The 115,343-nt window shown below is 60.0% G+C and carries 111 protein-coding genes, 3 tRNA genes and 3 pseudogenes (2 of these 117 only partly in view); 27 read left to right on the top strand and 90 right to left on the bottom strand.

The features are described from left to right. Together AB0P14_RS14155 and AB0P14_RS14150 are read left to right on the top strand one after the other, a co-directional pair. Positions 1-150, top strand: the 3' end of a protein-coding gene (locus AB0P14_RS14155; protein WP_363843408.1) for an alpha-amylase family glycosyl hydrolase. The gene continues 1,569 nt to the left of window position 1, outside the view; 150 of the gene's 1,719 nt are visible here — the last part of the coding sequence; its start codon lies off the left edge, out of view; it ends in the stop codon at positions 148-150. Between the two features lie 174 nt (positions 151-324). Continuing rightward, positions 325-1,269 carry a hypothetical protein gene (locus AB0P14_RS14150; protein ID WP_363843405.1) on the top strand — a complete coding sequence of 315 codons (945 nt, stop codon included), beginning with the start codon at positions 325-327 and terminating at the stop codon, positions 1,267-1,269. A gap of 151 nt (positions 1,270-1,420) precedes the next feature. Here AB0P14_RS14150 and AB0P14_RS14145 read toward each other — a convergent pair whose 3' ends face one another. The 6 genes from AB0P14_RS14145 to glmS all read right to left on the bottom strand — a co-directional run bounded on the left by AB0P14_RS14145 (position 1,421) and on the right by glmS (position 9,918). Next, entirely contained in the window at positions 1,421-2,500 is a 1,080-nt protein-coding gene (locus tag AB0P14_RS14145) for an inositol-3-phosphate synthase (RefSeq protein ID WP_363843402.1), read from the bottom strand. Positions 2,501-2,739: 239 nt separating this feature from the next. Then, positions 2,740-3,777, bottom strand: a complete 1,038-nt coding sequence (mgrA, locus tag AB0P14_RS14140) for an L-glyceraldehyde 3-phosphate reductase (protein ID WP_363843400.1) — start codon at positions 3,775-3,777, stop codon at positions 2,740-2,742. Positions 3,778-3,814: 37 nt separating this feature from the next. Further along, positions 3,815-5,935 carry a glycogen debranching protein GlgX gene (gene glgX / locus AB0P14_RS14135; RefSeq protein ID WP_363843397.1) on the bottom strand — a complete coding sequence of 707 codons (2,121 nt, stop codon included), beginning with the start codon at positions 5,933-5,935 and terminating at the stop codon, positions 3,815-3,817. A 22-nt stretch (positions 5,936-5,957) separates the two neighbouring features. Next, positions 5,958-7,559 carry an NAD(P)H-hydrate dehydratase gene (locus tag AB0P14_RS14130; protein ID WP_363843394.1) on the bottom strand — a complete coding sequence of 534 codons (1,602 nt, stop codon included), beginning with the start codon at positions 7,557-7,559 and terminating at the stop codon, positions 5,958-5,960. A 1-nt stretch (position 7,560) separates the two neighbouring features. Beyond that, on the bottom strand, positions 7,561-7,908 hold the full coding sequence (locus AB0P14_RS14125) for a holo-ACP synthase (RefSeq protein WP_363843391.1): 348 nt from the start codon (positions 7,906-7,908) through the stop codon (positions 7,561-7,563). Between the two features lie 69 nt (positions 7,909-7,977). Beyond that, the gene (glmS, locus tag AB0P14_RS14120; RefSeq protein WP_363843388.1) at positions 7,978-9,918 is read right to left on the bottom strand and encodes a glutamine--fructose-6-phosphate transaminase (isomerizing); all 1,941 of its coding nucleotides are present in this window, start codon (positions 9,916-9,918) and stop codon (positions 7,978-7,980) included. Between the two features lie 141 nt (positions 9,919-10,059). Here glmS and coaA point away from each other — a divergent pair, with 141 nt between their 5' ends. From coaA to mscL, 3 genes are all read left to right on the top strand, one after another. Beyond that, positions 10,060-11,028, top strand: a complete 969-nt coding sequence (gene coaA / locus AB0P14_RS14115; RefSeq protein ID WP_363843385.1) for a type I pantothenate kinase — start codon at positions 10,060-10,062, stop codon at positions 11,026-11,028. Continuing rightward, the gene (locus tag AB0P14_RS14110; RefSeq protein WP_363843382.1) at positions 11,028-12,098 is read left to right on the top strand and encodes a D-alanyl-D-alanine carboxypeptidase family protein; all 1,071 of its coding nucleotides are present in this window, start codon (positions 11,028-11,030) and stop codon (positions 12,096-12,098) included. Before coaA ends, AB0P14_RS14110 begins: the two co-directional genes overlap by 1 nt. A 74-nt stretch (positions 12,099-12,172) precedes the next feature. Beyond that, positions 12,173-12,580, top strand: a complete 408-nt coding sequence (mscL, locus tag AB0P14_RS14105) for a large conductance mechanosensitive channel protein MscL (RefSeq protein ID WP_363843379.1) — start codon at positions 12,173-12,175, stop codon at positions 12,578-12,580. A gap of 64 nt (positions 12,581-12,644) precedes the next feature. Here the strand turns inward: mscL and glmM are convergent, their stop codons facing one another. The 40 genes and pseudogenes from glmM to AB0P14_RS13905 form a co-directional block, all read right to left on the bottom strand. Next, entirely contained in the window at positions 12,645-13,991 is a 1,347-nt protein-coding gene (glmM, locus tag AB0P14_RS14100) for a phosphoglucosamine mutase (RefSeq protein ID WP_363843376.1), read from the bottom strand. A 319-nt stretch (positions 13,992-14,310) separates the two neighbouring features. Continuing rightward, the gene (gene rpsI / locus AB0P14_RS14095; RefSeq protein ID WP_363843374.1) at positions 14,311-14,826 is read right to left on the bottom strand and encodes a 30S ribosomal protein S9; all 516 of its coding nucleotides are present in this window, start codon (positions 14,824-14,826) and stop codon (positions 14,311-14,313) included. Positions 14,827-14,865: 39 nt separating this feature from the next. Then, complete coding sequence (gene rplM / locus AB0P14_RS14090; protein WP_363843371.1) at positions 14,866-15,309, bottom strand: 50S ribosomal protein L13; 444 nt, start codon at positions 15,307-15,309, stop codon at positions 14,866-14,868. Between the two features lie 226 nt (positions 15,310-15,535). Next, on the bottom strand, positions 15,536-16,444 hold the full coding sequence (locus AB0P14_RS14085) for a tRNA pseudouridine synthase A (RefSeq protein WP_363843368.1): 909 nt from the start codon (positions 16,442-16,444) through the stop codon (positions 15,536-15,538). A gap of 105 nt (positions 16,445-16,549) precedes the next feature. Beyond that, positions 16,550-17,044: a 50S ribosomal protein L17 gene (gene rplQ, locus AB0P14_RS14080; protein WP_363843365.1), complete on the bottom strand. Its 495-nt coding sequence runs from the start codon at positions 17,042-17,044 to the stop codon at positions 16,550-16,552. 86 nt (positions 17,045-17,130) lie between these two features. Continuing rightward, a complete protein-coding gene (locus AB0P14_RS14075) occupies positions 17,131-18,141 on the bottom strand; it encodes a DNA-directed RNA polymerase subunit alpha (RefSeq protein ID WP_062286657.1) in 1,011 nt (336 codons plus the stop codon). Between the two features lie 131 nt (positions 18,142-18,272). Then, a complete protein-coding gene (rpsK, locus tag AB0P14_RS14070) occupies positions 18,273-18,674 on the bottom strand; it encodes a 30S ribosomal protein S11 (protein WP_038464649.1) in 402 nt (133 codons plus the stop codon). A 108-nt stretch (positions 18,675-18,782) separates the two neighbouring features. Next, entirely contained in the window at positions 18,783-19,160 is a 378-nt protein-coding gene (gene rpsM / locus AB0P14_RS14065; RefSeq protein WP_062286656.1) for a 30S ribosomal protein S13, read from the bottom strand. A gap of 190 nt (positions 19,161-19,350) precedes the next feature. Next, a complete protein-coding gene (rpmJ, locus tag AB0P14_RS14060) occupies positions 19,351-19,464 on the bottom strand; it encodes a 50S ribosomal protein L36 (RefSeq protein ID WP_011775570.1) in 114 nt (37 codons plus the stop codon). Between the two features lie 29 nt (positions 19,465-19,493). Next, complete coding sequence (gene infA, locus AB0P14_RS14055) at positions 19,494-19,715, bottom strand: translation initiation factor IF-1 (protein WP_009358723.1); 222 nt, start codon at positions 19,713-19,715, stop codon at positions 19,494-19,496. 158 nt (positions 19,716-19,873) lie between these two features. Then, complete coding sequence (locus AB0P14_RS14050) at positions 19,874-20,878, bottom strand: P1 family peptidase (protein WP_363843358.1); 1,005 nt, start codon at positions 20,876-20,878, stop codon at positions 19,874-19,876. A 294-nt stretch (positions 20,879-21,172) separates the two neighbouring features. Then, positions 21,173-22,522, bottom strand: a complete 1,350-nt coding sequence (locus AB0P14_RS14045) for an ABC transporter substrate-binding protein (protein WP_363843355.1) — start codon at positions 22,520-22,522, stop codon at positions 21,173-21,175. 88 nt (positions 22,523-22,610) lie between these two features. After that, positions 22,611-23,396, bottom strand: a complete 786-nt coding sequence (locus AB0P14_RS14040; protein ID WP_363843524.1) for a carbohydrate ABC transporter permease — start codon at positions 23,394-23,396, stop codon at positions 22,611-22,613. A 161-nt stretch (positions 23,397-23,557) separates the two neighbouring features. Next, entirely contained in the window at positions 23,558-24,400 is an 843-nt protein-coding gene (locus AB0P14_RS14035; protein ID WP_363843352.1) for a sugar ABC transporter permease, read from the bottom strand. Between the two features lie 173 nt (positions 24,401-24,573). Then, positions 24,574-25,329 carry a glycerophosphodiester phosphodiesterase family protein gene (locus tag AB0P14_RS14030; RefSeq protein ID WP_363843349.1) on the bottom strand — a complete coding sequence of 252 codons (756 nt, stop codon included), beginning with the start codon at positions 25,327-25,329 and terminating at the stop codon, positions 24,574-24,576. 215 nt (positions 25,330-25,544) lie between these two features. Next, the gene (gene map, locus AB0P14_RS14025) at positions 25,545-26,381 is read right to left on the bottom strand and encodes a type I methionyl aminopeptidase (RefSeq protein WP_363843346.1); all 837 of its coding nucleotides are present in this window, start codon (positions 26,379-26,381) and stop codon (positions 25,545-25,547) included. A gap of 113 nt (positions 26,382-26,494) precedes the next feature. Beyond that, entirely contained in the window at positions 26,495-27,070 is a 576-nt protein-coding gene (locus tag AB0P14_RS14020; protein ID WP_363843521.1) for an adenylate kinase, read from the bottom strand. Between the two features lie 5 nt (positions 27,071-27,075). Beyond that, positions 27,076-28,401: a preprotein translocase subunit SecY gene (secY, locus tag AB0P14_RS14015; protein ID WP_363843344.1), complete on the bottom strand. Its 1,326-nt coding sequence runs from the start codon at positions 28,399-28,401 to the stop codon at positions 27,076-27,078. A 219-nt stretch (positions 28,402-28,620) separates the two neighbouring features. Then, the gene (gene rplO, locus AB0P14_RS14010) at positions 28,621-29,100 is read right to left on the bottom strand and encodes a 50S ribosomal protein L15 (RefSeq protein WP_363843341.1); all 480 of its coding nucleotides are present in this window, start codon (positions 29,098-29,100) and stop codon (positions 28,621-28,623) included. 1 nt (position 29,101) lies between these two features. Then, the gene (rpmD, locus tag AB0P14_RS14005) at positions 29,102-29,314 is read right to left on the bottom strand and encodes a 50S ribosomal protein L30 (RefSeq protein WP_363843339.1); all 213 of its coding nucleotides are present in this window, start codon (positions 29,312-29,314) and stop codon (positions 29,102-29,104) included. After that, positions 29,314-30,021 carry a 30S ribosomal protein S5 gene (rpsE, locus tag AB0P14_RS14000; RefSeq protein WP_363843336.1) on the bottom strand — a complete coding sequence of 236 codons (708 nt, stop codon included), beginning with the start codon at positions 30,019-30,021 and terminating at the stop codon, positions 29,314-29,316. Before rpsE ends, rpmD begins: the two co-directional genes overlap by 1 nt. Next, positions 30,018-30,389, bottom strand: a complete 372-nt coding sequence (gene rplR / locus AB0P14_RS13995; RefSeq protein ID WP_363843333.1) for a 50S ribosomal protein L18 — start codon at positions 30,387-30,389, stop codon at positions 30,018-30,020. The genes rpsE and rplR overlap by 4 nt, the downstream gene beginning before the upstream one ends. Positions 30,390-30,391: 2 nt before the next feature. Continuing rightward, entirely contained in the window at positions 30,392-30,928 is a 537-nt protein-coding gene (gene rplF, locus AB0P14_RS13990) for a 50S ribosomal protein L6 (RefSeq protein ID WP_363843330.1), read from the bottom strand. 23 nt (positions 30,929-30,951) lie between these two features. Continuing rightward, positions 30,952-31,350 carry a 30S ribosomal protein S8 gene (gene rpsH / locus AB0P14_RS13985; RefSeq protein WP_363843327.1) on the bottom strand — a complete coding sequence of 133 codons (399 nt, stop codon included), beginning with the start codon at positions 31,348-31,350 and terminating at the stop codon, positions 30,952-30,954. Between the two features lie 103 nt (positions 31,351-31,453). Beyond that, positions 31,454-32,038, bottom strand: coding sequence for a 50S ribosomal protein L5 (gene rplE / locus AB0P14_RS13980; protein ID WP_062286643.1), 585 nt, complete (start codon positions 32,036-32,038; stop codon positions 31,454-31,456). Then, positions 32,035-32,397, bottom strand: a complete 363-nt coding sequence (gene rplX / locus AB0P14_RS13975; RefSeq protein WP_363843324.1) for a 50S ribosomal protein L24 — start codon at positions 32,395-32,397, stop codon at positions 32,035-32,037. Before rplX ends, rplE begins: the two co-directional genes overlap by 4 nt. A gap of 3 nt (positions 32,398-32,400) precedes the next feature. Then, positions 32,401-32,769: a 50S ribosomal protein L14 gene (rplN, locus tag AB0P14_RS13970; protein WP_363843321.1), complete on the bottom strand. Its 369-nt coding sequence runs from the start codon at positions 32,767-32,769 to the stop codon at positions 32,401-32,403. 736 nt (positions 32,770-33,505) lie between these two features. Next, positions 33,506-33,736, bottom strand: a complete 231-nt coding sequence (rpsQ, locus tag AB0P14_RS13965; protein WP_062292996.1) for a 30S ribosomal protein S17 — start codon at positions 33,734-33,736, stop codon at positions 33,506-33,508. A 62-nt stretch (positions 33,737-33,798) separates the two neighbouring features. Further along, the gene (rpmC, locus tag AB0P14_RS13960; protein WP_062286640.1) at positions 33,799-34,122 is read right to left on the bottom strand and encodes a 50S ribosomal protein L29; all 324 of its coding nucleotides are present in this window, start codon (positions 34,120-34,122) and stop codon (positions 33,799-33,801) included. A 2-nt stretch (positions 34,123-34,124) separates the two neighbouring features. Further along, positions 34,125-34,541 carry a 50S ribosomal protein L16 gene (rplP, locus tag AB0P14_RS13955; RefSeq protein ID WP_110483672.1) on the bottom strand — a complete coding sequence of 139 codons (417 nt, stop codon included), beginning with the start codon at positions 34,539-34,541 and terminating at the stop codon, positions 34,125-34,127. Next, positions 34,542-35,390, bottom strand: a complete 849-nt coding sequence (gene rpsC, locus AB0P14_RS13950; protein WP_062286638.1) for a 30S ribosomal protein S3 — start codon at positions 35,388-35,390, stop codon at positions 34,542-34,544. Next, positions 35,391-35,756 carry a 50S ribosomal protein L22 gene (rplV, locus tag AB0P14_RS13945; protein ID WP_203312228.1) on the bottom strand — a complete coding sequence of 122 codons (366 nt, stop codon included), beginning with the start codon at positions 35,754-35,756 and terminating at the stop codon, positions 35,391-35,393. A gap of 38 nt (positions 35,757-35,794) precedes the next feature. Beyond that, positions 35,795-36,076, bottom strand: coding sequence for a 30S ribosomal protein S19 (gene rpsS, locus AB0P14_RS13940; RefSeq protein ID WP_110105559.1), 282 nt, complete (start codon positions 36,074-36,076; stop codon positions 35,795-35,797). A gap of 12 nt (positions 36,077-36,088) precedes the next feature. Continuing rightward, positions 36,089-36,928 (bottom strand): 50S ribosomal protein L2, encoded by an 840-nt coding sequence (gene rplB / locus AB0P14_RS13935; RefSeq protein WP_104110180.1) that lies wholly within the window; start codon positions 36,926-36,928, stop codon positions 36,089-36,091. A gap of 30 nt (positions 36,929-36,958) precedes the next feature. After that, a complete protein-coding gene (rplW, locus tag AB0P14_RS13930) occupies positions 36,959-37,264 on the bottom strand; it encodes a 50S ribosomal protein L23 (protein ID WP_131394257.1) in 306 nt (101 codons plus the stop codon). Between the two features lie 233 nt (positions 37,265-37,497). After that, positions 37,498-38,097 (bottom strand): annotated as a pseudogene (gene rplD / locus AB0P14_RS13925) (50S ribosomal protein L4); the annotation flags it as partial. A gap of 4 nt (positions 38,098-38,101) precedes the next feature. Next, positions 38,102-38,752: a 50S ribosomal protein L3 gene (gene rplC, locus AB0P14_RS13920; RefSeq protein ID WP_269937571.1), complete on the bottom strand. Its 651-nt coding sequence runs from the start codon at positions 38,750-38,752 to the stop codon at positions 38,102-38,104. Positions 38,753-38,769: 17 nt separating this feature from the next. Continuing rightward, positions 38,770-39,078: a 30S ribosomal protein S10 gene (gene rpsJ, locus AB0P14_RS13915; RefSeq protein WP_038464699.1), complete on the bottom strand. Its 309-nt coding sequence runs from the start codon at positions 39,076-39,078 to the stop codon at positions 38,770-38,772. Positions 39,079-39,491: 413 nt separating this feature from the next. Further along, a complete protein-coding gene (locus AB0P14_RS13910; RefSeq protein ID WP_363843312.1) occupies positions 39,492-43,379 on the bottom strand; it encodes a hypothetical protein in 3,888 nt (1,295 codons plus the stop codon). A 507-nt stretch (positions 43,380-43,886) separates the two neighbouring features. Continuing rightward, positions 43,887-44,453, bottom strand: coding sequence for a hypothetical protein (locus AB0P14_RS13905; protein ID WP_363843309.1), 567 nt, complete (start codon positions 44,451-44,453; stop codon positions 43,887-43,889). A 139-nt stretch (positions 44,454-44,592) separates the two neighbouring features. On the opposite strand from AB0P14_RS13905, the gene AB0P14_RS13900 reads away from it, so the two are divergent. Both AB0P14_RS13900 and AB0P14_RS13895 read left to right on the top strand, forming a co-directional pair. Continuing rightward, the gene (locus AB0P14_RS13900) at positions 44,593-46,209 is read left to right on the top strand and encodes a hypothetical protein (RefSeq protein WP_363843306.1); all 1,617 of its coding nucleotides are present in this window, start codon (positions 44,593-44,595) and stop codon (positions 46,207-46,209) included. 61 nt (positions 46,210-46,270) lie between these two features. Then, entirely contained in the window at positions 46,271-46,720 is a 450-nt protein-coding gene (locus AB0P14_RS13895; protein ID WP_363843303.1) for a hypothetical protein, read from the top strand. Positions 46,721-46,892: 172 nt separating this feature from the next. Here the strand turns inward: AB0P14_RS13895 and tuf are convergent, their stop codons facing one another. The 4 genes from tuf to rpsL all read right to left on the bottom strand — a co-directional run bounded on the left by tuf (position 46,893) and on the right by rpsL (position 51,275). After that, positions 46,893-48,083: an elongation factor Tu gene (tuf, locus tag AB0P14_RS13890; protein ID WP_038464709.1), complete on the bottom strand. Its 1,191-nt coding sequence runs from the start codon at positions 48,081-48,083 to the stop codon at positions 46,893-46,895. 158 nt (positions 48,084-48,241) lie between these two features. Beyond that, positions 48,242-50,356 (bottom strand): elongation factor G, encoded by a 2,115-nt coding sequence (gene fusA / locus AB0P14_RS13885; protein ID WP_363843300.1) that lies wholly within the window; start codon positions 50,354-50,356, stop codon positions 48,242-48,244. 72 nt (positions 50,357-50,428) lie between these two features. After that, a complete protein-coding gene (rpsG, locus tag AB0P14_RS13880; RefSeq protein ID WP_038464713.1) occupies positions 50,429-50,899 on the bottom strand; it encodes a 30S ribosomal protein S7 in 471 nt (156 codons plus the stop codon). Position 50,900: 1 nt separating this feature from the next. Next, positions 50,901-51,275 carry a 30S ribosomal protein S12 gene (gene rpsL / locus AB0P14_RS13875; protein ID WP_363843296.1) on the bottom strand — a complete coding sequence of 125 codons (375 nt, stop codon included), beginning with the start codon at positions 51,273-51,275 and terminating at the stop codon, positions 50,901-50,903. Between the two features lie 447 nt (positions 51,276-51,722). Here rpsL and AB0P14_RS13870 point away from each other — a divergent pair. Together AB0P14_RS13870 and AB0P14_RS13865 are read left to right on the top strand one after the other, a co-directional pair. Then, positions 51,723-51,881, top strand: a pseudogene (locus tag AB0P14_RS13870) (patatin-like phospholipase family protein); the annotation flags it as partial. A gap of 37 nt (positions 51,882-51,918) precedes the next feature. Continuing rightward, positions 51,919-52,581 (top strand): hypothetical protein, encoded by a 663-nt coding sequence (locus AB0P14_RS13865; protein WP_363843532.1) that lies wholly within the window; start codon positions 51,919-51,921, stop codon positions 52,579-52,581. A 152-nt stretch (positions 52,582-52,733) separates the two neighbouring features. On the opposite strand, the gene AB0P14_RS13860 is transcribed toward AB0P14_RS13865, so the two are convergent. Both AB0P14_RS13860 and rpoB read right to left on the bottom strand, forming a co-directional pair. After that, positions 52,734-56,636, bottom strand: coding sequence for a DNA-directed RNA polymerase subunit beta' (locus AB0P14_RS13860; protein ID WP_363843293.1), 3,903 nt, complete (start codon positions 56,634-56,636; stop codon positions 52,734-52,736). A gap of 104 nt (positions 56,637-56,740) precedes the next feature. Further along, positions 56,741-60,259 (bottom strand): DNA-directed RNA polymerase subunit beta, encoded by a 3,519-nt coding sequence (rpoB, locus tag AB0P14_RS13855; protein WP_363843290.1) that lies wholly within the window; start codon positions 60,257-60,259, stop codon positions 56,741-56,743. 433 nt (positions 60,260-60,692) lie between these two features. Here rpoB and AB0P14_RS13850 point away from each other — a divergent pair, with 433 nt between their 5' ends. Both AB0P14_RS13850 and AB0P14_RS13845 read left to right on the top strand, forming a co-directional pair. Then, positions 60,693-61,892: an acetyl-CoA C-acetyltransferase gene (locus tag AB0P14_RS13850; protein ID WP_363843287.1), complete on the top strand. Its 1,200-nt coding sequence runs from the start codon at positions 60,693-60,695 to the stop codon at positions 61,890-61,892. Between the two features lie 11 nt (positions 61,893-61,903). After that, complete coding sequence (locus tag AB0P14_RS13845; protein WP_363843517.1) at positions 61,904-62,398, top strand: YbaK/EbsC family protein; 495 nt, start codon at positions 61,904-61,906, stop codon at positions 62,396-62,398. Between the two features lie 203 nt (positions 62,399-62,601). Here the strand turns inward: AB0P14_RS13845 and rplL are convergent, their stop codons facing one another. The 9 genes from rplL to AB0P14_RS13800 all read right to left on the bottom strand — a co-directional run bounded on the left by rplL (position 62,602) and on the right by AB0P14_RS13800 (position 68,663). Further along, positions 62,602-62,979, bottom strand: a complete 378-nt coding sequence (gene rplL, locus AB0P14_RS13840) for a 50S ribosomal protein L7/L12 (protein WP_363843284.1) — start codon at positions 62,977-62,979, stop codon at positions 62,602-62,604. A 126-nt stretch (positions 62,980-63,105) separates the two neighbouring features. Beyond that, positions 63,106-63,693 carry a 50S ribosomal protein L10 gene (rplJ, locus tag AB0P14_RS13835; RefSeq protein WP_363843281.1) on the bottom strand — a complete coding sequence of 196 codons (588 nt, stop codon included), beginning with the start codon at positions 63,691-63,693 and terminating at the stop codon, positions 63,106-63,108. Between the two features lie 361 nt (positions 63,694-64,054). Continuing rightward, on the bottom strand, positions 64,055-65,140 hold the full coding sequence (locus AB0P14_RS13830; protein WP_363843278.1) for a GNAT family N-acetyltransferase: 1,086 nt from the start codon (positions 65,138-65,140) through the stop codon (positions 64,055-64,057). A gap of 24 nt (positions 65,141-65,164) precedes the next feature. Then, positions 65,165-65,746 (bottom strand): GNAT family N-acetyltransferase, encoded by a 582-nt coding sequence (locus AB0P14_RS13825; RefSeq protein ID WP_363843276.1) that lies wholly within the window; start codon positions 65,744-65,746, stop codon positions 65,165-65,167. 113 nt (positions 65,747-65,859) lie between these two features. Continuing rightward, positions 65,860-66,567: a 50S ribosomal protein L1 gene (gene rplA, locus AB0P14_RS13820; RefSeq protein WP_363843273.1), complete on the bottom strand. Its 708-nt coding sequence runs from the start codon at positions 66,565-66,567 to the stop codon at positions 65,860-65,862. Between the two features lie 157 nt (positions 66,568-66,724). Next, complete coding sequence (rplK, locus tag AB0P14_RS13815; protein WP_363843270.1) at positions 66,725-67,156, bottom strand: 50S ribosomal protein L11; 432 nt, start codon at positions 67,154-67,156, stop codon at positions 66,725-66,727. A gap of 129 nt (positions 67,157-67,285) precedes the next feature. Then, the gene (nusG, locus tag AB0P14_RS13810; protein ID WP_363843267.1) at positions 67,286-68,095 is read right to left on the bottom strand and encodes a transcription termination/antitermination protein NusG; all 810 of its coding nucleotides are present in this window, start codon (positions 68,093-68,095) and stop codon (positions 67,286-67,288) included. Positions 68,096-68,183: 88 nt separating this feature from the next. Continuing rightward, entirely contained in the window at positions 68,184-68,474 is a 291-nt protein-coding gene (secE, locus tag AB0P14_RS13805; RefSeq protein WP_363843264.1) for a preprotein translocase subunit SecE, read from the bottom strand. Between the two features lie 116 nt (positions 68,475-68,590). After that, positions 68,591-68,663, bottom strand: a tRNA-Trp gene (locus AB0P14_RS13800). A gap of 253 nt (positions 68,664-68,916) precedes the next feature. On the opposite strand from AB0P14_RS13800, the gene AB0P14_RS13795 reads away from it, so the two are divergent. Then, the gene (locus tag AB0P14_RS13795) at positions 68,917-70,149 is read left to right on the top strand and encodes a pyridoxal phosphate-dependent aminotransferase (RefSeq protein WP_363843261.1); all 1,233 of its coding nucleotides are present in this window, start codon (positions 68,917-68,919) and stop codon (positions 70,147-70,149) included. Positions 70,150-70,306: 157 nt separating this feature from the next. On the opposite strand, the gene AB0P14_RS13790 is transcribed toward AB0P14_RS13795, so the two are convergent. Together AB0P14_RS13790 and AB0P14_RS13785 are read right to left on the bottom strand one after the other, a co-directional pair. Further along, positions 70,307-70,963 carry a response regulator transcription factor gene (locus tag AB0P14_RS13790; RefSeq protein ID WP_363843258.1) on the bottom strand — a complete coding sequence of 219 codons (657 nt, stop codon included), beginning with the start codon at positions 70,961-70,963 and terminating at the stop codon, positions 70,307-70,309. Further along, entirely contained in the window at positions 70,960-72,234 is a 1,275-nt protein-coding gene (locus tag AB0P14_RS13785; protein ID WP_363843255.1) for a PspC domain-containing protein, read from the bottom strand. The genes AB0P14_RS13790 and AB0P14_RS13785 overlap by 4 nt, the downstream gene beginning before the upstream one ends. A gap of 114 nt (positions 72,235-72,348) precedes the next feature. On the opposite strand from AB0P14_RS13785, the gene AB0P14_RS13780 reads away from it, so the two are divergent. From AB0P14_RS13780 to AB0P14_RS13765, 4 genes are all read left to right on the top strand, one after another. Then, complete coding sequence (locus tag AB0P14_RS13780; RefSeq protein ID WP_363843252.1) at positions 72,349-73,752, top strand: PspC domain-containing protein; 1,404 nt, start codon at positions 72,349-72,351, stop codon at positions 73,750-73,752. An 89-nt stretch (positions 73,753-73,841) separates the two neighbouring features. Then, positions 73,842-74,129, top strand: a complete 288-nt coding sequence (locus AB0P14_RS13775; RefSeq protein ID WP_363843249.1) for a hypothetical protein — start codon at positions 73,842-73,844, stop codon at positions 74,127-74,129. Between the two features lie 149 nt (positions 74,130-74,278). Continuing rightward, complete coding sequence (locus AB0P14_RS13770; RefSeq protein ID WP_363843246.1) at positions 74,279-75,304, top strand: 6-phosphofructokinase; 1,026 nt, start codon at positions 74,279-74,281, stop codon at positions 75,302-75,304. 57 nt (positions 75,305-75,361) lie between these two features. After that, complete coding sequence (locus AB0P14_RS13765) at positions 75,362-76,093, top strand: GNAT family N-acetyltransferase (RefSeq protein ID WP_363843243.1); 732 nt, start codon at positions 75,362-75,364, stop codon at positions 76,091-76,093. Here the strand turns inward: AB0P14_RS13765 and AB0P14_RS13760 are convergent. From AB0P14_RS13760 to AB0P14_RS13740, 5 genes are all read right to left on the bottom strand, one after another. Then, on the bottom strand, positions 76,032-77,537 hold the full coding sequence (locus tag AB0P14_RS13760; RefSeq protein ID WP_363843240.1) for a DHA2 family efflux MFS transporter permease subunit: 1,506 nt from the start codon (positions 77,535-77,537) through the stop codon (positions 76,032-76,034). The two genes, AB0P14_RS13765 and AB0P14_RS13760, sit on opposite strands and share 62 nt — an antisense overlap. Before the next feature lie 41 nt (positions 77,538-77,578). After that, the gene (locus AB0P14_RS13755; protein WP_363843237.1) at positions 77,579-78,142 is read right to left on the bottom strand and encodes a PadR family transcriptional regulator; all 564 of its coding nucleotides are present in this window, start codon (positions 78,140-78,142) and stop codon (positions 77,579-77,581) included. 112 nt (positions 78,143-78,254) lie between these two features. Next, positions 78,255-79,352 carry a glycine cleavage T C-terminal barrel domain-containing protein gene (locus tag AB0P14_RS13750; RefSeq protein ID WP_363843234.1) on the bottom strand — a complete coding sequence of 366 codons (1,098 nt, stop codon included), beginning with the start codon at positions 79,350-79,352 and terminating at the stop codon, positions 78,255-78,257. 137 nt (positions 79,353-79,489) lie between these two features. Next, complete coding sequence (locus tag AB0P14_RS13745; protein ID WP_363843231.1) at positions 79,490-80,098, bottom strand: FABP family protein; 609 nt, start codon at positions 80,096-80,098, stop codon at positions 79,490-79,492. 231 nt (positions 80,099-80,329) lie between these two features. Further along, complete coding sequence (locus AB0P14_RS13740) at positions 80,330-81,295, bottom strand: hypothetical protein (RefSeq protein WP_363843228.1); 966 nt, start codon at positions 81,293-81,295, stop codon at positions 80,330-80,332. A 143-nt stretch (positions 81,296-81,438) separates the two neighbouring features. Here AB0P14_RS13740 and AB0P14_RS13735 point away from each other — a divergent pair, with 143 nt between their 5' ends. The 9 genes from AB0P14_RS13735 to asd all read left to right on the top strand — a co-directional run bounded on the left by AB0P14_RS13735 (position 81,439) and on the right by asd (position 91,864). Further along, a complete protein-coding gene (locus AB0P14_RS13735; protein WP_363843225.1) occupies positions 81,439-82,149 on the top strand; it encodes a response regulator transcription factor in 711 nt (236 codons plus the stop codon). Positions 82,150-82,762: 613 nt separating this feature from the next. Further along, positions 82,763-83,743: a mycothiol synthase gene (gene mshD, locus AB0P14_RS13730; RefSeq protein ID WP_363843222.1), complete on the top strand. Its 981-nt coding sequence runs from the start codon at positions 82,763-82,765 to the stop codon at positions 83,741-83,743. Positions 83,744-83,842: 99 nt separating this feature from the next. Beyond that, positions 83,843-86,062 (top strand): RNA degradosome polyphosphate kinase, encoded by a 2,220-nt coding sequence (locus AB0P14_RS13725; protein ID WP_363843514.1) that lies wholly within the window; start codon positions 83,843-83,845, stop codon positions 86,060-86,062. Further along, positions 86,062-87,027: an NUDIX hydrolase gene (locus AB0P14_RS13720; RefSeq protein WP_363843218.1), complete on the top strand. Its 966-nt coding sequence runs from the start codon at positions 86,062-86,064 to the stop codon at positions 87,025-87,027. Before AB0P14_RS13725 ends, AB0P14_RS13720 begins: the two co-directional genes overlap by 1 nt. Before the next feature lie 75 nt (positions 87,028-87,102). Continuing rightward, positions 87,103-88,749: a hypothetical protein gene (locus tag AB0P14_RS13715; RefSeq protein ID WP_363843215.1), complete on the top strand. Its 1,647-nt coding sequence runs from the start codon at positions 87,103-87,105 to the stop codon at positions 88,747-88,749. Between the two features lie 5 nt (positions 88,750-88,754). Next, positions 88,755-89,198, top strand: a complete 444-nt coding sequence (locus AB0P14_RS13710) for a GntR family transcriptional regulator (RefSeq protein WP_363843212.1) — start codon at positions 88,755-88,757, stop codon at positions 89,196-89,198. A gap of 64 nt (positions 89,199-89,262) precedes the next feature. Beyond that, positions 89,263-90,054, top strand: a complete 792-nt coding sequence (locus AB0P14_RS13705) for a thymidylate synthase (protein ID WP_363843511.1) — start codon at positions 89,263-89,265, stop codon at positions 90,052-90,054. Next, a complete protein-coding gene (locus AB0P14_RS13700; RefSeq protein ID WP_363843209.1) occupies positions 90,051-90,626 on the top strand; it encodes a dihydrofolate reductase in 576 nt (191 codons plus the stop codon). Before AB0P14_RS13705 ends, AB0P14_RS13700 begins: the two co-directional genes overlap by 4 nt. 101 nt (positions 90,627-90,727) lie before the next feature. Then, positions 90,728-91,864, top strand: a complete 1,137-nt coding sequence (asd, locus tag AB0P14_RS13695) for an aspartate-semialdehyde dehydrogenase (protein WP_363843206.1) — start codon at positions 90,728-90,730, stop codon at positions 91,862-91,864. A 120-nt stretch (positions 91,865-91,984) separates the two neighbouring features. On the opposite strand, the gene AB0P14_RS13690 is transcribed toward asd, so the two are convergent. The 7 genes from AB0P14_RS13690 to AB0P14_RS13660 all read right to left on the bottom strand — a co-directional run bounded on the left by AB0P14_RS13690 (position 91,985) and on the right by AB0P14_RS13660 (position 98,529). Then, on the bottom strand, positions 91,985-93,160 hold the full coding sequence (locus AB0P14_RS13690) for a winged helix DNA-binding domain-containing protein (RefSeq protein WP_363843203.1): 1,176 nt from the start codon (positions 93,158-93,160) through the stop codon (positions 91,985-91,987). A 120-nt stretch (positions 93,161-93,280) separates the two neighbouring features. Next, entirely contained in the window at positions 93,281-94,408 is a 1,128-nt protein-coding gene (locus tag AB0P14_RS13685) for an acyl-CoA desaturase (protein ID WP_363843200.1), read from the bottom strand. Between the two features lie 218 nt (positions 94,409-94,626). Further along, positions 94,627-95,712 carry a UDP-N-acetylmuramate dehydrogenase gene (locus tag AB0P14_RS13680; RefSeq protein WP_363843197.1) on the bottom strand — a complete coding sequence of 362 codons (1,086 nt, stop codon included), beginning with the start codon at positions 95,710-95,712 and terminating at the stop codon, positions 94,627-94,629. 9 nt (positions 95,713-95,721) lie between these two features. Next, complete coding sequence (locus AB0P14_RS13675) at positions 95,722-97,041, bottom strand: MFS transporter (RefSeq protein WP_363843194.1); 1,320 nt, start codon at positions 97,039-97,041, stop codon at positions 95,722-95,724. Then, the gene (locus tag AB0P14_RS13670) at positions 97,038-97,475 is read right to left on the bottom strand and encodes a MaoC family dehydratase (protein WP_363843191.1); all 438 of its coding nucleotides are present in this window, start codon (positions 97,473-97,475) and stop codon (positions 97,038-97,040) included. The genes AB0P14_RS13675 and AB0P14_RS13670 overlap by 4 nt, the downstream gene beginning before the upstream one ends. Then, positions 97,475-97,924, bottom strand: coding sequence for a MaoC family dehydratase N-terminal domain-containing protein (locus tag AB0P14_RS13665; protein ID WP_363843188.1), 450 nt, complete (start codon positions 97,922-97,924; stop codon positions 97,475-97,477). Before AB0P14_RS13665 ends, AB0P14_RS13670 begins: the two co-directional genes overlap by 1 nt. A 38-nt stretch (positions 97,925-97,962) precedes the next feature. Continuing rightward, entirely contained in the window at positions 97,963-98,529 is a 567-nt protein-coding gene (locus tag AB0P14_RS13660) for a TetR/AcrR family transcriptional regulator (protein WP_363843185.1), read from the bottom strand. 79 nt (positions 98,530-98,608) lie between these two features. On the opposite strand from AB0P14_RS13660, the gene AB0P14_RS13655 reads away from it, so the two are divergent. Beyond that, the gene (locus tag AB0P14_RS13655; protein ID WP_363843182.1) at positions 98,609-100,165 is read left to right on the top strand and encodes an MFS transporter; all 1,557 of its coding nucleotides are present in this window, start codon (positions 98,609-98,611) and stop codon (positions 100,163-100,165) included. A gap of 123 nt (positions 100,166-100,288) precedes the next feature. Here the strand turns inward: AB0P14_RS13655 and AB0P14_RS13650 are convergent, their stop codons facing one another. The 14 genes and pseudogenes from AB0P14_RS13650 to AB0P14_RS13585 form a co-directional block, all read right to left on the bottom strand. Further along, the gene (locus tag AB0P14_RS13650) at positions 100,289-100,552 is read right to left on the bottom strand and encodes a DUF3188 domain-containing protein (protein WP_363843179.1); all 264 of its coding nucleotides are present in this window, start codon (positions 100,550-100,552) and stop codon (positions 100,289-100,291) included. A 269-nt stretch (positions 100,553-100,821) separates the two neighbouring features. After that, a complete protein-coding gene (locus AB0P14_RS13645) occupies positions 100,822-101,742 on the bottom strand; it encodes a DUF2797 domain-containing protein (protein WP_363843176.1) in 921 nt (306 codons plus the stop codon). A gap of 5 nt (positions 101,743-101,747) precedes the next feature. Further along, the gene (locus AB0P14_RS13640; protein WP_363843173.1) at positions 101,748-102,620 is read right to left on the bottom strand and encodes a CoA ester lyase; all 873 of its coding nucleotides are present in this window, start codon (positions 102,618-102,620) and stop codon (positions 101,748-101,750) included. A 99-nt stretch (positions 102,621-102,719) separates the two neighbouring features. Then, entirely contained in the window at positions 102,720-103,619 is a 900-nt protein-coding gene (locus AB0P14_RS13635) for a hypothetical protein (RefSeq protein WP_363843170.1), read from the bottom strand. Between the two features lie 86 nt (positions 103,620-103,705). Beyond that, positions 103,706-104,257 (bottom strand): GNAT family N-acetyltransferase, encoded by a 552-nt coding sequence (locus AB0P14_RS13630; protein WP_363843167.1) that lies wholly within the window; start codon positions 104,255-104,257, stop codon positions 103,706-103,708. Between the two features lie 92 nt (positions 104,258-104,349). Next, positions 104,350-105,924 carry a Na+/H+ antiporter gene (locus tag AB0P14_RS13625; protein ID WP_363843164.1) on the bottom strand — a complete coding sequence of 525 codons (1,575 nt, stop codon included), beginning with the start codon at positions 105,922-105,924 and terminating at the stop codon, positions 104,350-104,352. Positions 105,925-105,934: 10 nt separating this feature from the next. Beyond that, on the bottom strand, positions 105,935-106,597 hold the full coding sequence (locus AB0P14_RS13620; RefSeq protein WP_363843161.1) for an NAD(P)H-binding protein: 663 nt from the start codon (positions 106,595-106,597) through the stop codon (positions 105,935-105,937). Positions 106,598-107,103: 506 nt separating this feature from the next. After that, positions 107,104-107,177, bottom strand: a tRNA-Met gene (locus tag AB0P14_RS13615). Positions 107,178-107,240: 63 nt separating this feature from the next. Beyond that, positions 107,241-107,312 (bottom strand) — tRNA-Thr (locus AB0P14_RS13610). 266 nt (positions 107,313-107,578) lie between these two features. Next, entirely contained in the window at positions 107,579-109,522 is a 1,944-nt protein-coding gene (locus tag AB0P14_RS13605; RefSeq protein WP_363843158.1) for a DEAD/DEAH box helicase, read from the bottom strand. 368 nt (positions 109,523-109,890) lie between these two features. Beyond that, the gene (locus AB0P14_RS13600; RefSeq protein ID WP_363843155.1) at positions 109,891-110,553 is read right to left on the bottom strand and encodes an MOSC domain-containing protein; all 663 of its coding nucleotides are present in this window, start codon (positions 110,551-110,553) and stop codon (positions 109,891-109,893) included. Between the two features lie 249 nt (positions 110,554-110,802). Beyond that, a complete protein-coding gene (locus tag AB0P14_RS13595) occupies positions 110,803-112,266 on the bottom strand; it encodes an MFS transporter (RefSeq protein WP_363843153.1) in 1,464 nt (487 codons plus the stop codon). Positions 112,267-112,386: 120 nt separating this feature from the next. Next, a pseudogene (locus AB0P14_RS13590) lies at positions 112,387-112,552 on the bottom strand (winged helix-turn-helix domain-containing protein); the annotation flags it as partial. Between the two features lie 14 nt (positions 112,553-112,566). Further along, on the bottom strand, positions 112,567-113,316 hold the full coding sequence (locus AB0P14_RS13585; RefSeq protein ID WP_363843150.1) for an SDR family oxidoreductase: 750 nt from the start codon (positions 113,314-113,316) through the stop codon (positions 112,567-112,569). A gap of 100 nt (positions 113,317-113,416) precedes the next feature. Here AB0P14_RS13585 and AB0P14_RS13580 point away from each other — a divergent pair, with 100 nt between their 5' ends. Then, positions 113,417-114,817, top strand: a complete 1,401-nt coding sequence (locus tag AB0P14_RS13580) for an amidohydrolase (RefSeq protein ID WP_363843148.1) — start codon at positions 113,417-113,419, stop codon at positions 114,815-114,817. Positions 114,818-114,935: 118 nt separating this feature from the next. Here AB0P14_RS13580 and AB0P14_RS13575 read toward each other — a convergent pair whose 3' ends face one another. After that, positions 114,936-115,343, bottom strand: the 3' portion of a protein-coding gene (locus tag AB0P14_RS13575; protein WP_363843145.1) for a transglycosylase family protein. It continues 270 nt past the right edge of the window; only the last 408 of its 678 coding nucleotides appear in the window; its start codon lies beyond the right edge, outside the window; it ends in the stop codon at positions 114,936-114,938.

Genomic DNA, 115,343 nt, shown 5'->3' with positions numbered 1-115,343 from the left:
TGGGAGGTGATTACCAACTTTGCGGCGGTGCCCGCAGAGCTGCCATCCGGCGTCGACCTGTCCAAGGTAGTCCTCACCTCCGGCGAAGCAGCAACAGCGGGAGCAGTGGGAACAATCGCAGCTGAGACAACCCTCTGGCTCACCCCTTAATACCAACGCCGCACCACTTTACGGCGGTTTTTTGCACACGCCGCATCACCTTCCGGCAGCTTTTCGCACACGCCGCATCACCTTCCGGCCTCCACACGCTTGTGGGGGCCGGCTGGCGTTCGTACCTGTGGATAACTTCTGCGGTGGAGCTCCGTTCTGGGCCACAATTAAGAGATGGAACCCAGCGACGCGTTCTCGCTCACTCAGGCGCCCTTCACGTATCGTGAAGCACTCGCCTCAGGTCTGACCCCGGACCAACTCAAGCGCGGCCAGCTCATCAATGTCAGCCATGGGATTTACCGTCCGGATGGCTGGGACTTTGATCTTCGGGATGCAGCCCGGGTACTTTCGGCAGCTTCGCCCGGGGCCTGGGTTTCGCATTCCACGGCCGCACGGCTTCACGAGCTTATTCTGCCTCCGTGGCTGGCAGATTCAGATGAGCTTCACCTCAGTAAGCCCCGCCAGCTCCCGCAGCTGCGCCGAAAAGGCATCGTCAGCCACAATGTGACAGCGCTGCGCGGCGAGATCGAATCCGTGGACGGGCTGGCGCTGAGCACTCGTTCGCGCACCTGGCTCGATCTGGCCCGCATGCTTCCATTGCCTGACCTCGTCTGCATGGGAGACCAACTCATTCGCCTACCTCGAGCCGAATTCGAGGGCCGCAGTAAACCCTATGCCACCCTCACATCCCTGCGCGAGATGGCGAGCCGACACCGCAATCTGCAAGGTATCGTGCGGGCCCGCGACGCCCTGGACATGATGCGCGTCGGAGCGGATTCTGCACCCGAAACCCTTTTGCGCCTGGCCATGGCCGACGCCGGTCTGCCGGAGCCAGAACTTCAGCTCACCTTGTGGGGTCGCGAGGGCGGGCCTTCTGCTGATGCCGGTTACCGTGCCCGGCGCATCGCTATGCAGTACGACGGCGCCCATCACTTTGGCGAGTTGCAGCGGTTTAGCGACAGGCGGAGGGACAAAGCCTTCGACGACGCGGGCTGGATCGTGCTGATCTTTACGCAGCAGGATTTGGCGGACTATTTTCAGGACGCGGTGATGCGCATTCGAAAAGCACTGAATCAGGCGTGGCGAGATCCTAAGCTGGCCTCTGGATTCGAGGGCTAGCGGTAGGAATGTTCCAACAACTTAAGACCAACAGGTTAAAAAGTTATGGGACGCTCCCCTGTGAGGGAGCGTCCCATAATTATTGCCCTAAAGTGGTGCGGCGTCGGCAGATAACCGCCGGAAAGTGATGCCGCGTCGGGACAGGGGGGGGTTAGATCTCGCCGCGGATGAAGGCTTCTACCTTTTCGTGGGCGATGTCGTCGGCGTACTGCTCCGGCGGGGACTTCATGAAGTAGCTGGAGGCAGACAGGATGGGTCCACCGATGCCGCGGTCCAAAGCGATCTTGGCTGCGCGGATGGCGTCGATGATGACACCGGCCGAGTTCGGGGAATCCCACACCTCAAGCTTGTATTCCAGCGAGACCGGGGCGTCACCGAAGTTGCGCCCTTCCAAACGGACAAAAGCCCACTTGCGGTCATCGAGCCAGGCCACGTAGTCGGACGGGCCAATGTGGACATCGTCTTCACCCAACACTGCCGAAGTGTTGGAGGTGACGGCCTGGGTCTTGGAGATCTTCTTGGATTCCAAGCGGTCGCGCTCAAGCATGTTCTTGAAGTCCATGTTGCCACCAACGTTGAGCTGGTAGGTGCGGTCCAAGACCACGCCTCGGTCTTCAAACAATTTGGCCATGACACGGTGCGTGATGGTGGCACCGATCTGGCTCTTGATGTCATCGCCCACGATCGGGACACCGGCAGCGGTGAACTTGTCGGCCCATTCCTTGGTGCCAGCGATGAAGACGGGCAGTGCGTTGACGAAGGCCACGCCAGCGTCGATGGCGCACTGGGCGTAGAACTTGGCGGCAGCATCGGAACCGACGGGCAGGTAGCAAACCATAACGTCAACCTTGGCTGCCTTCAGCTCGGCCACAACGTCCACAGCTTCAGCGTCTGATTCAACAATGGTCTCGCGGTAGTACTTGCCCAGACCGTCAAGAGTGGTTCCACGCAGAACCGGAACGCCCAGGTTGGGGACGTCGGCAAGCTTGATGGTGTTGTTCTCGCTGGCACCAATGGCGTCAGAGAGATCCAGACCGACCTTTTTGCTGTCAACGTCAAACGCGGCCACAAACTGCACGTCATTGACGTGGTACTGGCCGAACTCAACGTGCATCAGGCCCGGAACCTTAACACTGGCATCAGCGTTCTGGTAGTACTGCACGCCTTGGACCAAGGATGAGGCACAGTTGCCTACACCGACAATGGCCACCCGAATAGGATGATTGGACACGGAACTCCTTCATAAAACTCACACGGATCCGACGCACACTCTGCGGTGATGGGTCGACGCACGACTTCACGGTTGACATAAAGACACGACGCACGGCTACTTGGCCGGATCTGACGCCCCTACGGCGCCCTTAACCATTCTAGTCAACTCCTGTTGCCCCGATTTTGTTCCCTCGGGGCAACAATGTCTCGTTATTTTGTCACAAACGCTTGCTTTCCTGAGAGAAAGCGTGCCTGATCCTACTTTTGTGCCCACCTGTTGATGGAAGATTCGACGGCGAACTCGTCTATCGCGATCAGCTCGGCTTCGCTGAACTCAAGGTTGTTGATGGCGGCGACGTTGTTCTCCAGCTGGGTGACGCTGGAGGCACCCACCAGAGCAGAGGTCACCGGGGTGCCCTTGATTTGCTCGCGCAGAATCCAGGCGATGGCCATCTGTGCCAGCGACTGTTCACGTCCGGCAGCAATATCGTTGAGCCCGCGAACCCGAGCCATTTTCTCTTCCGTCAGATCATTCTCAGACAGGAAGTGCTCCTTGGCTGCACGCGAATCTGCCGGCACACCCTTCAAGTAACGGTCCGTCAGCACACCCTGCGCAAGGGGCGAGAAGGCAATGGAACCGGCACCAACGGCGTCGAGCGCTTCATAAAGGTTCGGTTCCCCGTCCTCCGTCCAGCGGTTGAGCATGGAGTAAGAGGGCTGGTGGATGAGCAACGGGGTGCCCATTTCCTTCAGGATCCGGGCAGCTTCCAGCGTCTGGGCTGGCGTGTAGGAGGAGATGCCCGCGTACAGGGCCTTGCCGGAGCGGACCGCATAATCCAGGGCACCCATGGTTTCTTCCATGGGGGTTTCCGGGTCGGGCCGGTGGCTGTAGAAGATGTCTACATAGTCCAGACCCATGCGTGTCAGCGAGCTGTCTAGGCTGCCCAGCAGGGACTTGCGTGAGCCCCATTCGCCGTACGGGCCAGGCCACATGGCGTAGCCGGCCTTGGTGGAGATGATCAGTTCGTTGCGGTGTGCGGCAAAGTCATCCTTGAAGTGGCGGCCAAAGTTGGTCTCGGCACTTCCTGCTGGCGGGCCGTAGTTGTTGGCCAGGTCAAAGTGCGTCACGCCCAGATCGAAGGCGCGGCGCAGAATATCGCGCTGCACCTCGAAGGGCTTGTCATCACCAAAGTTGTGCCACAAACCCAAGGAGATAGCGGGCAGCTTCAGTCCGCTGCGGCCAACTCGGCGGTAGGGCATGGTTTCATAGCGGTTCTCCGCGGCGTGAAAGGTCATGCCTTCCATCTTGCCACGGCTCAGCTGTGATCTGTGTCTAGTCCTGGTCCGGGGCGCGCAGTACCAGTACCGAATGGGCGGCCATACCCACCACGGCCCCGGCTGCAAACTCGGCGGCTGTCACTCCATTGGTATGGATTTCCACCACCCAGCGCGAGGCGTAGTCCTGCCCCGGGAGCGTGAAATCCACGGGCGCTTCGCCGCCGTTGAACAGCATCAAGAAGCAATCATCCACCACTGGCTGCCCTTTTGTATCGCAGTCCGGGATGCCCCCACCGTTGAGGAACACCCCAATGCTGCGCCCAAATCCGCTGTCCCAATCGGCAGGGGCCATGGCCGCGGCGTCGGGCCGCAGCCACACGATGTCCGGCAGTGCGCCGTCGTCCCCGCGTTCCACAGGCCGTCCGTCAAAGAACCTCCGACGCCGGAACACGGGGTGTGCTTTTCGCAACCGACCCAGCTGGGAGACAAAGTCGATGAGCGCGGAATCGGCCTGCTCCCAATCAATCCAGGTGAGGGCCGAATCTTGGGCGTAGGCGTTGTTGTTGCCTTGTTGGCTGCGTCCCAGTTCATCGCCGTGCAGCAGCATCGGCACTCCCTGGGATAGCAGGAGGGTGGCGAGGAAGTTGCGCTGACCGCGCGCACGGAGCTTGAGCACAGCGGGATCATCGGTGGGCCCCTCCACCCCGTGATTCCACGAGCGATTATGGGATTCGCCGTCGCGATTGTCTTCCCCATTGGCCTCATTGTGTTTGTCGTTGTAGCTCACCAGGTCCGCCAGCGTGAAGCCATCGTGGGCTGTGACGAAGTTGATCGAGGCCACGGGGCGCCGCCCGGAATGCCCATACAGATCCGATGACCCCGTCAGGCGCGAAGCAAACTCCCCCAGCGTTGATGGCTCGCCGCGCCAAAAATCGCGGACAGTGTCGCGGAACTTGCCGTTCCATTCCGTCCACTGCGGCGGGAAGTTGCCCACCTGGTAGCCGCCGGGCCCCAAATCCCATGGCTCGGCAATGAGCTTGACTCCGGACACGATGGGATCCTGCTGGACCATATCGAAGAAGGAGGAGAGCCTGTCGACGTCGTAAAACTCCCGGGCCAGCGTGGCTGCCAGATCGAAGCGGAACCCGTCCACATGCATCTCGCTCACCCAGTAGCGCAGCGAGTCCATGATCAGTTGGAGGGAATGCGGTGACCTGACGTTGAGCGAATTTCCCGTGCCCGTATAGTCCAGATATTGTTCCTTGTTCTCCTCCTGCAGCCGGTAGTACGCGGCGTTGTCGATGCCCCGAAAGGACAGTGTGGGGCCCAGATGATTCCCCTCGGCAGTGTGGTTATAGACAACATCGAGGATGACTTCCAGCCCGTTGCGGTGCAGTTCCTTGACCATGGTTTTGAACTCCACCACGGTGTCGCACGGGTCTTTCGCGGAGCTGTACTCATTGTGCGGGGCGAAAAAACCAATGGTGTTGTAGCCCCAATAATTGCGCAGGCCCTGCTCGAGTAGCCGCTCATCCTGAACAAACTGGTGCACCGGCATCAGTTCGACGGCGGTCACGCCCAACTTTTTGAGGTGGGCCACTACGGCCGGGTGGGCCACTGCGGCGTAACTGCCACGCAACTCCTCTGGGACGTCCAGGTGCAGCTGGGTCAACCCCTTGACGTGGGCTTCGTAAATAACGCTTTCGTGGTACGGGATATCCGGGCTTTGATCGGGTGTGCCGTCGGGGTTGTTCCAGTCGAAGGCGTCGTCCACCACCACGCTTCGGTACGTGTGGGCGGCCGAATCCTCATCGTTGCGGAGCGCCGGCTCGCCCAATTGGTAGGCAAAGAGCGCCTGGCCCCACTCCACGGCACCCTCAACCCCCTTGGCATAGGGATCCAGTAACAGTTTGGCGGCGTTAAAGCGCAACCCATTGCCCGGGTCCCATGGCCCGTCAACCCTGAACCCGTAGCGCTGTCCATGCCGCACCGCCGGTACGTAACCGTGCCAAACGTAGCCGTCCACTTCGGTCAGTGGCAGCTGAGTTTCCGTTCCCTCTGCATCAAAGAGGCACAGGGTCACAGCGGTGGCGCCTTCGCTGAACAAGGCAAAGTTGGTACCGTCCCGATCCACTCGGGCTCCCAGCGGATGGTCTTTACCCGGCCACATATCCATGAACTTCCCCTAGAAAAGTGCGCTACTGCTGCGGTTTTATTTGGCACAGTTGTGCCCAAACGTGTGGGATGCGGCCCGCCAGCTGCCCGGCGTTTAGGGGAGCGTCGCGGTCTTCCTGGGAAAGCTCGCCGTGCAGCGCAGCTGCGAGCGCCGCGGTGCGCGCAAGATCGTGGGGCGTCAGGCCAGTGCCAACTTGACTGCCTGATGCCTCTTCGCGAGCCTCGTGGTGAGCCCGGGCCTGAGCCTCGTGGTGAGCCGGGGCCTGAGCCGCAGTCATGGCCAGCAGGGCAACGAGAATCCCGGCCAGGGTGTCCCCACTCCCGGCAGTGGCCAGACGTGGGGTGCCATTGGCCTGGGTGAATACCGTGCCGTCGGGTGCGGCCACCACGGTGGTGGCCCCCTTCAGCAGGACCACGGCCCCCAGTAGCTGTGCGGCCGCGCGAGCCGCAGCAAGTGGTTCTGCCTCAATTCTTGCCCGGTCCAACGCACTTCCGGCACGGGCCATGATGGCTGCAAGCTCACCTGCGTGCGGGGTAAGAATCAGATGAGCGTTTTTCTGCCCCTGCGCCGGGACAACAAGCTCCAGCGCGCCAGCGTCAACCACAGTGGGCAGCCCCGAGGCTATGGCGTCAGCAGCCCGATCTCGTTGGGCGCCATCACCGTCGATCCCCGACCCCACGAGCCAAGCCTGCACATGCAATTCCCGGGGTGATTCCTCGGAGCAGACCACCTCGGGATTGCGCACATGGATGGCAGCGGCCACGGATGCTGGGCCAAGGTACCGAACCATGCCGGGTCCACACGCCGATGCCGCCGCAACCGCCAGCAGCCCAGCACCTGGATATTGCCGCGACCCTGCCACGACTCCCGCCACGCCCCTCGTGTATTTGTGGTCGGCGGCCGCAGGGCGAGGTAGCTGGGCCGCTAGATCGGCGGCCTCGAGCCGAAACAAAGCGGCTTCCCCAAGGAAGCTGGAAATCCCTATGTCCACGAGCTCTACGGTGCCGCAAAATTGTTCTCCCGGCGCGGCGAGCAGCCCGCTTTTGTGGGCACCGAAGGTGATGGTCGTATCGGCGCGCAACACAGGCCCGCGGACGGCTCCCGTGGTGGCGTCAACGCCGCTGGGCAGATCACAGGCCACCACGGCGGGCCGGACACTGCCTGTCAGATCCTGCAGCCGGGCCACCAACTCGGCGCCAGCACCGCGCAGACCACCGCGCCCGCCAGTGCCCAGAAGCCCGTCAAGCACGACGTCGGCCCGTACGGCTTCATCCCATAGCGCCAGTTGCGCTGTGTCTTCTTCAGTAACGCAACGCCCACCAGCGCGCCTAAAAGCAGCCAGCGCCTCCGGGTGCGTCCGTGCGCCGGTGAGTACCGCCGTCGTGCGTGCACCGCGGGTTGCCAAAGCGGCGCCGGCATAGAGCGCATCGCCGCCATTATTTCCCGATCCAGCCAGCACCAGCACGCGCGCCCCGTACAGGCTGCGCCCGCGAGCCCGCAAGATCTTCACCACGCCCAGTGTCAGCCCGTGCGCTGCCCGGCGCATGAGCTCCGGTCCGTGCCCGGCAGCCAGCAGCGGCTGTTCGGCGGCACGAATCGCGGCGGTGGTGTGGGCGCTGATCATGTCAGCTTTCGGCAATCACCATGGCAGTGGAAATGCCGCCGTCGTGGCTCATCGACAAGTGCCAGTGCTTGATGCCCTTGGACTTCGCCACTGCTGCCACGGTGCCCTTCACATTGATGGTGGGCCCGTGCTCATCCAGCCCAATCCAGCAATCCTGCCAGTTCATGCCAGCAGGGGCACCAAGCGCCTTGGCCACGGACTCCTTCGCGGCGAACCGTGCAGCGAGCGAGCGCGTATTCAGACCACGTTCGGCCGGCACGAAGAGGCGTTCACGGAGCCCCGGCGTACGCTCCAACTGGCGGCCAAAACGTTCAATGTCAACAACATCTACACCAATGCCAATAATCATGGCTCCACCCTATCCCCCACATGCTGACTCACCGGTTTACCGGCTTCCTAGGCGCCGCGGCTCGAACCGCTACTCGACGGTGACAGACTTGGCCAGGTTGCGCGGCTGATCTACGTCGTAGCCCTTGGCCGTGGCAAGCTCCAATGCAAATATCTGCAGCGGAACCGTGGCCAAAAGGGGCGCCAACAAGGTGCTCGTCTCGGGAATGTAGAACACATGCTCGGCGTGATCTTGTACGGAGAGGTCACCTTCCTCGGCAATGACAATGGTCATGGCGCCGCGAGCACGGACTTCTTGGATATTGGAGACCACCTTGGCGTGCAGGGAATCGCGACCACGTGGCGAGGGAACCACCACAATAACGGCCTGGCCGTCTTCAATCAGCGCGATGGGACCATGCTTGAGTTCACCTGCGGCAAAGCCTTCGGCGTGAATGTAGGCCAGCTCTTTGAGCTTCAAGGCCCCTTCCATGGCGACCGGGTACCCTACGTGACGCCCCAAGAAGAGCACGGTACGGGTGTCAGCCATGCTGCGGGCAAGAGTCTTGATTTGCTCAGCGTTGGCCAGCACATCGGCAATCTTGGCCGGGGTTTTGGCGAGTTCCGCCAGAATGTCCTTGATCTGACCCTGGAACAGGTTTCCGCGCAACTGTGCCAAATACAGGCCCAGCAGGTAAGTAGCAGTGATCTGAGCCAGGAACGCCTTAGTGGAGGCCACGGCAATTTCCGGGCCCGCATGCGTGTACAGCACGGCATCGGATTCGCGAGGAATCGTGGAGCCATTGGTATTGCAGATCGACACCGTCACCGCGCCCTGCTCCTTCGCATAGCGAACAGCCATCAGGGTATCCATGGTTTCCCCGGACTGCGAGATGGAGACGATCAAGGTGCGTTCATCCACAATGGGATCCCGGTACCTGAACTCGTGGGACAGTTCCACCTCGGTGGGGATCCTGCACCAGTGTTCAATGGCGTACCGGGCAACTTGTCCTGCATAGGCGGAGGTGCCGCAGGCCAACACAATAATCCGGTTGATGGATTTCAGAACCGAGGGATCAACGCGCAACTCATCCAAGGTCAGCACGCCTTCGCCGTCGGTGCGGCCCAGCAAGGTCTGCGCCACGGCGTCGGGCTGGTCGTTGATTTCCTTTTCCATAAAGGAGGGGTAGCCGCCCTTTTCAGCGGCAGCGGCATCCCAGTCCACCAAGTATTCTTTGCCCTGTGCCGGAGCCCCCTGGAAGTCGGTGATTTCAACGGAGTTGGCGGTGATGGTGACGACCTGATCTTGACCCAGTTCCACGGCCCGGCGGGTGTAATCAATGAATCCGGAAACGTCTGAGCCCAGGAAGTTTTCACCCTCACCCAAGCCCACGACGAGAGGTGAGTTCCTGCGGGCGGCAACTACCACGCCCGGCTGAGCGGCGTGCGTGGCCACCAGAGTGAAGGCACCTTCGAGCTGCTGCACCACCTGGCGCATGGCCAAGGCGAGCCTGCCGCCATCGGCGGCAGCGCCAGCGTCTGCATCCGACGTTGAGGATTCCGAATCAGAGGCCGCCAACTCGGCATAGGCCTCGCCGAGCAACGTGGCCGCCACTTCGCTATCGGTCTCGGAGGCGAAGCTGTGGCCGCGGGCCAGCAGATCGGCCTTGAGTCGTGAATAGTTTTCAATGATGCCGTTGTGCACCACGGCCAACGTGCCGTCAGCCACAACATGGGGGTGGGCGTTGGCGTCGGTGGGGCCACCGTGCGTTGCCCACCGTGTGTGCCCGATCCCTGCGGATGCGGCGGGCAGCGGGTTCAGCTCCAGCTCATCGAGTAGCTTGACCAGCTTTCCACTCTTCTTACGCATAGCGATGCCATCCGCACCAGCCACAGCGATACCTGCCGAGTCATAGCCGCGGTATTCCAGCCGGCGCAGACCCTCCACAATCACTTCTAGGGCACGCTGGCCAGTCGATGAAGCACTACCTTGAGCCGGGGCGGTGCCGGCGTATCCCACAATTCCACACATGAAAAACAATCATAAACCCCACAGAATTCAAAGGACGTTCTACGTCTTCCCCTCTTCTTGCCATGAGACTCTGTCATAACTGGCACACTGTTATTTGGCTCTCGTTTCCCACCTCACCCCAAACAAGGCAGAATTGCAGATGTGACAGCGCAAAGAACCGAGCCAAACAACGGCGTCAGCGCCTCTCCTTTTGTGGAGCTGGACCGCCAGACGTGGTCTCGTCTTGCCAATAAGATTGAGCAACCCCTAGACGAATCCGATGTTCAGCGGCTCCGCGGGCTCGGTGACCAACTGAACATGCGTGAGATTCACGATGTCTACCTGCCGCTCTCCCGGCTCCTTAACCTTTACGTTGGCGCGGCCGGTCACCTGCACAGCGCCACCACCACTTTTCTGGGCGAGCGCGGCTCCCGCACCCCCTTCGTGATTGGTGTTGCCGGCTCCGTGGCTGTGGGCAAATCCACAACAGCGCGCGTCCTCAAGGAGATGCTGTGCCGCTGGCCAGACACTCCCAACGTGGAACTGGTCACCACTGACGGCTTCCTCTACCCCAACGCCGAGCTGGAACGCCGTGGCCTGATGGGACGCAAAGGCTTCCCGGAATCCTATGACCGCCGGGCCTTGCTCCGATTCGTCAGTGCGATTAAGAGCGGCGCCGAAGAGGTCCGAGCCCCCATGTACTCGCACCTCACCTACGACATCCTGCCGGACAAGGAAGTGGTGGTCCGCCGCCCCGACGTCCTCATTGTCGAGGGCCTGAACGTGCTCGCGGCCGCCCGTCCTCGCACCGATGGGCGCTCCGGCCTGGCCGTCAGTGATTTCTTCGATTTCTCCATCTACGTGGATGCCAAAACCAGTAACATTGAGCAGTGGTACATCGACCGCTTCCGATCCCTGCGCAGCGGCGCATTCGCGAATCCGGATTCCTATTTCCGCCGCTATGCAGACCTGTCCGACGTCGAGGCCACCGCCACAGCCTCGAAGATCTGGAAGAGCATCAACGAACCCAATTTGCTCCAGAATGTGCTGCCCACCCGCGGCCGCGCGCAGCTGGTGCTCACCAAGGACGCTGACCATTCCATCCGACGCATGTTGTTGAGGAAGGTCTAGTGCCCGTTGTGGGATTCCACCAGGCACGCCGCCCCCGACAGTCACCCGGCGCACGCCTGCGCCGCGAATTCTCGTGGCCGCGCCCCGGAGGCGTGCTGATCTCCTTTGTCGGCGCCGCCCTGGTCGTGGGCGGGGCACTGGGATTGGCGGATTCCCCCGGCCAAGCCGCTGCACCTGACCCAGCCATCTCAACAGTTCTACGCACGACGCCGGACGCCTCCTTGAAGCCTTCCCCACCTGCGCCACTGTCTACTCTCGTGACAACAGACACCCCGGCCCCCTTCTTGAGGTCCTCCCCGAGTGCATCCACGAGTGCGGTGCCGAAACTTTCGGTATCGGGCGGTTCTGCTGCACCTCTCACCCCTGTAGCCACGCCCCCGGCGCCTGCGATCAAGGGCGCTGCGGAAAGCTCGCCTGCCCACAAGCTCTTTACGTCAGGGGCATCTGTTCCGTCCGATCAATCCTTGTTGAACATTTTCAACCCCAACAGCCCGCTGGTGTTGGTGAACAAACACCATCCACTAGCTCCGGTGACGTATTCACCGTCGGACTTGGTAGTGCCAGCGGTACCTGTGGGCTCCGGTGAGCCCGGCCTGCTGCGTGCCGAAGCCGCTCAAGCTGCGGAGCGCATGTTCGCTGCGGCAGCAACGCAGGGCGTGCACCTGACGTTGCTGAGCAGCTACCGGTCTTATGACACGCAGATGGGCCTCTACAACAGCTACGTGGTCAATAAGGGCACGGCGGCCGCTGACACCACCTCAGCACGGCCCGGATTCTCCGAGCACCAAAGCGGCCTGGCCATTGACATCGGCGATGCTGGCGCCAGCACCGCCTGTGAGTTCCACTCCTGCTTCGCAGAGACAGCAGGGGCCCAGTGGGTCGCCGCACACGCCCAAGAACACGGCTTTGTGGTCCGCTACGTGCCCGGTTCCGAATCGACCACCGGGTATCTGGCCGAGCCGTGGCATCTTCGCTACGTGGGTGTGGCCGTCGCCGAGGACATGCTGGTTCGAGGCTTCCACAGCTACGAAGAATATCTGGGACTTCCCGGCGCTCCGGGCTACAAATAGCGGCACAAATACTTTTTTCCCCAAATACGCCCAGAATTCGCCCAGTTTCCCCAAGAGTGCGGTACCTTAAGTGCATGCTAAAGGGATTCAGAGATTTCATAATGAAGGGCAACGTCGTAGACCTTGCCGTCGCCGTCGTCATCGGTGCAGCTTTCGGGGCAGTCGTAAACTCCCTCGTCGAGAACATCCTGATGCCACTAATCGCAGCAATATTTGGTTCCGCCGACTTCGACAGTTTCGCACTACTGACCATCAACGGTGTTGACATCAAGTTCGGTGTCTTCCTCACCGTCTTGGTCAACTTCATCATTGTTGCAGCCGCCATCTACTTCATGGTCGTAGTCCCGATGAACCACATCATCGCCCGCCGCAACGCCAAGCTGGGCATCAAGGACGAAGAACCCGCGGTCGATCCTCAGATCGAGCTGCTGACCGAAATCCGCGACGCTCTCAAGTCCGCCCCGAGCAGCGGACAACACTAACCCACCAACCACGAAGGCGGCCACCCCAACCGGGATGGCCGCCTTTCTACATTTATGGGTGCTGCTAGAGCGAGAGCTCTGCCCGTACAACACTCACCAGATCGCCACAGATCCGTTCGGCCGTTTCAATGTCTCCGGCCTCAACCATCACACGTACCAGCGCCTCGGTTCCCGAGGGGCGCAGCAGCACTCGTCCGGTGTCGCCCAGTTCCGCTTCGGCCTTGGCCACGGCAGCATTGATGGCCGGAACAGAAGAGGCCCGGTTCTTGTCGACGTTCTTGACGTTGATCATGATCTGCGGCAGCTTGGTCATCACTTCGGCCAGTTCCTTCAAGGACTTACCTGTCTTGGCCACCTGGGCGGCAAGCTGCAGGCCCGTCAGCAGGCCGTCGCCAGTGGTGGCGTACTTGGAGAAAATCACGTGGCCGGACTGCTCACCACCCAGCGTGTAATCGCCGCGGCGCATCTCTTCAAGGACGTAGCGGTCACCCACCCCGGTTTCACGGATGGTGATGCCCGCGTTGCGCAAGGCAATTTTTAGGCCCAGGTTGCTCATGACCGTGGCCACCAGGACGTCGTCCTTTAGCTCGCCGGCAGCCTTCTGTGCCACCGCCAGCACGGCCATGATCTGGTCTCCGTCAATGATGTTGCCCTCATGGTCCACAGCCAGGCAGCGGTCGGCGTCGCCGTCGTGGGCGATGCCCAGGTCAGAGCCCGTGGCCAGGACTGTTTCCTGAAGCAGTTCCAGGTGGGTGGATCCCACGCCGTCGTTGATGTTCAGACCGTCGGGGTTGGCGCCGATGACGGTGACCTGTGCCCCGGCATCCGTAAACACCTGGGGGGAACATCCACTGGCCGCGCCATGCGCGCAGTCCAAGACAATCTTCAGCCCGTCCAACCGGTGCGGCAGCGTGCCGAGCAGGTGGAGCACGTAACGGTCCTCCGCATCTGAGAAGCGCTGGATGCGGCCCACGTCCACTCCCACAGGGCGGAAGGCGTCGCGCTGCAGCTGCGCCTCGATGGCGTCTTCCACATCGTCGGGGAGCTTAGTGCCGCCCCGGGCAAAGAACTTGATGCCGTTGTCCGGCGCCGGGTTGTGCGAGGCGGAGATCATCACGCCGAAGTCGGCGCCCAGATCCGCGATCAGGAAAGCGGCGGCGGGTGTGGGCAGTACACCGGCGTCATAAACATCGACGCCGGCACTGGCCAGCCCTGCCTCCACGGCAGCACCAATGAACTCACCACTGGCGCGTGGGTCGCGGGCAATCACGGCACGGGGCCGCTTGCCTTCGCTCATCTGGTCATGTCCCAGTACTACAGCTGCTGCTTGAGCGAGGGATAGAGCCAATTCAGCCGTCAGCAGGCCATTGGCCAAACCGCGGACACCGTCTGTTCCAAATAATCTTGACATCCTGTTCAGTCTAAATCATGAAACGGGAAAACCACTCCGCGGTCGCCATGCCCTCCGCCACACCTTCCTCCCCCCAGACGCTAGCGCAGCAATGGTGCCATTCAGCCAAGCGATATCGCATTCGACTGCATGCCCGCCCATGAGGGGCCCTAGCGCACCGACAATTCGCAAACAGGGATATGGGATAGCGTCCGTGAAAAAGAAGCCAGAGGTGGGATAGCGTCCGCGAAAAAGACGCCAGAGGTGGGATAGCGTCCGCAGTTTGCGCACAAAAAAGCCCCGCTCGAAACGAGCGGGGCTTTTTTGTAAGCGGCAATATTTAGCGCTTGGAGTACTGCGAAGCCTTACGAGCCTTCTTCAGACCAGCCTTCTTACGCTCGATGACGCGAGCGTCACGAGTCAGGAAGCCTGCCTTCTTGAGGATGGCGCGGTTGTTCTCAACGTCAATCTCGTTCAAGGAACGAGCAACACCGAGACGCAATGCACCGGCCTGGCCCGAGGGGCCACCACCGTGGATGCGTGCCCAAACATCGTAGGCACCATCCAGATCCAGGATGCGGAAGGGATCGTTTACTTCCTGCTGGTGCAGCTTGTTCGGGAAGTAGTTGGACAGCTCGCGGCCGTTCACAACCCACTTGCCGGTGCCGGGTACGACGCGAACGCGGGCAATTGCCTGCTTGCGACGGCCAACAGCTGCGCCTGAGACAGTCAGTGCCGGGCGTTCCTTCTTGGGTGCTGCATCAGATGCAGCTGAGCTTTCACTCGTGTAGCTAGTCAAAACTTCTTCCTCAGCCACAACGGCCTCGGTGTTCAGCTCTTCAGTATTCTGAGCCACGATTCTCCTTGATTAAGTAAATTTAGGTGGTGGCCAGGACTACTGGGCGACCTGGGTAATTTCGAAAGTCTGGGGCTGCTGCGCTGCATGGGGGTGCTCGGCGCCGCGGTAGACCTTCAGCTTGCTGATCTGAGCGTTGCCCAGCTTGGTCTTCGGGAGCATGCCGGCAACGGCCTTCTCCACTGCGCGAACCGGGTTCTTCTCCAGCAGTTCTGCATAGTTGACGCTTGACAGGCCGCCCGGGAAACCGGAGTGGCGGTAAGCACGCTTCTGTTCGAGCTTGGCGCCTGTCAGGGCAACCTTCTCGGCGTTGATGATGATGACGAAATCGCCCATGTCCATATGGGGAGCGAAGGTCGGCTTGTGCTTTCCACGCAGCAGTGTTGCGGTCTGGCTGGCAAGACGGCCCAAGACAACGTCATTGGCATCAATAATGTGCCACTGACGGGAGATATCGCCGGGCTTCGGGGTATACGTACGCACGGTTTTTGCCTTCGTTTCTTGTTCTTAGGTGGTGTCACAGATGGTTGACACCTGCTATCTATGCGTTTACCGGAACAGAGGTGAGGGCTCTAACACCAGTCATCCTTACACTTCCCGATGGCACCCGTTCAGTGGTAGTCCTGCAACCGGACCTGTAACGGGCGCGTGGTATCGAGATAGGACACGCACAACGACTATCCACGATACCTTTAATAGTGGCCCCGGGTCAAAGCGGGGTGCTGCTCAACGATTCTGGCACCCTTAGCCTCCTGGTGAGGGTTGCCCGATCGTGAAGTTCAAGATCGTCCGGGTAGCGCACTTCCTCAAAAATCAGTGGATGGGCGCTTGCTAGCACGGATTTTGCGTCCCTTACCCCGGCAAGCTGCCGCTCCCGCATCCAATGCGGCCCCTCGACGGCCCGGCCAACTCTCAACGCCGCACCCAGCAAAGCCCGCACCATATTGTGGCAAAACGCGTCAGCCTGAATGTTGAGCTTAATCACACCGTCAATGTTTCGTGTGAAATCGAAGCGCTGCAAGGTCCTGATCGTGGTGGAGCCCTCCCGCGGTTTAGCAAAGGCCTTGAAGTCACCTAGCCCCAACAGTTCAGCGGCGCCGGCATTCATCCGTTCCACATCAAGTTCATCGTTGAACCAGAGCGTCTGCGCCCGCTTCAGCGGGTCCCTCAGCGTGGCACCATCGGCAATCCGGTAACTGTAGCGCCGCCACAGGGCTGAGAAGCGGGCGTCGAAACCCTCCGGAGCCGCCTGCGTCTCGGTGACCATGACGGCACCGTTGAGATCACCTAGGACCCTCCCCAGCGCCCCGTTGATGCGCCGCTCCAAAGCCAGTGAAGGTGCGACGGCGTGTCCCCGGCCCATGGTGGCCCACTCCTCTTCCGTGAGGTCAACGTGGGCGACTTGACCGCGTGCGTGCACGCCGGCGTCTGTACGCCCAGCGACCGTAAGCCGAGCCGGACGGCGCAACATCATGGCCAGCGCCTCTTCCAGAACACCTTGGACGGTACGGCGCCCGGGCTGCACAGCCCACCCACTGAAGGGACCGCCGTCGTACGCGATATCCAGGCGGACACGCTGGAGACCTAGCTCTTTAGGGGAAGGATGGTGGGTTTGCATGCCCACAATTCTACCGTGGCACAAGACGGTCCCGGGCGCGCGAAAGGCCCGCCTCCCCAAGGGGTGACGGGCCTTTCAATAAAGCGAAAGCTTGTGGCTTAGGCCCTACTTGGTCTCTTCAGCAGCAGCTTCGTCAGCTACAACTTCGGTCTCGACAACTTCTTCGCTCGGTGCTTCTTCAACCGGGGCAGCCTTAGCGGCAGCAGCGGTAGCTTCCTGCACAACGGCCTGCTTAGCGCTGACCGGGTCCAGAACGAGCTCGATGACAGCCATGGGAGCGTTGTCGCCCTTACGGTTGCCGATCTTGGTGATGCGGGTGTAGCCGCCATCGCGGTTTTCTACAGCCTTGGCGATGTCGGTGAACAGCTCATGGACAATGCCCTTGTCGCTGATCAGGCCGAGAACGCGGCGGCGTGAAGACAAGTCTCCGCGCTTTGCGAAAGTTACCAGTCGCTCTGCGTAGGGGCTCAGGCGCTTGGCCTTGGTCAAGGTGGTGGTGATCCGCTTGTGCTCGAACAGAGCAGCGGACAGGTTCGCGAGCATCAGGCGCTCGTGAGCCGCTCCGCCTCCGAGGCGGGGACCCTTAGCGGGTGTAGGCATGGTGTTTCTCCTCAAGTGTCAGCCGAACCGTGGCGGATGTGTCAGACACATCCGCCCAGCCGACTAAAAAATTTGTTGTTCGAACTTTAGAGTTCGTCGTCGCCGAAAGCGTCGTCGTTCTCATCAAGGGCTGCGGCACGGGCGGCCAGATCAAATCCTGGAGGGGAATCCTTCAGGGAGAGACCGAGCTCAACCAGCTTTGCCTTTACCTCGTCAATGGACTTCGCACCGAAGTTACGAATGTCCATCAGGTCAGCCTCGGAGCGAGCAACGAGTTCACCCACGGAGTGGATGCCCTCACGCTTGAGGCAGTTGTAGGAACGAACCGTCAGGTCCAGATCCTCGATCGGCAGGGCCATGTCTGCGGCAAGAGCGGCATCCGTCGGGGACGGGCCAATCTCAATACCTTCAGCGGCAGTGTTCAGCTCGCGAGCCAAACCGAACAGTTCAACCAGCGTGGTGCCGGCAGAGGCAATGGCATCTCGCGGGGAGATGGCCTGCTTGGTCTCTACATCAACAATCAGCTTGTCAAAGTCGGTGCGCTGTTCAACACGGGTAGCCTCCACGCGGAAGGTCACCTTCAGAACGGGTGAGTAGATGGAGTCAACCGGGATACGGCCAATTTCCTGATCTACGTTCTTGTTCTGAGCTGCTGAAACGTAGCCGCGACCGCGCTCGATGGTCAGTTCGAGTTCGAACTTACCCTTCGAGTTCAGCGTGGCAATGTGCATGTCAGGGTTGTGGAATTCCACACCGGCCGGAGGAGCGATGTCGGCAGCCGTAACAACGCCAGGACCCTGCTTGCGCAGGTAGGCGACGACGGGCTCGTCATGCTCCGAAGACACGGAGAGGCCCTTGATGTTCAGGATGATCTCAGTGACATCTTCCTTAACACCGGGAACCGTGGTGAACTCATGCAGTACGCCATCGAGGCGGATGCTGGTGACAGCAGCGCCAGGGATGGAGGACAGCAGAGTCCGACGCAGTGAATTTCCCAGGGTGTAACCGAAGCCTGGCTCCAGCGGTTCAATAATGAACCGTGAGCGATTCTCGGAAACTACTTCTTCAGATAGGGTGGGGCGCTGTGCAATGAGCACTGGGTTTTCCTTTCAGCGAGCATCCGCTATATGACGCAACACAGGTAGTGGAAATGGCGGCTGACGAGACTTAACGGCGGCGGAGTTGGCCTCCACCTAGGTGAAGGCCAACTCTGTTGCTCTAATTCTCGTTAGACGCGACGGCGCTTGGGCGGACGGCAGCCGTTGTGAGCGCTGGGAGTGACATCCGAGATGGAGCCAACTTCGAGGCCAGCAGCCTGCAACGAACGGATAGCCGTTTCGCGGCCCGAGCCCGGACCCTTTACGAAAACGTCAACCTTGCGAAGGCCATGCTCCTGTGCGCGCTTGGCAGCTGCTTCAGCAGCCATCTGTGCAGCGTACGGAGTTGACTTACGCGAGCCCTTGAAACCAACTTCACCGGCAGAAGCCCATGAAATGACAGCACCGTTCGGATCCGTGATGGAAACGATGGTGTTGTTAAAGGTGCTCTTGATGTGCGCCTGGCCCAGCGCAATATTCTTTTTATCCTTGCGACGCGGCTTACGAACCGCGCCCCGAGTCTTTGGGGGCATTTTATTCTCCTACTAAAGTTTAATGAGGGGACGGCATAGGCTAAAGCCCACGCTTGCCAACATCTGAAACAGCTGCCTCAGGCAACTCTTCAAGCTGGCGAGCGGGATTTACCTGCCGGCCTTCTTCTTGCCAGCGACGGTACGCTTCGGACCCTTGCGGGTACGTGCGTTGGTCTTTGTGCGCTGACCGTGCACGGGCATGCCACGACGGTGGCGGATACCCTGGTAGCTGCCGATTTCAACCTTGCGGCGGATATCAGCTGCTACTTCGCGGCGAAGGTCACCCTCAACCTTGTAGTTACCCTCGATGTTGTCACGCAACTGAACGAGTTCAGCGTCAGAAAGGTCCTTGACACGGACGTCCGGGGAAATACCCGTTTCGGCCAGGACATTCTTCGCACGGGTCTTGCCCACGCCGTAGATGTATGTAAGCGCTACTTCCAGCCGCTTTTCGCGGGGAAGGTCTACGCCAGCGAGACGTGCCATATTTGGCTGCTCCTATGTGTAAACCGGAGGTCGTAGACAGTACACCCGCACATTTTGTGAATGCGGCCCTGGCCTCCGACCAGGGGTCCGTTGGCACGGTTGCGGATTGCTCCGCCTTCGTCCAACTTGTGCTGCCTTATTAATTTACTTGCGTGAGCAAAAGCCCGGGGTTTCTCTAGAAGAAGAGAAATTAGCCCTGGCGCTGCTTGTGGCGCGGGTTCTCGCAGATCACCATGACTCGACCGTTACGGCGAATCACCTTGCACTTATCGCAGATCTGCTTGACGCTCGGCTTGACCTTCATGGCATTCCTTTGCGTGATTGCAGTTGTGGTTATTTGTAGCGGTAGACGATACGACCCCGTGTAAGGTCGTACGGGCTCAGCTCCACCACAACTCGGTCCTCAGGAAGGATACGAATGTAGTGCTGGCGCATTTTTCCTGAGATATGGGCAAGAACGATGTGCTTGTTCGTCAGCTCAACACGAAACATCGCGTTGGGCAGCGCTTCCGTCACAACGCCCTCGATCTCAATGACCCCGTCTTTCTTGGCCATATCCTCCGCTAACTTTGTTGCGCCGTCTTAGAAAGCTCCTGTGGGAGCCGTTTCAGTCCGGCGTTCGATTTGCTACTGATTATTGTTCGCCCGTGAGCGCCACAAATGGGCAGGCACAGACAACCAACAACCTACTCTAGTGCAAATAGTCAAATAAGTTAAATTGAGCCCTGTGGCATCTCCTCCGGGAACGGTCGCAGTATGCCTGCAGGGGTTTGCACTTCTTCGGCACAGGCCACACCGTCCAGAATAGCCAGCCGCACCGCCTCTGCCGCAGCAGATTGCAGCTCGATCAGGGCACCCACCGGTAGCTTTGGGTTGACCATGAGAGATTCCGCACATGTGGCGAGGGTAAAGATGGTGTCTCCATCGGCGAGAGTGTGCACCGGGTTCAGCGCCCGGGCCATTCCGGCATGCGCGGCGGTGGCAGTCCGCTGGGCTTGGGCCACCGTAAGGGTGGCATTCGTGGCAACCACAACCAGAGTAGTGTTCAGCCCTTCACCAGCCGGGACAGTTGCTACTCCAGGCCGCCACGGAACACCCGCCGCATTAACCACCGCCAGCGCACCGACCAGAATGTGCGAATTCTCCCCCGTAAGCCGCACCGAGGCAGTTCCCAGGCCGCCCTTAAACTGTCCCGCGCCAAGGGCTGCTCCGGTGCCGGCACCCACATTTCCACGGACGACGTCGGCCCCTTCCGGTGAGCCTGCGGCGTCAAGTGCCGCCTCATAGCCCATGTCCGGGGTGGGCCGGGCGGAAAAGTCACCGCCGCGACCAAGATCAAAAATGGCCGCAGCCGGAACAATCGGCACCACGCCTCCTGGCACAGGGAACCCCCGTCCATGCTCCTCGCACCACCGCTGCACTCCCCCGGCAGCCGTCAGCCCATAGGCGCTGCCCCCGGTCAGCGCTACCGCGTCTACAGTGGAGACCATGGTGGAAGGATCCAAGGCGTCGGTCTCGTGAGTTCCTGGACCGCCGCCGCGGACATCCACCGATCCAATGGTTCCCGGTGGTGGCAGCACCACACTCACTCCGGTGAGCCATCCGTCGGTGTGGCGGTGGGCCTGGCCCACCCGGATACCGGGTACGTCGGTGATGGAACCGTACGAGACCGGTTCGGTGTTGCCTTCTGTGTTTCCTTCAGATTTGCCGATGGGCATCAGCTGAACTCCTTTGTCGCTGGTGATGTGCTGCGCTAACGGGCTTGCCGAGCTAACTGCTTGCCGAACTAACTGTCTGCCTTGATTATCTACGGGGGCACTGACATTCACCACGAAGGTCCAGGGCTGACGAAAAATCAAGCTCCTCAGGAACGCAGATTGGCCCGCAGCACACGGCGAGAAATCCCGGTTTCGGGTTGTTTCTCGTGGTGTGCTGCGGGCCAGTCAGCCAGACCAGCTCAAACTGTGAGTCACATCAATCAGCCGGTCAAAGGGCGTAAAGCTCCAGAACCCTTAGAGGTAGGGCTTGACGTTTTCTTCGTAGGACTTGGTGATGGAGGCAGCGGCCGTGGCGAATGCTTCCGCGGGATCTGCCTGCTGGAGCATGATCTTCTCAATGGCGGTGGTGAGATCTTTGTCGCCATTGGGCACGAACACGCGGCCCCAGTCCTGGACGCGAGTGGTGGCCAACTGATCAACTGCGGTGCGGAACTGCGGCTTCTCCGCGTAAACGGCCTTCATGGTTTCGCCCTCCACAGCGGAGGTACGTACCGGCATGTAGCCGGTGTTAGAGGAGAAGTACGCCGTGTTCTCGGCGTTGGTCAGGAACTTCAAGAACATGCCAGCGGCCAGCTGCTGCTCAGGGGACTTTCCTGCCGGGATAGCCAACCCGGTACCGCCGGTGGGGCACGCAGCACCTTCGGCGCCCTCGGGCAGGAACCCGGTTCCGATCTCAAACTTGGCAGCGTCGATAATGCCGCTGAGGGATCCGGTGGAGCCAATGGTGCAACCAGTCAGGCCGGCACCGAAGTCGGCTACCTGGTCCTTGGCTGTGACGGCAGCGCTCTTGTCCTCGTACACAATCTTCTGCAGGTACTTGGCAGCTTCGAGGGCTTCCGGGGTATCCAGGGTCATGGTCCAGTCCTTGGAGTACGCACCACCTGCGCCCCAGAGCATATTGCAGAACCACCATGCGCTCCAGGAGCTCCCCTTACCCAGTCCTAGCGGTGTAATGGAGCTGACAGCGGCAATCTTGGGTGCCCACTCATCAAATTCTACCCAGGTCTTGGGTGCGCGGTCAGGCAATCCGGCCTTCTCCCACACCGACTTGTTGTAGTAGAACAGCGGGGTGGAACGGGCGTAGGGAATGGCCCAGTGATTCGCACCGAATTCGTAGTCGTTGTAGAGGGTGGTGTTGAAGTCCGCGGTATCCATTTCCAGGTGCTCGGCCAGCTGATCCAGCGGCAGGATCTGACCGTTGATCATGTAGCGGAACCACCATACGTCGCTGGCGATCACCAGGTCAGGAATGTTGCTGGAGCCCGATGAGGCCTGAAACTTCTGCGCCACTTCGTCGTAGTTGGCACCAGCGGTGACGAGGGTGACCTGAATGCCTGTCTCTTCCTTGAAGCGCTTGATGATTTCGGACTCGAGGTCCTTTGAGGTGCCGGGGTGGTTCGACCACCAGGTGATCTCCTTAGCGGCAGTGACGCCCTTCCAGTCGATGGCCTCGTCGGTGGCGGCGCCACCAGCTTGTCCGACGGCGGGTCCCCCACAGGCTGCCAGGGCTGCGGAACCACCCACGAGGGCGGCCAGTTGCAACAGCTGGCGACGGTTCAGGTTGGCAAAGGGTGAAACGTTCATGCTGTTCTCCTTGGATGATTTGCCGCTCTCGCAGGGCTGCGGAGGGCACGATGGTTGGATTACTTATGGATGTGGAAGATTTTGGGGCTTAGCCGGTGACGGCGCCGGAGGTGAGCCCGGTGACGATGCGCCGCTGAAGCAGGAAGAACACGATCAACACAGGGACGGTGATGAGTACGGTGCCGGCCATCAGCACACCCCAGTTGGTCACGCCGTCGTTGTTCTGCAAGAGGGTCAAGCCCACAGGCAGTGTCATCATCTCGGCCCTGTCCACCACGAGCAGCGGCCACAGGTACTCGTTCCATTCGGAGACGATCGAGACGAGGGCCACGGCGGCGATGGTCGGCGCGGAAATGGGTACAACGAACGTCCACAGCCGGCGCCAATGACTGGCCCCGTCCAGGGCTGCCGCTTCCAGGATGGAGATGGGCAGGGTCAGAAAGTGTTGGCGGAACAAGAAGGTGCCAAAGGCGCTGGCCAGACCCGGCAGGATCAGCCCCTGATAGGTGTTGATCCAGCCGAGATCCGAAACGAGTGTGTAGTTGGGGATGATCACAATTTGTTGCGGCACCAGAAGCGCGAACACCACCAACCCGAACACGAACTTCTTGAACGGGAATTCCAAGAACACCACCGCATAAGCCGTGGTGAGGCCTAGTGCGATCTTCAGCGTTGCTCCCACCACCGTGGTGATGAGGGAGTTGATGAAGAAGTTGCCAAAGGGCACAGCGTCCAAGGCAGCGATGTAGTTGGAGATTTCAAAACTGGCGGGCAGCCACTGGATGGGGACGGTGTAAATCTCATCGCGTTGCTTGAAACTAGCCAGCATCATCCAGACAAGGGGCAGGATCATGGCGGCAACAGCCACCGCCATCAGCACATAGCCTCCTACCCGAGGGCGCAAGGTGCTCCCACCGAATGGAACACCGGAGCTGTTGGGGTCAGAGCCCTTGACGCGGGAGTTCTTATGGGCGGAGCCGTTTGTAGCACTCGCCGCCACTTTGCCGGCGGGCCGGTCTTTCACATCAGGGCGCATCAGTAGTGAACCTTCTTTTGAACGAACAGCATCTGCACGGCTGTGATGATCAGGAGCACCACGAACAGTACGGTGGCGATCGCCGAGGAGTAACCAGCCCGGCCGGTAGCGAATCCCTCCCGGTAGATCTGATACATCATGGTGGTGGTGCCTTCTAGCGGTCCGCCCTGCGTCATCGCCTGAATGATGTCAAAGGACTGCAAGGAGCTCAGCAAAGTCGTGACGGACAGGAAGAAGGTGGTGGGCCCGAGCAACGGCAGCACCACATTTCTAAACGAAGCGAAGGCGCCCGCCCCATCAAGGTTGGCCGCTTCGATCAGGTCCCGCGGAACTGCTTGCAGTGCGGCCAAATAGATCAATGCCACATAGCCGACGTTCTTCCACAGGTAGACCACGATCAGCATGGGCAGCGCCCACGTCGGATCGTTGTACCAGTCCGGTGAGCTCAGGCCCATGACGCCCAGCATGGCCCCGAGGACACCAAAGTTGGGGTCGAACACAAAGAGCCACAGAAGTCCGACGGCGACTCCGGACAGGACGTAGGGCGCGACGACTACCGTTCGGGCCAGTCCCGTACCGCGAAGCTTGCGGTTGAGCAGGAGCGCCAGCGATAGGCCCAGCACCATGCCGCCACCAACGGTGGCCACCGTGAAGATCACCGTTACCCGAATGACGTTGGCGGTGGTCGGGTCACTGAACCAGCTCACATAGTTATCCAGCCCAATGAATCGGGCTGTCGCGGAGCCAATATTCCATTGCAGCAACGAGTACTGCAGAGATTGAATCAACGGTTTGTACGTGAAGATGATCAGCAGGGCAACATTGGGCCCCGCAAAGAGCAAGAACAGGAGCCATGATTTCCACGGGGTACGTGGTTTTCGCTGCGGTATTGTCTCGCTGTTCGCCGCGCCTGTGGGATGTGGATCTTTGGGGGTCCTACCGCTCGTCTTTGTGCCGTTGCGCTTTGCGCCGGTTTGCTTTGTGCCGGTGTGCGCAGTGGCTAGTTGTGCCACTGCTATCGATCCAACGCAGCGAATTGCAGTGCTTGCTGGAGCAGTTCCGGATCATCGGTACAGATCGCATCGGCACCCATTTCCATTAGTTTCCGGGCACGCGCTGGATCGTTGACAGTCCAGACCCACGCCAAGAGTCCAGCCTCGTGGATCGTGACAATGTCATCTTGGTCCAGGCCTCCCTCCCAAACGGAGAGCCCTTGTGCGCCTTGTTTGAGGGCGAAATCGATAGCTGTTGGCAAGCCACGTCCAGCGAACTGCTTCCCCGCATCAACCCCGGCGTCGGTGAGCGCGAGCTTGTCGAGGTTTCCTACACACAGCGGATAGATGGTGGCTTCCGGGAGGAGTCGGCGAAGTTCGGCCAGTGCGGCCCAGTCCGCGGACGAGGCAAACCAGTCCAGCCCAGGAATCAAATTGACAACTTGGACGACGGGCTCCACCGAATCCGCGTCCTTGAGTTCGATATTGACCCATAGTTTCCCTGCCGCCATCTCAAGCACTTGGGCGAGGGTAGGAACTGGCTGGCCGGCACCGGCATCGAGCAGTCCCAGTTCACGGGCGGTGAATTCGCTGATGCTCCCGGTGCCGTTGGTGGTGCGGTCGGCGGTGTCGTCGTGGATGACCACAGGGACATTGTCCGCAGACAGGTGAACATCGAGCTCTATGCCATCCACACCAAGTTCAATGGCACGGGCGAAGGCTGCTTGGGTGTTCTCAGGCAGGTGAGCTGATACGCCACGATGGGCAAAGATGCGCATGGAGTTGCTTTCCTCTTGGTGGTTCGCAAGGAGGACTGTGGCAGTTTTGCGCCAGTCCCTTGGGCTTCTTCGACCAAGGTACTGCGCACAAAGTCCCAATGCGTGGCCGCAAAGTGGACAGCAGGCAAATAGGGCTTAAATAGTTCAACCCCAGCTCCGGTAAAGACCGGTGCCGGGGTTGACTGTGCTACAGCGCGAGCGTTAGTCCAGTGAGACTAGTCCAGCGAGACCGGGGTCACGCCGTACGGCGCAAGCCGCTCCGCACCGCCGTCGTCCGCGGTAAGAACCCAGATACCCTTGGCATGCACAGCTACCGAGTGCTCCCAGTGCGCTGCACGGGCCTTGTCCGCGGTGACAACGGTCCAGTCGTCCTGGAGGGTGATGGTGTCCAGGCCGCCGCGGACCAGCATGGGCTCAATCGCCAAGCACATGCCGGGCTTGAGCTTGGGGCCGCGGTGTTTGGAGGCGTAGTTCAGCACATCCGGGGCCATGTGCATAGCCGTTCCGATGCCGTGACCTACATAGTCTTCCAAGATGCCCAGTTCTTTGCCCGGCTGAGAGGTGACGTAGTCATCGATGGCATCACCAATATCACCGACGTACTTCGCCGAGGCCATGGCAGCGATGCCGGCCCACATGCACTCTTCGGTGATGTCGCTGAGCCGGCGGTCCGCAGGATCTTCTGCGGAAGGGCCACCAACAATGGCGCTGCGTGCCGAGTCTGAATGCCAGCCTTCCACGATGGCGCCACCGTCGATGGAGATCAGATCTCCAGCCTCCAGTACGCGTGAGCCGGGAATCCCATGCACCACTTCCTCGTTGACAGAAGTGCAGATGGTGGCGGGGAAATCGTGGTATCCCAAGAAGTTTGACTTGGCCCCGGCCTTCTTGAGTTCCGCTGCGAAGATGGCATCCAGTTCGCCCGTGGTGACACCAGGTGCAACGGCTGCAATGGTGGTCCTCAGTGCTGCATCGAGGATCAGCCCACTACGACGCATGATGCGCATCTGATCGATGGTCTTGTATTCAATTCTTTGCTGGCCAAACGCCATGAAAGAATCCTTTCCCTTTGAAAAAGATTGAGGGCTCCTCCCCATAGTGCGGGAAGGAACCCTCCTTCACAACCACATGCCTGAAGGCACCGGTTGATACTGCAGTGGCGGTGCTAGGCTGCCTCGCCCTTAAATTTCTTGATGGCTTCCATGACACGTGAGGTCACGTCATCCATCTCGCCCAAACCGTCGACCTTGGCCAAAATGCCGCGCTCCGCATAGCGGGACACTACAACCTCAGTCTGCTCGCGGTAGAGATCCAGACGGTGGCGAATGACAGCTTCAGTGTCATCGCTGCGGCCTGTCTCCAGCGCACGGCCCAACAGGCGCTTGACGAGTTCTTCGTCATCGGCTGTCAATTGCACAACTACGTCCAAGCTGGCATCGGCCGCGGCCAGAATGTCATCCAACTCATCCACCTGGGGTGATGTGCGCGGGTAGCCATCCAACAGGAAGCCCTCGGCAACATCACTCTGGGCGAGCCGATCACGAACCATCCGGTTTGTCACACTATCGGGCACAAAGTCACCGTTGTCCATGTACTTCTTGGCTTCCAAACCCAAGGGTGTTTCACCCTTGACGTTTGCCCGGAAGATGTCGCCCGTGGAGATCGCTACAATATTGAGCTCTCCACAGATTCGTTCCGCCTGAGTGCCTTTTCCTGACCCGGGAGGTCCAATAATCAGCATTCTTGTCATCGCAATAACCCTTCGTAGTGGCGCTGCTGGAGTTGCGCATCAATCTGCTTGACTGTCTCCAAACCAACACCCACCACAATGAGGATCGAGGTGCCGCCGAATGGGAAGTTCTGGTTTGCACCGACCATGACCAAGGCGATCAGCGGGATCAGAGCAACAATGCCCAGGTACATCGAGCCCGGGAGCGTGATGCGCGAAATTACGTATTGCAGGTAGTCCTGCGTGGGGCGGCCGGCACGGATGCCCGGGATGAAGCCGCCGTACTTCTTCATGTTGTCTGAGACTTCTTCAGGGTTGAAGGTAATGGCCACATAGAAATACGTGAAGCCAATAGTCAGCAGGAAGTAAATCATCATGTAGACCGGGTGGTCTCCACGCGTCAGATAGTTGTTAATCCACTCAACCCAACCGGGAACATCGGTGCTGTTCGCCGGAGTAGCGAACTGTGCGATCAAAGCTGGCAGGTAAAGCATCGAGGAAGCAAAGATAACCGGGATAACGCCGGCCATGTTGACCTTGATGGGAATGTAGGTGCTGGTTCCGCCCATGGTGCGACGGCCAACCATACGCTTGGCGTACTGCACGGGAATGCGGCGCTGGGACTGCTCAACAAACACAACCAGTGCAACAACCAAGAGACCCACTGCCATAACGGTAAGGAAGGTGCCCCAGCCCTGGGTCTTGAGGATGGCGCCCAAGGAGGTCGGGAACATTGCTGCAATGGCCACGAAGATCAACAAGGACATGCCGTTGCCGACACCCTTTTCAGTCACGAGCTCACCCATCCACATGATCAGGCCGGAACCGGCGGTCAAGGTGATGATGAGCAGCAAAATGGTGATCAGGTTGTCATTAGGGATCAACGCACCCGGGGTACCTGCGGCGCCACAGCCAGCAAAGAGCTGGCCTGAACGGGCAAGTGTCACCAAGGTAGTGGCGTTAAGCAGACCCAGTGCAATGGTCAAGTAACGCGTGTACTGCGTGAGCTGACCTTGGCCCTGGGCACCTTCAAGGTGCAGTTCCTGGAAACGGGGGATCACTACGCGGAGCAGCTGAACGATGATGCTCGCCGTGATGTAGGGCATGATTCCCAAAGCAAAAATGGAAACCTGAAGCAAGGCGCCGCCGCTGAACAAGTTCACGAGCTGGTAAATGCCCTGACTTGTGTCAGCCGCATTCACGCACTGTTGGACATTTCGGTAATCAATTCCAGGCGAGGGGATAAAAGCGCCCAAGCGGAAGATGGCAAGAATTCCCAGCGTGAACAACAACTTGCGTCGCAGATCAGGCGTGCGAAAGGCGCGGCCAAATGCGGTAAGCAAGCGTCCTCCTGATGTGTAGTGATGAAGTGGCTTCTCAAGTGAGGCCCAAGGATTGAGTCTAGTGGGTGATGCAGCTCGCAAAGGAACTGTTACGGATAACATTCTTGGCTGATCCAAGCATTCCGAAACTTCCGCATAAAACGAAAGACCCCTGGTGAGCGGAACATGAGCTCCGCCCACCAAGAGTCTAGTCGCTAGATGTGCGCATTTGTGAACTTTTTACAGTTCGGTGGTGGTGCCACCTGCAGCAGCGATCTTCTCGACGGCGCTGGTGGAGAATGCGTGGGCGGTGATATCTACCTTGACGGTGATATCGCCGGTGCCCAGCACCTTCACGGGCTGGTTCTTGCGAACTGCACCCTTTTCAACGAGTGTCTCGACGGTGACAACGCCACCTTCGGGGAAGAGCTCGTTCAGCTTGGCCAGGTTAACAACCTGGAACTCCACGCGGAACGGGTTCTTGAAGCCACGCAGCTTGGGCAGACGCATGTGCAGCGGCAGCTGGCCGCCGGCAAAGCCAGCCTTTACCTGGTAGCGAGCCTTGGTACCCTTGGTACCGCGGCCTGCGGTCTTACCCTTGGATCCTTCACCACGGCCAACACGGGTTTTAGCCGTCTTGGCACCCGGTGCGGGACGCAGGTGGTGAACCTTCAGTGCGTTCTGCTTTTCAACAGTCTCAGCAGTGTTCTTCTCAGCCACTTTACTTCGCCTCCTCAACCTTGATCAGGTGCGGAACCGTGTTGATCATGCCAACGGTCACTGCATCAGCGGTACGAACGACAACGTCGCCGATGTGCTTCAGGCCCAGTGAACGAAGGCAATCCTTCTGGTTCTGCTTGGCACCAATGATGCCCTTGATCTGAGTGATTTCCAGCTTCTTGTCAGAAGGCTGAATGTTCTTCGGTGTAGTCATTACAGACCCGCCTTTTGCATATTGCGCAACAGCACAGCCGGAGCAACTTCATCCAAAGGCAGGCCACGGCGAGCCGCAACAGCCTTGGGGTCTTCCAAGCCCTTCAAAGCCGCAACTGTTGCGTGAACAATGTTGATGGCGTTGGAGGAACCCAGTGACTTGGACAGTACATCGTGGATGCCAACGCATTCCAGGATGGCGCGAACCGGACCTCCGGCGATAACGCCGGTACCAGCTGCAGCCGGACGCAACATGACGACGCCGGCAGCGGCTTCACCCTGTACGCGGTGAGGAATGGTCTTGCCAACCATGGGAACGCGGAAGAAGGACTTCTTGGCTTCTTCAACACCCTTGGCGATAGCGGCAGGAACTTCCTTAGCCTTACCGTAGCCAACACCGATCATGCCGTTGCCGTCACCGACGATTACCAGAGCGGTGAAGCTGAAGCGACGACCACCCTTGACAACCTTGGCAACACGGTTGATGTTGACAACGCGCTCGATGAACTGGCTCTTCTCAGCCTCGCGTCCACCGTCGCGACCACGGCCACGGCCACCGTCGCGACCGCCTTCGCGGCCTCCACGTGCGCCGTCGCGACCGCCGCGGCCACGAGCGCCATCGGCGCCTGCAGCTGCTTCAGTCTTCGCGGCACCGTCAGCTGCAGTTGCTTCTGACACAGTGTTCTCCTTGTTAATGTTTTCGGTCACAGTGCCAGCCCGCCTTCACGTGCACCATCAGCAATAGCTGCGACACGGCCGTGGTAGCGGTTACCGCCACGGTCGAAGACAACAGCTTCAATGCCGGCAGCCTTGGCGCGCTCTGCAACGAGCTCACCAACACGCTTTGCCTTGGCGGTCTTGTCGCCGTCAAATGCGCGCATGTCTGCTTCCAGAGTCGATGCAGACACCAGGGTCAGGCCCTGGGTGTCGTCAATGACCTGAACGAATACGTGGCGAGCTGAACGGTTGACGACCAGACGCGGACGTACAGTGGTGCCGCTGATGCGCTTGCGCACACGCAGGTGGCGACGGCCGCGTGCTGCGGCCTTGGACTTTCCTCTTACGGATAGTGCCATGGTTACTTACCAGCCTTTCCGACCTTGCGGCGGATGATCTCGCCAGCGTAGCGAACGCCCTTACCCTTGTACGGGTCGGGCTTGCGCAGCTTACGGATGTTGGCAGCAACTTCGCCCACCTGCTGCTTGCTAATTCCTGACACGGAGAGCTTTGTGGGGCTCTCTACGGCCAGTGTGATGCCTTCCGGTGCCTCAATGATGACCGGGTGGCTGAAGCCCAGAGCGAACTCGAGGTCCTTGCCCTTGGCGACTACGCGGTAACCGGTACCAACAATTTCCAGCTTCTTCTCGTAGCCCGCGGTGACACCGATGATCAGGTTGTCAATGAGGGTGCGAGTCAAACCGTGGAGTGAGCGTGATTCGCGCTCATCGTTGGGGCGGCTAACGGTGATGATGTTTTCGTCAATTGCTGCCGTGATGGGGCTGGCAACGGTAAGTTCCAGCTGTCCCTTCGGGCCCTTGACGGAAACAAGGCTGTCTTCAATCTTGACCTCAACGCCGGCAGGCACAGAGATGGGGAGACGTCCAATACGTGACATAAGTTCTTTCCCTTCTCTCTCTACTACCAGACGTAGGCGAGGACTTCCCCACCCACGCCCTTCTTGGCAGCCTGGCGGTCGGTCAGCAGACCTGAAGACGTCGACAAAATAGCGACACCCAAACCACCCAAAACGCTGGGGAGGTTTGTGGACTTCGCGTATACGCGCAGTCCCGGCTTGGAGATACGGCGCAGGCCAGCGATTGAACGCTCACGTGCGGGGCCGTACTTCAAATCGATGGTGAGCTTCTTGCCAACCTCAGCGTCTTCAACCTTCCAGGCAGAGATGTAACCCTGTGCCTTGAGGATGTCGGCGATGTGGCCCTTAAGCTTGCTAAACGGCATGGTCACGGTGTCGTGGTGTGCCGAGTTTGCGTTGCGCAGACGCGTAAGCATGTCTGCGACAGGATCTGTCATTGTCATTTGGGCGCTTGCCCTTCCTCGTAACGGTTTCCTTCGCGTGGCACCAAGGCGTGAAAATCAGATTTCAGCACGTTGAACCCGCAGAACGGACCTGTTACGTAGATTATTTATCTTCGGATTTAAACGGGAAGCCGAGTGCCTTAAGCAAGGCACGGCCTTCGTCATCGGTCTTGGCTGTGGTCACGACAGTGATGTCCATACCGCGAGGGCGGTCAATGGAATCCTGGTCGATCTCGTGGAACATAACCTGCTCGGTCAGACCGAAGGTGTAGTTACCGTTGCCGTCAAACTGCTTGCCGCTGAGGCCGCGGAAGTCGCGGATACGGGGCAGAGCCAGCGTGACCAAGCGGTCCAGGAATTCCCACATACGATCTCCACGGAGAGTCGTGTGGCAACCAATCGGCATGCCTTCGCGCAGCTTGAACTGAGCGATCGACTTGCGTGCCTTGGAAACCTGGGGCTTCTGGCCGGTGATGGCGGTGAGGTCGCGGACAGCGTGGTCGATGAGCTTGGAGTCCTTAGCGGCATCTCCAACACCCATGTTGACAACTACCTTGACCAAGCGCGGAACCTGGTTAACGTTTGAGTACTTGAACTCCTCAACCAAACCAGCCTTGATTTCCGCTGCGTAGCGGGTCTTCAGGCGAGGTGTGATCTTGGGTGTGTTCTCTGCTACTGCGGCGCTCATGCCAGATCCTTCCCCGAGGTCTTGGCAACGCGGATGCGTACTTCACGCTTGCGGCCATCGCGCTCAACGATTTCGGTGCGGTAACCAACGCGAGTCGGCTTCTTCGTGGACGGGTCCACTACAGCAACGTTAGAGATGTGAATGGGTGCCTCGACGGTCTCGATGCCACCAGTGTTGGTGCCACGTTCGGTCTGACCGGCCTTGGTGTGCTTGGTGACACGGTTTACGCCTTCAACCAACACGCGGTTGGTTTCGGTGTAGACCTTCAGGACCTTGCCCTGCTTGCCACGGTCGCCGCCACGCTCAGCCTTGGCGCCTGTGATGACCTGAACCAGGTCACCCTTCTTGATCTTTGCCATGTGTTACAGCACCTCCGGAGCCAACGAGATGATCTTCATGAACTTCTTGTCACGAAGTTCACGGCCAACCGGGCCGAAGATACGGGTACCGCGGGGGTCCCCGTCAGTCTTGAGAATGACAGCTGCATTCTCATCGAACTTGATGTAGGAACCATCCGCACGGCGGCGTTCCTTCTTGGTACGAACGATGACAGCCTTGACGACGTCACCCTTCTTTACGTTACCGCCGGGGATTGCATCCTTGACGGTTGCGACAATGGTGTCGCCAATGCCTGCGTAGCGGCGCCCAGATCCACCGAGAACGCGGATGGTCAAGATTTCCTTGGCCCCCGTGTTGTCGGCGACCTTAAGCCGCGACTCCTGCTGAATCACTAGTATCTCCTGTTCGTCGCGCTGGTTCTTGAACACAAACTATCTGCGCACAAGCCTTGCGGAACGTATTGTTCGGGATGTCTCTTGACGTGCCTGGATTTTGCCAAAACACGCCTAAACACTTCATGCCAACTCCACTTTCCGTCCCGGTTTATTGCGTGAAAATTCACGCTCCGGATGGCAGTTTGTAGCGGCACGAGGTATTTACGAGGAAATTGCGCACCAACTGCCACTGCCGTAAACGGCGGCACAGAAAAGGCGCAGCAATAGATAATCCTAGCACGACGTCGTTACCACACCTTACGCTGTGCGCTAACCATGTGCGTTACCTCCCCCACACCGCGATTAGGATTCCTCAAGCCAAGCACGCCTCGTTGTCACCGATTTTGCCATCAACCCTTCTTGGATGTGGCTAGTTGGATGGGACTAGGCGAGACCGGCGCAGCGCTGGATGGGGCGGCCGCTATGTGGTTACGGTCTGGATTTGAAAACGTAGATGATGCGATGAAAATCGCGGATTTGTCGCGTCTTCTGCAGTTTCGAGCAGGTTCAGCGCATCATCTGCTGTTTCGAAGCAGAAGCCACTGACACGCCCGGGCTGGACACACATTCTGGCCGCTAACCCACCGCCGCCGCGCTTTGGACATCGTGGCTTAAACAACGTTGGGCCCGCTGCCACAAGTGGCAGCGGGCCCAACATTTTAGCAATCAACCACGCACAAGTGCGTGAGTTGGCTTACTTAGCCTTCTCTACGATCTCAACCAGGCGGAAACGCTTGGTTGCGGAGAGCGGGCGGGTCTCGCTGATGACGACGAGGTCGCCGATGCCGGCGCTGTTCTCTTCGTCGTGGGCCTTGACCTTCTTGTTGCGGCGAAGAACCTTACCGTAAAGAGCGTGCTTTACGCGGTCTTCAACCTCAACGACGATGGTCTTGTCCATCTTGTCGGAAACTACGTAACCGCGCATCTTCTTGCGCTCGTTACGAACGAGAGTCTCCGCGCCGTTTTCGGTGTTGTCTACAGAATCGCTCACTTGGCGTCCTCCTCTGTTGCTTCAGCCTTCTTGGAGGCCTTCTTGGCTTCCTTGTCAGCCTTCTTGGAGGCCTTCTCCACGGGTGCAGCGGCAACGACGTCCGGGCGAATGCCCAGCTCGCGCTCACGCAGCACTGTGTAGATGCGGGCGATGTCGCGCTTTACAACGCGCAAACGACCGTGGCTTTCCAGCTGGCCGGTGGCCGACTGGAAGCGCAGGTTGAACAGTTCTTCCTTTGCCTTGCGGAGTTCTTCAACAAGACGTGCATTGTCAAACCCGTCAAGCTGTGCAGGGGCAAGTTCCTTGGAACCAACTGACATCTCTACTCACCACCTTCGCGACGCACAATGCGTGCTTTCAACGGCAGCTTGTGGATTGCCAGGCGCAATGCCTCGCGTGCTACCTCTTCTGATACACCGGAGAGTTCAAAGAGAACACGGCCCGGCTTGACGTTTGCGATCCACCACTCGGGTGAACCCTTACCGGAACCCATGCGGGTTTCAGCAGGCTTCTTCGTCAAGGGACGGTCAGGGTAGATGTTGATCCACACCTTACCGCCACGCTTGATGTGACGGGTCATGGCAATACGAGCAGACTCAATCTGACGGTTGGTTACGTATGCCGGCGTGAGGGCCTGAATGCCCCACTCGCCGAACGAAACCGTGGTGCCGCCAGTAGCCTGACCCGAACGACCGGGGTGGTGCTGCTTACGATGCTTTACGCGACGTGGGATAAGCATTTACGCCTCTCCTCCTTCTACTGCCGGAGCCGCAACCTCTGCAGCTACAGGAGCCTCAACCGCGGCAGCTGCCTCGGTGCGCTCAGGACGGTCGTTACGACGACGGTCGCCACCGGCGCGGGGACCGCGGGCTCCGCGGTCATCGCCGTCACGACGCGGGCCACGGCCACGAGCAGGAGCAGCAGCTGCCTGAGCAGCCAGTTCCTTGGACGTGACATCGCCCTTGTAGATCCAGACCTTGACACCAATGCGGCCGAAAACGGTCTTGGCTTCGAAGAAGCCGTAATCGATGTTGGCACGCAGGGTGTGCAGGGGCACACGACCTTCGCGGTAGAACTCGGTGCGTGACATTTCAGCGCCACCCAAGCGACCAGCACAAGCGACACGGATGCCCTTGACGCTGCCGGTGCGCTGTGCGGACTGCATGGCCTTCTTCATCGCGCGGCGGAATGCCACACGTGAGGTCAGCTGCTCTGCGATGCCCTGGGCAACGAGCTGAGCATCAGCTTCCGGGTTCTTGACTTCCAAGATGTTCAGCTGAACCTGCTTGCCGGTGAGCTTTTCGAGCTCGCCGCGGATGCGGTCTGCTTCTGCTCCACGACGACCGATAACGATACCGGGGCGTGCGGTGTGGATATCCACACGTACACGGTCACGGGTGCGCTCGATCTCAACCTTGGAAATGCCGGCGCGGTCCATGCCCGTGGACATGAGTGCGCGAATCTGGATGTCTTCTTTTACGAAGTCCTTGTAACGCTGACCGGGCTTGTTGCTGTCCGCGAACCAATGTGAACGGTGGTCCGTGGTGATCCCGAGACGGAATCCGTGCGGGTTTACTTTCTGTCCCACTTAGCGAACCTCCTCTTTCTCGGGTGTAGCGACAACCACGGTGACGTGGCTGGTGCGCTTCTTGATCTGGAATGCACGGCCCTGTGCTCGCGGCTGGAACCGCTTCATGGTGGGGCCTTCATCAACGAAGATTTCGCTGATGTACAGATCATTTTCGTTGAACGCGATGCTGTCGCGATCCGCCAGAACGCGGGCGTTAGCCACTGCGGACTGGACTACCTTGAAGACCGGCTCCGAAGCTGCCTGGGGGGCAAACTTCAAAATCGCCAATGCCTCATTCGCCTGCTTGCCACGAATCAGGTTGACGACGCGCCGGGCCTTCATAGGCGTTACGCGCAGATGACGCGCACTTGCCTTGGCTTCCATTGCTATCTCTCTCTCGTCTTTGCCGTATTGACAAGCGCCTAGCGGCGCTTGCCCTTACGGTCGTCCTTGACATGGCCGCGGAATGTCCGCGTTGCGGCGAATTCGCCGAGCTTGTGCCCGACCATCGACTCAGTAACAAACACGGGGATGTGCTTGCGACCATCGTGCACGGCGATCGTGTGACCCAACATATCGGGGACGATCATCGAGCGGCGGGACCAGGTCTTAATTACGTTCTTGGTACCCTTTTCGTTCTCCCGAGCTACCTTTACAAAGAGGTGCTGGTCAACGAAGGGACCCTTCTTCAGGCTACGTGGCATGTCTCCAGGCTCCTATCGCTTGTTCTTGCCAGTACGGCGGCGACGAACAATCAGCTTGTCGCTCTCTTTGTTGGGACGGCGGGTACGGCCTTCGCGCTTACCGTTCGGGTTAACCGGGTGACGTCCACCGGAAGTCTTACCCTCACCACCACCATGTGGGTGATCAACCGGGTTCATGACAACACCGCGGACGGTCGGGCGTACGCCCTTCCAGCGCATACGGCCAGCCTTACCCCAGTTGATGTTGGACTGCTCAGCGTTACCAACTTCGCCGATGGTCGCGCGGCAGCGCGCATCAACGTTGCGGATTTCGCCGGAGGGCAGACGCAGCTGGGCGAACTTGCCTTCCTTGGCGACGAGCTGAACCGAGGCACCAGCTGAACGAGCCATCTTGGCACCGCCACCGGGACGCAGCTCCACAGCGTGGATAACAGTACCCACGGGGATGTTGCGCAACGGAAGGTTGTTGCCAGGCTTGATATCAGCTGCGGGACCGGCTTCTACGAAGTCGCCCTGCTTGAGCTTGTTCGGTGCGACGATGTAACGCTTGGTTCCATCAACGTAGTGCAGGAGGGCGATGCGTGCGGTGCGGTTGGGATCGTATTCGATCTCAGCTACGCGTGCGTTGACGCCATCCTTGTCGTGACGACGGAAGTCGATCAAGCGGTACTGGCGCTTGTGGCCACCACCCTTGTGACGAGTCGTGATGCGACCGGTGTTGTTACGGCCACCCTTTTTGGGCAGAGGACGGACCAGAGACTTCTCCGGCGTCGACCGCGTGATTTCTGTGAAGTCGGCAACGCTCGAGCCGCGACGGCCCGGGGTTGTCGGCTTGTATTTACGGATTCCCATAGTATATTTCCTCGTTAAAGTGGTCTCCGCTTATGAAAGCGGACCGCCGAAGATGTCGATCGTGCCCTCGCGGAGGGAGACAATTGCGCGCTTGGTGCTCTTGCGCTGTCCCCAACCGAACTTGGTGCGCTTACGCTTACCAACACGATTGATGGTGTTGATCGAGTCGACCTTGACGGAGAAGATTTTCTCCACGGCCAGCTTGATCTCGGTCTTGTTTGAGCGGGGGTCGACCAAGAAGGTGTACTTACCTTCGTCGATCAAGCCGTAGCTCTTTTCCGATACGACGGGTGCAAGCACTACGTCGCGCGGATCCTTGATGGTAACGGCGCTCACTTGCCGTCCTCCTTAATGGTCTGGGCAGCTTCGCCGCCGGCGGGAACAAAGCCAGCGGCCTTGGCGTCCTCAACCGTGGTGAACCAAACTTCAGCCTCAGTGGCGTCATACCAGCGTGAACCAGGCACGTGGTACTTCATGGAGTCCTTGTTGCCCTTGATGGTGCCTTCGGCGCCATCTACGGAATCCTCGGAAACCAAGTCTTCAACCAACAGCATGCTGGAAGCGAAAGCTTCTGACGCTGCGCGACCGGAGATGAATACCTCGTAAGCGGCCTGTGTGAAGACGATGTCATCGGAGACCAGAACGTCATAGGTGTTGAGCTGGTCAACGTAGATGACGTGCAGGTTGGTGATGTTACGTACGCTCAGTGCAGTGGCGTCGTTGGCGCGCTCGATGACAACGAGCAAGTTCTTGCGCGTTGTAACGGCGGCCAAAACAGCCTTTGCAGCCTTGGTGGACGGCGTGGTGCCGGAAACCAATTCAGCAACTACGTGGATACGGCCGTTGCGTGCACGGTCAGAGAGGGCGCCGCGCAGAGCAGCAGCCTTCATCTTCTTGGGTGTGCGCTGGCTGTAATCGCGAGGGGTCGGACCGTGGACAACGCCACCGCCGGTCATGTGAGGGGCGCGGATAGAACCCTGACGGGCGCGGCCGGTACCCTTCTGTGCGAACGGCTTACGACCTGCACCGGATACTTCGGCGCGGGTCTTGGTCTTGTGTGTACCCTGACGGGCAGCAGCAAGCTGAGCTACGACAACCTGGTGCAGCAAGGGCACGTTGGTCTGTACGTCGAAGATCTCTGCAGGCAGGTCAACTTTTACAGTAGCCATTTACTTATGCTCCCTTCACGGCGGTGCGTACGAGTACGACCGAGCCGCGGGCGCCGGGGACGGCACCCTTGATCAGCAGCAGCGACTTCTCGGCGTCAACACCGTGAACCGTGAGGTTCATGGTGGTTACGCGCTCGGCACCCATACGGCCTGCCATGCGCATACCCTTGAAAACGCGGCCAGGGGTGGACGCGCCACCGATGGAACCGGGCTTGCGGTGGTTCTTGTGTGCACCGTGCGAAGCCGGGGCGCCGTGGAAGCCGTGACGCTTCATGACACCGGCGAAGCCCTTACCCTTTGAAGTACCGACGACGTCGACCTTCTGGCCGGCTTCGAAGATCTCAACGGAGAGCTCCTGGCCGAGGGTGTAGGTGTCAGCGTCTGCAGTGCGCAGCTCGACGACGTGGCGGCGGGGGGTAACACCAGCCTTCTCGAAGTGACCAGCCAAAGGCTTGGTGACCTTGCGAGGATCGATCTGGCCGTAGCCGATCTGAACAGCGGTGTAGCCATCAACTTCTGCGTTGCGCAGCTGGGTGATGACATTGGAATCGGCCTGGACGACAGTTACAGGAACAAGCAAGTTGTTCTCGTCCCAGACCTGGGTCATGCCGAGCTTCGTGCCCAGGATGCCCTTAGTGTTTCGGGTCGCGGTCATAGTTTCTCAGCACCTCCCTACAGTTTGATTTCGATGTTCACGTCGGCCGGCAGGTCGAGACGCATGAGCGAATCAACTGCCTTGGGCGTGGGATCAATGATGTCGATTAGACGCTTGTGCGTGCGCATTTCAAAGTGCTCGCGGCTGTCCTTGTACTTGTGAGGCGAACGAATTACGCAGTAAATGTTCTTCTCTGTGGGCAGCGGCACGGGGCCTACTACCGTTGCGCCTGCGCGCGTGACCGTCTCAACGATCTTCCGAGCTGAAACATCAATAACCTCGTGGTCATATGACTTCAGCCGGATGCGGATTTTTTGTCCCGCCATGGCGTCGTGACTCTCTTTCCTGTAACGAAGCAACCTGTAGTAGCGATGCTGTTGACGTAAACGCTGTTTACTTTTCCGGTTCAATCTGTGGCACTCACAGCCACGCTCACAAATGAACTGAATCCGGATAAATCCGGGTTCCTCAATCCATCGAAGCTCCGCCCCCCGCGGTCGGGCGTGTCGCGAATAATTCACGCACGTACCCACACCGTCTATGTGGAGGGCTTGTCATGTTTGGGCTTTAGCTTGGACCCTGCGACGAGCATTATCTCGACCGGGACACGAAAAAGCACTTGAACAACTCAATAAGTATGCCGGATTCTGCTGCCAAACACCAATCGGGGGTTGAGTTAGCTCCACCACAACGGGCCCTGCGCGGCGCCCGATTCAGCTCCGCGCAGGGCACGTTTCAACTATCCGAGCCCATCCCGGTGAGGGATGTCACCATTATTAGTGCCCGTGGCTGTGTCTGCCCCCGGGTGAGGGCCGTTGCCTGGGTGAGCCTGCCCATACCCTCCGATCGGCGGAGCAGGAGGGGCCGGCGTCGTACTTTGAATGGCGTTTGGCATGGAACTTGGTCGCTTCCGGTTCAAACGCCAGATGGCAAAACCAATCAACGCCAGAGCCAAAATCGCCAGCATGAGGTAGGTGAATCCGCGCAAGTACCAGAGCACTGCCGTAGCCACACCCACAGCACCCCAAATCGTGAAGACGCGTTCATCCAGACTCAAGCCCACGGCAATCAAGGCGACAAAGACCAGCAGTATGACCAATTGTTGTACCGTCTCGCCGCTGAAAATGGTGAGGACGGCAGCAAAGCTAGCAAAGCCCGAGGCAACCATGAGCATATTTTTTCCGGCGATCGGCAACTGTCGCAGGTAACGGATAAGGGCCATAGTTCCCACCGCCATGGCACACCAGAGGACGCCCCAGAACGAGCCCAGATAGATATGGACCGAGCAGGCGATAAACCAAACGAGTGCGCTGGCAAGTACCGCGATATCGGCCAGCATCCACCGTGTGCGTGCTGGTGCCTCAAGACAGCTGAGCCCCGCCACGATAGTGAAGGCGCCGGCGCCATACAGGATGGTGTCGAGGTCGACCATACTCCAGATCGCAAAGATCAGGCCGCCGGCCAGGGCCACGGAGACCAGTACGCTGCGGAGGATCGTGGACCGCGCCGTCGCAAACATGAGCAGGAGACGGACCAGGTACAGAACACCCATGACAACAAGGAAACCGGTCAAGGCGGAGACACCTGGACGAGCCGTCAGCTCCAGTGTCTGGAACCGGACCAGCACGGCTGCTACAAAGACCAGCAGCGTACCGGGCAACGTCAAAGCTGCCTGTGCCATACGGTGGGCGCCAAGGATCAGCGCCACTCCGGCCACCAGCCACATGCTCGCAAAGATGCCTGAATCCGCGTCACCATCAACCACGCTCGCTGTCATCAGAAAGGCTGCTGTGGCGACCAGCCAGTACCAACGCATCTCCACGGTTGCGGGGGGCCGTATCCAGGCCCACGCGCTGACAGCTACCATCAGAGCCAGCAGAATCAGTGCGAGAGCACCGGACCACATCATGGGCGCAATGACGCTGGCTCCGCCGATGATAGCGAGCAATGCCAGGTAGGACGCTCCCCGTAGAAACAGCTGGGTCTGCCCAATAATTGCGGCCAGTGCCAGTGCTACCAGTTCAAGCAAAACGATCCAGCGCAGCCCTTCCCCTCCCGGCTCAAACCCACCGGACACCGCATAGTAGCTCGCGGGCAGCGCCAACAACGCGGCCAAGAACAGCCACCCACTGATCATCCGCAGCACGGGATGACCCACGCGGTGGGTCATTTTCTCGGAGCGGATGACCACTATCTGCACAGGGGTCTGAGCCAGCAGGACGGCGCAGAGCACCAGCGTTACAACGGCTGGGCTGTCGAAGATCCAGTCGGCGAGAACCCCGGCGAGTGCCGTCAGCGCGATGCTGGCTAGTAGGAAGTGGCTGGATCTCAGTATCAGCGTCTGCGCCCGCGCAGCAATCAGCGCGCTGGCGGCAACGAGGGTGATAAGAACTATGGTCACGTGCGAGTAGTGTTCCGTGTTCCAGAGAGCCACGGCGACCAGCGCTATGGGTGCCCCCCAGAATGTCATGCGGAAGGTATCGCCTAGCATGGCCGTAACAACCATCAGCGTTGCAATTGTGAGAGCAGCTATGACACCTGCGAGCAGTACTGGCAGTAGGTCCGTTGGCTGTTGTTGCAGGCCAGCACTGAGGATCGCAGCGCCGAGCGTGATGACGATATCGGCGTCAAGCCCTGGAATCTTGCGGTTCTTGCGTGCCACAACGATGAGGATGATCAGCTGCGGCACCAGTGCCAGAAGAAGGACCTGTCCTAAGCTGACATGAGAATCGCCAAGTGAGGTACTTGGATCAAACTCGAGCCATAGTTGGAAGAGCGCGACTGCGAGGAGGAGCGATACCGCCCGTGCCGTTCGCCAGTAGCTCCAACGGTGCAAGTGCGCAGTCTTTGCCTTCAGTTGCGCGCCTCCGATGAGGAAGTAGCCCATGACCAGGGTCCAGGCAATGCTGGCCCCGCCTGCATTGAACACCGGTCCGGTGACAATCGCCGCAATGATCAGATAGACCGGGGCTAGGATTTCACCCGAGACCCAATCCTTTTCTCGGGTCAGGCAGCTTAGGGAATAGATGGCTGTCGAGATGCCCAAAACACCGGCCGCCACGAGGAACTCCCATGGGGTTGCAGCAACCAGTCCAAGGCCTGCGGAGGAGCCTGCGGAGAGGGCAGCAGTGGCGTGGGAAGCGAGCTCCGACAGCATCACGACAAGGCACAGCCCAATGAGCGTCCACGCTGCAGCAGAATACTTGGTCACGAGATTACTCACTCCGCGTTTGACGAACACGGCGTCAAGGAGAAGCTGTAGCCCGGCGATGACTGCAATGGCAGCAACAATGAGTGCGCTCTTTCCAGGCTGCGCCGGAATCAGCGCTGCAAGAACAGCTGCGACTAAGGCAGTCGCGAGAATCCTGGCAGCTACCAGTGCGATGTCTTTGATCAGGGCAGACTTCGTGGTGGTGTATCGGAAGAGCGCATAAGCCAAAGCCATGGAGAGCAGGATGGTCCAGTCCAAGGCGCCGAGGTATAGCGACATCAACGCACCCATAAGAATGGCGGGGGCGGGGAGCCACTCCCCCGCTGGCAGCATGGCAGGAACCACTAAAATTGCGGCGAGCAGCCCTGCAGCAAGCCCCCACACGAGCAAGGCGTCGCTGTCGAATTCCCTTCCCTGCAAGATCAGAACGCTCCAGCTAAAACCGGCCAGAGCCAGCAACGGGACACTGATCAGAACATCAAATTTAACCCAGCCCGCGCGATCCAAGAAGGCATCAAGCTGCTTCTGTCCGTAGGCCAGGGGAATGATCTGCACCAGCAGAACCATAGTGAATGCCGCGGCAGCCCACACACTCTCGGGCTGGAGCAGCCATCCCACGAATGGTGCCGCGAGTGTCAGGCTCGCCCGCAGGCCAACGTAGTTCCACCGTCGTGGCACCGGCGACGGCACGAACAACATGACTGCGTAGTAAATACTGCCAGCCACAAGTACCAACAGATGATCGGCGGCGTTGAGCGCCGACGCTGCGACGAGTGAGGCAATGAGGCCGACGGGGGCAAACCATGGGCCTAGATCAGAGAGCGGCTTGGCGTACAGTCCCGCGAGCCTGCTGTTTTTGCCCGTCTTCGTCAACAGGTTGCCCAACAAAGACAGCAGCGCTGAAAACACAATGAGTGCAGCGAAATACCAGGCCAACGCTGCCCCCAAGATGGCCGTAGACGACCACGCGGTGGAGAGGAGAAAGGCCAGTGAAAGGTAAACAATCAGGCGGCTTTGCATCTGAACGGCAGCGAAAACGTAGGCTACTGTGCCAACCAGCGAGGTAAACAGCCACACGGCTGGCGCATTGGGGAAACCAAGGTTGTAGGTGGCCAGGCCCGCGAACGGGATGATAGCCAAGGCCGTACCCGTAAAAGCGATGGCGGCTGGCTTCAACCGGGCAACCTTGTTGTGGAGCAACAGCCCTGCGGCATAAAACACCGCCGCACCCAACCAGACACCGATCAAGCGCGCAGTCACCGGCAGGCTACTGCCCACAAACAGGGCAGCAGCAGCAACCATCAGCAAACTCGCCACATACAAGGCGATGTTGATGTTCTGCGTTTCGCGCTTGCTCTTCTTCGCAGCGATGGCAGCAGGATCGTGCACGCCTGCGGATTCGGGCGTCGGGTGCATTACGCGCTGCTGCGTAACTGGGGGGAAAACTGGGGCAGAGGGCCGAGTCTGCACCACCGCAGGGCTGACCGGTGCCGCAGCGGGAACCGGGGCCTGAGGTAGTGCCTGAACCGGGGCGTGGGCCGGGGCGTGGGCCGGAGTCTGAGGGGGCGGCGTCGTCGTCGATGGTTGAACCGGGGCCTGAGGCGGGGCTTGAGCCGGGGCCTGAGGTGGCGACTGCTGCAACGCTTGACTGGAGACTAACTGACTCTGTGCCTTGAGCGCGTCTCCCCATCCGGCCAGGTGCCCTGCTAGATACCCGGATCTATAGGCCTCTTCGAGCGGCGACGAGCCAGTAATCCCTGGACCTGCCTGCGGGGGTTGTTGACTCACGTTCATCCTTCGCTATCAGTGGACTTCCAGTTTAGGGTCATTGGACCGCTTATTGAGCAATAAATCAATCGTCTGGAAGAAATGGTGTGCGAATGGAATAAGGCTTCCTGTCACCGTTCAGGCGTTGCAGTGCCGTCAATTTCGAGGCGTAGTGCCCGGCCGCCTCAGCAGCCGCACGGCACGGAGAAGACTCACAATCCCACCAATGGCCGCCCCTGCTCCCATAACCATCAGCGCCAACCCCAGATAATTTGGAAAGCTCCACCCTGCGTTGGCCAAGGCCGCCAGTTCACTATCAAGTTCGACGGCGGGACGCTCACCTAGGCGGTAGCTGACGGGCTGGCCTACGATCTCATCCTTGGTGGCAAAATCATCCACCCATCCAACCTTGGAATTCAGGGGAGGGTAGAAATGTGGAAAATGTTCCGTCTCCATGACGTGTGTTGAACCATCGTCGCCCAAAAATGTCAGCTCCACCTGCCGCGCGTGCCGGCGACCGTCGGAACGCCCCACGTTAGCCCGCGCATCGGTGACAGTCCCGTGCTGGCCATGCAACTGCAAATCCTTGGCAACCGCTCCAGCCGCACTCCCAGCTTGGAACATGGACAGCCCAAAAAGAACGAAGATTACGGCAAACGCCAGCACTATGATCGATGCTGTTCGCGCTGTTCCTGCTGGGATACTTTGCTTCCTCATAGCCATGTAACCAGCCTATAGGCCCGTCAGTTGACCGCCATGGGCAATGCTCCCCATCGGAATTTTTGCGGCAGCCCTCTAAGCTGGACCTCAGAATAGTTGGCTATCCGCCACACCCCTACATGCATCCACCGAACGGACAGCCATGACTGAAAAAATGCTAGGAGCCGATCCGGAAGAGCTCCGGAATTTGGCCAAGCTCTTGAAAAAGTACTCATCGGTCCTAGACACAACCTCCAGTAACCTCAACCCGACCATCATGCACTCTCGGTGGAATGGCCCCGATGCCCAACGCTTCCGCCAAGACTGGACGTCGCGGATCCGGCCGCAGATCAAGTCAGTCAGCGCGATGTTCATCGACACATACCAGCAATTGCAGACCCAAGCACAAGAGCAGGAAACTGCTTCCTCAGAAAGCAGCCTTGGTGGCGGGCACGGTGGCGGCAGTGGCCAGGGCAGCGGGACGGGAGACACAGGCGGCTCGACTTCGCAGAACCAGACCGACCTTGAGAACATTGGGACCCGCACCGATCAGGAAGTTCGGGACTGGTGGAACAGTCTCAGCGACGCTGAAAAGACCAAGCTGATGACCAGCTACGACGAGAATGGAATTCCAAACGCGTACCGTCTCGCCGCATTGGAAGACAAGCTGCCTTCGGAAGACCAAGATCGAATCCGTGAGTATCTGGTGGAGTCGGCCAAAGAATCCATCCCCATGTATTCTCAAACCGACACAATGGGTGTTGATGGTCAGATTGCCTGGGTGCACGGCGGCGCCCACCTCTCGAGCGAGATTACGCAAAACGCTGATGGGTCTGTCGAACTCACGCTGGCAGGCGACCTCAGCGGTGGCGTTAACACACCCGGCACCAAGGCTGGCGTCGATGTGACACTCAGCGGTGAGCTTTCAAGAACGTATAAGTTCGATTCCTTGGAAGAGGCACTTGCTGCACGTGCACAAATGCTCAATGAACTGCCCCCGGACGGTTTCGGACGGGCGAGCGATGCCATCCGAAATCCTGGCGAGTACATCGAAAAGACACTCGACGGAGCAGCGAAGGACAACGGTTCCACTGACAACCACACAAGTGTGAAGGGAACGTTGTCAGTCGGCGGGAAGCTTGAACTTTCGGACGACGCATCCGCTGAAGCAAAACTCTCCTTCGACTACGAAAAGAACCTCACCAACGGTACAGCCACAGCCAGCGGGACAGCGTCAGTCAAGGCTGAACTGGATCTTGGCGACGGGATGAAGTTTGGCGGCGATGGGGAAGCCGGTGTCACACTGAGCATGAACGAGGATGGCGACGTCAATAAGATGACGATCAATCTGAAGGGAACCATCGAAGCTGGGGCCAAGGTTCAGGACAATCCCAATATCCAGGACCCCAGGCTTGAAATGTTCGGGCCAAAGCCTCCCACTGAAGGACCCAGCGCTCAGTCGAGCGCAGGCGTCCAGGGAACAGTGAGCATGGAACTGCAGAATACGGCCGAGAACCAGCATCTCGTTGACAGCTATCTAAGCAACATTGCCTCCGGCAACAACCTTGCCGCGGCAGGAGATCTAGAAAAGATCTACCATGCTTCTGGTGTGACGCTGCAAGCAAATTCAGTGGCCTCCTCTGAAACTAATCTGGTTGACTTTGACAGCGGAGCTGCCTCGCTGAAGGTCGGCGGTAGCTCCGAAACAACGCTCAATGCCGCAACGTTCCACAAATCACCCTATGACGGAAGCTACCAGATCGTCACGGGTAAAAAATGATGGATCATGAAGTAGCAACGTTGAACAAACTAGCTCGTAACCACTTGAGAGGCCTCAAAAAATGAGCCAACAATTCGATACAGGACTGGGCCTGAAAATCATCCTGCCTGATGGGGCAGCGCCCATCGAGGAGTCAAGCGCCGGACCCGCTAGCCGTCAATTCAGTCTTGTGAATGGCGACGTGATTTCTGTGGTCCGCGATGACAGTGCAGCCACAGATCTCCTGGGTCTTCTAGCATGGGCGCAGGGCATGGCGCAGCACTATGTACAAGAGTTCGACGCCGTGGAAGACGCCCAGGGCAATATCAACAGTGCCGGCAAGCAGAGCTACGCCTACGCGGTCACCTTCAAGGATGCCAACGGAGTTCCCCGCAGGGCCACCCTGATCGCCACGTTGCTCGGCGAGGGTATCTTTGCAGGCATCACACTCTTGGCAATCAATGCTAGCCAGAATCTGGACCTTGAACTGGTCCAACAACTCGTAGACGGCCTGGCCCCGAGCGAAAGCTAAGAATCCCCCTCAAGACACCGGCACCAACCTTGGTGCCGGTGTCTTTTGCTGCCACCGCCCAAGGAGCCGAAAGTACGGAAGGGGCGTGACGCCGTCGAGCATTCAGCACAGAATAAAAGAAGGGCCCCAGCCGAAGCTGGGGCCCTTCTTTATAGATCTAAGTAATCAGAAATTACTTGAGGATCTTGGTGACACGACCTGAACCAACGGTGCGGCCGCCTTCGCGGATAGCGAAGCCGAGGCCCTCTTCCATGGCGATCGGCTGGATCAGCACGACTGACATTTCGGTGTTGTCGCCAGGCATAACCATTTCCGTGCCCTCGGGCAGGGTGATGACGCCGGTAACATCCGTGGTGCGGAAGTAGAACTGCGGGCGGTAGTTGGAGTAGAACGGGTTGTGACGCCCGCCCTCATCCTTGGCCAAGATGTAGACGTTGGCTTCGAAATCGGTGTGCGGGGTAATGGAACCCGGCTTCACGATAACCTGGCCACGCTCTACGTCTTCGCGCTTGATACCGCGGAGCAGCAGACCACAGTTCTCGCCAGCCCATGCTTCGTCGAGCTGCTTGTGGAACATTTCGATACCGGTAACCGTGGTCTTCTGGACCGGACGGATACCAACGATTTCAACTTCAGAGTTGATCTGAAGCGTTCCACGCTCGGCGCGGCCCGTAACAACGGTTCCACGACCGGTGATGGTGAAGACATCTTCAACCGGCATCAGGAACGGCTTGTCCTTGTCGCGGATGGGGTCAGGAACGTTGTTATCAACAGCGTCCATCAGGTCCTCAACGGACTTGACCCATACGGGGTCGCCTTCCAGAGCCTTCAGGCCGGAAACGCGGACAACAGGTGCCTCGTCGCCGTCGAAGCCCTGTGAGGAGAGCAGTTCGCGAACTTCCATTTCGACCAAGTCGAGGAGTTCTTCGTCATCAACCATGTCGGACTTGTTCAGTGCGACCAGCAGGTAGGGAACACCAACCTGGCGGGCCAACAGAACGTGCTCGCGGGTCTGAGCCATCGGACCGTCAGTTGCTGCAACTACCAAGATAGCGCCGTCCATCTGGGCAGCACCGGTGATCATGTTCTTGATGTAGTCAGCGTGACCGGGGGCGTCTACGTGTGCGTAGTGGCGCTTTTCGGTCTGGTACTCAACGTGGGAGATGTTGATCGTGATACCGCGCTGCTTCTCCTCGGGAGCCGAGTCGATGGTAGCGAAATCGCGTGCCTCGTTGAGATCGGGGTACTTGTCGTACAGTACCTTGGAAATGGCAGCCGTCAACGTGGTCTTACCATGGTCAACGTGACCGATGGTGCCGATGTTAACGTGCGGCTTGGTCCGCTCGAACTTTGCCTTTGCCACAGGTTCCTCCTAGAACATTTTAGAAAACTTACTCTCAGCAGCGCTGTTCGCCGCTGAAATCAAAATAAGTCTACTGGGGGCTTTTGATATTTAAGAAATTGCTTCAGATTGGGTCTGTCCCAGCCTACGGCCAGAACAGACCCAGTCAAAAAGGGCGATTACTCGCCGCGAGCCTTCTGGATGATTTCGTCGGCAACAGCCTTCGGAACCTCAGAGTAGCTATCGAACTTCATCGAGTACACGGCACGACCCTGGGTCTTGGACCGCAGATCACCGATGTAGCCGAACATGCCGGACAAGGGAACAAGAGCCTTGATGACCTTGACACCGCTTGCGTCCTCCATGGACTGCATCTGACCACGACGTGAGTTGATGTCACCGATAACTTCACCCATGTATTCCTCAGGGGTGCGGACTTCAACTTCCATCAACGGTTCAAGCAGAACCGGGTTAGCCAACCGAGCGGCTTCCTTGAACGCCATGCGACCGGCGATCTTGAAGGCCATTTCGGAGGAGTCAACATCGTGGGACGCACCGTCGAGCAGTGTGGCCTTGATGCCAACCATCGGGTAACCGGCCAGCACGCCGTCAGGCAGTGCGGACTGGATGCCCTGGTCAACGCTGGGGATGTACTCGCGAGGAACACGGCCACCAGTGACCTTGTTGCTGAACTCGTACATTTCGCCTTCGTGCGTATCCAGCGGCTCAATGGCAATCTGGATCTTAGCGAACTGGCCGGAACCACCGGTCTGCTTCTTGTGCGTGTAGTCATGCTTGACAACAGCGCGCTTGATGGTTTCGCGGTAAGCAACCTGCGGCTTGCCAACGTTAGCCTCAACGTTGAACTCGCGACGCATGCGGTCCACCAGGATGTCCAAGTGGAGCTCGCCCATGCCGCCGATTTCGGTCTGGCCGGTGTCTTCGTTGAGGTTGACGGTGAACGTCGGGTCCTCAGCGGAGAGCTTCTGGATAGCCGTGGAGAGCTTCTCCTGGTCACCCTTGGTCTTCGGTTCGATGGCGACGAAGATCACGGGATCCGGGAAGGTCATCGATTCGAGAACGATCGGGTTAGCCGGATCGCACAAGGTATCACCGGTGGTGGTGTCCTTGAGACCGATCACAGCGTAGATGTGTCCTGCGTGGACCTCATCTACGGGCATTTCCTTATTGGCGTGCATCTGGAAGAGCTTGCCAATACGTTCCTTCTTCTGCTTCGTCGAGTTCAGCAGCTGAGTACCGGGAGTTGCCTTACCGGAGTACACGCGGATGAAGTTCAACTGACCGAAGAACGGGTGCGTTGCGATCTTGAAGGCGAGAGCCGAGAACGGCTCGTCTTCATTCGGCTCACGCTTGAGTTCGATTTCTTCGTCGCGGGGATCGTGACCGACCATCGCGCCGACATCCAACGGGTTCGGCAGGAAGTCGATGACAGCATCAAGCATGGGCTGCACGCCGCGGTTCTTGAATGCTGAACCACAGAAGACCGGGTAGATCTCGGAGTTGACGGTCAGCTTACGAATGCCGGCCTTCAGCTCATCGATGGAGGGCTCTTCGCCTTCGAGGTACTTTTCCATGAGCTCTTCGGAGGACTCAGCAGCAGCCTCAACGAGGGCAGCGCGGTACTCTTCGGCCTTTTCCTGAAGATCAGCGGGGATCTCCTGGATTTCGTAGGCGGCACCCATGGTGACGTCACCCTTAGAGTCGCCGGCCCAAACGAAGGCCTTCATGCTCAGCAGGTCAACAACGCCAGTGAATTCGCTTTCAGCACCGATCGGCAACTGCATAACGAGAGGCTTGGCACCGAGACGGTTGATGATGGTATCTACGGTGAAGTAGAAGTCAGCACCGAGCTTGTCCATCTTGTTGACGAAGCAGATACGCGGAACGTTGTACTTGTCAGCCTGACGCCAAACGGTCTCAGACTGCGGCTCAACGCCTTCCTTACCGTCAAAGACAGCAACTGCGCCGTCGAGCACGCGAAGTGAGCGCTCAACCTCAACAGTGAAGTCAACGTGGCCAGGGGTGTCAATGATGTTGATCTGGTTGTTGTTCCAGAAGCAGGTCACGGCGGCAGACGTGATGGTGATGCCGCGTTCCTTTTCCTGTTCCATCCAGTCAGTCGTCGAAGCACCATCGTGCGTTTCGCCGAGCTTGTGGTTCACACCCGTGTAGAACAGGATGCGCTCAGTCGTAGTGGTCTTGCCAGCATCGATGTGGGCCATGATGCCGATGTTGCGGACCTTGTTAAGGTCTGTAAGCACGTCCTGTGCCACGGTTTCTCCCTTTGTCTAAAGATGAGCTGAAGGCTGCCGGCGGGGTTACCGCCGGCAGTTTCACAACTCTAGTTACCAGCGGTAATGGGCGAAGGCCTTGTTGGACTCTGCCATCTTGTGGGTGTCTTCGCGACGCTTGACAGCGGCACCAAGACCATTGGAAGCATCCAAAACTTCGTTGCGCAAGCGCTCGGTCATGGTCTTCTCGCGGCGAGCCTTCGAGTAACCGACCAACCAGCGAAGGGCAAGTGCGGTCTGACGACCCGGCTTGACCTCAACGGGAACCTGGTAGGTAGCGCCACCAACACGGCGGGACTTGACTTCGAGGCTGGGCTTGATGTTCTCCATGGCCTTCTTCAAGGCAACAACGGGATCAGCACCGGTCTTCTCACGTACACCTTCGAGTGCGCCGTAAACGATGCGCTCTGCGGTGGACTTCTTACCGTCTACCAGAACCTTGTTGATCAACTGAGTGACCAAAGGGGAACCGTATACGGGATCTACAACTAGCGGCCGCTTGGGGGCCGGACCCTTGCGAGGCATATTACTTCTTCTCCATCTTTGCACCGTAGCGGCTACGAGCCTGCTTGCGGTTCTTAACGCCCTGGGTATCCAATGCGCCACGGACGATCTTGTAACGAACGCCGGGAAGGTCCCTAACACGGCCTCCACGAACGAGCACGATGGAGTGCTCCTGAAGGTTGTGGCCTACACCGGGGATGTAAGCGGTAACTTCCACGCCGCCGTTGAGGCGCACACGTGCAACCTTACGCAGAGCCGAGTTCGGCTTCTTGGGAGTGGTGGTGTAAACGCGCGTGCAAACGCCGCGACGCATGGGGCTACCCTTCAATGCGGGAGCCTTGGTCTTTGTGACCTTGGGTGTCCGGCCCTTTCGGACCAGCTGGTTAATCGTAGGCACTTTCGTGTTCTCCGTTGTTTTCTCGAGTGGATTCTCGTGTTGCTGGCCCCGGTGCTCACATTAAACAGCCACCGGGGAAAGCCTTTTACTGGTAGTCGCAGACTTGGCGACTTCACAGCGCCTAGGCATGCAAAAATGTGGCATTCGCTGTACAAGAACCGTACAACCCGGACCCGCATGCACTTTCTTTGCCTAAACAAAGAAAATAGACGCTCTTATCCACTGCCACACTAACAATTACTTATTACGTTACCACGGGTTGCTTCTCTGGCACGAATCGGTGCCTCATTGCCTAGCTGAGAGTTGCCCCACGGCGCCGTCGGCCGTGTTTGCGACTTTGCGGAGCCTCACGTGGGGGGAGGCTTGCTGACTGAGTGGGTGCGTCATGGCTGATGCAGATCTGGTAGTTGAAGGCTCGGAATAAAAGGCTCCAGTTTGGTCGGCGCGGTGACCGCCTTGGCCAACCACTGTGATCCCTACACTTTTCACCGGATTGCCGGCACGTCCGCAGGGGCAATAGTTGCTGGCCTACTAGCCTCTGGCATGGGTGATCCTCAGGTGAAGAACGTGATGGACCAACTGGACTTCTCGCGCTTTGAAGATGAGCTGGGGGTGCTTTTCACATATCCCCGGGATGGGACCGGTGGCAAGTTTAGTCCTCCAAGAGGGCCTCTACGCTGGCAGATTTCTGCACGACTGGCTAACCGAGACCCTCGCAGACCATGGCGTGCGCACCTGGGCCGACTTGAAAGAGGACGATCCAGATAGTGCGCTGCAACCGTCCCAGAGATACAAGCTGGTGGTGATTGACTCTGATGTTTCGTGGGAGCTCATGCTTCGGCTCCCTTGGAACTTTGAACAGCTACTGGTGTGGAAGATGCCTACCGATGCCAAGACCACAGGCCACGATCATATTGTTTGCGTTGACGGCGGCATGCTCTCCAACTTCCCCATGTCAATCTTTGACAGGCATGACAACGCACCCTCGCGTTGGCCCACTCTCGGGGTGAAGCTCTCAGGCCGCTCCACCATCCGCTCCGGGGACTGGGTCCCAGATAGCAATGGCGTCCAATTGGCAAAGTCTCTCCTGAGCACCATGATTGGGGCCCACGATCGCAGCTACATCAATGACCCGCAAGCGATCTCGCGAACCATTTTTGTTGACACCTCCGCCTACCGTGCAACAGATTTCAAGCTCACAGCCCAAGACAAGCTGGCCATGTACTCCTCGGGCCATGCCAGTGGGGAAAAGTTCCTATCCAGGTGGGATTGGGAAAAATGGAAGACCGGCGACTATTCCTTTTAGCAGTGCGATAGCGTCTGCCGAAAGCCCGCATTTGGTGCGATAGCGTCTGCCGAAAAGCACACCATTGGTGGGATAGCGTTGTTAAAGTGCGACGGCGGTGGGTGAGTTTCCTTCGAAACTCACCCACCGCCGTCGTACTTTTCGCTTAGCTGTTAGCCGGAGAAGTTGGTACCGAGATCGTAGTCATCCAAGGGGATGGCACGGAACTCGTTGCCCAAATCTCCTACGCCGCCCACGTAGTCAAAGTCGCTGAATGCGCTCGGACCGGTGAACAGGTTGGCCTTGGCTTCTTCCGTGGGCTCCACCGTGACGTTGGTGTAGCGCGGAAGGCCGGTGCCGGCGGGGATCAACTTACCGATGATCACGTTCTCCTTCAGACCCAACAGCGGGTCCGACTTGCCTTCCATGGCCGCCTGCGTCAGAACGCGGGTGGTCTCCTGGAAGGATGCGGCGGAGAGCCATGATTCGGTAGCCAAGGAAGCCTTGGTGATACCCATCAGTTCGTTACGGCCCGAAGCAGGCTTCTTGCCTTCGGAGACAACGCGACGGTTTTCCGTCTCGAAGCGACCGCGCTCGGCGAGCTCGCCGGGCAGCAACTTGGAATCGCCTGATTCAATGACCGTCACGCGACGGAGCATCTGGCGGACGATAACCTCGACGTGCTTGTCGTGGATACCCACACCCTGGCTGCGGTAAACGCCCTGAACTTCCTCAACGAGGTGCTTCTGAGCGGCACGCGGGCCGAGGATACGCAGAACCTGCTTGGGGTCAACTGCACCCACAATGAGCTTCTGGCCAACTTCAACGTGCTCCCCGTCAGCAACCTGCAGGCGTGCGCGTCGGAGTACCGGGTATGCGATTTCTTCGCTGCCGTCGTCCGGGGTCAGGATCAAACGCATGGTCTTCTCGGACTCATCAATGTTGATGCGACCGGCAGCTTCTGCTATCGGAGCCACACCCTTGGGGGTACGTGCTTCGAAGAGCTCCTGGATACGGGGCAGACCCTGGGTGATGTCCTCGCCACGGCTGGCAGAAACAGCACCACCGGTGTGGAAGGTACGCATGGTCAGCTGGGTACCGGGCTCACCGATGGACTGTGCGGCAATAATACCGACGGCCTCACCAATGTCTACGGTCTTACCGGTTGCCAAGGAACGGCCATAGCACAACGCACAGGTACCAACGGTTGACTCACAGGTGAGCACCGAGCGGACCTTGATCTCTTCAATGCCGGCTGCGAACAGCTTGTCAATGAGGACATCTCCAACATCGTCACCGGCAGCTGCCAGAACGGCGCCAGATGCGTCAAGCACTTCAGCAGCCAAGGTACGAGCGTAAACGCTGTTCTCGACCTCTTCGTGCAGGACGATCTCGCCCATGGAATCAACCACGGCGATCGGCAGCGTCAAGCCGCGCTCGGTGCCACAGTCGTCTTCGCGAACGATGACATCCTGTGAAACGTCAACCAGTCGACGGGTCAGGTAACCGGAGTTAGCTGTACGCAGAGCGGTATCGGCCAGACCCTTACGGGCACCGTGAGTAGCAATGAAGTACTCCAAAACCGACAGGCCCTCACGGTAGGAGGACTTGATCGGGCGAGGAATAATTTCACCCTTAGGGTTAGCCACCAAGCCACGGATGCCAGCAATCTGGCGAACCTGCATCCAGTTACCACGAGCACCGGAGGAAACCATACGGTTGATCGTGTTGGATGCGGCGAAGGATGCCCGCATGACGTCAGCGATCTCGTTGGTTGCCTGGTTCCAGATGTCGATGAGCTCCTGGCGGCGCTCGTCATCAGCAATCAGACCCTTGTCGTACTGAGCCTGGACCTTAGCGGCCTTGACCTCGTAGCTTTCAAGGATGGCAGGCTTGGCTGCAGGCACCTCAATATCGGAGATGGCAACGGTGATACCTGAACGGGTTGCCCAGTAGAAACCGGCATCCTTCAAGTTATCCAGTGTTGCTGCCACAACCACCTTGGGGTAACGCTCGGCGAGGTCGTTGACGATCTCCGAGAGCTGACCCTTGTCTGCAACAGCTTCAACCCAGGGGTAGTCAGCAGGCAGGGTTTCGTTGAAGATGACCTGACCCAGTGAGGTATCGATGATGGCTGAATCGCCAGCTTCGAAGCCTTCCGGACCCTTGCGCTCGGCACCCGGGATGAAGTTCTCCAAACGGATCTTCACCTGTGAGTTCAAGTGCAGTTCGCCGGCGTCGAACGCCATGACAGCTTCAGCTGCCGTGGAGAACTGACGGCCTTCGCCAACAGAACCTTCACGCTTGGTGGTCAAGTGGTACAGACCGATGATCATATCCTGTGACGGCAAGGTCACCGGACGGCCATCTGAAGGCTTCAAAATGTTGTTCGAGGACAACATCAAGATGCGAGCTTCAGCCTGAGCTTCGGGGCTCAGCGGCAAGTGAACTGCCATCTGGTCACCGTCGAAGTCAGCGTTGAAAGCACCACAAACCAGCGGGTGAAGCTGGATTGCCTTACCTTCAACAAGCTGGGGCTCGAACGCCTGGATACCCAAACGGTGCAGGGTTGGTGCACGGTTCAGCAGTACCGGGTGCTCGGTGATGATCTCTTCGAGAACATCCCAAACCTGGGGACGGAAACGCTCCACCATACGCTTGGCGCTCTTGATGTTCTGAGCATGGTTGAGGTCAACCAGGCGCTTCATCACGAACGGCTTGAAGAGCTCCAGAGCCATCTGCTTGGGCAGACCACACTGGTGCAGCTTCAGCTGCGGGCCAACAACAATAACCGAACGGCCAGAGTAATCAACGCGCTTACCGAGGAGGTTCTGACGGAATCGACCCTGCTTGCCCTTAAGCATGTCAGAGAGCGACTTCAATGGACGGTTACCCGGTCCGGTGACAGGACGGCCGCGACGACCGTTATCGAACAGCGAGTCAACAGCTTCCTGCAGCATGCGCTTTTCGTTGTTGACGATGATCTCCGGAGCACCCAGATCAAGCAGACGCTTGAGACGGTTGTTGCGGTTGATCACGCGGCGGTACAGGTCGTTCAAGTCCGAGGTGGCGAAACGGCCACCGTCGAGCTGAACCATGGGGCGCAGTTCCGGCGGGATCACCGGGACGGCATCCAGAACCATGCCGAGCGGGCTGTTGTTGGTGGTCAAGAATGCGTTGACAACCTTCAGTCGCTTCAGTGCACGAGTCTTGCGCTGGCCCTTGCCATTGGCAATGATGTCGCGCAGGATCTCAGCTTCGCCAGCCATATCGAAGTTCTCGAGACGGCTCTTGATAGCTTCGGCACCCATGGAGCCCTGGAAGAACATGCCGTAGCGCTCGCGCAGTTCGCGGTAAAGAGCTTCGTCACCTTCCAGGTCAGCAACCTTGAGAGCCTTGAAGCGATCCCAAACCTGCTCGAGGCGGTCGATGTCAGCGTCGGCGCGCTTACGCACGTTCGCCATCTGACGGTCCGCGGAGTCGCGGGCCTTCTTCTTATCTGCTGCCTTGGCGCCTTCACCTTCGAGACGAGCAAGCTCGCCTTCGAGGTCGCGGGCGATCGTGGCGATGTCGCTGTCACGGGTGTCCACCATGCGCTTCTTTTCCAGATCGTGCTCGATCTGGAGGTTCGGCAGCTCTTCGTGGCGTGCAGCATCGTCAACACTGGTGATCATGTAGGCAGCGAAGTAAATGACCTTTTCGAGGTCCTTCGGTGCCAGGTCCAGCAGGTAACCCAAGCGCGAGGGGACGCCCTTGAAGTACCAGATGTGAGTTACGGGCGCTGCAAGCTCAATGTGACCCATGCGCTCACGGCGTACCTTTGCGCGGGTGACTTCAACGCCACAACGCTCGCAAATGATGCCCTTGAAGCGCACGCGCTTGTACTTGCCGCAGTAGCATTCCCAGTCGCGGGACGGGCCGAAGATCTTCTCACAGAAGAGGCCATCTTTTTCCGGCTTGAGCGTGCGGTAGTTAATAGTTTCCGGCTTCTTGACTTCGCCGTGGCTCCAGTCGCGAATATCTTGCGCGGTAGCCAGGCCAATCTGCATGAGGCCGAAGGAGGATTCGCTGGACATATGGGTCCTGTTCTCTCTAATTCTCTAAAGTCTGAAAGTCTGTGTCGGGTACGGGAAGAAGGGAGGGCCGACGGCGGTGGGCTGGCCACCGCCGTCGTCCGTGGTTAAACTTCTTCGACAGAGTTAGGCTCGGCCCGTGACAGGTCGATGCCCAGCTCCTCCGCGGCCCGGAAGACTTCTTCATCCGAGTCACGCATCTCAATCGTGGTGCCGTCTGTGGAAAGGACTTCCACGTTCAAGCACAGCGACTGCATTTCCTTGATGAGAACCTTGAAGGATTCCGGAATACCGGGCTCCGGGATGTTCTCGCCCTTGACGATGGCTTCGTAGACCTTCACGCGGCCGTGGATGTCATCGGACTTGATCGTCAGCAGTTCCTGCAGCGTGTACGCCGCGCCGTATGCTTCCAATGCCCAAACTTCCATCTCACCAAAGCGCTGTCCACCGAACTGCGCCTTACCGCCCAAGGGCTGCTGGGTGATCATGGAGTACGGACCGGTGGAGCGGGCGTGAATCTTGTCATCCACCAAGTGGTGAAGCTTCAAGATGTACATGTAGCCAACGGAAACCGGGTCCGGGAACGGCTCGCCTGAGCGGCCGTCGAACAGACGGGTTTTACCAGAGGAATCGATCAGGCGGTCGCCGTCTCGAGTCACGTTGGTGGAATCGAGCAGGCCTGTGATTTCTGCGTCACGGGCACCGTCGAACACCGGGGTAGCAACCTTCGTCTGTCCGCTTTCACGCGGCAGGTTCGGCAGGTTCTTGATCCAGTCAGGCTCGCCTTCAACCTTCCAACCAGTCTTGGCAACCCAACCGAGGTGGATTTCCAGGACCTGTCCGACGTTCATACGACCCGGAACACCCAAGGGGTTCAGGACGATGTCCACCGGAGTACCGTCGGCGAGGAAGGGCATATCTTCGATCGGGAGGATCTTGGAAATAACACCCTTGTTACCGTGACGGCCGGCAAGCTTGTCACCGTCGGTGATCTTGCGCTTGTTGGCAACGTAGACGCGAACCAGCTGGTTCACACCGGGAGGCAGATCATCTTCGGAGTCGCGGTCAAAGACGCGAACACCAATGACGGTTCCGGACTCTCCGTGGGGAACCTTCAAGGAAGTGTCGCGAACTTCGCGGCTCTTCTCACCGAAGATTGCGCGCAGCAGACGCTCTTCCGGGGTCAGCTCGGTCTCGCCCTTGGGCGTGACCTTTCCAACCAGGATGTCGCCGGCTTCAACTTCAGCACCGATGTGGATGATGCCGCGCTCGTCCAGGCCAGCCAGGATTTCCTCGGAAACGTTCGGGATGTCCCGAGTGATTTCTTCAGCTCCAAGCTTGGTGTCGCGAGCGTCAATCTCATGCTCTTCGATGTGGATGGAGGAGAGTACATCCTCAGCAACAATGCGCTGCGAAAGGATGATGGCATCCTCGTAGTTGTGACCTTCCCAGGACATGAAGGCAACCAAGAGGTTCTTACCCAAGGCAAGCTCGCCCATGTCCGTTGCCGGACCGTCAGCGATGATGCCGCCAACTTCCAGACGCTGACCCTCAGAGGCCAGAACGCGCTGGTTGTAGGCCGTGCCCTGGTTGGAGCGCTGGTACTTGGCGATCGGGTAGCTGATCTCCGTGCCGTCGTCGTTCAACATGACAACGACGTCGGCGGAAACCTCAGAAACCACACCTGCCTTCTTGGCGATGACAACGTCTCCGGCGTCAACAGCGGTGGCGCGCTCCATGCCGGTTCCCACAAACGGGGCCTCGGACTGGACCAACGGCACAGCCTGACGCTGCATGTTCGCACCCATCAAGGCGCGGTTAGCATCGTCATGCTCGAGGAACGGGATCAGGGCAGTAGCCACAGATACCATCTGGCGCGGGGAAACGTCCATGTACTCGACCTCGTCGGCCGGGATCAGAACGGGCTCGCCGCCACCACCGCGCTGGCGAACCAGAACAGTTTCTTCAACGAAGTGGCTGTTGTCATCGAGAGGCGCGTTGGCCTGTGCGATCACAACGTCCATCTCGTCATCAGCGGTCAGGTAATCAACCTCGTCGGAGACAACACCCTTGAGAACCCGACGGTACGGGGTCTCGATGAAGCCGAACGGGTTGATGCGTCCGTAGGATGCCAAGGAACCGATCAGACCAATGTTGGGGCCTTCAGGAGTTTCAATGGGGCACATACGGCCGTAGTGGGACGGGTGAACGTCTCGAACTTCCATGCCTGCACGGTCACGGGACAAACCGCCCGGGCCCAGCGCGGACAGTCGACGCTTGTGCGTCAGACCGGCCAGCGGGTTGTTCTGATCCATGAACTGTGAGAGCTGAGAGGTTCCGAAGAACTCCTTGATAGCTGCCACAACGGGACGGATGTTGATCAGTGTCTGCGGCGTGATGGCCTCGACGTCCTGAGTGGTCATACGCTCGCGGACAACGCGCTCCATGCGGGAGAGGCCTGTGCGGACCTGGTTCTCGATGAGCTCGCCGACGGCGCGGATACGACGGTTACCAAAGTGGTCGATGTCATCGACGTCAACACGGAGGTCGACCTCGGCGCCGTCGCGCTGGCCCTTGGTGGTCTTGTTGCCGGCGTGCAAAGCAACCAAGTACTTGATCATGGCGACAATGTCATCCACGCTCAGTACGGAAGCCTTCTCGTCGCTCAACGGCAGATCAATACCGAGCTTGCGGTTGATCTTGTAACGGCCAACCTTGGCCAGATCGTAACGCTTCGGGTTGAAGTACAGGTTGTGCAACAGAGCGTCAGCAGCGTCAACGGTGGGCGGCTCGCCCGGACGCAGCTTGCGATAGATGTCCAACAGGGCATCCTCGCGGCCTGTGGTGGCATCCTTTTCCAAGGTGGCACGGATCGAGTCGAACTCGCCGAACTCTTCCAGGATCTGGCCTTCGGTCCAGCCGAGCGCCTTCAGCAGTACGGTGACTGACTGCTTGCGCTTGCGGTCCAGACGAACGCCAACCTGATCGCGCTTGTCAATCTCCAGCTCGAACCATGCACCACGTGAGGGGATGATCTTGGCGGTGAAGATTTCCTTGTCACTGGTCTTATCCGCGGTGCGCTCGAAGTAAGCACCCGGGGAACGAACCAGCTGGGAAACAACAACACGCTCGGTGCCGTTGATGACAAACGTGCCCTTGTTAGTCATGAGCGGAAAATCGCCCATGAAGACAGTCTGCTGTTTGATTTCACCGGTCAAGTTATTCATGAACTCGGCCTTGACGTACAGCGGTGCGGCGTACGTGGCGTCGCGGTCCTTGCACTCATCAACGGTGAACTTGGGGTCAGAGAATTCCGGCTCCGTGAAGGACAGGGACATGGTGCCCTGGAAGTCCTCAATGGGGGAAATCTCTTCGAAAATGTCGGACAGACCGGACGTGACGGCCACACTGTCATCGCCAGCATCCACAGCGCTCTGCATGCGTTCCTGCCAGCGCCCATTACCTACGAGCCAGTCAAAGCTCTCGGTCTGGAGTGCAAGCAGATTCGGCACGTCAAGCGGCTCATGAATCTTTGCGAATGAGATGCGACTCTTTGCACCGTCGGTGCTGTTTGAATCGATAGCGGTTGCAGCGTTATTTACATTAGAGGTGCTCGAGGCGACCAAGAGGGATCCTTCCACAGACCTGCAGGCTTGTTCTTACGAACCCTTACCCGTTTCTCTCCCGGTCATCAAACCAGGAGGAACGCTGGCCAAGTAGCCGTAGAAGACGCTTCATAGTGCAGCGGTGCTGCTCTAAAACGCGTTCTTCCAAGACTCTTGACCGATACAAAGCCCACCGCTATATGAAGGCTGAAGGTTAAGAGGGATACGCAAAGAACTACTCTACCCGCTTAAGGGCTCGCGTGTCTACCCCGAGATTTGAAAAACCGCAAGTGTGGATATTTAAATCTCTGCTGCACTGTCATAGTACCCTCGTTCAGGCTTCCACAGGGCGGACAAGGAATTTTCTTTACTGCCTGTGCTGTTAGGTTTTATGGAAAGACACACAGCTCAACGAGGATCTGTGCGGAATCAAGTTTCAAGGAGCAGTGCGGCTATGACGTCACAAGCAAACGATGTAGTAATTCTTGCTGGAGCACGTACGCCGCAAGGGCGGCTCAACGGGCAGCTGGCCCCCTTCACCGGCGTGGAACTCGGAGCGAAGGCCATTGCAGCGGCAATCACTCGCTCCGGAATTGATATCGCGGACGTCGACCAGGTGATCATGGGACAGGTGTTGCAAGCCGGCACAGGTCAGAATCCGGCGCGGCAGAGCTCGGTGGGTGCCGGCGTTGGCTGGAACGTTCCCGCTCTGACGATCAACAAGGTCTGCCTCTCCGGGCTAACGGCCGTGATCGATGCCGCGCGCCTGATCCGTAGCGGGGAAGCCAGCGTGGTGGTGGCTGGCGGGCAGGAGTCCATGACACGCGCCCCGCACCTGCTGCCCGGATCACGCCAAGGCTGGACGTACGGCGCCATTCAGGCTCTGGATGTGGCTGCCCACGACGGACTGACAGACGCCTTCGACAACGATTCCATGGGCCTCTCAACCGAACGCGGCAATATCCGCCTGAACATCAGCCGCACAGCCCAGGATGAGGTTGCGGCAGCCTCGCATCAGCGCGCAGCAGCGGCCGCCGCAGCTGGCGTGTTTACCGACGAGATCGTCCCGGTAAACGTGCCTCAGCGTAAGGGCGATCCCTTGGTCCTCGATCAGGACGAGGGAATCCGCCCGCAGACCACCGTGGAAACTCTCGCCGGCCTGCGCCCGGCCTTCACCGCCGACGGCGCCATCACAGCTGGGAACTCCTCTCCCCTATCCGACGGTGCCAGCGCCCTAGTGCTGTCATCGCGTGCTTATGCCGAAGAACACGGCCTGGCGTGGCTGGCAGTGGTTGGTGCCCCCGGCCAGGTGGCCGGACCCGATAATTCACTGCACTCCCAACCTGCCAATGCCATTGCCAAGGCCCTGCTGACCGCGGGCTGGGAGGTGAACGATCTGGACTTCATTGAAATCAACGAAGCCTTCGGCTCAGTAGCAGTTCAGTCGCTGCGCGACCTGGACTTTCCTCTGGAGAAGTGCAATATCCATGGCGGCGCCATTGCTCTGGGCCACCCCATTGGAGCCTCCGGAGCCCGCTTGGCACTTCACGCAGCCATGGAGTTGAGCCGCCGCGGAGCTGGCAAGGCCGCCGTCTCATTGTGTGGCGGTGGCGGCCAAGGTGAGGCCCTCCTGCTGTTCCGGGACGCCGAGTGACACCCGGGCCACTGCCCGAGATCCTACCTGAGCCCCTACCCGAGGGACATGCCCGTGTAGCGGCGGACGCAGCAGCCCGTGGTCTCGAGATCGAAATCTTTCCTCGCCCTGCCGCCAATTCGTTGGAGGAGGCTGCGGCACTCATGGGGATCGCGCCGTCGGACATTGTGAAATCCTTGGTGGTGAAACGCAGCGATGGGACATTCTTGTTCGCCCTGGTTCCGGGTGGACAGGCGATCTCTTGGCCGAAGCTGCGCGCCGCCGTTGGCGTCAATAAGCTGCAAATGCCCCCGGCGGATGTGGCCTTGGCCGCCACTGGGTACGAGCGCGGCACCATCACTCCGCTGGGCAGCACCACGGCCTGGCCCGTCTACGCTGACGAAAGCATCGTTGGCCGCAAAGTAGCTATGGGTGCCGGTGAACACGGCTACAGCATGTTCGTTGACGCCGACGCGCTGGTTGCCGCCTACGGCGCGATCGTAGCGGACATCTCAGTACCGGAGTAGCTCAGCGGCGGTGCCACCGCTCGTGGGCCCAGACGGCAGGGACGGCCTGCTGCCGGAGCGGGGATGGATTTGCGAAGGTTGCCCAGCGACCGAGGAAATCTTACTGCCCGCGAGGCAGCTGGCCGGCCCGCATTCACTGGGCGTACATGCAAAAGAAGCCCCGCACCAATCGGTGCGGGGCTTCTTTTAGAAAGACGAGGTGATTACTTGAGGGTAACCGTGGCGCCGGCAGCTTCGAGAGCTTCCTTGGCCTTCTCAGCAGCTTCCTTCGTTGCACCTTCGAGAACAGCCTTAGGAGCCGAGTCAACGACCTCCTTGGCTTCCTTCAGACCCAAGGAAGTGATGGCGCGAACTTCCTTGATAACTGCGATCTTCTTGTCGCCGGCTGCTTCGAGGATAACGTCGAATTCAGTCTGCTCAGCAGCTTCTTCAGCGGCGCCGCCACCGGCGGGGCCTGCAACTGCAACAGCAGCAGCGGTAACTTCAAAGGTCTCTTCGAAGAGGGTAACGAACTCGGAGAGCTCGATGATGGTCAGTTCCTTGAAAGCTGCAATGAGCTCGTCGTTGGTGAGCTTAGCCATGAGTGGCGCTCCTTCTGTGTTTTGCCCGCGAGGGGCGAATCCATAAACCTAGACCCTGTTTGGGCATAGGGAAATACTTGGGGTGAACACCTGCTGGCAGGCGGCGCGTCCAAAAGACGGCGCACGCTATGCTTCGGTGGTCTCGGCTTCTACGGCCGGTGCTTCTTCAGCGGCCGGAGCCTCTTCAGCAGCAGGTGCTTCCTCAGCGGCCGGAGCCTCTTCAACGGGAGCGCCTTCAGCAAGCTTCAAACGCAGGGCGTCGAGGGTGCGCGCAGCGGCGGCCATCGGTGCCTTGAGGATGCCTGCAACCTTTGCCAGCTGCAGCTCGCGCGATTCGAGGGCGGCCAGTGCGGCGACCTCGGCAGCGTTGAGAGCCTTGCCTTCGAAGATACCGGTCTTGATGACCAGCTGCTTGTTGGCTTTTGCAAAATCCGTCAGGCTCTTTGCTGCTGCAACAGCGTCACCCTTGATGAAAGCAATTGCGGTAGGACCGGACAGCTGACCCTCGAAAGCATCAACACCCGCTTCCTTAGCCGCAATAGCCGTCAGAGTGTTCTTTACAACCGAGAACTTGGTGTCCTGGCCGAGAGAAACGCGCAGCTCCTTGAGCTGAGCTACGGTGAGCCCACGGTATTCGGTTAGGACTGCTGCAGTTGAGTCGTTGAAATCTTGCTTGATTTCTGCAACCGCAGCCACCTTTGTTGGCGTTGCCATAACCCTCCTTCCGGGAATAGTTGCCGGTCTGTACGGGTCCCGCAAGCGCTCCGGTGAGGGAAGCTTGCAAAAAACAAAACGCCCCGCACAGATGTACGGGGCGTTTTGTGGCAGCGGATCCATGGGATTTCTCCCGGTTCAACACTGCAACTTAAGCTTTGTGCACCTGCGCTGGCCGTCCTATTGAAGGACTTTCGGATGAAAAACTGCCCAGTTCCAGCGCAATAGGATGCATGCTGCATCTTCTGGCTGGGGGTGATTGACATCGACCGACGGTCTTTGGTTCTTAAAGATTACAGGAACCATCCCCGTGAATCCAAATCGCGTCCCGGTGCACTGGGACACACTGCTCATGACGCCGCTACTGAGCTTTGTTGAAGTCCTTGCGCCATTGCCCTGTCACGCCGGCACTGGTGTAGCCCAAAGTGGCATCGACCGCCAGCATGTAGTCGTTCTCCGGCGCATTCCATGAGTAGATGGCGCGCAGCTCCGGGAAATGCTGTTGCAGTTGCTCCATGTTGGCCACCTTGATCTGAAGGCCTAGGTCCTTGCCATGGTGTGCCTTCTGCACCACAGTTTCGTCCTGAAAAGCTACATCAGCCCGATGACCCAAAAGTGAAATGGAGGTGAAAGCGACCAACGCCCCTGACTCTAGGCATTCAGCGGCGGTGACAACAGTACGTCTACCACTGAGCCGAGAGAGCTCTTCAGACTCGCGAAGCTGCTCCACACTCCAGGTGCCATGGTCGCCGTCGTCCTCGTTATGACTCTTTTCCAGACGAACAAAGTCCGCTGCCCACTCTTCCGGGCAAGCATCCAACCACTGATGCACTCGGTAGGCACCTTGGTGAGTTTCCTCGGCACGGGCAGTGAGCTGGCCCAACAAGTCCGCGCCCAACGGCAATGCACAGGCACTGAACTGCTCCGCACGTTCCAGCGCGTAGCCGGCATTGCTGGCGAATCGGGCTTCCCTACTCTTCAGCGGCAAGTCGATGCTGCCGTGAGCTGCAGCAATCCGTTCTCCGGCCTCGTCCGCAGCTTCGAGGTCAGCGGCGGGGTGATTAGTTTCAACCACCACAATTCTGCGGTTCTCCCCCTTCACAAACAGCTCGGCAGCTTCCAGAAGTTTCCGGCCCATCCCCTGCCCGGCAGCAACAGGCAGGACATCCAAAGTCACGTGCGCGAGCTCAGTGTTGTCATCCAACGGCATGGCAATGCCAGCACGGCCCAAGATTTTGCCGTCCAGGCGTGCCACCAAAACCACGTACCATTCGTAAGGGTCGTGGCACAGTGCGAAGAGTTCAGCAGGGGTGTAAGCCAAAAAGTCATTGCCCCACGTGTCAATACGGACCTGACGCGAGACTTCCACAGCCTCCAAGAAATCTGCAGCGCTGTTGTGCTGGAGATCCTCTGGGATCCGCAATTGTTCGACTTTGGCTTCAGCCATGGCGGGAGTACCTGTCACTTTCTTTCAATTCGACCGCACCATGACGTAATCATGCTCGGTCTTTGTCCCCAACTGAAAGCTCCTGGTCCCGGTGACCGCGAACCCGTGCTTCCGATAAAATTTTTGCGCCCGCACATTCTCACTATTAACGCCAAGCCACGTCTGCCGACGGCCTTGAGTGTCAACCCATTCAAGGCTGGCGCTCATAATGCTCATGGCAACGCCGCTGCCGTGGGTATCCTGATGCGCATAACACTTACTGAATTCAACGGCATCACCATCAGAGACTACGGCCGCTACATCCAGCGCAGTAGGCGGAGCATCAACCAACATGGTGTAGGCCAGCAAACGGCCCTGATTCGGCACTGATTCATCCTGACTCTGTTCCTGATCTCGCTCCTGAACATGTTCCTCGGCAACGAAGAGCACCCGGAGCGGATCGGCAAGGTAAGAAGCGAAACTCTCGGGGCCAAGATTTTGGGCAATAAACGCCGCTACCTCATGTGCTGGGCTGTCCGGTGGACAAGCCAAGGGGAAGGTGAGGGCCGCGAGTTCTGCCAAAGCGGGGGCGTCGGTTGCTTTTGCCCGACGGATGCCGAATTGCATGCGTGCGCACTCCCATGCGTTGTAGGTCGTTTTTCTAACGTATCAGTTTGTATACAAGAAAGGGCTGATGTGGCGTTATGCCACATCAGCCCTTTCTTGGGAATTACCGAAGCTTACGCTTCAACAAACACCTTGGTTGCAGCCGGATCCACGGGGATGCCGGGGCCAAACGTCGTGGAGACGGTGGCCTTCTGCAGGTAGCGGCCCTTGGAAGCGGACGGCTTCAAACGAAGCACCTCTTCCAGGGCAGCTGCGTAGTTCTCGCCGAGCTTCTGAGCGTCGAAGGAAACCTTGCCGATGATGAAGTGAAGGTTGGCGTGCTTGTCGACGCGGAAGTCGATCTTTCCACCCTTGATGTCATTGACAGCCTTGGCGACGTCGTTGGTGACGGTACCGGTCTTCGGGTTAGGCATGAGGTTACGGGGACCCAGAACCTTACCCAAACGGCCAACCTTACCCATGAGATCAGGTGTAGCAACGGCTGCGTCGAAGTCGGTCCAGCCGCCCTGGATCTTTTCGATCAGGTCGTCGGTACCAACGAAGTCGGCGCCGGCAGCAATTGCTGCCTCGGCGCGCTCACCGGTTGCGAAAACCAGAACGCGGGCGGTCTTACCGGTACCGTGAGGCAGGTTAACCGTTCCGCGGATCATCTGGTCAGCCTTGCGAGGGTCTACACCCAAGCGGAAGGCAACCTCAACGGTTGCGTCGAACTTGGAGGGGTTGGTCTCCTTGGCGAGCTTGATAGCTTCGAAGGGTGCGTATACGTTCTCCGCATCGATCTTGGCCTGAGCTGCCTCATATGCTTTACTGCGCTTTGCCATGCTGCGTTTCTCCTTGTGCAGTTGTGGTCGTTAGGACCGCGCGGGCCCTGCCACTACGTCCGCCGCACTCCACCTAAAGGTGAGTTGTCCGGCGTCGTTCTTAATATTTTTGGTCATGCTGTGAGATCTCGACTGGCAAGATCTCTGGTGTTGAGGCTTAGGCCTCGACGGTGATACCCATGGAACGGGCGGTACCGGCGATGGTGTTTTCAGCAGCCTCGATGGTGGTTGCGTTGAGGTCAACCATCTTCTGGGTAGCGATCTCGGTAACCTGAGCCTTGGTCAGCTGAGCAACCTTGACGGTGTGGGGGGTACCTGAACCCTTAGCAACGCCTGCAGCCTTTTTGATGAGCTCTGCAGCCGGCGGGGTCTTGGTGATGAAGGTGAATGAACGGTCTTCGTAAACGGTGATTTCAACCGGGATAACGTTTCCGCGCTGGGATTCCGTTGCAGCGTTGTACGCCTTGCAGAATTCCATGATGTTGACACCGTGCTGGCCAAGCGCGGGACCGATGGGCGGAGCCGGGTTAGCGGCGCCTGCCTGGATCTGCAGCTTGATAAGGCCGGTGACCTTTTTCTTGGGAGCCAATGTAGGGTCCTTCTCTCAATATCTTTGCCTGGGACGACGGAGCGCGTTCCAGGTGGGTGGTCAGATGGCGTCCGACCGAACGTTTCACGGGAGCAAAGCTCACCCTCGCGAAACGAAATTTTGGGGCAACTAGATCTTGGTGACCTGGTTGAATGCGAGGGTGACGGGGGTTTCACGCTCGAAGATGGAAACCAGCACAACGAGCTGTGCAGCTTCAGGCTTGATCTCGGAGATCGACGCGGACAGGCCTTCGAACGGACCATCCTTGACGATGACTGCTTCGCCAACTTCGAAGTCGATCTCGGCGTCGACCGGATCGTGACGCAGCGGAACGCCGCTCTCTTCAGCCTGCTGCTCCTCGAAGATCGGGGCGAGCATGGAGAAGACTTCGTCCAGACGCAGCGGAACAGGGTTGTGGGCGTTACCTACGAATCCGGTGACGCCAGGGGTATGACGAACAACGCCCCATGACGCGTCGGTCAGGTCCATGCGGACAAGCACGTAACCGGGGATGCGGACGCGGTTGACAACCTTGCGCTGTGCATTCTTGATCTCCACGACTTCTTCCATGGGGACCTGAATTTCGAAGATGTAATCTTCCATGTTCAGCGACAGGCTGCGCGACTCCAAGTTAACCTTGACGCGGTTTTCGTAGCCGGCGTAGGAGTGAATGACGTACCAGTCACCCTCCTGGCGGCGCAGCTTAGCCTTGAACTCCTCAGCAGGATCAACCTCGGGCTCGGCGTCGGCGGCCGGCTCATCGGTTGCTGCTTCTGCCTCAGCAGTTGTTGCGTCAGTTTCTGCGTCAACTTCTGCCTCAGCAGTTTCCGCGTCAGTTTCTGCGTCAACAGCATCAAGGTCGGCATTGATGGCAGCATCAGCAACCACAGTGTCCTGGTCCTGCTCACTGTATGTTGCCTCGGGCTCCAGCTCAGACACGAATTTCCTGCTTTCCTTGTGCGTTTCTTAAATGGCTCAAACCGACCCTTGCCGATATGTTTCAGCGGGGCCGGCCAAGTTGAGCGTCTTACTGCTCGATGTTTACGTTTCCACCGAAGATCCACAGCACAGCCTGGCCGAAGCCCAGATCAAGGACGGTAACAATACCCATCACGATGACAACGAATACCAGTACAACGGCGGTCATGTTCATCAACTCTTTGCGAGTGGGTGTGACAACCTTCTTCAACTCGCCGATGACTTGGCGGAGGAAGAGTGCGATCCCGGCGAAAAAACCGGGCTTGCCGGGCTTTGAAGCCTTCTTGGCAGGTCCCTTGGAGCTGCTTGCCGCAGTTTCGGTCACCAGTGCCTCACTCATCATTCGTTGGGAACTCGCAAATCCGTGGATTCGGACCGTGCGATATACCTAATATTCGCTTGGATGTGGAGTTGATTCTGCGAACTAGCCCCAGAAATATGCGCCACTTCCATGCGCAGGGCAGACAGGACTCGAACCTGCAACCTGCGGTTTTGGAGACCGCTGCGCTACCAATTGCGCCACTACCCTTTGATGTTCGTCCGCACAGCCCGTCGTGGCGCCGCTGGTCAAAAATCCATTCAGTGCTGAATGCCATGAATAACTTACAGTCTTGCGGCCGTCTTTCAAAACCGGCCACAAGGCGTGAAACATCATGGAGTCGAACACCGATTACCTATTCTACGCATTCTTAACGCCCTACGTCGAACTGGCGACGCCTTGCGCCTAAAGTAGTCAATGACGAAGTTTGTATTTTGGGCCTCCCACCGAAGAAAGAATGCTGATGTCTGCCGAATTGAGTGTTGACCACGCCTCCACGCGACGTGTTTCCGCAAGGATCGCCGCGATTGCCGAATCCGCAACCCTGGCCGTTGATGCCAAAGCAAAGGCCCTGAAGGCTGCCGGGCGCCCCGTTATTGGCTTTGGCGCCGGAGAGCCTGACTTCCCCACCCCGGACTACATTGTGGAGGCAGCCGTTGCTGCCGCCCGCCAACCTAAATTCCACCGCTATTCACCAGCCGCTGGGCTTCCTGAACTGCGCAGCGCCATTGCTGAGAAGACTATGCGCGACTCAGGCTATGCCGTGGATCCGGCCCAGGTACTGGTAACCAACGGTGGCAAGCAAGCCGTATACGAATCCTTCGCCACACTCCTTGACCCGGGCGATGAAGTCATCATTCCCACCCCGTTCTGGACCACCTACCCTGAAGCGATCCGTTTGGCCGGCGGCGTCCCCGTTGAGGTCTTTGCCGGACCCGAGCAGGGCTACCTGGTCACCGTGGAGCAGCTCGAGGCAGCCTTGACACCCCGCACCAAGGTGCTGCTGTTCGTCTCTCCATCCAACCCGACAGGTGCCGTCTACTCCCCCGAGCAGACCCGCGAGATCGGCCTGTGGGCTGCATCCAAGGGCCTCTGGGTCATCACGGATGAAATCTACGAACACCTGACCTACGACGGCGTTCCCTTCACTTCCATTGCGACCGCAGCACCGGAGCTGGGCGACCGCGTGGTGATCCTCAATGGTGTAGCCAAGACCTATGCCATGACCGGGTGGCGTGTGGGCTGGATGATCGCCCCGCTGGATGTCACCAAGGCCGCCACCAATATGCAATCCCACGCAACCTCCAACGTGGCCAATGTCTCCCAGATGGCCGCTCTGGCTGCAGTGTCTGGACCGTTGACGGCAGTGGATGAGATGAAGGTAGCCTTCGACCGTCGCCGCAAGGCCATGGTTGCCGCGTTGAACTCCATTGACGGCATTGAGTGCCCCACTCCACACGGCGCCTTCTACGCTTATGCCGACGTCCGCGGTTTGTTGGGCCGTGACATTGGCGGAATCCGCCCCGCCACGTCAGCTGAGCTGGCTGCCCTCATCCTGGACAAGGTGGAAGTTGCCGTTGTGCCGGGCGAGGCCTTTGGTCCGAGCGGCTACATTCGCCTGTCCTACGCGCTCGGTGACGACGATTTGGCTACCGGCGTGGGCCGTTTGCAGGAATTCCTGGGCTCCGCGAAGTAATCCGCCCAAGCTTTGACCTTGTGCGCACAACTCGACTCGGGTTGTGCGCATAAGTGTTTATGCGCGCAACCCGAGCTAAGTGCAACGCATAAGAGCGGTCGAATTACCTTATGCGCACTACTCTCGACGGAGTTCAGCGCATAACCTCAGAAATCCCTTAGAGCAGTCGTCTGTCCACGGCCCAGCGGGTCAGTTCATGGCGTGAGGAGAGCTGGAGTTTGCGCAGCACGGCGGAAACGTGGGACTCCACGGTTTTGATGGAAATAAACAGCGCTTTGGCGACCTCCTTGTAGGAGTAGCCGCGGGCGATCAGTCGCATGACTTCCAGCTCGCGTGCCGAGAGCTTGTCCAGCTCGTCTTCTACGGCGACTTCGGCCGTGCCAAAAGCATCCAACACGAACCCGGCCAGCCGCGGGGAAAATACCGCGTCGCCTCCAGCCACGCGCCGGACAGCGTCGGAAATTTCGGCACCGGAAATTGATTTCGTCACGTAGCCGCGAGCGCCGGCCCGGATCACTGAGACCACGTCTTCGGCAGAGTCCGAAACACTCAGCGCTAAGAATTTGGTGCTGGCCAGCAACGCGGCACAGCCAGCGATGACTTCGCGTCCGCCCTGTCCCCGCCCGCCCGGCAGGTGCACGTCCAACAGCACCACGTCCGGTTGGTGAGCTGTCACGGCGGCAATGGCTTGTTCAACCGTGGCGGCCTCAGCCAAGACCAGAAGGTCATCAGCCAGATCGGCCTTGAGCCCGGACCGGAAGATGGCGTGATCGTCCACAATCACAACTCTGATGGGTGTTACCGCACTCGTCATTTGTTTTCCTCAGTGGCAGGGGTTTCTTTGGGCAAGTGCAACCGCACTTCGGTACCATCCGCAGAACTAATGATCTCAGCCGTGCCACCATTGCGTTGCATGCGGCCGACGACGGACTCCCGGACCCCCAGCCTGTCAACCGCCACGGCGTCGACATCAAAGCCTGGCCCGCGGTCCTTCACAAAGACGTCTACTCCCTTTGCGCCGGCCTCAACGTAAACCGAAACGGTGGTGCCGCCGTGCCGGGCAGCATTGAGCACAGCTTCCCGGACGGCCTGTACCAGGGCATTGCCTCGTTCGCTCAAGTCCGCATCGCCCACCACGACAACTTCCACGGCCTGCCCGCTAAGGTCCTCAACCTCAGCACAGACGGCCTTGACGCGTTCTACTAACGCACCGGAATCATGGGCAGCGTCCTGATAGATCCATTCCCGGAGTTCACGTTCTTGAGCACGGGCCAGCCGGGTGACATCGGCTGAGGAATTGGCGCTCTTTTGAATCAAGGCCAGAGTTTGCAGCACCGAGTCGTGCAGGTGGGCTGCAATCTCGGCCCGCTCCGTTGCGCGAACGCGCCCAGCCCGCTCCTCCTGGAATTCGCGCCAAAACTTCAAGGCCCACGGGGCTAGCACAAGTGCCACTCCGGCAAGAACTGCGAGGGAGGCCACCACCGAAGCCCACACCAGGGCCCAGGACCCCGAACCGGTAACAATGACAATGACCCCGGCAATGACCAAGGCGAGGCCGCCACCGAGTCTCAGCAGAGCCATGGGCGTATTCATTTTGGCGGCGCTGAGCAGCCCCACCCGGCGGGTGTTATCTAGCTGCATCCACGTCAAAACGGCGCCGAGAACAATGATGAACAGCGGCAGTAACGTCCCCAGCTGCAGGTTCCAGGCGCTGGGTGAACCGAATATAACCCCGGCAGCGATAACCAGTGCTCCTCCGATGAGGATTTCACGGGAGCCCAGGGAGAGCTTTTGACGCTGCGGGTTGGCATTGATCTCTGCGGGAGCATCGTTTGCAGGCCGGAAGAGTTTCAGACGGGGGTTCCCATCGGCGTCGAGCAGGTTCCTGCCTGCGTCAGCTGACTCGCCTTCCATCGGAACTAAGAGCCACAGCCATGCGTAGAACACTATCCCTGCGCCAAAGAAGAAACTTGTGCCGATCATGACGGCGCGCACCACGGAAACACTCATGCCGAGGTGTTTGGCCAATCCGCCGCAAACCCCTGCGAGCCTGCGCTGCTGGGAACGGAACATCTTTGGGGTCATGGTTCAATCCAAGCACGCCCGGGACCTCCCGCAGTGTGTTCTGCGGGGTTGTTCAGGGTTCTTTCAGGGTCACCCCCAATGGTGAACAGCCAAACCAGCGGACACCATTGAAGTATGAATACCTCACATGACCTCCCTGAGCAGCCAGCAGACCCCACCCCAGACCCAGCGCCATCCCCGGAAACAGACCCGTCTCCCACGCCGCAATCAGGGGCACCGGAGTCCGCACCCAACGAACCTCTGCACGAGAACCGCCACGATTCAGCAAAGTTCTTCCTGTGGATCCGCGGCTTAGGCGTGCAGCGTGGCAGCAACCGCTGGGTAGGCGGCGTCTGCAGCGGCCTGGCCAATAAGTGGGGCATCGATCCAGTAATTGTGCGCGGCCTTGCCGTGGTCCTCACCCTGTTCTTCGGTATCGGCGTTCTGGCCTATGGCGTTGCCTGGGCGCTCCTACCCGAGCCTGATGGCCGAATTCACACCGAGCAGATGCTGCGCGGCCACTGGTCCACCGGTATGACAGGCGCAGGCCTGTTGACCTTGGTGGGACTCATCAGCCCCGGGCAAGGTTTCATCTTCGGCGACCACAACGGCTGGTTCCCCTGGCCGCTGTTCTGGATTGCCGCCGTCGTGGGTGTCATTTACTGGGCGGTGAACCAGAACAAGACGAAGAGTTCGGTTCCTGCCCCTGACTGGCAAAAGCCTATGGACACGGCCCAGCCGCACCAGAGTGCCCCCTATTTCGCCACCCCGGCAGCCGGGAGCACCGCACCCGGAGCGGCGCCCGCTTTCGCCGGCCACTACTCGGCCCAGCACTCCTATCCGGCACAGCAGTTCACACCCCAACCGCAGATGTACGTCAAGCATCCTGTGAAAACCAAGCCACGGCTCGGTGCCGCAGCAAGCCTATTGGCCCTGGGTTTGGCAATTATGGTTGGCGCAATCGTCATGATTCTGGAAGCTACCAACGTCATTGATCTTGGCGGCTATGCTGTGGCGACGGCGGCCGCAGCGGCTGCCATCACCGCGGGTATCGCCATTGTGTGTGCCGGCATTCTGGGCCGAGCTGCTGGCGGTGTGGGCACGTTCGCGATCATCATGCTGGTGCTTGCTGGCCTACTGAGCCTGCCGCCGTACACCGGCCAAGGTTCCGCGTTCACCACCACTCTCTGGGCACCCACCACCATTGCCTCTGCCGAATCTGGGCGAACCTTGGTTATGGGCAACGCAACGCTTGACCTCACAAAGCTCGACGACGCGTCCCCCCTCACTGCCGACGTCAAGATTCCGGTGGATCTAGCCGCCGCCCAAATGACCATCAAGGTACCCACCAGCATCCCCGTTCAGATCAACAGCGATCTGGTGGCCTCCTCATGGACGCTTGATGATCAGGACTCCTCCGACACCTTCGTGAATGAGGCCAGCACCGATCTCAACCCTGAGGCCACCGGTTACGGACTCATCATCACTGTCCAGGGCGCCGCCTCTAACGTCACCGTTGTCCGAGTGGCAGGCCAGTGATGTCCAGCCAGCCAGAACCCCGCCCCCTGCCGCACGTTCCTGACGCGCACGCCATTCCCCCTCATCCCACTGTTCCCACGGAGAAGATCATGTCTAACCCCACCGAACCCATCCCCACCGAGCCTTTCCCCAACAGCCATCCAGGAATGCCCGACGTCCTCAAGCACCTCGAGTCAGAAGGCCAGACGGTGCGTGTGGGCACCATCGTTTGGGGCGCCGTGGTCATTGCCCTGGGTATTCTGGTCATTCTCATCAGACAAGCCGGGCTCCAACTCGATGCAGGCGAGACTGCCATGTGGCTGCTGTTCGGGGCGGGTCTGGCCATGGTGGCCGGCGGCACCGTGAACCTGCTGCGCAAAAAACAGACTGAGCGCTGAAGCTCCGCTGGTGGCAGTCGGCATGGGGAAGTCCACGGATCGGGCTCGAAGTTGCCGAGATCACACGAACGTCTAGAATGTTCTAGAGAGGAGCTCAATGGTGCGCTCACACCCCCATTGAATCCATCCCCTTGAAGGACTTTAAGCACATGAAGATTGGAATTCTCACCAGCGGCGGAGACTGCCCCGGGTTGAACGCAGTGATCCGCGGAATCGTCCTCAAGGGCATCAAGTCCTACGGCCACGAATTTGTTGGTTTCCGTGACGGCTGGCGCGGCGTAGTTGAGGGCGATGTCATGGACCTCCCCCGTCAGATGGTCCGCGGAATCTCCAAGCAGGGCGGCACCATCTTGGGTACCTCCCGCACCAACCCGTTTGAAGGCAATGGTGGTCCCGATGTCATCAAGGCCAATATGGAACGACTCGGCGTCGACGCCCTCATCGCCATCGGCGGCGAAGGCACCTTGGCGGCAGCCCGCCGACTGACCGATGCAGGCCTAAAAATTGTTGGTGTCCCCAAGACCGTCGATAACGATCTTGACGCTACCGATTACACCTTCGGCTTTGACACGGCCGTTCAGATCGCCACCGAAGCTATCGACCGCCTGCGCACCACGGGCGAATCCCACCACCGCTGCATGATTGCAGAAGTCATGGGCCGCCACGTCGGCTGGATCGCCTTGCATGCAGGCATGGCCACCGGAGCACACGCTGTGTTGATTCCTGAGCAGAAGACCAGCATGGACCAGATTGTTGAATGGGTGAACGAGGCTCACGATCGCGGCCGTGCTCCGCTGATTGTGGTGGCTGAAGGATTCGTCCCCGACCATCAGGACTCGGCGCACTCCGAGCGGGGCCTTGACACCTTTGGCCGTCCCCGCCTGGGTGGTATTAGCGAGCAGCTTGCTCCCGAGATCGAAGCGCGCACGGGCATTGAAACCCGCGCCACCATTCTGGGCCATATCCAGCGCGGCGGCGTCCCCTCCAGCTTCGACCGCGTCCTGGCCACGCGCTTGGGCATGGCAGCCGTTGATTCCGTGGTGGAAGAGCGCTGGGGCACCATGGTTGCACTCAAGGGCACGGAGATTGAGCACGTCCCCTTCGAGGCGGCTCTGGGCAACCTCAAGACTGTTCCGCAGCACCGCTACGACGAGGCAGCCATCCTGTTCGGCTAAGCCTTGAAGCGAAAACGCCCCGCAGCATTTATTGCTGCGGGGCGTTAGCGTTAAAGCATGACCTTCGATCTGAACTCCGCACCCATTGTTTTTCTGGCCTGGGAACGGGGCCTGGATCTCCCGGAGGATTCCTTGCTTTCGGAGCTCCGCAACGGCCGGCACTCCCACCCTGTGGAATCGAATGAGCTGACGTTCCTGAGATTGTGGGACCAGTCCATCCTCACCGGCCCGCCCCATTTGCTGGCCGCAGCCCAGAAGTACGACGACGATGAACTCAGCGACCACTCCACCATGCTGCGCCTGACCAAGCTCGACGGCGGGCGGGGACTGGGCACGCAGGCCCTGTACTACGCCGATGATCTTGAACTCCACCAACCCGAGCACACCGTGCATGTTTCCACGGGTGATGCCGAGGCTGCCGCACTCGAGTCGCTGTGCCCGCCGGATGATGTCAACGACGTCGACCTGACCCGCAGGCAACACAAGTTCACGGTGATGGATTCTGGAGAGCCCGACGCCGGACCCCTCGCCTGCAGCGCCTACGCCGAGTACCAAGGGCTGCTGGCCCAGCTTGGCACCCTCGTGGCACCGGACTCCCGGCGCCAGGGCCTGGGCCGTTTGGCCACCAGCATCGCAGCCCATGAGGCCCTGGCCGCCGGACTTATTGTTCAGTGGCGGGCTGATATTAACAACGCCGCCGCCCACCGGCTGGCGGTTTCCGCGGGGTTTAGTGTGGCCGGACTGCTGACCCGGATTTCTCTGCAGAACCGTCAAACCCGGCATAAATAGCTGATACTTCGCGGGGCTTGGCGAAGAAGACTGCCACGGCAGCGCCCAGCAGCACCGCGGCGGCCGGCAGCAGCGTTGATTGGGCCATGGCCGCGGAGAACCCGGCATGCAGGAACTCGGGCAGCTGCCCGGAAACGCCTGTGGCACTGCCAGCCTCTCCCGCCGGCATTTCGGCAGCAAGCCGCGCGGCGATCAAGGCTGCAATCGCGGCACTGCCCAGGACCGAACCAATTTGGCGTGTCGTGTTGTACACGCCAGCCCCGGCGCCAGCCTCGCGTGGCCCAAGGTTGCGGGTGGCCGTCGTCGAAAGTGGCGCCCAAATCCCGGCACTGGCAATACCAAGGAGCCCGCTGGGAAGAAGGAACAGCCAAATGGCGGTGTCCGGACCCATGAGTGACGCCGTCCAAGCCAGCGAAATCGACATGAGCACAAACCCCGTCGTTGCCACGTAGCGCGGGTTGACGGCGTCGACCAGCTTGCCCACAAACGGCGCCAAGACGCCCGAGAACAAGGCCATGGGGACCATCATGAGTGCTGATTGCGTCGGAGTCATGCCGCGCACCAGCTGATAATAGAAGAACAGCGGCAGGCTCATGGCGGTGACGCTGAAGCCCATGGTGGTGATGGCGATGTTGGCCAGGGAAAAGTTGCGGACCTTGAACAGGTGCAGCGGCACTAGCGGCTCGCCCTTGTTGATGGCCTGCCACCAGACAAAGGCGACGAGGAAGACGATGCCGGCGATGATCATGGCCCATACGCTGATGGGCCCGGCGATGGTGCCCCAGTCGTAAGTGGCACCTTCCTGGATCCCAAAGACCAGCAGGAACAGGCCCACGGAACTGAGCGCGACACCCAGCAGATCGAATTTGTGGTCGTGCGTCTTCAGCGTCGGGACCAGCCGCCATGCCAGAACAAAGGCAATGACGCCCACGGGCACGTTGACAAAGAAGATCCATTCCCAGCCCAGGCCGTCGACCAGGACGCCGCCCAGGATGGGACCAACGAGCATGGCAACACCGGCAGTGGCACCCCACAGCCCCATGGCGGGGCCGCGCTTGTCAGGGGCGAAAATACGGGTGATGATCGCCATGGTTTGCGGCGTCATCATGGCGGCACCCAGGCCCTGGACCACGCGGGCAAGAATCAAGGTGCCTATATCACCGGAGAACCCGCACCACAGTGACGCCAGGGTGAACACGACCAAGCCAACCAGGTAAAGGTTTTTGGGGCCGTACTTATCCCCCAACCGCCCGGTGACCAGCAGCGGCACGGCGTAGGCCAGCAGGTAGGCGCTCGTGACCCAGATGACCGAGTTGATGTCTGTGTGGAGCCCCTCCATGATCTTGGGATTGGCCACCGAAACAATGGTCGAATCCACAAGGATCATGAAGAACCCCAGAACAAGTGCCCATAATGCGGGCCACGGTTTTGCCACGGTTTCCATGGGTGTTCCTTAAATCTAGAAGAATTTCAGTTGAGGTACGTTCACCAGGGCAGTGTTCCGTCAGAAATATCTGAGCAGAGCTCGCGGAGCCACTTAATTTCGGCCTTCAGCATGGCCTGTTGGTAATGAAGATCAATCAAAAAACGTGGCTCCACATCTTTCGCCAATGCGTCTCCGACGCCGGTCTCCATGGCAGTCACTTCCTCAGTCAAAGCGGCTAGGCGTTGCGTTAGGAGATCAGTCACGACGTCGGCGGGCAGGTTGTGTGCCTCGTCCAAGGCCTGCGGGAAACACGGATACTCATTGATCGGAGTAGCCAGGAATTCTTTGACACGCTCTTCCAAGGCCACCTTGCCCGCTGGCAAAATAGCGTACGTGGTCCTCTCGGGCCTATTGCCGTCCCGTTCGGTCCCGATAGACTCCACCAGTTCCGCAGCAGCCAAGCGGCCCACTGCGTGATAGAGCGTGCCCGGACGGACCTTTACTATCCTGTCCTCACGGCGCTGCATCAGGACTTGATACATCTCATAAGGGTGCATGGGGCGCTCAACGAGTAGGCCCAGAGCGGACATGCCCAGCGGTGTCAGTTGTGTAGCCTTTGCCATTGGCCTTCTCTTTCACTATTCCGCATGAATTATTCCACGTGGAATAACCTGACACAAGTCTCCCTGTCGCCATAACGACAGGGGCCTTAGTGGTCTTGTGTTGCCGGATATATCAGCGCGGAGCCCGCAGGAAGCCGGTTTGACGGCCTACGACTTGACCGGCATCCGTAGCAACTATGAGCTCCTGGTTGGCCGGGTACTGTTCGCCGTCGTCGTTGACGATCAGCACGGCATCAGGATCCACTGAACGCTTGATAAGAGCCAAGGCAATGGGCCCCATTTCGTAGTGCTGGGCCGATGATGTCACAGTGCCCACCACGCGCTCATCGAGGAGCACTTCACTTCCCACGGCAGGGAGAGTGTGCAGGGACCCATCCAGTTGCAAGAAGACCAAACGGCGCGGAGGTCTGCCCAGGTTGTGCACGCGCGCGATGGTTTCCTGGCCCTTGTAGCAACCCTTGTTCAGGTGTACTGCGGTACGCATCAGGTCCAACTCGTGCGGAATGGTTTTCTCATCCGTCTCAGCGCCTCGGCGCGGACGCCATGCGGCCAGCCGCAGGGCTTCTGCCGCCCACACTCCTGCCAAGGGGCGTTGGCCCACCGTCTCCACCAAAGCTGGTGCCGGGATCAGATACTCAAACCAGGGGCGCTCCAGTCCGGGATGCTCCGCATCGGGCACGGCCGCATAGCTGTATCCTCCGGCAGAAACATGAGGCCAGGGATCTTCCCACGCGGTGAAATCCGACCACTCGGGAACTGCCACAACTGATCCCAGCACAGCCCAGTCAGCGGAGACGTCTGTGATTTCTACGCGGAGCATGAACTTCATCGAGTTCAGCCACTGGGCCAGCGGGGCGGCTTCCTCGGTCTCCACGATCAGCCAGGTGGTTTCGCCGTCATCGACCACGCGGGCGTCGTACTCGACACGTCCTTGTACTGTCAGCAACAACAATTCGGTGCCAACGTTGGGGGCAAGTCTTGTCATTTCCTGAGAGGAAAGAGTGTTGAGCCAGCTAAGTCGGTCCGGTCCACTGACCGTCACCACGCCACGGTGGGAAAGATCTACGACGGCGGTGGGAGCCTTCCCCAGATACCCAGCCAAGAGGCGCTGCTCGCGGTTGGGGTCTCCATAGTGGGAGGCAACACCGGCATCTAGGCCACCTGCTGCCACAGCGCCGGAACGGTTCAACAAAGGACTCAAATAGCTCATAACCGGTGCAACGCCTTCTCTAGGGAGCCTATTCCACCCAGCGACAACTGCCGACACAAATCCCTCCAGAAGGAGGGCGCCAACAGCGGCCGGTGAGTGGGTACGCCGTCGAACTTAAGATCAGGTGTGAGCCAGAATCAGGCCTGAGTGGGAACCTTGTGCAAGGCCGCCGACGCGTGCGCGGCCAGCGACTTGCCCTGGGCAGCCACATCCCAGCGCCAGTACAGTCCGCCATTGACAAGGCCAAAAATACGGGTGGCGGCGGTGTAACTCTTGGCACCCGCGCCGCGCATCACGGCGTCGGTGGAGAGCTGGATCTGCGGGCCCTTGATGGTTCCGTAGTACAGCTCCGAGATGCCGCCGGGGTGAACAATGGTGGCCATGATGTCGAAGCCACCGTCAGCATTGCGAAGGGATTCGACGTCGTCAGCTGTGCGCAGAGCCGGGACAATGTCGGCCGGGATCAGACCAGGGCCGCCATCGGCGTCATTGAGGGTGCGGTCGAGCTGCCAGAAGCCAGATTCAACGGAGAGGGGTCGCAAAATAGTGCCGTGCTCATCCGTCAGCCATGACTCGGCCAAGTACTGTAGATACGGCAGCCCGTTGGAGCTGAAGGTCACGGTTTGGGTGAAGTGCTCTGAGTCTTCTTCACCGGCGCCAAGGCGTCCGGCGCCCTTCCACGTGCCCAGCAGCCAAGAAAGTGGCACTAGTTCCGGAGTGAGATCCGTTGGGATTTCAATAGCCATGGCGGATTACTGCTGGCCCCTGAACAGGCGCCACACCACCAGACCGGCAAACCAAGCCATGGCCACGCCGGCCAACGCTAACAGGCAAATAAAGAAAATTTCCAAGGCAAGTACGCTCATGATGCCATCCTACAATGTTCTTCGCGGTTCTTCTCACGGTGCCGTCACAGCACCGCCCGAGGCCTTCTTATCGAGCACAAAACCCTTGAGTAGCGCGCCAAGGACAGGAGGCTAGGACAGGAGGATTTTTTCAAGGAAATACACCATCGCCCCAATGGACAAGATGGGGCCCAGTGCCGCAGCGGCTGCAGCAGCCGCCAGACCGATGGTCCGCCTCGGAGCGCTGGCTGGCGCGCTAACCGGCGCGCTAACCGAAGCTCCAGCTGAAGCGCTAACTGAGTCGTTGGCATCAGAGAGTTCAGCTGTGGCGACTTCGGAGGCAGCGGTGGTGACATCTGTGGGGTCGACAGTTGCGGCGTCGACTGTTGCGGCTTCTGCAGTGAGCTTCTCAACGCTAGTTTCCTCTGCCACGAGCTTCTCAGCGGCACTGGCGCCCAGCGGCCCGGCAAGTGTTCGCAGACGCCTGAATGCGGCAATAACGGAAGCCACCACCGCGGCCAGCACCGCGGCTGGCACAATTCGCACATCTGAGAACAGCAGCGCTGCGAGCGGTCCGGCCAACACCGCTAGCACAATGGCCAAGGGCGCATTGACACGGTCCGGCCAAGGAAGCATCCCGGCAAGGAGCGCTACTGCTGCACTTATGGCAACAATGAGGTTCATACCCGGATCCCCCAGGAACCTGAAGGAGGCTACCCATCCGCAGGCGAACCCAGCTATTGCCACGCCGGCTCCTGCACCCAAGGTAGATTCCAGTCGGTGCTTCTGGCCGGTGCCCCGAATTAGTTGCACCACCATGATGGCTCCGAAGCCCACTGCAATGTAGATGGCGGACCAAGCCAGGTAGTCCCGGCCTTCAGCAAGTCCGGCAGTCAGTGCCGCCAAAACTCCAGTAAAAGCGATGACGGTGCCCAAAGTTTTTTTGGCCGGGATCCCCAGATAGTGGGGCCAGCCGTACCCAAAGATAGCAGCCAGCGCCATGCTGACTCCCACGGTGTAGGCAAGGCCGAGATAGTGCCCACCGACAAGCAGTGCCAAGGCAACGATTCCAATTAGTCCGGCTGTTGATGACTTCACACACCAATCCTGCCTTATTCTGCCGGTACACTGTGGAGCAACCCAGTCGCGGAGCGTTTTAGTTTTTTGCGGATGCTCCCGACGGGCTTTGCAGGTGGTCCTACGCTCAAAGATGCGCGGTTCATGCACTTTGTTAGGGAGATATGTCGCAGATTCTACTGCTGACCAACAACCACGGCACGTCCGTGGACGTTTTGCCTGCGCTTGAACTACTCAGCCACGAGATCCACATTCTGCCAGCCGTTCCCACTGCACTGCTTGATGCGCGGCCCTGCGAACTCATCATGGTTGATGCTCGCACGGACCTCGCCGGCTCCCGCTCCCTATGCCAGCTACTCCGAGCCACCGGCGTCAGCATTCCCTTGCTGCTGGTCCTCACCGAAGGCGGTATGGCCGTGGTAACCGCGGCTTGGGCAGCCGACGATGTGGTTCTGGACTCTGCCGGTCCAGCCGAGGTGGAAGCCCGCATCCGGCTGGTGCTCACCAAGATGGTCAGCACCGAACTGGAAGGCAATCAAGAAATTCACGCCGCCGGCATCGTCATCGATGAGGACAGCTACACAGCCCGAGTGCACGGGGCCGCACTGAACCTGACGTACAAGGAATTCGAGCTACTGAAGTACCTGGCCCAGCACCCAGGGAGGGTCTTCACCCGCGCCCAGCTCCTTAACGAGGTGTGGGGCTACGACTACTACGGCGGCACCCGCACAGTGGACGTGCACGTGCGTCGACTACGAGCCAAGCTCGGCAGTGAACATGAAAGCCTCATCAGCACCGTCCGCAATGTTGGCTACCGGCTGAGCGATTTCCGCAAACTAGAGGATTCCATGGCAGAGGCCGATGCGGAAGCCTAAGCGGACTCCCAACACCCGCGCTGATGCCCCAATGTTAACCGCGGGTGAGTGGTTAGCGGCCAGCCCGCTGGTGGCACATGTTGCATACAACGCTTTTCGGCCAGCTGGCGGGATCACAGAGCACTTGGCCGCACTCGAGTCCCCAGATATGGCCCCTTTAATCGCATATTCGGGGCCTTATCTGTCGTTTCGAGGATGGCGATCGCGGGATCTGGCCCTAACCCCTAACCCCTAGCCCTCGACGTAGCTACGGGCTAGAGGGTTAACGAAGAAGGCCCGCAACCATTTCGGTTGCGGACCTTCTTCTTCGCGTGGAGGACATACGGGTCGAACGTATCGAGGACACCCCACTGGTGCATCCCCCCAGTTTGCAGTCGGAACAGGCGTGTTACGTTGTGCCAGGAGTCCCTGCTGCCCTCAAACTCTATGCCAGCTCGCTATCACCGCGCAAACTCAAACATCTGCTGTGCAACCTAGGCAAGCAGCACGGTCCACCCAACCGCTACACGAGCAACCGGCACACGCTGACCAGCACACGAGCAAGAGGGCTCTTCGACACGTTATCCAGCGCCCAGTCTCGCAATACCCCAGCCGCGCACACTAGGCTGTGAGCATGAGCCCCGCAAAGACTGATAGCTGGCCGGTGACAGTAATCACAGGTGCCCCCGGACACGAGCTGTTGCAGGAAATCCAGACCGTGATTGCCGCTGCCGAGGATGCCGATGGCAACCCGCCGTTCTCAGAACAAACCTTGGTGGAACTGAAGTCCACCACCGCTGGCCCCCACAGTGTCCTGACCTTGCTCACCTATGCCCCGGAGGACGCTTCCCCCACCGTTGGGGAGGATCTGGCAGGGGTTGCGGTGGTTGTCCTGAACGGCAGCGAGGGTGTTCTGGAAATTGTGGTTCACCCCGCCTACCGCAATGACGGTGTTGGCGCCATACTTGCGGACAAACTCGTGGAGGTCCGAGGGCTACAAGGCATTAAGGCTTGGTCTCACGGCGATCATGAGGCGGCCGCAGATCTGGCCGCCAGCTACGGCTACCGCGCCATCCGCGAACTGTGGCGTATGCGCCTGGTCCGGCAGGCGCCGTCGTCCTCTGAACCGGTGACCACTACTAATTATGACGTGCCCGACGGCGTGACGTTGCGGACATTTGTGCCGCATCAGGACGAGGCCGCCTGGCTGGCCGCCAACGCCGCAGCTTTTTCCCACCACCCCGAGCAGGGCTCGCTGACCTTGGCTGATTTGCAGGCACGCATGGCCGAAGCATGGTTTGATCCGCAGGGATTCTTCCTCGCTGTGAACGAGACCGGGGAAATTTTGGGTTTCCACTGGACCAAAATTCATCCCGCTCGTGCAGGGCAGGCTGCCATGGGCGAGGTCTACGTTGTGGGTGTCACCCCGGCTGCCCAAGGCATGGGTTTAGGCAAAACCCTTACACGCCAAGGTATGGATTATCTGCAAAACGCCGGGCTGCGGGCAATTATGCTTTACGTTGACGCTGACAATGAAGCGGCAGTGTCGCTGTACCGCAAACTGGGATTCACCAAGTGGGACTCCGATGTGATGTACGGCCCGCTCTCCGCTTAGCCCGCCTGCGGTAGCAGCCAGACTTGTAATGTTGACTCCACCAGCTCCAACCACGAGGACTTATCGATGAAGCGCGAATATAAAGGCCCCCTCAATGCGATGGCCACACAGGGCCGGGAGCGCTTTATTGCTGGCGAAGTCCCGTCGGCTCGGGCTACCCAGGATCGAATTGAGATTCCCGAATTCGAGCCTTCCCTCGCCCCCGAAGGCCATGTCAGCCCCGACCGCTTCCTTGATCGGGAACTGAGCTGGCTGGCCTTTAACGCCCGGGTTCTGGAATTGGCTGAAGATCCCGATCTGCAGTTGCTGGAACGCGTCACGTTCTTGTCCATCTTCGCCTCGAACCTCGATGAGTTCTTCATGGTGCGGGTGGCTGGTTTGAAGCGCCGCATCGCCGCCGGTTTGGCCGTACCGTCCCCCGCTGGGCTCAGTCCTATGGAGGTGTTGGAGCAGATCAGCGACGCTGCCCATGAACTTCATGCCCGGCACGCGCATGTCTTTGCCAGCCAGATCCGTCCGGCACTGGCCTACGAACACATCCACCTTGTCCATTGGGACGAGCTCGATGACCCTTCCAAGGTTCAGCTTTCGAAGATGTTTGCCGAGAAGATGTTCCCCATCCTCACCCCGCTCGCGGTGGATCCGGCACACCCCTTCCCGTACATTTCGGGATTGTCCTTGAACTTGGCCGTTGTGGTGCGTAACCCTGTCAGCGATAAGGAACTCTTCGCTCGTCTGAAGGTGCCGGATCTGCTGCCCCGTCTGGTCTCCCTAGACGGTTCACGCGCCGGCACGGTCCCAGGCCGTGTGGCCCGCTTCATCCCCCTGGAAGAGGTCATTGCCCAGCACCTTGACCAGCTGTTCCCTGGCATGGAGATTGTTGAGCACCACACCTTCCGGGTGACCCGCAATGAGGACCTCGAAGTTGAAGAGGACGACGCCGAGAACCTCCTGCAGGCGCTGGAGAAGGAGTTGCTTCGCCGTAAGTTCGGCCCGCCGGTGCGCCTTGAAGTTGCCACCGACATCAACCCCAGCATCCTGGAGCTGTTGGTGAGAGAGCTCGATGTTGAGGAGTCGGAGGTGTACTTCCTGCCAGCTCCGTTGGATCTGCGTGGTTTGTCCATCATTGGCGGAATTGACCGGCCGGATCTGCGCTACCCCAAGCACGTGGCCCACACCTCCCGTGATCTGAACGCGTCAGAGACCTCCAAAGCGGCTAACGTCTTTGCGGCCATGCGCCGTCGTGACATTCTGCTGCACCATCCTTACGACGCCTTCTCCACATCAGTGCAGGCCTTCTTGGAACAGGCCGCGGCCGATCCCAAGGTGCGCGCTATCAAGCAGACCTTGTACAGGACTTCCGGCGACTCCCCTATTGTTGATGCCTTGGTGGACGCCGCCGAGGCCGGCAAGCAGGTTCTGGCATTGGTAGAAATCAAGGCCCGTTTTGATGAACAGGCCAATATTTCATGGGCCCGCAAGCTGGAACAGGCTGGCGTGCACGTGGTCTACGGCATTGTTGGGCTGAAGACCCATTGCAAGCTCTCGCTGGTGGTCCGGCAGGAGCAGGACGGACTGCGCCGCTACTGCCACATCGGCACCGGAAACTACCATCCCCGCACGGCTAGGTACTACGAGGATTTGGGGCTGCTGACGGCGGATAACCAGGTGGGCGAGGACCTATCCAAGTTGTTCAACCAACTCTCGGGTTACGCCCCCAAGACCTCCTTCGACAGGTTGCTGGTGGCCCCCCGTTCCGTGCGGAGCGGTCTCATCGACTTGATCGATGCCGAGATTGCGAACAAGAAGGCCGGGCTACCGGCGCAGGTTCGCATCAAGGTCAACTCCATGGTGGATGAAGCCATCATTGATTCCCTTTACCGTGCCTCGCAGGCTGGCGTAGAGGTTGGCGTGATTGTGCGCGGCATTTGTTCGCTGCGTCCCGGAGTTCCCGGCCTCAGTGAAAACATCACTGTCCGTTCGGTGCTTGGCCGTTTCCTGGAGCACTCGCGGGTGTTCACCTTCGCCAACGGCGGCGGCGACGACAACAGCATTGTGTACTTTGGTTCTGCCGACATGATGCACCGGAACTTGGACCGCCGCGTCGAGGCTCTGGTCAGGCTGTCCAACCGTGAAGACATTGCCGAAGTGAACTCACTGATGAACCGGTACCTCGACCCGGCAACGGCCAGCTGGCATCTGGATAATGAGGGCGAATGGAAACGTCACCACCTTGATGCTGACGGAAACCCGCTGCTCGATGTCCAGTCCTGGCTGCTGGCCAGCCGGTCACGTTCGCGATCTGCACAGCACCGTTAATGCGAAACAAGGAACACCTCGATGAACCGGTGGATGAGGGCACAGCTGTCTCCATCTATGCAGCTGGCGCCCTCTGCTGGCGCACTAAAAAGAAGAAACTTGAAGTGCTTCTGATCCACCGTCAGCGGTACGACGATTGGTCCTGGCCCAAGGGCAAGCTGGACAAGGGCGAAACCCTTCCCGAATGCGCTGTCCGGGAAGTGTCTGAGGAGGTGGGCCTGCCCATCACCTTGGGCATTCCCCTTTCTTCCATTCGCTATGCCGTCAAGTCTGGCTGCAAGGAAGTCCACTACTGGGCTGCCGCCGCCGGTGACATGCCGGTGCTCCCGGACGGAAAGGAAGTGAATGAGGTCCTTTGGTGCAGTCCTAGCAAAGCCCGTGAGCTCCTGTCTAACCCATCGGATCTGGAGCCTTTGGAAGCACTGGTGTCCGCCTACGACCGTTCCCGGCTGAGCACCTGGCCGCTGCTGATTATTCGGCATGCCAAGGCAAAGCCGCGTTCGGCGTGGACCCGGGCTGAAGGTGAACGACCGCTGGCGGCAACTGGCATGCGGCAGGCTCTCTACTTACAGCGGCTGCTTATGGCTTGGCACCCAAACCGCATCTACACCAGCGGCTGGATGCGCTGCATTTCCACCATCTCCCCGTACGCTCAGCACACCAAAGCCAAGGTCAAGGTGGTGCAGCGTTTGACGGAAGCCGATCACAACCGGCACCCGGCAAAGGTCACAGCAGTTGTTGAAAAATTGCTGACGCGCTCGTCGGCCACTGGCCTGTGTACGCATCGACCGGTGCTGCCCACCGTACTGAAAGCCTTGGCCACGCATATGCCGGCAGAAATGCGTAAATCCTTGCCGATACAGGACCCTCATCTGTCCCCCGGCGAAGTCCTCATTGCACACGTCTCCTTGGATGAACCGGGCACGATCGTGGCTCTGGAGCAGCACAAACCTTACGACGACTGACATCGGCACCCACTAGCACCGATGAATCTTTGTACCGTACACTCGGTACAAAGATTCATCGGTTATGGGGGCAAGATGTTTGGTATCAACTGGATGGAAAAGCTCATCGTCTTGGGCACCGCGGGCATCGGCATAGCCGTCGTGACCTACTTTATTCTGCGCGTATTTGTGTGGACTAAGGGGCAATCCAAATCCTTGGAGTACATCCGCAGGCATGCGTATTGGACCGGGCTGATCGCGTGGGCCGTCAGCAGCCTGTCGGGAGCCAACCGGGCGGGAATCTACGATCCCGGCCAGTTTTACGCAAGCAACTGGTCCACCATCCCCTGGTTTGCCATCCTCGGCCCGGTGGTGGCGGTACTCGCGGTCCACACCATCGGTCAATCCACCTGGCCCGCACCAAAGTCACCCCGCCGTATAGCCGTCCTAGAGTTTCGACGGACCCGCGACTACGTTGAGCCAGCACTGGGCTGGACTGTGGCCGGCATCTTCACACTGACAGCAGCTATTACGACGTTTCTCTTCTTCGCCCCCGGACTCATCTCCGCCAAAAGTGTCATTCTCGGTGAGACCGGTCAATCCTCCCAGACCGAGTACGGCCGGGCACCCGGCTATGTTTTGGCAGTGTCATTGACCGTAGCGCTCGTTGCCTTGGCCGCTGGCACTCTGTTGGTCATGCGCCTGATTGCCTCACGCAGATCTCTTGAGCATCTGACTCCGGAGCAAAACAAGACCCTACGCACAATTGGCATGAACCGTTTGCTGCGTGTTTCAGCAACGGTGGCTTCAGGGCTTGGCGCCATTGCGGGCAACTATTTGATGCAGCCCGCGCCGGACTCTACCGCGACATCTTGGGTAAACTGGCTGGCCATCATCAACATGGTGGTCCTGATCGCCATGCTCCTGTGGAAGCCTCCGTTCTTGGATTCTGAAACCGACGACGCCGGATACAACGCTTTGTTCAACACCGGCCGATCTGTAGCGACGTCCGCAGGAGACGGCCCCGCCGCGGCCAAACTGAGCAACGCGGCAGGTGTAACGGCGCCTATTGCTGGCACCCTTGGTCTCCTTGTTGGGCTGCTGACGATCCCTTGGTTTGGCTGGCTGGGTCCACTCACTCTCGCCCTAGTTTTCGTGCTGCTCTCACACTTGGGCTTGGAACTCTTGTTACGAAAAAACTACGCCACACCTGGCACTACCCGGACCCAGCTCAAGGCTGCCGTCCCCACAACTCTTCTTGTCGCCATTGCTATTGGTGGGCTCAGTCTCGTTCCTATGCTCAGCATGGTGAGCAGCATCAACAAGGGCGGCATGTACGACTGGCCCAGCTTTGGTAGCTCCACACCCCACTTCTTGGTTCCTCTTATCTGCGCCGTGGCGCTCGTGGGCGGAGGCGTAGCTTCGGCAGCGGTTGTCCTTCGGAGCCCTAGCTTGAGCAACGCGTCGGAATTGCTGGATAGAACGCTGCGCAGGCGCTCTTTGTTTAGAATCTGCCGGACAGTGGGCGGTGGCTTGTTCGCACTTTTGGCGGCCGCTTCACTGAACGTAGGAACGGAGCCAACGTTTGGCGGGGAGTCAGCGAGTTCTGAGTTCGGGATGGTCGGCGCGTTCTGCCTTGTGGTGGCAGCTACCCTCTGCTTCTACCCGGTACGGGGCTTCACACCTGCCGATTTCATGCCAGCAGCAGCGAACGCTACGGGCACCACGAGTCTGAACAAGTAGCGCCCATGGACGCTCAGATTGTCATTGACCTGCAAACGGGAACTCCTCCCTACGAACAGATCCAGACTCAGATCTCCTCGCTCATCGCCGTCGGTGAACTCCCGCTCGGTACGCGCCTGCCGACTGTCCGCGCCTTGGCCGCCGACCTTGGCGTCGCCGCAGGCACGGTGGCCCGAGCCTACAAGGAGCTCGAGTCGGCAGGGATCGTCATCACCAACCGGCGCCAAGGAACTGTGGTTGCGAAAAGCGAGTCTCGACAGGCTCGACTAGCGCAGGCTCGCCCGGCGGACGCCGGGTCTGGACACGTTCCACCACCGGAGACGACGGGTGATGCCGTTGAGGTGATGGCCGCCGTCGACCATCTCATTAATGTGGGTGAGGCAGCCGGGCTGGATGCCAAGATGATTGTCACATTACTCCAGGGCCGCCTAAACCAGCGCGGCAAGTAGAAGTAGACTGTTTGGTGTGACTGCTATCATCCATACCTCGTCAATTTTGACCCCGTACGAAGACATGCTGCGCGATGTGCTGGCCAACGGCACCGCGAAGTCAGACCGCACCGGCACCGGCACGCGCAGCGTTTTTGGCCGGCAGCTGCGCTTTGATCTGAGCGAGAGTTTCCCGCTGATCACCACGAAGCGGGTGCATTTCAAGTCGGTCGCCATGGAGCTGTTGTGGTTCCTGCGCGGCGATTCGAATGTGCGTTGGCTGCAGGAAAACGGCGTCAAGATTTGGAATGAGTGGGCGGACGACGCCGGCGAGCTGGGTCCCGTCTATGGCGTCCAGTGGCGCTCGTGGCCCACGCCGGACGGGGAGCACATCGACCAGATTTCCACCGTCATGGACTCGCTGCGGGACAACCCGGATTCGCGCCGTCACATTGTCTCGGCCTGGAATGTTGGCGAGTTGAAGAACATGGCGTTGCCGCCGTGCCACGCCTTCTTCCAGTTCTATGTTGCCCCCACCGAGGACGGCCGCGGCAAGCTCAGCTGCCAGCTGTACCAGCGCTCGGCGGATACTTTCTTGGGTGTGCCGTTCAACATTGCCTCCTATGCTTTGCTGACCATGATGATGGCGCAGCAACTGGACATGGAGCCCGGCGAGTTCATTTGGACCGGCGGCGACGTTCACATCTACGACGATCACCAGACTCAGGTTGCCGAGCAGCTTTCCCGGGAACCGTACCCGTACCCAAAACTGCGCTTCACCCGCAAGCCTGACTCGATCTTTGATTACGATTTTGCAGACTTTGAACTGGTCGATTACCAGCACCACCCTTCGATTAAGGCGCCGATAGCAGTATGAGCGAGTCCCCCTCCACTTACCGTTTTACCCAGCCCATTGTTGGCATGATCTGGGCGCAGACCAACCAAGGCGTCATTGGGGCTGAGGGCGGCATGCCCTGGCACCTGCCCGAGGACATGGCTCACTTCAAGCGCGTCACCCTAGGCCACCCCGTGGTCATGGGGCGCAAAACGTGGGAATCGTTCCCGGATAGGTTCCGTCCGCTTCCGGAGCGCACCAACATCGTGGTGACCCGGCAGCAGGGGTGGGGTTCCACTCCTGAGGCGAGTGGCGCCGTCGTGCTTGACTCCTTGGAGGAGGCACTCGTTGAGGCGCAGTTCTCCCCCGGCGGCAACGAGGTGTGGGTCATTGGTGGCGGGGAAATCTTTGAACAGGCTGCCGAGCATTGCAATGTGGCCGTGGTGACCGTCATCAATACAGACGTTCCCGGCGATACGCAGGCGCCGGGGCTGGGCCAGGAATGGACGTTCCGTGGGGCGTCGCCGCTGCAGGGCTGGCACACCTCCAAGAACGGCACCGAGTACCGGATCACCATGTGGGCCAAGGGCGAGACGGAATTTTCGGCCGAATAACACTGCCCCCGGCCTCCACGGAGGCGCGAAACGCCGTCGTACATGTTCATTAGATGACACGCATTTGCCGTCAGTTTGCCCTACCCCCGTAAACTTGGAACATGACCAATAACAATGTTCCTTCCGTCGGCCTTGTCGGCTGGCGCGGCATGGTCGGTTCCGTTCTGATGCAGCGAATGCAGGACGAAGGCGACTTCGGCGATATCAACCCCGTTTTCTTCTCCACCTCGAACGCCGGCGGCAACGCCCCGGTGATTACAGGCGCTGGCGATGCCGGCAAGCTCGAAGACGCCTTTGATATTGATACGTTGGCGAAACTTCCCATTATTGTCACCGCCCAGGGCGGGGATTACACCAGCCAGGTGCACACCGATTTGCGCAAGCGCGGCTGGGACGGCCTCTGGCTGGACGCCGCCTCCACCCTGCGCATGAACGACGATTCCATCATTGTGCTGGACCCCGTCAACCGCGACGTCATCGACGCCGGTCTGGCCAACGGCACCAAGGACTTCATCGGCGGCAACTGCACCGTCTCCTGCATGCTCATGGGCTTGGGCGGGCTGTTCAAAAACAACCTGGTCGAGTGGGGCACCTCCATGACCTACCAGGCAGCTTCCGGCGGCGGCGCCCGCCACATGCGCGAACTCCTGAACCAGTTCGGCACGCTCAACTCCGAGGTGTCTAGCGAACTGGAGAACCCGGCGTCGGCCATCTTGGACATTGACCGCAAGGTCCTGGCCCACCAGCGCGAGGGCGTTGACTCCTCGCAGTTCGGCGTGCCGCTGGCCGGTTCCTTGATCCCCTGGATCGATGCCGATTTGGGCAATGGCCAGTCCAAGGAAGAGTGGAAGGCCGGGGTCGAGACCAACAAGATTCTAGGCACCTCCGCCGAAAACCAGATCATCATGGACGGCCTCTGCGTACGCATTGGCGCCATGCGCTCCCACTCCCAGGCGCTCACGCTCAAGCTGCGCGAGGACCTGTCCGTGGCCGAGATCGAATCGCTGCTGGGCAACGACAACGAGTGGGCCAAGGTCATTCCCAACACCAAGGAAGCCTCCATGGCGGACCTGACCCCTGTGGCGGCATCGGGCACACTGGATATCCCCGTGGGCCGCATCCGCAAGATGGAAATGGGCCCGGAATACATCAGCGCGTTCACCGTGGGCGACCAGCTCCTCTGGGGTGCCGCCGAGCCGCTGCGCCGCATGCTCAAGATCGCCGTCGGCACGCTCTAACGTACGGCCAGGGTGCGAAAAATGCGCCCGTCCCCCAAAAATGCGCCCGCTCTACGGGGCGCATTTTTGGGGGACGGGCGCATTTTTGATTCCTAGAGTTGGCGGAGCGTGGGCCGCTGGTTATTTTCCGAGGAATTTGGCGTATTTCTTCGCTGCTGTGTCCAAGGCCTTCATTTGCGCCAGACTAATTCCTGCAAAAAGCTCCGGAAGTACGACGCCGGCCAGTTGCCTTTGCTTCTCCCCCGCACCCTGCGCTTTGCGCCAGGTGCCCACCACTTGCCCGCCCACTAGAACAGTCGCCTTGAACATCCCGTTATTGCCAGGCACCGTCAACGGGGCGTGTTGCGGGGCCAGTGCGGCGCTGCGGTCCGTGTAGCCCAGCAGATATTCGTCGAATCCTGGAAGTAGGAGGAGCGATCTGACGCCGGGGACGTTCGCTTTTGAGGTGCTGCCTCCGAGCAGCTCTACCGTTTCCGGAGCCAAATAGTAGTTGACACCGTTGCAGTCGATTGTTTCCAGCTGCTCCTTCACCTGTGCAAGCCCTGCGTTGATGTCCTTGAGGGTCAGCTTGGCCCACCACTGGAAGTCCTTGATGGTTGCCGGTCCGTGGCTGCGGAAGTAGCGCAGTGTCAGCTCGGCCAAGGCTTGGTCCCGTTCCAGCACGCGCGGGTTCTTGATCCAGTGCTCGCTGCGGACAAAGAACTGGGTGTTGCCATTGCCGGCTGCGGTATTTATGGGGCCTTGCACCAATGTGCCCTGCAGACACAGCATGAGGATCAAATGTATCCCCCGTTGCGCTTTGGTCTGCTGCCCGGCCTGCTCAAAGGCGGCCAATAGGGCGTCCCGGGAGACTCTCCCGCCAGTCTGCTCGCAGCCGGGATGCCTCTCGCCTGACTGATCCAGCAGCGCAACGGCAAGCTCGCGCACTTTCTCAACATCCGTCGTCGTGATTCCCAGTTCACGGTGGCGGGCGGCCAAACTGGTGATCATTCGATCGCGGGTGAGGGCCAGAATCCAGCCCAGATCCTCGGCGGCGCTGACGTGGAGGGTCCCGCGCATGGGCCACGAGCGCACCAGCTCGCCGCGGTTGAAGGCTGCTTCAATGTCGGCGCGAGTGCTTCCGGGGCTCCGTAGACCGATGGACCACAGCGCGCCCGGGAAGTCCTGCCCCTGCAAGGCCGTCAGCGAACGCACAACGTCCACCGGCCCCGGTGTGGGACTGGTGGACGTTGGCAGGATTCCTTGTGCTGCAAGACGCAGCCGGGCAAGTGTGGGCGGGGTGAGTTTGACGCTCATTCACCCACTCTAATGGCGGCCGACGACGTGGTGGGCCCACGCGCCTGAGGATCCCCTGGCCGAGTATCCCGTGGCCTAGTATCCCGTGGCCGAGCGAAGCGAGGTTGGGGAGGGCTGGTGTCAGCGGGCGGTGCGCATGCTCGCCGTGATGGGGCACTCGAAGGGATCGCGCTGGCCCAGACCTACCTTGTTCAGGTATCGCATGACAATCATGTAGGACTGTCCCAGCGTGGTCTCCGTGTAGGTGATGTTGCGCTCGGCGCAGTACTCGCGAACCATCGGCTGAACGGCCTTGAGGTTCTTGGAGGACATGGTGGGGAACAAGTGGTGTTCGATCTGGTAGTTCAGACCACCCATGCCAACATCAACCCACCAGCCACCGGAAATGTTGCGGCTCATGAGGGTCTGGCGGCGCATGAAGTCGATCTTGACGTCCTTGGGAACTAGCGGCATGCCCTTGTGGTTGGGTGCGAATGCGCAACCCATGTACAGGCCCAGGCCCATGATCTGCACGGCTACGAATGCCAAGCCGATGCCCCAGCCCAGGAACCAGACGGTGAAGGCCGGAAGCAGAACGAGGCGGACTACGAGCAGTGCAATCTCGGCCGTGCGTTCAGGCACAACCTGCTTGCGGTCAAGGACTCGCTTGACCGCGGCGATGTGGAGGTCAAGAGCGGCCAGTGTCAGCAGCGGGAAGAAGAAAGCACCTTGGCGGCGGGCGAACCATTTGGCGAAGCCGGTGCGCTTGGCGGCGTTCTCGGGGTCGAATACGAGGGCGCCGGGATCGATGTCGCCGTCAACACCAATCTTGTTCGGGTTCAGGTGGTGCTTACCGTGCTTGTTCATCCACCAGCCGTAGCTGAGGCCAACAAACAGGTTTCCGGTGATGCGGGCCAGCCATGCGTTCTTCTTCGCGGAGGCGAACACCTGACGGTGGGCGGCGTCGTGGGAAATGAAGGCGGTCTGCGTGCACATAAAGGCGAAGAGCACGGCCGTGATCATCTGCCACCAGGTCTGCCCCAGTGTCAGGAACAACGCCAGCACCGCCAAGTAGCCGATGCCTTGGCGGATCATGCGCAGCACGTACCATTTGATGTCGCGCTCCATGTAGCCAGCGGCGCGGACCTGCTCGGTCAGCTGGATGAAATCGGTGACGTGGCGGTCGCGGGCAGGACGTTTCTTAGCTGGCTTGGGCAGCACAGTGGCTTCATCCAGTACATCCGGGGTGTCAAGTATTGCCGATGACATGAGGCTCCTCGCGCTGGCCCGCCCGAAGGAATCACCAGTTAATAGAAATCAGAATCTTTCCATTAACACTATGAAAATCCTGGGCGGTCCACATCACACTCGGGAGCCGTCTTAACCCCCTACCCGGGTAGGGGTGCGCGCCGGTGTTGAGCCCACGACCGCGAGGGGCCCCGGCCGAGGTACGAGGTTGGGGAGCGGTGTTGGGGAGCGGGTGGGGACTACAGCGTGCAACCCACCAGCACTGGTTCGGGAACCAGGGTGATACCGAATTCACGCACGACGCCGTCCCGCACCTCGCGCGCGATCGCCAGGATATCCTCGGCGCGAGCCCCGCCACGGTTGGTGATGGCGAGGCTGTGCTTCGTGGACAGGGAAGCGCGCGGCGGGGTCCCGGCGTCGTACTTGGTATTTGTGAGTTCACCGGCCAACCCAAAGCCCTTGGCGAACCCTGCGTGCTCAATGAGCCAGGCGGCGCTGAGTTTGACCAGTTCGTCTACTGGCCAGCGCGGGGCGTCCTCGGGCAGAGTTGCGGCGATCTCGGCGGAGACAATGGGGTTGGTGAAGAAGGAACCGGTGGAGAAGGTGTCGCGGTCGGCCGGGTCAAGGACCATGCCCTTGGATGCGCGCAGGGCCAGCACGGTGCGGCGTAGTTCCAGCGAATTGGCGCGCTTGCCCACCTCTACTTCGAGGCGGCGGGCCAGCTCGGCATATTTCACGGGTGCACTCATGCGGCCCAGCAGCAGCTGGAATTCCACGGTCAGGACCACATAGCGCGGGGAGCCGTTGACGGTGGCGGCCTTCAACAATGAATCACGGTAGCCGAACTTCAGCTCATGGTTGGTGAAGGTGTGGACAGCGTTTTTCTCCCTGTCCCAGGTGCGTACGGCGGCAATGGTCTGTGCCACCTCGCTGCCGTAGGCGCCCACGTTTTGCACGGGCGTTGCCCCTGCGCTGCCGGGAATGCCGGAGAGTGCTTCGAGCCCACTCCAGGCATGGAGCACCGTTTGGTGGACAAAGTCGTCCCAGTTGTGGCCGGCCTGCACAACCACCGAGGCGCCACCGCAGGAGTCTTCTGAATTCGCCACGAAACCCTGGCTGGCGATCTTCAGAACGGTGCCGGCGAAGCCGTCGTCCGAGACCAGCAGATTGGAGCCACCGCCAAGGATTAGAAGTGGCTCACCGGACTCGTCCGCGGCCTTGACAGCTGCAATAATCTCCGCTTCGGTGGTGGCCTCAACGTAGTTGCGGGCGGGGCCTCCCACGTCAAGGGTGGTCAGGGAACTCAGAAGCTTTTGCTCATTCACCAGTCCAGACTATCGCTTGAGGGCGGGCTCTTTCGCGTCCAGATACGCGGGCTTGCGCACCACCGGTGTCAGGAAGAAGGCAATGACCAACATGACGAGCACTGCCAGCAGTGAGTTCAGCACGCCCACGTGCTCTGCCAGCAGGCCCAGCAGCGGCGGTCCTCCGAGGAAGGCGCCATAGCCAACGGTGGAGACTACCGAGACCCGCGCGGCGGCATGTTCAGGATCGTCGGAAGCGGCAGACATTGCCACCGGGAAGCCCAGCGCGGAGCCGAGTCCCCAGAACACCAGTGCGGCCAAAGCGACCTCGGCGTTTGGCGCAAACACGAATAGGCCTAAGCCAATGATGGCCAGTGCTGCACCCACGCGCAGGACGCTGACCCGACCAAACTTGTCCAGCACCACGGTTCCAGCAAAACGCCCAATGGTCATGGCGGAAACGAAGATGCCGTATCCAATAGCTCCAATTGCGGCGGTAGAACCGTAACCATCCACCATGGCGAGGGCCACCCAGTCCCCTGCCGCACCTTCGGCTAGGCCCAGACCCAGCACGAGTGCACCCAGCATCAAGGTGCGCGGATCACGCCAGGCGGCAGCGATCTTCGCCTTGCCAGCCTTCTTCGCCGCCGCGGCTTTCTCGGCGCTCAACGTTGTGGTGGCGCCGGTGGTTCCGGTGGCGCCGACTGTGATGATCGGGATGGGTCCGGTGCCTGGAACTGCGCCGGAGTCGCCCAGATCAACCATGGCACCCGAAGAGTTCATCTTGTCAGCCTGGTAATGGCTGGTGCCGATCAGAACGGCACCACAGACGGCAAGGGAAATCACGCCCAGGTGGAGGGCAACTGGGACGTGCAAGGACGCGGCCAGCGCACCCAAGCCGGCACCGGCCACGGTGCCGATGCTGAAGGCTCCGTGCAGGCGCGGCATGATGTGCCGGCCCAACGCCCGTTCAACAGCGGCTCCTTCAATATTGGAGGAGGTGTTCCAACTGCCCGTACCAAGGCCCACCATGACGAGCCCGGCCCCCACCACCAGCGTGTCGGTAAATACCGTGGCGCCCAATCCTACGATCAGAACACCGATGGTTTGGATGATGCTGCCAACCCGGGAGGTGAGTTTTGAGCCAAGGCGCAACACCACCAAACCGGACACGGCCACCGAGACAAATGATCCCAGAGACATGCATAACAGCATCAGCCCGATCTCCCCAGGTGTCAGCCCCAGGTCATCGCGGATGGCAGGAATGCGTGAAACCCAGGTGGCAAAGACCAGCCCGGAACCGGCGTAGGCGGTGACGACACCGTTACGCCAAGCGGAAACCTGACTCACGCCACCCGAACCACGGCTTGGGACTTGACGAGAACCTTCTGGCCATCCAAGGTGACGGTTAAATCGATACGTGCGGTCCCGGCGTCGGAATCTAGAGCGCCAACCACACCGGCCACTTCCACGACGGCACCAGGTTCGCCATCGAGATCGGCTACGGGAACCGGCTTGGTGAAGCGAGTTCCATAAGATACGACGGCGCCCGGGTCACCGATCCAGTCGGTCACCAACTGCACTGCCGCACCCATGGTGAACATGCCGTGCGCAATGACGCCGGGTAGCTCTACCTCACGGGCGAAGCGTTCGTTCCAGTGAATCGGGTTGAAGTCCCCCGAAGCACCGGCGTACTTAACCAGGTCGGCCCGGCTGATCTTCAAGGTGCGTGAGCCGATCTCGGTCCCGACGGCTAGGTCTGCGATGTTTACTGTGGCAGTCATTACTGTCCCTCTCCGCGCACCAGGATGGCGGACACTGTGGTGGCGACAGCAACGCCGTCGACCGTTGAAATTTCAGCGCGAGTGGTGATCATGGCCCCGCCACCCATGGCACGGACCGTGTCCACGTGCAGCGCGGCAAGCAGCTCGTCGCCGGCCACGATGGGGCGGTGGTGGGTGAACCGCTGTTCGGCGTGCACCACACGGGAGAAATCAATCCCGGAATCGGAATCATTGATCAACAGGGCGTCGGCACGCTGCGCCACGATGATGGCGTAGGTGGGCGGCGCAACAAGATCGGCATGGCCCAAAGCCTGAGCTGCGGAAACGTCAAAATGGGCTGCATGGGTGGCTTTGACGGCCCTGGCGAAGTCGCGAATGGACTCCCTGCCAACACTGTACGGTTCACCTAATGCGTAGCTGCGCCCCTGCAGCTCTGGGTTGATGGTCATGGGCTTAAGCGTATAGCCCGGACGAGGGCTGGCGCACACTAAGACCGCGGTTCGGACCGCATTCGCCCAACAATGGCCAGCAAGGAGTCCAGATCCATGTTTTCCTGCCCACCGTCTGGCTTTTTCAGTCCTGTGGGGAAGCCAAAGAGGGCCGCGTTGTAGTACATGCCGTCGCCTAGCAGGAGGATTGCCCTGGCCACGGCCGGATCGCCAACGTCGCTCAGGATCAGTTCAAACCAACGGGCATGCAACTCGTTGAATGCTTGGCGGACGGTGTCGTCGTCACTTTGGATCAGCCGGTGGGCCGCCACGATGCAGCGATCAAAGGGTGTGCCACCGAATACGCTGGTTCGAATGTAGTAGCTGGCGCAGCCCTCGGGGTCCTTAGCCATGGCCACAAAGTCCTGCTCCGCGAACTCGCGGACTTGCGCGAGCAACCCATCGGTGAGCGCTTCCTTGTTTTTGAAGTGGTACAGCAATCCACCCTTGGAGACGCCGGCTGAAGCGGCGACGGCGTCCAAAGTAGCCGCCTGTGGCCCATCCCCATTGAGGATTTCTACATAGGCGACAAGAACCCGTTCACGTGCGGAGGGTTGATTAGTCATGAGACAACCCTACAAGAAGTGATACACTCAACCGTCCAGACGGTACAGTAAACCGTCTGGACGGTATAGAATTGTGGTCATGGCACTGACACACAGCACACTCAAAAACAGCTCCCCGGAGAGCACTCCACGCGCCGGCGTCCGCTCCTGGATCGCCCTAGCTGTGCTGATGCTGCCTGTTTTGCTGGTCTCTGTCGATAACACGGTGCTGAGCTTTGCCATCCCTTCCATCTCCTTGGCCCTGACGCCCTCGGCGGCCGAGCTGCTGTGGATCATCGACGTATACCCCCTGGTGCTGGCTGCCTTGCTGGTTCCAATGGGGAGCATGACCGATAGATTTGGTCGCCGTAAACTCCTCCTCATCGGCAGCACCGGCTTCGCCGTGGTTTCTGTATTTGCTGCCTTTGCACCGAATGCTGGAGCACTGATCGGCTACCGCGCACTCTTGGGCCTCTTCGGCGCCATGCTGATGCCCGCAACGCTGTCCCTGATCCGCAACCTGTTCCTGCACCCCGGCCAGCGCCGGACAGCCATAGCCGTCTGGGCTGCCGGGTTCTCCGGTGGAGCTGCGCTAGGCCCTATTGTGGGCGGCTTTATCCTGGAGCACTTCTGGTGGGGCGCTGTATTCCTCATGAGCGTGCCCGTACTGATCCCCTTGTTGATCCTGGCTCCCATCTTTGTGCCGGAGTCCAAGGACCCAAATCCGGGAAAGATCGATGTGTGGAGCATCTTGTTGTCTTTCGGCGCCATGGTGCCCACAATCTTCGGCATCAAGGAGATCGCTCAGTCCGGATTCTCCGTCATCAACCTGGCACTCATTGTGGCTGGTGTTGCTCTGGGTGTGGTGTTTGTGCGCCGGCAGATGCGCCGCGAGAACCCCATGATGGATGTATCACTGTTCAAGAATCCCGTGTTCAGCGGCAGTGTCAGCGCCAACTTGTTGAGCATCTTTGCGCTGGTCGGTTTCTTGTACTTCATCACCCAGCATTTGCAGTTGGTCGTGGGCCTGTCGCCCACGCATGCCGCCTATGTTCTGGTGCCGGGCTTGGCCATCACCGTGATCTTTGGATTACTGGCCGCCAAGCTTGCGAATTACATCCGGCCCTCACGGCTAGTGGTGATTGGGCTGTTGCTCAATGCCTCAGCCTTCTTGATCGTGTGGCTGAACACCGACGGTTCCGTTCTTGGCATCATGATCGCCTTCGCCGTCCTCGGCGCTGGGGTGGGAACCGCAGAGACCATCTCCAATGACTTGATCCTGAGCGCTGCACCGCCTACGAAGGCTGGTGCTGCATCTGCCATCTCTGAGACTGCTTACGAGGTGGGATCAGTGCTGGGAACCGCCGTCTTGGGTAGTGTTTTGGCCGCCGCTTACCGCATGAATGTGGTGATTCCGAAGAGCGTCTCGGCCGCCGATCATGAGACCGCGTCGCAGACCTTGGGTGGTGCCATCGATGTGGCAGCTTCGTTGCCCGCAGCACAGTCCAATGCGCTGCTGGAATCTGCCAAGCACGCTTTCGATTCCGGTCAGGGCACCGTGGCCATGGTCAGCGTTATAGTCATGCTTGTTGCGGCACTGATGTGTGCGCGGACTTTGCGCAGTGCCGTCAGCACGCCGGAGCCGGTGGAACACTAAGCAGGGCGAGCGGCACGCGGCGAGCGATCGAAAAAGACGGCGCTTGCGGGAAAAGATGGGCCTAGACGGCCGTCTTTTCCCGCAAGCGCCGTCTTTTAACGTGACTGCGGCAGCGTCAGTAGCTTATTGATTCCCGGCTTTGCGAGCGGCTTCGCGCTTCTCTGCGGCTTTGAGTTCCTTGCGGATGTTACGTCCTCGCAGGCCTAGGGACGCCATGTGGGCCAGCAGGCCGACGCCGATGAAGGGCAGTGCGATGAAGGTCATGGACGGCGTGGAGCTGATGGCACCGATCACCAGGATGACGATGCCGATGAAGGTCAGCCCCATGCCGGCAAAAACAGCGTATTTGTAGGCGGGCGGAGCAGTTTCCCAAAAGTCGTTTAGCACGGGGCTAAGTCTACCGGGCGAGCGACCCAAAGCGGGCGAAGCGAGCTTGGGGAGGCCGGGAGACACTGCCGGGCGAAAGACCCGAGTGTAACCACGGCCGCGAGGACCGACAATGCTGCGATATGGATGCGAATTTTCCGACCATTGCTGCGATAGGGTCCGGGAAAAACCAACCATTGCTGCGATAGCGTCGGTGGGTGGGCGCGTCGGTGGGGCGGTGGGGCGGTGGGCGCGTCGGTGGGCGGTCCGTGGGTGGGAGCTGCGGCGTGCTAGAAGAGCGATTCTTGCAGCGCCGGGACCTCGGTCTGGAAGTTGCCGAAGCGAACCTTGCGGCCCTTGAGCGCGCCGAGATCCACCAGGAACGCTCCGTCGGCGCCGTCTAATCGGGCCAAGGCAATGGGGCCGAGAATGGAGTCCAGCCTCATGCCGTGCTGCCCCGCATCCAGCGACTGTGGATAGGCCGTGCGCCGGCCGGGTGTTGCCACGGCGTCGGAGAAATCGCTCCTGCGCCATTGCTCCTCCACCGTCTCGAAACCTTCGAGGGAAAGCTCCGCCACATAGTCATGCACGACGTCGGCCATCGCCTTGTTGGTCTGCTCCACGTGCAGCGGTGGCCGAGGATGCAAAAGTGCGGCGAACTTTGCGGCACCGCGGACAAATTGAGTGGGCGGCAAGTTAGTTGAAACGGCATCTTCTAAGTGCCGCACTACCGAGCCGTCTTGAGCCCTGGCCACGTAACGGGCCACGAGCGCGCCTTGCTCGGCAAGGCGGCTCCATTTACTCCGTTCAGAGGCTGTGCCCACCTTGGTGGTGCCGTCAGCAAACGTGGCTATGTACAGCCAGTGCTGCATCGACAAGTACGCCTTCAAGCCGGGTGAGCCCTGACCGCTGCGATGGAAGTCATGCATGAGCCGCATCTGATCCTTGGCGAAGCAGGCTCCGCATTGGAAGCCACGTTCGGCGCCCTGCCCTGACGGACATGGGAAGTGCTGCGGCTGCCCCGACTCCTCTACCCGGGTGAACCCTAGGCAGAACCGGGCAGGGACGCCATCGCCGGAGAGCACCTCAAACCTCAGCCATTGTCCGGGCAGCAAAGGTAGCCGCGCATCGCCGTCGTCCGTTGTCAGGGACAGCGCCGGGCCCTCAGTGGCCCAAGTGACGCCCCGGACCAGCCCGCCCGTCTGCACCATGGTGGCTAGAGCGCGGGCTGGACGCCGTAGGCCACGGCCAGCTTCATGATCTTCTCGGCACGGCCCAGGCGGGGCAGGTCGGAGCCGTCGCGGATGACGCCGCCGCGGGCGTTGAAGTCATTCATGAAGTCCGTGGCCCAGGCGACGTCGGAGGGCGTGGGGCTGATGACTTCGTTGATGATGGTGGTCTGATCGACGGCCAGGCACAGCTTGCCGGTCATGCCCATGGAGACGGTGATGGCCGACTGCTCGCGCAGGATCGGGTGGTTGGTACCCACGGTGGGGCCATCGATGGGGCCGGGCAGGTTGCCGACGCGGCTGGCGACGACGAGCTTGGCGCGGGGGTAGGCCATTGCTTCGCGGTCCGCGGCCATGCCGGTGTCGCGGCGGAAATCGCCGGAACCGAAAGCGAGGCGGAAAGCTCCTTCGGCGCGGGCGATGTTGTTGGCTTCCTCGATGCCCAGCGCCGATTCGACGAGGGCCAGCACGCGGGTCTTGCCGTCGAGGCGGTGGTAGGTTTCCTTGACTTGCTCGGCCTGTTCGGTCTTGGCGAGCATGACGCCGAGCAGTCCGGGGACGTTGCGCAGGTTGGCGACGTCGTCGGCCCAGAACTTGGAGTGGACGTCGTTGATGCGGACCCAGGCCTGGCCGCCGTTGCGCAGCCAGTCGATGACGTCGGCACGGGCCGCATCCTTCATCTTGGGGTCAACGGCGTCTTCAATATCCAGCACAATGGCGTCGGCGCGAGAGCTTGCGGCCTCGTCAAAGATCTCCGGACGGGTTGCCGGAACCAGAAGCCATGAGCGTGCAATCTCTGCAGGGATGTTGCGGGTGCGGACAGGAGTTGAAGCGGCTTCATTGCCAACGATGCTAGACATATATCTACCGTATACGGCAAATCATTCCTATGAGCTGTGCTGAGCTACAAAGCTGCGCCGGATAGTCTGGCGGATTGCACCAGATTATCCGCCTCTGGTCTAGACCACAGGGCGGTTGGGTACGTCCGCGTCCCATGTCAGATCCGCGCCGGCTGGCAGTACCAAGGCCTCAATGTCCGGATCCTGTGCCAGTGCCGAAATAAGTTCCCAACTGCCGCCCACCACTGTGGAATCAAAATCAATTTCCGTGACCAACACCCAGCTGTGGTCTTGAGGCCACAGGATGCTCGGCGATTGCGGCCACTGCGGCTCGTGGTGCCATGGCGCATGGTTTACCCAGCTCGGATCAGCGTAGAACCGCGCCCCTGTCTCGAACAGGAAGTAGCTCCGGCCGGGGAGTTCCAACTTTTCACCGTTGACCACATCCGCGGGCAGCAGGCCGGGGCCGGTTTGCTCGGGCTGCGGGGCGACCCAGCTGGCGCCATCCTCGCCCTGGGTCAGCTGCACATATCCGGCCGAGCTGGTCAGACCGCCCCACCCGTCCCAAACGGCGGTGACGCCATGTTCCGGCGTGGCGGTGTCCTCGCACAGGTAGGCGGCCACCTTGGCCAAGACGTCCGGGGCGAGGTTGCCTACCTCCGGGTTGGAGTACCGCCATCCTTGCGCGTCAAGGGGGCCGAGCCGCGGCGTCTCCGGGCCCGGCAGGCGATTGAATTGGGCCAGCGCATGCATCTGCTTTCCAAAGGCCTGTGCGACGGCGGACCAGCCCACCTGTTGCTGTTCGAACTCACCCATGGCGGGCAGATCGTGCCCGTGCCACGTTTTGGTGTCCAGCGGCCTGTCCCGTTGCGTCGGATGGAAGATTCGCGCGTAGGCGGGGAAGCCGCGTGGCACCACGGCATGCATGTCATGCCACTGCGAATCGATCAGTGGTTTGAGCCATGCGCCGGATTCTGCGCTGGTGAGTGCTTCGGGAACCGCATCAGGTTGGGAGTCCATTGCCCCAGCATAGGCCGGGTCCGGCGTCGGCCGAGGGAGCGTTTCTGAAATTAGCCCAATTAGTGAGGGAGGGTCCTGTTGAGGGGTCAGGCCAGAGTTGCGGCAAGCTGCTCCGGGCCCAGCGGACGGTCCGCGTACACGAGGCGAACGGCGGCAGGGTCTGGATTGCCGGCGTCGGGCCCCCTGTGCACCAGCGTCAGGCCGAGCTTTTCGGCAACCCGCGCCGAGGCGGCATTGTGTTCCAGCAGGTACGCCACGATGGGCAGTTCCGGGCGGAGCGCCTTGGCCTGGCGGACGGCCTCCCGGGAGAGCTCCGTAGCGTATCCCCTGCCGTGGACGTCGGCGGAGAATCGGTAGCCCAGATTCCAATACACGCCGGCCTTGATGGAGCAGCCGCCCTGGCCGATGATCGCCGGCTCTCCCTGCGCCCGGACGACCCATGGAGCCAGTCCGTCCTGCTCCCACCTGGCCGTGAACCCGTCCAGCATGGCGGCCGTCTGGGACTGGGCCGTGTGCCGCAGGCTGGGGAAATGTGTCCATACGCGGGGGTCGCTGCAGATGGCATACATCCCGGCGGCATCGCCCGGCGTTGGACGGGACAGCAGCAGGCGGTCGGTGGACGTTGAAACAGCCGTCATCAAGTTCTCCTTGGATCGTGGGGCGCCTCCCCCGGTAGTGAGCGAAGGCTCGTCGAAACAGCCCCGTATGTGAGCGAGCGTCCGGGGGTGCGCTAGCTCTCAGGCATGATCATGGTGCGCAGGTCCAATTGCCGCAGCACCCTGTCAACGACCTCAGGATCGGCGTCGGGCTCGTTGCGGGCATCCAGCACCTCGGCCCGGGCCGCGTCCAGTGCGATGGTTTGGACCGCGATGGCCAGCTCCCGGCCGCGGCGGCGGCGCTCATCCTTACTCTCATTCTTCAGGCTGCCATCGAGCAGCTCGACCTGCAGGCGCTGCATCCTGGCCTTGACCAGGGCCAGCTTTTCCGGTGGCAGGTTCTTGATCAGCTCGTTGTTGTGTAGGGCTGCGACGGCAGCCTCCTGGGCGCGCAGGGCCAGTACCTTGGCAGCCTCCCGTTCCTCGGCGCCGTCGTCGGTGGCCTTGAGCACCCGCATAAGCCACGGCAGGGTCAGCCCCGGGAGCACCAGCGTTGTCAGCAGCACGGCGCAGGCAACGACGATGATCTCGTGCCGGGCCGGGAACACTTCACCGGAGGGCAGCACCGCCGGCAGTGCAAGGGCCAGAGCCAACGTGGCCAGCCCGCGCATGCCACACCAGGAAAGGATCACGACGTCCTTGAGGCTGGTTGGCGGCAGCTCGCCGTCGTGCTTCTTGGACAAGAGCGCCAGGAGGCCAAACCACAGGAACCTGACCACAATCACCAGGACGCTGATGGCAATCGCCAACGGCAGCATGCCCCAAATGTCCGATCCCTCGACCTTGATGACCTCGCGCACCTCAAGACCCACCAGTCCAAAGGCGAGTCCTGTGACAAGCAGTTCCACCACATCCCAAAACGCTGCGCGGGTGATGCGTTCGGCGGCGTCCTCCGCCCGGGCATGGCGCTTGATCTCAAGTGCCGTGACAACGACGGCGATCACTCCCGAGGCATGCACCTCCTCGGCCAGGATGTAGGCGGCGAAAGGCACCACAAGAGTAACTGCGCTGCGGGCCACGGAGGATGTGATGAGTTTGGTGATCAGGCCCGTCACCCAGCCCATGACCATGCCAACCCCGACGGCGATGGCGGCTCCCAGCAGGAACTTGCCGACCACACCCAGCCCGAACGGCTCACCGTCCATGGCGCTGGCCACAGCCGCCTGGAAGATCACGATGGCTGCTGCGTCGTTGAACAGGCCTTCGCTTTGCAACACAGTGATGAGCCGGCGCGGCATGTGCACGCGCCCTGCGATGGATTCCACAGCGACCGGGTCCGGCGGGGCGCACATGGCGCCCAGGGCGATGGCTGCAGGGATGCCGATGCTGGGGATCAACAGCCACGCGGCACCTGCGACGGCGGCTGTTGAGACCGCGACGAGCGCCACCGCCAGCAGGAGGATGGTGCGCCAACGAATGCGGAAGACCGCCCAGGAACTCTTTTGCGCCGTGGCAAAGAGCAGCGGGGGCAGGAAGATCGGCAGAATCAGCTCGGGTTCAATCCGGAGGTCCGGAAACCCCGGGATGAACGTCAGCGCCCCCGCCATGATGAGCATGAGCACCGGGTATGGGAGCTTGAGCTTGTCGCCCAGCCCCACGGCTACCACTGTCGCGAAAAGGAGTCCGATGATCAGTATGAGCTGTTCCACGGACTTTACTTTACGGGGTGAGGGCCTTCTCGATTGCCACTTGGCCGTCGCTGAATTCGATGGTCCGCATGATGGTGTCCGGGCGTTGCAGTGCCGCAGCAGCCACGAGGGCTGTGTTGGCGCGGGACGTGTTGCCAGATGCGCCCGCCTCACGGGCTGTTGCCGGGGTCGGGTCGATCAGTCCGGTGGGCACGTCCAACGTCAGCGCTCCCGGCGCCAGGATGGTCCAGGCCAGGGAGCTGGAGCGCAGGTGGGCATCGGCCGCGGCCTTGGCCTCGGCGTAGGCGAAGAAGCTGTTCTCGGCCGGCACACCATGGTCGGCCCGGGCGCCTAGGTAGGAGACCATGAGATAGCGCTGCACACCGGCAGCTGCGGCAGCCTCCATTGACGCGATGGCCGCGTCACGGTCCACGGCATAAGTCCGTTCGGGACTGCCGCCTCCGGCACCTGCGGACCAAATAACGGCGTCATGGCCGGCCAGCAGCTCGGTGAGCTCTTCGTGGGAGGAGGAAACGACGTCGTGCACCACAGGGGTTGCTCCCGTGGCCGCAACGTCATCAATGTGGGCCGCGTTGCGGATCACCGAGGTGACCTCCATCCCGGCCGCCTTCAGCAGCGGCGCCAGCAACAGGGCGACTTTTCCGTGCCCGCCAATGATAAGAACCTTCTGCACTTTTGCTCCTCTGCACATTTAAACGTTGTTGGAGGCAGCCTACGCCATGCCTCTGGGATAACCCCCGGGTGGGCTAACCCCGCGGCACCGGCACCCTGGGCGCCCTGGGCGCCCTGGGCGCCCTGGGCACGCCCGCCAACGTTGAAAGAGCAGATAATGCGATCCCACCGATGGCAAAGTCACGTTATCTGCTCTTTCAATGTCCCCAGATGCCGCACTCGAGTCGTCAGATATGGCCCGTTTAATCGCATTTTCGGGGCCATACATGGCGACTCGAGGATGGCGGATTTGAAAACGCAGATGATGCGATGAACATCGCGAATTTGTCGCGTTTTCTGCAGTCTCGAACAGGTTCAGCGCAGCATCTGCTGTTTCGAAGCAGAAGCCCCTGACGCGCCCGGGCTGTACACACATTTTGGCCGCTAACCCGCTAACCCCCAATGTCAGCTACCCGCAGGCATGAAAAAACCCCGGACGCCGTTGGGCATCCGGGGTTCTTCTTCCTGTAGCGGCACCGAGACTCGATCTCGGGACCTCACGATTATGAGTCGTGCGCTCTAACCAACTGAGCTATGCCGCCATAAATGAGCATGGCCCGTGCCGCCCCGGACAAACCGTCTTGACACGAGCCTACTCATTTGCGAGCCCCCCACCGGAATCGATCCGGTGACCTCGTTCTTACCAAGAACGCGCTCTACCACTGAGCTAGGGGGGCAACGAGAGAATACTTTACCAGTGCTTTTGCGGGATGCGAAATCGAGAACTACTCAACCATCCCCCAAGGCCCCAAGAGGGGTGCTCTGGGTCAATTCTGAGCAGCTCTCCAAGGTTCAAAATCCGCTAGAATTCAGGGGATTTCAGCAGCCAGAGAAGCAAAGAATGAAGTGCGTCACACAAGCGTTTTGGCAAGAAAAAGGCCGGCTACCTGATGGCAGCCGGCCCTTATCCGAGCCTAATACTCAGGCCCTTGGGGTGTGGTATTTACCACTTGCCCTTGCTGTTGAAGCTCTGTCCACCTTCGTGACGGGGACGGCGGTCGCCTCCACCGTGACCGGTGTGGCTCTGGCCGCCACGGTCGCTGCTGAAGCCGCGATCGTTGCCACGGTCTGCACCGCGGTCGTTACCGCCGCGGTAGCCGCCACGGTCGCCGTCGAACTTCTTCTTGAAGCCGCCCTGACCGCGATCGTTACGCTCTTCACGGGCCTTGTACGGGGCACCGGCACCTGCGGGGCGGCGGCCGTTGTCCAGCTCGAGGTTGATGAGCTCGCCGCTGATGCGGGTGCGGCTCAGCGCCTTCCACTGGTCCTTGCTCAGTTCTGCGGGCAGCTCAACCAGGGTGTGGTCTGAGCGGATGTCAATGCCGCCGATCTGCGAGGAGGACAGGCCACCTTCGTTGGCGATAGCGCCAACGATGGAGCCGGGCATGACGCGCTGGCGACGGCCGACCGAGATGCGGTAGGTGGCGTTGCCTTCGGTCAGGGTGCGGGTCGGGCCACGTGAGCCGAAGCCGTCCTTGGAACGATCCTTCTTCTGGTATTCCGGAGCTGCCGGCAGGTCGTTGACGAGCAACGGCTGGCCGCCCTGTGCCATAACAGCCAAGGCTGCAGCGATTTCCGACGCCGGAACGTCGTGCTCCTGCTCGTAGGAAGCGATCAGGTCGCGGAACTTAGCAACGTCCTTGGTGGCCAGGGTTTCGGTGATCTTCTCAGCGAACTTGCCCAAGCGCAGGGAGTTGATGGTTTCTGCGGACGGCAGGTGCATCTGCTCCACCGGCTGGCGCGTAGCCTTTTCGATGGCGCGAAGCAAGTACTTCTCGCGAGGAGTCATGAACAGAATCGCGTCACCTGAACGGCCGGCGCGGCCCGTACGACCAATGCGGTGTACATAGGACTCGGTGTCATGCGGGATGTCGTAGTTGATGACGTGCGTGATGCGCTCAACGTCAAGGCCACGGGCCGCAACGTCGGTAGCGACCAGGATGTCGATCTTGCCGTCGCGCAGAGCCTCGACGGTGCGCTCGCGCTGCTGCTGCGGGATGTCACCGTTGATGGCGGCAGCCTGGAAGCCGCGTGCCTTGAGCTTGTCAGCCAAGTCTTCGGTGGCCATCTTGGTGCGCACGAATGCGATGACGCCTTCGAACTTCTCAACCTCGAGTACGCGGGTCAGCGCATCGAGCTTGTGCGGGCCCATGACCTGTAAGTAACGCTGGCGGGTGTTGGCGCCGGTGGTGGTCTTGGACTTGACCGTCACCTCGGCGGGGTTGTTCAGGTACTGCTTGGAGATGCGGCGGATCTGGCCAGGCATGGTGGCTGAGAACAGTGCCACCTGCTTCTCTGCCGGAGTCTGTGACAGGATCTGCTCTACGTCTTCGGCGAAGCCCATACGGAGCATCTCATCGGCTTCATCCAACACCAGGTACTGCAGGTTGGAGAGGTCCAGTGAGCCCTTGGAGAGGTGGTCGATGACGCGGCCGGGGGTACCGACAACTACCTGTGCACCGCGGCGCAGGCCGGCCAGCTGGGGGCCGTAAGCGGATCCACCGTAGACGGGGAGAACGGAGAAGTTGTCCATGTGCTTGGCGTAGGAGGTGAAGGCTTCGGCAACCTGGAGCGCAAGCTCACGGGTCGGGGCCAGCACCAGGATCTGGGTGGACTTGGTGGGGCCGTTGAGGTCCATCAGTTCAGCCATGCGGGACAGGGCGGGGACAGCGAATGCTGCGGTCTTACCGGTTCCGGTCTGAGCCAAACCAACAACGTCGCGGCCTTCGAGCAGCAACGGGATGGTTGCGGCCTGGATGGGCGAGGGCTTCTCGTAGCCAACATCAGTCAGGGCAGCCAGCACGCGGCCGTCAATACCCATGTCAGCGAAAGTAGTTTCGTTCTCTTCTTCCACAGCAGCGGAAGTTTCAGTCAAGTTTTCGGGCATAGTCAAATCGTCCTCATTCATAGGGCCAGGCGGCGTGGTACGCCGCGGTGGGGAAATCCAGCCGCTGCTCGGCATCCCGGGCAGGATCTCGCGCCATGTGCGCACCATCGGTGCGGACTTCAGTGTTGGTCTAGTTGATCTAAACCAACGCTGCATGGCGTTTCTTTGCCGGCAATCCCCTATGAACGCTACTTGCCCGCCAAAAACATGCGGGCCCCAAACACTTCAGGCTCCTGCCTCAAAAATTGGGCAGAAAATAAAAGGAGATACCGGAGTGGGGGATGTTTAAATTGTAGGGCATACCTTAGCGCTGCACTATAGGGAAAGCCGATGCGCAGCCGTGAGGTTCGGCACATGGGCTCCCACTGCTACTTATTAGCGGCGAGAATTCGGCGGAAGTACGGCCAGTAATGGGCAGCCAAGGTGAGCTCTCCGGCGTCGTGCAGGTCTTGCAAGGTGTGGACGTCCTTGGCCGTGGCATTGCTGAAGAACTTGCCCACCGTAATTCCGTGCTGGGGCACATGCTCAACCACGACGGCGTCGCCCGCCTTGGCTTTGCCGTGCTCCAGCACCCGCAGATACGCGCCAATGCGCCCGGCGATGGTGAACCTCTTGACCCATTGCGGCTCGCCCATCCGCTCCCCGAAGGTGGCACAGGGAACTCGTGGCGAGGTGACCTCCAGCAGCGCCTTGCCAATGCGCCACCGCGTACCGATCACAGCGTGGGTGGTCTCGATGCCCTGGGTACGCAGGTTTTCACCAAATAGGCCGGGGGTGATGGTGCGGCCTAGTTCGGCAGCCCAATAGTCGGCGTCCTCCTGCGAATAGGCATAAATGGCCTGATCGGGTCCGCCGTGGTTTTCGGTATCTGCCTGCACATCACCAAAGACGCCGTACTTACGCAGGCTGACAGGTCCCTCAACAGCACGCTTGTCGATGGCCGTCACGCCGAAACCGGTCTTGGTGGTGATCAATTGATGGACCCGGCAAATGGCAAGAATAGTACCGCTCTGTGGTGTTACGTCAGTCATGGTTAAACACTACGACAGCATGGGCTTCCCAGCCCGAGCACCTCCAGCGGCCCAGGACGGGCAATCGTCGATATTTGCGGCACCGGTTGCGCTCCGCACCCTTGAGTTCCAGCCCTTATGCGCTGGGCCCACGGCGGGTTCGACGCATAAACACTTATGCGCCGAACCCAGGACGGGTTTGACGCATAAGTCACGCGAGTGCGGGCACAGCGGGCACGGTTAGGCGTCGGCGGTCAGGCGGCGCACCGCTTAAACGTCGACCAATTCCACGGACCCGGAAACATCTGATTCGTTAGCCCAACGCGGCAAGAACGTTGCCGCGATGGAAACCAGCACCATGCCAGCGGCCATGACCCACATGGTGAACGTGAAGCCGTCGATGAACACGGCCGCTTGGCTGGTTCCGGTGCTGGATTCCAGAGAGTTGAAGTAAATAGTGCCCACGATCGCAACACCCAGGGCGCCAGCCAGCTGGCTGGTGGTGTTGAACAGGCCCGAGGCGCTGCCGGCGAACTTGGTGGGGACTTCCGAGAGGACGAAGATGCCCACAGGCGCCACCACCATACCGAAGCCAGCGCCGCTCAGCGCCAAGCCAGCTAGCAGGTGCCACGGCGTGACCGTGCCGCCCACGGACTGAACCGTGAAGATCAAGACGATGAAGCCAATGGCAATGACTAGGGGGCCAAGCTGCAACACCACACGGCCGATCTTTTTGGCCAGGATCGCGGCGGAAATACCGGCCAGGATCGGCACCATGATGGAGAAGGGAAGCATGGTCAGGCCGGCCTTGAGAATGGGGTATTCCAGGCCCACCTGCAGGAACAGGGTCTGGATCAAGAAGAAGCCGTTCATGGGGATGAAGAACAAGAACATCATCACAATACCGGCGGCGAACGGGCGGCTCTTGAACAGGGAAACGGCTACCAGCGGCTCTCCGCCCCGGATCTCTTCGCGGCGCTGGAGCATGACGAACCCAGCCAGTACCAGCACACCAAACACCATGGAGAGGTAGGTCCACAGCGGCCACCCCTCCTCGCGTCCCATGGTCAGCGGGTAGAGGATGGCCATCATGCCCACCGCCAGAATCACGACGCCGGACAGGTTGAGTTTGTGCCGGACCGGCGCCTTGGACTCGGGGACGAACTTAATCGCGCAGATCACGGCGAAGACGCCCACGGGAATGTTGACGAAGAAGATGGTGCGCCAGCCCCAGCCGAAGATATCGGCGTCGGTCAGCACCGCACCCAGAATGGGTCCGGAGACCGCGGCTACACCGGCCAGTGCGGAGAATCCGGCCATGGCCCCGGCCCGTTCGGAGGGCTTGTACATGACCTGCAGGCTAGAAAGCACCTGCGGGATCATGGCTGCCGAGGCGAAGCCCTGCAGCGCACGGGAGGCAATGAGCATCTCCGGATTCATGGCCGCACCGCACAACACGGAGGCAATGGTGAACACGACCAGGCCAATGATGAAGATTTTCTTGCGGCCGTAAATGTCGCCCAAACGGGATCCTGTGATCAAACCGATGGCCAGGGCCAGTGTGTAGGAAGCAACCATCCACTGCAGCTCGGCATTGCTGCCACCGAGGGCCCGTTCAATATCCGGCAGGGCGACGTTGACGATGGTGGCATCAAGGAGTTCCATGAACGACGCCATGAACAAGGAGATGAGGGCGATGGTGCGTGCCTTGCCGACGGGCGGGGCAGAATTCATGCAGTTTTCCTTGGAAAGTAAGCTAAAAGTTGGGTGGGCCCATGGCACTACTCGGCGCTGGCGGGCCGAGCCAAATGGCGCCCTGCAATTCTGTCACTAATTCTCCGGGTTTCTTTCGCGCTACGAGGCGAAGCGGTACCCCATGCCGGCTTCGGTCAGCAAGTGCACCGGCGCTGCGGGATCGCGCTCAAGTTTCCGCCGGAGCTGGGCCATGGACACACGAAGCTAGTGCGTTTCCTTCGCATAGGCCGCCCCACACCTCGGTGAGGATCTGGGCGCTCACAAGGTGAGGATGCCCGCTTAGGCGGAGAAACCGCCGTCGGCCTTAATGAGCTGACCACTGACCCAGCGCCCACCCGGCGAGAGTAGAAAAGCGACCGTCGGCGCCACATCTGCCGGGGTGCCCAGCCGGCCGCCGGGCTGCAGCGCGGTCATCGCCGTGCGGGTGCCTTCATCCATCCAGCCGGTGTCCACGGGGCCGGGGTTGAGCACGTTGGCACTGATGCCCTGCCCGCCCAATTCACACGCGGCCGCAATCACTATCCTGTCCAGCGCCCCCTTGGAGGCCCCGTACGGCAGGTTGAACGCTGTGTGGTCGCTGGTCAGCGCAACAATAGCGCCGCCGTCGTGCTTCACCTGGCGGGCGAACGCGGCAATCAACTGCCAATTGGCACGCGTGTTGACGGCGAAATGGCGCTCAAAACTCTCCAGCGAGGTGTCCAGAATGCCTGAATCAATCGACTCGCAATGCGACATGACCATGCCTGTCAGCGGCCCGGCCTCCTGCGCAATCAACTCCATGAGACGGTCGACGGCGGACGGGTCACCCAGATCTGCCGGGAACGCCCAGACCCGGGCACCGGCCAACTCGAGTTCGGCTGTCAGGACGGTGACGTCGTCGGGCTGGATACCCCAGGGCATGCGGGAATCGTAGGCCTGCCAGTAATTCAGGACCAGGTCCCAGCCATCGGCGGCGAGCGCGCGGGCCACTGCGGCGCCAATGCCCACGGTGCGGCCCACTCCGGTGATGAGCGCTGTTTTCTTATGCATCGCACCAGCCTACGGCGTGGGCGCTACGCCGTGCCCCACGAGGCGGGGCCCCGCGGCTGGTAGCTTGGAAGAATCCACAGACCACAAGCGAAAGGCAGTCATGAGCAGCTCTCAGCCCACCCCCACACCCGGATTTATCCCTGGCCGGGTGACCCGCAGGGCGGCTGCTCCGGCAGGCAAGCCGGGTTCTGTTCCGATAAAGCCCGGCACCTCAGGCAAGCCGGGCACCTCAGGCAAGGGCGCGAAGAAGCCTGTGGCTGCTGCCCCGAAGCCGGACACGGCCTCCATCAGCGCCGCCATCCGTGAGGCCGCAGCCGCCGCGAAGAAGCGTGTCTTGGCCATCACCAACGCCCATGTGGTTCCGGTGGAAGGTGAACCGTTTGACGGAACCGTGCTGGTTGAAGGCGGCAAGATCCTTGGCCTGGGCGCTTCCATTGTGGTTCCTGAAGGCGCCGATGTGTTGGATGCACAGGGCCAGTGGTTGCTCCCCGGTTTCATTGACGCCCACGTGCATCTGGGCATGGATCCGGAGGGTGAACTTGGCTCCACGAGTGACGTCAACGAGATGACGCATCCGGTCATGGCCGGGGTGCGTGCCATTGACGCCGTGGATCCCTTTGATCCTGGTTTTGACGATGCGCTGGCTGGCGGCATCACTACCGTCAATGTGAACCCCGGCTCCGGGAATCCCATCGGTGGGCAGGCCATTGCCATGCACACGCACGGGCGCTACATCGAGGAAATGGTGCTGCGCTCCCCCAGCGGTGTGAAGTCGGCGCTGGGCGAGAACCCAAAAACCGTTTACGGCGACAAGAAGCAAACCCCGTCCACCCGTTTGGGTACTGCCTTGGTGATCCGCCAAGCGTTCATGGACGCCCAGAACTGGATGGCCAAGCCGGAACCGCGGCCCCGCGACGCTCACCTAGAAGCCTTGGCCATGGTGCTGCGACGTGAAATCCCGTGGCGTCAGCACTGCCACCGCGCGGACGACGTCGCCACCGCCGTCCGGCTGGCCGACGAGTTTGGCTACGATCTGGTCATTGACCACGGAACCGAAGCTCACGTGCTGGCCGATGTGCTGGCCGCGCGTGGCACTCCGGTGTTGATTGGCCCATTGTTCACCACCAAGTCCAAGCCTGAGCTGCGTGCCCGCTCCATCGCCAACCCGGGCAAGTTGGCGGCGACCGGCGTCGAAATTTCCATCATCACCGATCATCCGGTGGTGCCCATCAACTTCTTGGTCCATCAGGCCAGCTTTGCGGTGCGAGAGGGACTGGATCGAGACGCTGCCCTCCGCGCCATCACGATCAACCCGGCCAAGGTTCTGGGCCTCGCCGAGCAGATGGGCTCACTGAAGGTTGGCAAGAATGCTGATTTGGTGCTGTGGAGCGGTGACCCGATGGATGTTATGCAGCGCGCCATGAAGGTCTTCATTGGCGGCAAGCCCGTTTACACGTACGACGCCGTCACCCGGGTAGGTGCCGCAGCCTCACGCGTGTAGTTCTCGCCAATCAGGTAGTTCTCGCCAATAAAGGCGGCGCTTGCCGGTACGGGTGGCGGTATACCGCCATCTTTACCGGCAAGCGCCGCCTTTATATCCGGGTTTTTATCCGTAAAGCCTAGGCCGGGAGCTGAAGTACTGCGCCCGTGAAGATCAGGTCCGGGTGGATCACGGTGTCCACGTTGGCCTGGTAAAGCGTGTTCCAGCCACCCTGGATGCCGAGCTTGTCGGCAATGGTGCTCAAGGTGTCACCCGATTGGATGGTGTAGGTCTCGCCGCTGAGCGCTACCTGCACAGCGGCCGGGGCCTGCTCTACCGGGGCCTGCACCACGGGTACTTGTTTTACAGGAGCCTGAATCGGCGCCTGCTCAACCGGGGCTACCTCAACGGACTGTGCCGCTACCGGAGCCGGAGCTGCGGGAACGGCAGCCGGCGAGTAAGCCTGTCCGCCGCCGCCACTCAAGCCAAGCTGGGCGGCGCATGCAGGCCATGCACCCCAACCCTGACCGGCCTGGACCCGCTCGGC

It is taken from the genome of Specibacter sp. NPDC078709 (assembly GCF_040686795.1).
In the GTDB taxonomy this organism is placed as follows: Bacteria; Actinomycetota; Actinomycetes; order Actinomycetales; family Micrococcaceae; genus Specibacter.
Note: the sequence above shows the minus strand (reverse complement) of the source record. Positions and strands in the feature narration are given on the sequence as shown.

Bases quoted from the DNA above. Each gene is read 5' to 3' on its own strand.
- AB0P14_RS14150 (WP_363843405.1), top strand. From the start codon at position 325: ATGGAACCCAGCGACGCGTTCTCGCTCACTCAGGCGCCCTTCACGTAT.
- mgrA (WP_363843400.1), bottom strand. From the start codon at position 3,777: ATGACCTTTCACGCCGCGGAGAACCGCTATGAAACCATGCCCTACCGC.
- glgX (WP_363843397.1), bottom strand. From the start codon at position 5,935: ATGGATATGTGGCCGGGTAAAGACCATCCGCTGGGAGCCCGAGTGGAT.
- AB0P14_RS14130 (WP_363843394.1), bottom strand. From the start codon at position 7,559: ATGATCAGCGCCCACACCACCGCCGCGATTCGTGCCGCCGAACAGCCG.
- AB0P14_RS14125 (WP_363843391.1), bottom strand. From the start codon at position 7,908: ATGATTATTGGCATTGGTGTAGATGTTGTTGACATTGAACGTTTTGGC.
- glmS (WP_363843388.1), bottom strand. From the start codon at position 9,918: ATGTGTGGAATTGTGGGATACGCCGGCACCGCCCCGGCTCAAGGTAGT.
- mscL (WP_363843379.1), top strand. From the start codon at position 12,173: ATGCTAAAGGGATTCAGAGATTTCATAATGAAGGGCAACGTCGTAGAC.
- glmM (WP_363843376.1), bottom strand. From the start codon at position 13,991: ATGTCAAGATTATTTGGAACAGACGGTGTCCGCGGTTTGGCCAATGGC.
- AB0P14_RS14085 (WP_363843368.1), bottom strand. From the start codon at position 16,444: ATGCAAACCCACCATCCTTCCCCTAAAGAGCTAGGTCTCCAGCGTGTC.
- rplQ (WP_363843365.1), bottom strand. From the start codon at position 17,044: ATGCCTACACCCGCTAAGGGTCCCCGCCTCGGAGGCGGAGCGGCTCAC.
- rpsK (WP_038464649.1), bottom strand. From the start codon at position 18,674: ATGCCCCCAAAGACTCGGGGCGCGGTTCGTAAGCCGCGTCGCAAGGAT.
- rpsM (WP_062286656.1), bottom strand. From the start codon at position 19,160: ATGGCACGTCTCGCTGGCGTAGACCTTCCCCGCGAAAAGCGGCTGGAA.
- rpmJ (WP_011775570.1), bottom strand. From the start codon at position 19,464: ATGAAGGTCAAGCCGAGCGTCAAGCAGATCTGCGATAAGTGCAAGGTG.
- infA (WP_009358723.1), bottom strand. From the start codon at position 19,715: ATGGCCAAGAAAGACGGGGTCATTGAGATCGAGGGCGTTGTGACGGAA.
- AB0P14_RS14050 (WP_363843358.1), bottom strand. From the start codon at position 20,878: ATGCCCATCGGCAAATCTGAAGGAAACACAGAAGGCAACACCGAACCG.
- AB0P14_RS14045 (WP_363843355.1), bottom strand. From the start codon at position 22,522: ATGAACGTTTCACCCTTTGCCAACCTGAACCGTCGCCAGCTGTTGCAA.
- AB0P14_RS14040 (WP_363843524.1), bottom strand. From the start codon at position 23,396: ATGGCGGTGGCTGTTGCCGCCATGATCCTGCCCCTTGTCTGGATGATG.
- AB0P14_RS14030 (WP_363843349.1), bottom strand. From the start codon at position 25,329: ATGCGCATCTTTGCCCATCGTGGCGTATCAGCTCACCTGCCTGAGAAC.
- map (WP_363843346.1), bottom strand. From the start codon at position 26,381: ATGGCGTTTGGCCAGCAAAGAATTGAATACAAGACCATCGATCAGATG.
- AB0P14_RS14020 (WP_363843521.1), bottom strand. From the start codon at position 27,070: ATGCTGATTATTGGACCTCCCGGGTCAGGAAAAGGCACTCAGGCGGAA.
- rpmD (WP_363843339.1), bottom strand. From the start codon at position 29,314: ATGACTACACCGAAGAACATTCAGCCTTCTGACAAGAAGCTGGAAATC.
- rplR (WP_363843333.1), bottom strand. From the start codon at position 30,389: ATGGCACTATCCGTAAGAGGAAAGTCCAAGGCCGCAGCACGCGGCCGT.
- rplF (WP_363843330.1), bottom strand. From the start codon at position 30,928: ATGTCACGTATTGGACGTCTCCCCATCTCTGTGCCTGCCGGCGTTGAG.
- rpsH (WP_363843327.1), bottom strand. From the start codon at position 31,350: ATGACAATGACAGATCCTGTCGCAGACATGCTTACGCGTCTGCGCAAC.
- rplE (WP_062286643.1), bottom strand. From the start codon at position 32,038: ATGAGCGCCGCAGTAGCAGAGAACACACCCAAGATCACACCTCGCCTG.
- rplX (WP_363843324.1), bottom strand. From the start codon at position 32,397: ATGGCAAAGATCAAGAAGGGTGACCTGGTTCAGGTCATCACAGGCGCC.
- rpsQ (WP_062292996.1), bottom strand. From the start codon at position 33,736: ATGCGCGGTTACGTAGTTTCCGACAAGATGGACAAGACCATCGTCGTT.
- rpmC (WP_062286640.1), bottom strand. From the start codon at position 34,122: ATGTCAGTTGGTTCCAAGGAACTTGCCCCTGCACAGCTTGACGGGTTT.
- rplP (WP_110483672.1), bottom strand. From the start codon at position 34,541: ATGCTTATCCCACGTCGCGTAAAGCATCGTAAGCAGCACCACCCCGGT.
- rplV (WP_203312228.1), bottom strand. From the start codon at position 35,756: ATGGAAGCCAAGGCAAGTGCGCGTCATCTGCGCGTAACGCCTATGAAG.
- rpsS (WP_110105559.1), bottom strand. From the start codon at position 36,076: ATGCCACGTAGCCTGAAGAAGGGTCCCTTCGTTGACCAGCACCTCTTT.
- rplB (WP_104110180.1), bottom strand. From the start codon at position 36,928: ATGGGAATCCGTAAATACAAGCCGACAACCCCGGGCCGTCGCGGCTCG.
- rplC (WP_269937571.1), bottom strand. From the start codon at position 38,752: ATGACCGCGACCCGAAACACTAAGGGCATCCTGGGCACGAAGCTCGGC.
- rpsJ (WP_038464699.1), bottom strand. From the start codon at position 39,078: ATGGCGGGACAAAAAATCCGCATCCGGCTGAAGTCATATGACCACGAG.
- AB0P14_RS13910 (WP_363843312.1), bottom strand. From the start codon at position 43,379: ATGCACCCGACGCCCGAATCCGCAGGCGTGCACGATCCTGCTGCCATC.
- AB0P14_RS13905 (WP_363843309.1), bottom strand. From the start codon at position 44,453: ATGGCTATGAGGAAGCAAAGTATCCCAGCAGGAACAGCGCGAACAGCA.
- AB0P14_RS13900 (WP_363843306.1), top strand. From the start codon at position 44,593: ATGACTGAAAAAATGCTAGGAGCCGATCCGGAAGAGCTCCGGAATTTG.
- AB0P14_RS13895 (WP_363843303.1), top strand. From the start codon at position 46,271: ATGAGCCAACAATTCGATACAGGACTGGGCCTGAAAATCATCCTGCCT.
- rpsG (WP_038464713.1), bottom strand. From the start codon at position 50,899: ATGCCTCGCAAGGGTCCGGCCCCCAAGCGGCCGCTAGTTGTAGATCCC.
- AB0P14_RS13860 (WP_363843293.1), bottom strand. From the start codon at position 56,636: ATGTCCAGCGAATCCTCCTTCGGCCTCATGCAGATTGGCCTGGCTACC.
- AB0P14_RS13850 (WP_363843287.1), top strand. From the start codon at position 60,693: ATGACGTCACAAGCAAACGATGTAGTAATTCTTGCTGGAGCACGTACG.
- rplL (WP_363843284.1), bottom strand. From the start codon at position 62,979: ATGGCTAAGCTCACCAACGACGAGCTCATTGCAGCTTTCAAGGAACTG.
- rplJ (WP_363843281.1), bottom strand. From the start codon at position 63,693: ATGGCAACGCCAACAAAGGTGGCTGCGGTTGCAGAAATCAAGCAAGAT.
- AB0P14_RS13830 (WP_363843278.1), bottom strand. From the start codon at position 65,140: ATGGCTGAAGCCAAAGTCGAACAATTGCGGATCCCAGAGGATCTCCAG.
- AB0P14_RS13825 (WP_363843276.1), bottom strand. From the start codon at position 65,746: ATGCAATTCGGCATCCGTCGGGCAAAAGCAACCGACGCCCCCGCTTTG.
- rplA (WP_363843273.1), bottom strand. From the start codon at position 66,567: ATGGCAAAGCGCAGTAAAGCATATGAGGCAGCTCAGGCCAAGATCGAT.
- secE (WP_363843264.1), bottom strand. From the start codon at position 68,474: ATGAGTGAGGCACTGGTGACCGAAACTGCGGCAAGCAGCTCCAAGGGA.
- AB0P14_RS13795 (WP_363843261.1), top strand. From the start codon at position 68,917: ATGTCTGCCGAATTGAGTGTTGACCACGCCTCCACGCGACGTGTTTCC.
- AB0P14_RS13790 (WP_363843258.1), bottom strand. From the start codon at position 70,963: ATGACGAGTGCGGTAACACCCATCAGAGTTGTGATTGTGGACGATCAC.
- AB0P14_RS13785 (WP_363843255.1), bottom strand. From the start codon at position 72,234: ATGACCCCAAAGATGTTCCGTTCCCAGCAGCGCAGGCTCGCAGGGGTT.
- AB0P14_RS13780 (WP_363843252.1), top strand. From the start codon at position 72,349: ATGAATACCTCACATGACCTCCCTGAGCAGCCAGCAGACCCCACCCCA.
- AB0P14_RS13775 (WP_363843249.1), top strand. From the start codon at position 73,842: ATGTCTAACCCCACCGAACCCATCCCCACCGAGCCTTTCCCCAACAGC.
- AB0P14_RS13770 (WP_363843246.1), top strand. From the start codon at position 74,279: ATGAAGATTGGAATTCTCACCAGCGGCGGAGACTGCCCCGGGTTGAAC.
- AB0P14_RS13765 (WP_363843243.1), top strand. From the start codon at position 75,362: ATGACCTTCGATCTGAACTCCGCACCCATTGTTTTTCTGGCCTGGGAA.
- AB0P14_RS13760 (WP_363843240.1), bottom strand. From the start codon at position 77,537: ATGGAAACCGTGGCAAAACCGTGGCCCGCATTATGGGCACTTGTTCTG.
- AB0P14_RS13755 (WP_363843237.1), bottom strand. From the start codon at position 78,142: ATGGCAAAGGCTACACAACTGACACCGCTGGGCATGTCCGCTCTGGGC.
- AB0P14_RS13750 (WP_363843234.1), bottom strand. From the start codon at position 79,352: ATGAGCTATTTGAGTCCTTTGTTGAACCGTTCCGGCGCTGTGGCAGCA.
- AB0P14_RS13745 (WP_363843231.1), bottom strand. From the start codon at position 80,098: ATGGCTATTGAAATCCCAACGGATCTCACTCCGGAACTAGTGCCACTT.
- AB0P14_RS13735 (WP_363843225.1), top strand. From the start codon at position 81,439: ATGTCGCAGATTCTACTGCTGACCAACAACCACGGCACGTCCGTGGAC.
- mshD (WP_363843222.1), top strand. From the start codon at position 82,763: ATGAGCCCCGCAAAGACTGATAGCTGGCCGGTGACAGTAATCACAGGT.
- AB0P14_RS13725 (WP_363843514.1), top strand. From the start codon at position 83,843: ATGGCCACACAGGGCCGGGAGCGCTTTATTGCTGGCGAAGTCCCGTCG.
- AB0P14_RS13720 (WP_363843218.1), top strand. From the start codon at position 86,062: ATGCGAAACAAGGAACACCTCGATGAACCGGTGGATGAGGGCACAGCT.
- AB0P14_RS13715 (WP_363843215.1), top strand. From the start codon at position 87,103: ATGTTTGGTATCAACTGGATGGAAAAGCTCATCGTCTTGGGCACCGCG.
- AB0P14_RS13710 (WP_363843212.1), top strand. From the start codon at position 88,755: ATGGACGCTCAGATTGTCATTGACCTGCAAACGGGAACTCCTCCCTAC.
- AB0P14_RS13705 (WP_363843511.1), top strand. From the start codon at position 89,263: ATGCTGCGCGATGTGCTGGCCAACGGCACCGCGAAGTCAGACCGCACC.
- AB0P14_RS13700 (WP_363843209.1), top strand. From the start codon at position 90,051: ATGAGCGAGTCCCCCTCCACTTACCGTTTTACCCAGCCCATTGTTGGC.
- asd (WP_363843206.1), top strand. From the start codon at position 90,728: ATGACCAATAACAATGTTCCTTCCGTCGGCCTTGTCGGCTGGCGCGGC.
- AB0P14_RS13690 (WP_363843203.1), bottom strand. From the start codon at position 93,160: ATGAGCGTCAAACTCACCCCGCCCACACTTGCCCGGCTGCGTCTTGCA.
- AB0P14_RS13685 (WP_363843200.1), bottom strand. From the start codon at position 94,408: ATGTCATCGGCAATACTTGACACCCCGGATGTACTGGATGAAGCCACT.
- AB0P14_RS13670 (WP_363843191.1), bottom strand. From the start codon at position 97,475: ATGACTGCCACAGTAAACATCGCAGACCTAGCCGTCGGGACCGAGATC.
- AB0P14_RS13665 (WP_363843188.1), bottom strand. From the start codon at position 97,924: ATGACCATCAACCCAGAGCTGCAGGGGCGCAGCTACGCATTAGGTGAA.
- AB0P14_RS13660 (WP_363843185.1), bottom strand. From the start codon at position 98,529: ATGACTAATCAACCCTCCGCACGTGAACGGGTTCTTGTCGCCTATGTA.
- AB0P14_RS13655 (WP_363843182.1), top strand. From the start codon at position 98,609: ATGGCACTGACACACAGCACACTCAAAAACAGCTCCCCGGAGAGCACT.
- AB0P14_RS13645 (WP_363843176.1), bottom strand. From the start codon at position 101,742: ATGGTGCAGACGGGCGGGCTGGTCCGGGGCGTCACTTGGGCCACTGAG.
- AB0P14_RS13640 (WP_363843173.1), bottom strand. From the start codon at position 102,620: ATGTCTAGCATCGTTGGCAATGAAGCCGCTTCAACTCCTGTCCGCACC.
- AB0P14_RS13635 (WP_363843170.1), bottom strand. From the start codon at position 103,619: ATGGACTCCCAACCTGATGCGGTTCCCGAAGCACTCACCAGCGCAGAA.
- AB0P14_RS13630 (WP_363843167.1), bottom strand. From the start codon at position 104,257: ATGACGGCTGTTTCAACGTCCACCGACCGCCTGCTGCTGTCCCGTCCA.
- AB0P14_RS13605 (WP_363843158.1), bottom strand. From the start codon at position 109,522: ATGCCCGAAAACTTGACTGAAACTTCCGCTGCTGTGGAAGAAGAGAAC.
- AB0P14_RS13600 (WP_363843155.1), bottom strand. From the start codon at position 110,553: ATGACTGACGTAACACCACAGAGCGGTACTATTCTTGCCATTTGCCGG.
- AB0P14_RS13595 (WP_363843153.1), bottom strand. From the start codon at position 112,266: ATGAATTCTGCCCCGCCCGTCGGCAAGGCACGCACCATCGCCCTCATC.
- AB0P14_RS13585 (WP_363843150.1), bottom strand. From the start codon at position 113,316: ATGCATAAGAAAACAGCGCTCATCACCGGAGTGGGCCGCACCGTGGGC.
- AB0P14_RS13580 (WP_363843148.1), top strand. From the start codon at position 113,417: ATGAGCAGCTCTCAGCCCACCCCCACACCCGGATTTATCCCTGGCCGG.